Origin of the sequence: Sphingobacterium yanglingense, from assembly GCF_004363245.1 — a bacterium.
GTDB lineage: Bacteria > Bacteroidota > Bacteroidia > Sphingobacteriales > Sphingobacteriaceae > Sphingobacterium > Sphingobacterium yanglingense.
Window position 1 is genome coordinate 807,402 of record NZ_SNYV01000011.1, and the last position, 115,343, is coordinate 922,744.

Annotated in this window: 99 protein-coding genes (2 of these 99 cut by a window edge); 38 read left to right on the forward strand and 61 right to left on the reverse strand. The window is 42.2% G+C overall.

The window, feature by feature from the left end; all coding sequences use genetic code 11:
• The 4 genes from CLV99_RS05775 to CLV99_RS05790 form a co-directional block, all read left to right on the forward strand.
• Positions 1-330: the 3' portion of an SLATT domain-containing protein gene (locus CLV99_RS05775; protein WP_162850034.1), read on the forward strand. 345 nt of this gene lie to the left of the window's left edge; the window shows 330 of its 675 coding nt (coding positions 346-675); its start codon lies beyond the left edge, outside the window; its stop codon occupies positions 328-330.
• A 64-nt stretch (positions 331-394) separates the two neighbouring features.
• Complete coding sequence (locus CLV99_RS05780) at positions 395-1,072, forward strand: hypothetical protein (protein WP_133583527.1); 678 nt, start codon at positions 395-397, stop codon at positions 1,070-1,072.
• Positions 1,073-1,081: 9 nt separating this feature from the next.
• Positions 1,082-2,137 (forward strand): phosphoribosyltransferase-like protein, encoded by a 1,056-nt coding sequence (locus CLV99_RS05785; protein ID WP_133583528.1) that lies wholly within the window; start codon positions 1,082-1,084, stop codon positions 2,135-2,137.
• 7 nt (positions 2,138-2,144) lie between these two features.
• Positions 2,145-2,756, forward strand: coding sequence for an NADAR family protein (locus CLV99_RS05790; protein WP_162850035.1), 612 nt, complete (start codon positions 2,145-2,147; stop codon positions 2,754-2,756).
• A gap of 69 nt (positions 2,757-2,825) precedes the next feature.
• Here CLV99_RS05790 and CLV99_RS05795 read toward each other — a convergent pair whose 3' ends face one another.
• Positions 2,826-3,782 carry an HNH endonuclease gene (locus tag CLV99_RS05795; protein WP_133583530.1) on the reverse strand — a complete coding sequence of 319 codons (957 nt, stop codon included), beginning with the start codon at positions 3,780-3,782 and terminating at the stop codon, positions 2,826-2,828.
• 56 nt (positions 3,783-3,838) lie between these two features.
• Here CLV99_RS05795 and CLV99_RS05800 point away from each other — a divergent pair, with 56 nt between their 5' ends.
• The 4 genes from CLV99_RS05800 to CLV99_RS23300 are packed head-to-tail and all read left to right on the forward strand — an operon-like array spanning position 3,839 to position 7,853.
• Positions 3,839-4,219, forward strand: a complete 381-nt coding sequence (locus CLV99_RS05800) for a (deoxy)nucleoside triphosphate pyrophosphohydrolase (RefSeq protein ID WP_133583531.1) — start codon at positions 3,839-3,841, stop codon at positions 4,217-4,219.
• A complete protein-coding gene (locus CLV99_RS05805; RefSeq protein WP_133583532.1) occupies positions 4,216-7,365 on the forward strand; it encodes a DUF3427 domain-containing protein in 3,150 nt (1,049 codons plus the stop codon). The genes CLV99_RS05800 and CLV99_RS05805 overlap by 4 nt, the downstream gene beginning before the upstream one ends.
• Positions 7,366-7,385: 20 nt before the next feature.
• Entirely contained in the window at positions 7,386-7,652 is a 267-nt protein-coding gene (locus CLV99_RS23295) for a macro domain-containing protein (protein WP_211348423.1), read from the forward strand.
• Positions 7,653-7,853: a macro domain-containing protein gene (locus CLV99_RS23300; RefSeq protein WP_211348424.1), complete on the forward strand. Its 201-nt coding sequence runs from the start codon at positions 7,653-7,655 to the stop codon at positions 7,851-7,853.
• Between the two features lie 318 nt (positions 7,854-8,171).
• Here CLV99_RS23300 and CLV99_RS05815 read toward each other — a convergent pair whose 3' ends face one another.
• From CLV99_RS05815 to CLV99_RS05825, 3 genes are all read right to left on the reverse strand, one after another.
• On the reverse strand, positions 8,172-8,771 hold the full coding sequence (locus CLV99_RS05815; RefSeq protein WP_133583533.1) for a DUF6088 family protein: 600 nt from the start codon (positions 8,769-8,771) through the stop codon (positions 8,172-8,174).
• Between the two features lie 353 nt (positions 8,772-9,124).
• Positions 9,125-9,847, reverse strand: a complete 723-nt coding sequence (locus CLV99_RS05820) for a hypothetical protein (protein ID WP_133583534.1) — start codon at positions 9,845-9,847, stop codon at positions 9,125-9,127.
• A 381-nt stretch (positions 9,848-10,228) separates the two neighbouring features.
• Positions 10,229-10,495, reverse strand: coding sequence for a helix-turn-helix domain-containing protein (locus CLV99_RS05825; protein WP_133583535.1), 267 nt, complete (start codon positions 10,493-10,495; stop codon positions 10,229-10,231).
• Between the two features lie 92 nt (positions 10,496-10,587).
• Between CLV99_RS05825 and dinB the strand changes: the two genes are divergently transcribed.
• The 7 genes from dinB to CLV99_RS23460 all read left to right on the forward strand — a co-directional run bounded on the left by dinB (position 10,588) and on the right by CLV99_RS23460 (position 17,891).
• Positions 10,588-11,766: a DNA polymerase IV gene (gene dinB, locus CLV99_RS05830; protein WP_133583536.1), complete on the forward strand. Its 1,179-nt coding sequence runs from the start codon at positions 10,588-10,590 to the stop codon at positions 11,764-11,766.
• Positions 11,747-14,683 carry a DNA polymerase III subunit alpha gene (locus CLV99_RS05835; RefSeq protein ID WP_211348425.1) on the forward strand — a complete coding sequence of 979 codons (2,937 nt, stop codon included), beginning with the start codon at positions 11,747-11,749 and terminating at the stop codon, positions 14,681-14,683. Before dinB ends, CLV99_RS05835 begins: the two co-directional genes overlap by 20 nt.
• Positions 14,684-14,689: 6 nt before the next feature.
• Positions 14,690-16,060 (forward strand): exonuclease domain-containing protein, encoded by a 1,371-nt coding sequence (locus CLV99_RS05840; RefSeq protein ID WP_133583537.1) that lies wholly within the window; start codon positions 14,690-14,692, stop codon positions 16,058-16,060.
• Between the two features lie 184 nt (positions 16,061-16,244).
• Entirely contained in the window at positions 16,245-16,487 is a 243-nt protein-coding gene (locus CLV99_RS05845) for a hypothetical protein (protein ID WP_133583538.1), read from the forward strand.
• A 9-nt stretch (positions 16,488-16,496) separates the two neighbouring features.
• The gene (locus CLV99_RS05850) at positions 16,497-17,000 is read left to right on the forward strand and encodes a YfbM family protein (protein ID WP_133583539.1); all 504 of its coding nucleotides are present in this window, start codon (positions 16,497-16,499) and stop codon (positions 16,998-17,000) included.
• Between the two features lie 327 nt (positions 17,001-17,327).
• Positions 17,328-17,687, forward strand: coding sequence for a macro domain-containing protein (locus CLV99_RS05855; RefSeq protein WP_133583540.1), 360 nt, complete (start codon positions 17,328-17,330; stop codon positions 17,685-17,687).
• An 81-nt stretch (positions 17,688-17,768) separates the two neighbouring features.
• The gene (locus CLV99_RS23460; protein WP_262708271.1) at positions 17,769-17,891 is read left to right on the forward strand and encodes a hypothetical protein; all 123 of its coding nucleotides are present in this window, start codon (positions 17,769-17,771) and stop codon (positions 17,889-17,891) included.
• A gap of 171 nt (positions 17,892-18,062) precedes the next feature.
• On the opposite strand, the gene CLV99_RS05860 is transcribed toward CLV99_RS23460, so the two are convergent.
• The 12 genes from CLV99_RS05860 to CLV99_RS05915 all read right to left on the reverse strand — a co-directional run bounded on the left by CLV99_RS05860 (position 18,063) and on the right by CLV99_RS05915 (position 37,203).
• On the reverse strand, positions 18,063-19,760 hold the full coding sequence (locus tag CLV99_RS05860; protein WP_133583541.1) for a GMC oxidoreductase: 1,698 nt from the start codon (positions 19,758-19,760) through the stop codon (positions 18,063-18,065).
• 13 nt (positions 19,761-19,773) lie between these two features.
• Positions 19,774-20,778: a Gfo/Idh/MocA family protein gene (locus CLV99_RS05865; protein ID WP_211348427.1), complete on the reverse strand. Its 1,005-nt coding sequence runs from the start codon at positions 20,776-20,778 to the stop codon at positions 19,774-19,776.
• A gap of 12 nt (positions 20,779-20,790) precedes the next feature.
• Positions 20,791-22,293: a Gfo/Idh/MocA family protein gene (locus CLV99_RS05870; protein ID WP_133583542.1), complete on the reverse strand. Its 1,503-nt coding sequence runs from the start codon at positions 22,291-22,293 to the stop codon at positions 20,791-20,793.
• Between the two features lie 22 nt (positions 22,294-22,315).
• Positions 22,316-24,616 carry a DUF6259 domain-containing protein gene (locus CLV99_RS05875; protein WP_133583543.1) on the reverse strand — a complete coding sequence of 767 codons (2,301 nt, stop codon included), beginning with the start codon at positions 24,614-24,616 and terminating at the stop codon, positions 22,316-22,318.
• Between the two features lie 14 nt (positions 24,617-24,630).
• Entirely contained in the window at positions 24,631-25,749 is a 1,119-nt protein-coding gene (locus tag CLV99_RS05880) for a DUF4855 domain-containing protein (RefSeq protein ID WP_162850036.1), read from the reverse strand.
• Positions 25,750-25,858: 109 nt separating this feature from the next.
• A complete protein-coding gene (locus tag CLV99_RS05885) occupies positions 25,859-26,986 on the reverse strand; it encodes a DUF4855 domain-containing protein (RefSeq protein WP_133583545.1) in 1,128 nt (375 codons plus the stop codon).
• A 28-nt stretch (positions 26,987-27,014) separates the two neighbouring features.
• Positions 27,015-28,724: a DUF5018 domain-containing protein gene (locus tag CLV99_RS05890; protein WP_133583546.1), complete on the reverse strand. Its 1,710-nt coding sequence runs from the start codon at positions 28,722-28,724 to the stop codon at positions 27,015-27,017.
• A 19-nt stretch (positions 28,725-28,743) separates the two neighbouring features.
• Positions 28,744-30,384: a RagB/SusD family nutrient uptake outer membrane protein gene (locus CLV99_RS05895; protein WP_133583547.1), complete on the reverse strand. Its 1,641-nt coding sequence runs from the start codon at positions 30,382-30,384 to the stop codon at positions 28,744-28,746.
• A gap of 2 nt (positions 30,385-30,386) precedes the next feature.
• Entirely contained in the window at positions 30,387-33,836 is a 3,450-nt protein-coding gene (locus tag CLV99_RS05900; RefSeq protein WP_133583548.1) for a TonB-dependent receptor, read from the reverse strand.
• Between the two features lie 128 nt (positions 33,837-33,964).
• The gene (locus CLV99_RS05905; RefSeq protein WP_133583549.1) at positions 33,965-35,131 is read right to left on the reverse strand and encodes a FecR family protein; all 1,167 of its coding nucleotides are present in this window, start codon (positions 35,129-35,131) and stop codon (positions 33,965-33,967) included.
• Between the two features lie 112 nt (positions 35,132-35,243).
• Entirely contained in the window at positions 35,244-35,825 is a 582-nt protein-coding gene (locus tag CLV99_RS05910) for an RNA polymerase sigma-70 factor (RefSeq protein WP_133583550.1), read from the reverse strand.
• A gap of 658 nt (positions 35,826-36,483) precedes the next feature.
• Positions 36,484-37,203 (reverse strand): hypothetical protein, encoded by a 720-nt coding sequence (locus CLV99_RS05915; protein ID WP_133583551.1) that lies wholly within the window; start codon positions 37,201-37,203, stop codon positions 36,484-36,486.
• A gap of 382 nt (positions 37,204-37,585) precedes the next feature.
• Here CLV99_RS05915 and bioB point away from each other — a divergent pair, with 382 nt between their 5' ends.
• Positions 37,586-38,668 (forward strand): biotin synthase BioB, encoded by a 1,083-nt coding sequence (gene bioB, locus CLV99_RS05920; protein WP_133583552.1) that lies wholly within the window; start codon positions 37,586-37,588, stop codon positions 38,666-38,668.
• Between the two features lie 273 nt (positions 38,669-38,941).
• Here the strand turns inward: bioB and CLV99_RS05925 are convergent, their stop codons facing one another.
• From CLV99_RS05925 to CLV99_RS05975, 11 genes are all read right to left on the reverse strand, one after another.
• Positions 38,942-39,949: a nucleoside hydrolase gene (locus CLV99_RS05925; protein WP_133583553.1), complete on the reverse strand. Its 1,008-nt coding sequence runs from the start codon at positions 39,947-39,949 to the stop codon at positions 38,942-38,944.
• Positions 39,950-39,954: 5 nt separating this feature from the next.
• On the reverse strand, positions 39,955-41,613 hold the full coding sequence (locus CLV99_RS05930; RefSeq protein WP_133583554.1) for a DUF4832 domain-containing protein: 1,659 nt from the start codon (positions 41,611-41,613) through the stop codon (positions 39,955-39,957).
• Positions 41,594-43,213 (reverse strand): DUF4832 domain-containing protein, encoded by a 1,620-nt coding sequence (locus tag CLV99_RS05935; protein WP_133583555.1) that lies wholly within the window; start codon positions 43,211-43,213, stop codon positions 41,594-41,596. Before CLV99_RS05935 ends, CLV99_RS05930 begins: the two co-directional genes overlap by 20 nt.
• A 15-nt stretch (positions 43,214-43,228) precedes the next feature.
• Positions 43,229-44,650: a RagB/SusD family nutrient uptake outer membrane protein gene (locus CLV99_RS05940; protein WP_133583556.1), complete on the reverse strand. Its 1,422-nt coding sequence runs from the start codon at positions 44,648-44,650 to the stop codon at positions 43,229-43,231.
• Positions 44,651-44,674: 24 nt separating this feature from the next.
• Complete coding sequence (locus CLV99_RS05945) at positions 44,675-47,611, reverse strand: SusC/RagA family TonB-linked outer membrane protein (protein WP_133583557.1); 2,937 nt, start codon at positions 47,609-47,611, stop codon at positions 44,675-44,677.
• Between the two features lie 10 nt (positions 47,612-47,621).
• The gene (locus CLV99_RS05950) at positions 47,622-48,776 is read right to left on the reverse strand and encodes a DUF1566 domain-containing protein (protein ID WP_133583558.1); all 1,155 of its coding nucleotides are present in this window, start codon (positions 48,774-48,776) and stop codon (positions 47,622-47,624) included.
• A gap of 32 nt (positions 48,777-48,808) precedes the next feature.
• Complete coding sequence (locus CLV99_RS05955) at positions 48,809-49,813, reverse strand: GRP family sugar transporter (protein ID WP_133583559.1); 1,005 nt, start codon at positions 49,811-49,813, stop codon at positions 48,809-48,811.
• A 27-nt stretch (positions 49,814-49,840) separates the two neighbouring features.
• Positions 49,841-50,761 carry a ribokinase gene (gene rbsK / locus CLV99_RS05960; protein ID WP_133583560.1) on the reverse strand — a complete coding sequence of 307 codons (921 nt, stop codon included), beginning with the start codon at positions 50,759-50,761 and terminating at the stop codon, positions 49,841-49,843.
• A 139-nt stretch (positions 50,762-50,900) separates the two neighbouring features.
• Positions 50,901-51,932 carry a LacI family DNA-binding transcriptional regulator gene (locus CLV99_RS05965; RefSeq protein WP_133583561.1) on the reverse strand — a complete coding sequence of 344 codons (1,032 nt, stop codon included), beginning with the start codon at positions 51,930-51,932 and terminating at the stop codon, positions 50,901-50,903.
• Between the two features lie 676 nt (positions 51,933-52,608).
• The gene (locus CLV99_RS05970) at positions 52,609-53,289 is read right to left on the reverse strand and encodes a carboxypeptidase-like regulatory domain-containing protein (RefSeq protein WP_133583562.1); all 681 of its coding nucleotides are present in this window, start codon (positions 53,287-53,289) and stop codon (positions 52,609-52,611) included.
• Between the two features lie 316 nt (positions 53,290-53,605).
• On the reverse strand, positions 53,606-54,424 hold the full coding sequence (locus CLV99_RS05975; RefSeq protein ID WP_133583563.1) for a hypothetical protein: 819 nt from the start codon (positions 54,422-54,424) through the stop codon (positions 53,606-53,608).
• Between the two features lie 339 nt (positions 54,425-54,763).
• Here CLV99_RS05975 and CLV99_RS05980 point away from each other — a divergent pair, with 339 nt between their 5' ends.
• Genes CLV99_RS05980 through CLV99_RS05990 form a run of 3 tightly spaced genes read left to right on the forward strand, consistent with a single transcriptional unit; the run spans position 54,764 to position 57,032 of the window.
• Positions 54,764-55,438: a DUF2625 domain-containing protein gene (locus CLV99_RS05980; RefSeq protein WP_133583564.1), complete on the forward strand. Its 675-nt coding sequence runs from the start codon at positions 54,764-54,766 to the stop codon at positions 55,436-55,438.
• 47 nt (positions 55,439-55,485) lie between these two features.
• Positions 55,486-56,184, forward strand: a complete 699-nt coding sequence (locus CLV99_RS05985; RefSeq protein ID WP_133583565.1) for a hypothetical protein — start codon at positions 55,486-55,488, stop codon at positions 56,182-56,184.
• On the forward strand, positions 56,175-57,032 hold the full coding sequence (locus CLV99_RS05990) for a hypothetical protein (RefSeq protein WP_133583566.1): 858 nt from the start codon (positions 56,175-56,177) through the stop codon (positions 57,030-57,032). The genes CLV99_RS05985 and CLV99_RS05990 overlap by 10 nt, the downstream gene beginning before the upstream one ends.
• Positions 57,033-57,140: 108 nt before the next feature.
• Here the strand turns inward: CLV99_RS05990 and CLV99_RS05995 are convergent, their stop codons facing one another.
• Entirely contained in the window at positions 57,141-58,238 is a 1,098-nt protein-coding gene (locus tag CLV99_RS05995) for a DUF4172 domain-containing protein (protein WP_211348430.1), read from the reverse strand.
• Positions 58,239-58,380: 142 nt separating this feature from the next.
• Positions 58,381-59,289 (reverse strand): DUF6268 family outer membrane beta-barrel protein, encoded by a 909-nt coding sequence (locus tag CLV99_RS06000; protein ID WP_133583567.1) that lies wholly within the window; start codon positions 59,287-59,289, stop codon positions 58,381-58,383.
• 163 nt (positions 59,290-59,452) lie between these two features.
• Between CLV99_RS06000 and CLV99_RS06005 the strand changes: the two genes are divergently transcribed.
• The 3 genes from CLV99_RS06005 (at position 59,453) to CLV99_RS06015 (ending at position 61,594) form a co-directional block, all read left to right on the forward strand.
• Positions 59,453-59,962: a hypothetical protein gene (locus tag CLV99_RS06005; protein ID WP_133583568.1), complete on the forward strand. Its 510-nt coding sequence runs from the start codon at positions 59,453-59,455 to the stop codon at positions 59,960-59,962.
• Between the two features lie 56 nt (positions 59,963-60,018).
• Positions 60,019-60,840, forward strand: coding sequence for a hypothetical protein (locus CLV99_RS06010; RefSeq protein ID WP_133583569.1), 822 nt, complete (start codon positions 60,019-60,021; stop codon positions 60,838-60,840).
• Positions 60,841-61,141: 301 nt separating this feature from the next.
• Positions 61,142-61,594: a hypothetical protein gene (locus tag CLV99_RS06015; protein ID WP_133583570.1), complete on the forward strand. Its 453-nt coding sequence runs from the start codon at positions 61,142-61,144 to the stop codon at positions 61,592-61,594.
• 46 nt (positions 61,595-61,640) lie between these two features.
• On the opposite strand, the gene CLV99_RS06020 is transcribed toward CLV99_RS06015, so the two are convergent.
• Complete coding sequence (locus CLV99_RS06020) at positions 61,641-62,945, reverse strand: hypothetical protein (protein ID WP_133583571.1); 1,305 nt, start codon at positions 62,943-62,945, stop codon at positions 61,641-61,643.
• 192 nt (positions 62,946-63,137) lie between these two features.
• On the opposite strand from CLV99_RS06020, the gene CLV99_RS06025 reads away from it, so the two are divergent.
• Complete coding sequence (locus CLV99_RS06025) at positions 63,138-64,601, forward strand: FAD-binding oxidoreductase (RefSeq protein WP_133583572.1); 1,464 nt, start codon at positions 63,138-63,140, stop codon at positions 64,599-64,601.
• An 84-nt stretch (positions 64,602-64,685) separates the two neighbouring features.
• Here the strand turns inward: CLV99_RS06025 and CLV99_RS06030 are convergent, their stop codons facing one another.
• The 3 genes from CLV99_RS06030 to CLV99_RS06040 are packed head-to-tail and all read right to left on the reverse strand — an operon-like array spanning position 64,686 to position 66,667.
• Positions 64,686-65,288, reverse strand: a complete 603-nt coding sequence (locus tag CLV99_RS06030) for a hypothetical protein (RefSeq protein WP_133583573.1) — start codon at positions 65,286-65,288, stop codon at positions 64,686-64,688.
• An 11-nt stretch (positions 65,289-65,299) separates the two neighbouring features.
• Positions 65,300-65,935 (reverse strand): hypothetical protein, encoded by a 636-nt coding sequence (locus tag CLV99_RS06035; RefSeq protein ID WP_133583574.1) that lies wholly within the window; start codon positions 65,933-65,935, stop codon positions 65,300-65,302.
• 42 nt (positions 65,936-65,977) lie between these two features.
• Complete coding sequence (locus tag CLV99_RS06040; protein WP_133583575.1) at positions 65,978-66,667, reverse strand: tetratricopeptide repeat protein; 690 nt, start codon at positions 66,665-66,667, stop codon at positions 65,978-65,980.
• 148 nt (positions 66,668-66,815) lie between these two features.
• On the opposite strand from CLV99_RS06040, the gene CLV99_RS06045 reads away from it, so the two are divergent.
• The gene (locus CLV99_RS06045; protein WP_133583576.1) at positions 66,816-67,193 is read left to right on the forward strand and encodes a lipocalin family protein; all 378 of its coding nucleotides are present in this window, start codon (positions 66,816-66,818) and stop codon (positions 67,191-67,193) included.
• On the opposite strand, the gene CLV99_RS06050 is transcribed toward CLV99_RS06045, so the two are convergent.
• Complete coding sequence (locus CLV99_RS06050; RefSeq protein ID WP_246032703.1) at positions 67,173-68,264, reverse strand: hypothetical protein; 1,092 nt, start codon at positions 68,262-68,264, stop codon at positions 67,173-67,175. The genes CLV99_RS06045 and CLV99_RS06050 overlap by 21 nt on opposite strands.
• A 293-nt stretch (positions 68,265-68,557) precedes the next feature.
• Here CLV99_RS06050 and CLV99_RS06055 point away from each other — a divergent pair, with 293 nt between their 5' ends.
• Together CLV99_RS06055 and CLV99_RS06060 are read left to right on the forward strand one after the other, a co-directional pair.
• The gene (locus tag CLV99_RS06055) at positions 68,558-69,271 is read left to right on the forward strand and encodes a 2OG-Fe(II) oxygenase (RefSeq protein WP_133583578.1); all 714 of its coding nucleotides are present in this window, start codon (positions 68,558-68,560) and stop codon (positions 69,269-69,271) included.
• Positions 69,272-69,274: 3 nt separating this feature from the next.
• Complete coding sequence (locus CLV99_RS06060; RefSeq protein WP_133583579.1) at positions 69,275-69,517, forward strand: Ada metal-binding domain-containing protein; 243 nt, start codon at positions 69,275-69,277, stop codon at positions 69,515-69,517.
• Positions 69,518-69,631: 114 nt separating this feature from the next.
• On the opposite strand, the gene CLV99_RS06065 is transcribed toward CLV99_RS06060, so the two are convergent.
• From CLV99_RS06065 to CLV99_RS06095, 7 genes are all read right to left on the reverse strand, one after another.
• The gene (locus CLV99_RS06065) at positions 69,632-71,320 is read right to left on the reverse strand and encodes a GMC oxidoreductase (protein ID WP_133583580.1); all 1,689 of its coding nucleotides are present in this window, start codon (positions 71,318-71,320) and stop codon (positions 69,632-69,634) included.
• Positions 71,321-71,343: 23 nt separating this feature from the next.
• A complete protein-coding gene (locus tag CLV99_RS06070) occupies positions 71,344-72,330 on the reverse strand; it encodes a Gfo/Idh/MocA family protein (RefSeq protein WP_133583581.1) in 987 nt (328 codons plus the stop codon).
• 2 nt (positions 72,331-72,332) lie between these two features.
• Positions 72,333-73,838 (reverse strand): Gfo/Idh/MocA family protein, encoded by a 1,506-nt coding sequence (locus CLV99_RS06075; RefSeq protein ID WP_133583582.1) that lies wholly within the window; start codon positions 73,836-73,838, stop codon positions 72,333-72,335.
• A gap of 2 nt (positions 73,839-73,840) precedes the next feature.
• Complete coding sequence (locus CLV99_RS06080) at positions 73,841-75,514, reverse strand: RagB/SusD family nutrient uptake outer membrane protein (protein WP_133583583.1); 1,674 nt, start codon at positions 75,512-75,514, stop codon at positions 73,841-73,843.
• A gap of 2 nt (positions 75,515-75,516) precedes the next feature.
• Positions 75,517-78,912 carry a TonB-dependent receptor gene (locus CLV99_RS06085; RefSeq protein ID WP_133583584.1) on the reverse strand — a complete coding sequence of 1,132 codons (3,396 nt, stop codon included), beginning with the start codon at positions 78,910-78,912 and terminating at the stop codon, positions 75,517-75,519.
• Between the two features lie 66 nt (positions 78,913-78,978).
• On the reverse strand, positions 78,979-80,172 hold the full coding sequence (locus CLV99_RS06090) for a FecR family protein (protein ID WP_133583585.1): 1,194 nt from the start codon (positions 80,170-80,172) through the stop codon (positions 78,979-78,981).
• A 61-nt stretch (positions 80,173-80,233) separates the two neighbouring features.
• On the reverse strand, positions 80,234-80,836 hold the full coding sequence (locus tag CLV99_RS06095; RefSeq protein WP_133583586.1) for an RNA polymerase sigma factor: 603 nt from the start codon (positions 80,834-80,836) through the stop codon (positions 80,234-80,236).
• A 204-nt stretch (positions 80,837-81,040) separates the two neighbouring features.
• On the opposite strand from CLV99_RS06095, the gene CLV99_RS06100 reads away from it, so the two are divergent.
• Positions 81,041-81,868, forward strand: a complete 828-nt coding sequence (locus CLV99_RS06100; RefSeq protein WP_133583587.1) for a DUF6929 family protein — start codon at positions 81,041-81,043, stop codon at positions 81,866-81,868.
• 214 nt (positions 81,869-82,082) lie between these two features.
• Here CLV99_RS06100 and CLV99_RS06105 read toward each other — a convergent pair whose 3' ends face one another.
• The 8 genes from CLV99_RS06105 to CLV99_RS06140 form a co-directional block, all read right to left on the reverse strand.
• Entirely contained in the window at positions 82,083-84,782 is a 2,700-nt protein-coding gene (locus tag CLV99_RS06105) for a M14 family metallopeptidase (RefSeq protein WP_133583588.1), read from the reverse strand.
• A 93-nt stretch (positions 84,783-84,875) separates the two neighbouring features.
• Complete coding sequence (locus CLV99_RS06110; RefSeq protein ID WP_133583589.1) at positions 84,876-86,483, reverse strand: RagB/SusD family nutrient uptake outer membrane protein; 1,608 nt, start codon at positions 86,481-86,483, stop codon at positions 84,876-84,878.
• A 12-nt stretch (positions 86,484-86,495) separates the two neighbouring features.
• Positions 86,496-89,975 carry a SusC/RagA family TonB-linked outer membrane protein gene (locus tag CLV99_RS06115; protein ID WP_211348432.1) on the reverse strand — a complete coding sequence of 1,160 codons (3,480 nt, stop codon included), beginning with the start codon at positions 89,973-89,975 and terminating at the stop codon, positions 86,496-86,498.
• Between the two features lie 197 nt (positions 89,976-90,172).
• Positions 90,173-91,261: a FecR family protein gene (locus CLV99_RS06120; RefSeq protein WP_133583590.1), complete on the reverse strand. Its 1,089-nt coding sequence runs from the start codon at positions 91,259-91,261 to the stop codon at positions 90,173-90,175.
• A gap of 77 nt (positions 91,262-91,338) precedes the next feature.
• On the reverse strand, positions 91,339-91,938 hold the full coding sequence (locus CLV99_RS06125; protein ID WP_133583591.1) for an RNA polymerase sigma-70 factor: 600 nt from the start codon (positions 91,936-91,938) through the stop codon (positions 91,339-91,341).
• 534 nt (positions 91,939-92,472) lie between these two features.
• Positions 92,473-92,685, reverse strand: a complete 213-nt coding sequence (locus CLV99_RS06130; RefSeq protein WP_133583592.1) for a hypothetical protein — start codon at positions 92,683-92,685, stop codon at positions 92,473-92,475.
• A gap of 20 nt (positions 92,686-92,705) precedes the next feature.
• Entirely contained in the window at positions 92,706-93,293 is a 588-nt protein-coding gene (locus CLV99_RS06135) for an RNA polymerase sigma factor (RefSeq protein ID WP_133583593.1), read from the reverse strand.
• Positions 93,268-93,627 (reverse strand): hypothetical protein, encoded by a 360-nt coding sequence (locus tag CLV99_RS06140; protein ID WP_133583594.1) that lies wholly within the window; start codon positions 93,625-93,627, stop codon positions 93,268-93,270. Before CLV99_RS06140 ends, CLV99_RS06135 begins: the two co-directional genes overlap by 26 nt.
• A 325-nt stretch (positions 93,628-93,952) precedes the next feature.
• On the opposite strand from CLV99_RS06140, the gene CLV99_RS06145 reads away from it, so the two are divergent.
• The 3 genes from CLV99_RS06145 to CLV99_RS06155 are packed head-to-tail and all read left to right on the forward strand — an operon-like array spanning position 93,953 to position 95,765.
• Positions 93,953-94,255: a hypothetical protein gene (locus tag CLV99_RS06145; protein ID WP_211348434.1), complete on the forward strand. Its 303-nt coding sequence runs from the start codon at positions 93,953-93,955 to the stop codon at positions 94,253-94,255.
• Complete coding sequence (locus CLV99_RS06150; RefSeq protein WP_133583595.1) at positions 94,255-94,623, forward strand: hypothetical protein; 369 nt, start codon at positions 94,255-94,257, stop codon at positions 94,621-94,623. The genes CLV99_RS06145 and CLV99_RS06150 overlap by 1 nt, the downstream gene beginning before the upstream one ends.
• The gene (locus CLV99_RS06155) at positions 94,623-95,765 is read left to right on the forward strand and encodes a glutathionylspermidine synthase family protein (RefSeq protein WP_133583596.1); all 1,143 of its coding nucleotides are present in this window, start codon (positions 94,623-94,625) and stop codon (positions 95,763-95,765) included. Before CLV99_RS06150 ends, CLV99_RS06155 begins: the two co-directional genes overlap by 1 nt.
• Positions 95,766-95,822: 57 nt before the next feature.
• Here CLV99_RS06155 and CLV99_RS06160 read toward each other — a convergent pair whose 3' ends face one another.
• The gene (locus tag CLV99_RS06160) at positions 95,823-96,857 is read right to left on the reverse strand and encodes a YncE family protein (protein ID WP_133583597.1); all 1,035 of its coding nucleotides are present in this window, start codon (positions 96,855-96,857) and stop codon (positions 95,823-95,825) included.
• A 187-nt stretch (positions 96,858-97,044) separates the two neighbouring features.
• Here CLV99_RS06160 and CLV99_RS06165 point away from each other — a divergent pair, with 187 nt between their 5' ends.
• Genes CLV99_RS06165 through CLV99_RS06175 form a run of 3 tightly spaced genes read left to right on the forward strand, consistent with a single transcriptional unit; the run spans position 97,045 to position 98,569 of the window.
• Positions 97,045-97,341, forward strand: a complete 297-nt coding sequence (locus tag CLV99_RS06165; RefSeq protein ID WP_133583598.1) for a hypothetical protein — start codon at positions 97,045-97,047, stop codon at positions 97,339-97,341.
• 55 nt (positions 97,342-97,396) lie between these two features.
• On the forward strand, positions 97,397-97,867 hold the full coding sequence (locus CLV99_RS06170) for a YdeI/OmpD-associated family protein (RefSeq protein WP_133583599.1): 471 nt from the start codon (positions 97,397-97,399) through the stop codon (positions 97,865-97,867).
• Between the two features lie 6 nt (positions 97,868-97,873).
• On the forward strand, positions 97,874-98,569 hold the full coding sequence (locus CLV99_RS06175; RefSeq protein WP_133583600.1) for an SDR family NAD(P)-dependent oxidoreductase: 696 nt from the start codon (positions 97,874-97,876) through the stop codon (positions 98,567-98,569).
• 24 nt (positions 98,570-98,593) lie between these two features.
• Here the strand turns inward: CLV99_RS06175 and CLV99_RS06180 are convergent, their stop codons facing one another.
• The 9 genes from CLV99_RS06180 to CLV99_RS23155 form a co-directional block, all read right to left on the reverse strand.
• Entirely contained in the window at positions 98,594-99,061 is a 468-nt protein-coding gene (locus CLV99_RS06180; protein WP_133583601.1) for an SgcJ/EcaC family oxidoreductase, read from the reverse strand.
• 139 nt (positions 99,062-99,200) lie between these two features.
• Positions 99,201-99,632: a hypothetical protein gene (locus tag CLV99_RS06185; protein WP_133583602.1), complete on the reverse strand. Its 432-nt coding sequence runs from the start codon at positions 99,630-99,632 to the stop codon at positions 99,201-99,203.
• Positions 99,633-99,796: 164 nt separating this feature from the next.
• The gene (locus CLV99_RS06190) at positions 99,797-101,233 is read right to left on the reverse strand and encodes a TolC family protein (protein ID WP_133583603.1); all 1,437 of its coding nucleotides are present in this window, start codon (positions 101,231-101,233) and stop codon (positions 99,797-99,799) included.
• Positions 101,226-104,387, reverse strand: a complete 3,162-nt coding sequence (locus tag CLV99_RS06195) for an efflux RND transporter permease subunit (RefSeq protein ID WP_133583604.1) — start codon at positions 104,385-104,387, stop codon at positions 101,226-101,228. The genes CLV99_RS06190 and CLV99_RS06195 overlap by 8 nt, the downstream gene beginning before the upstream one ends.
• Before the next feature lie 22 nt (positions 104,388-104,409).
• A complete protein-coding gene (locus CLV99_RS06200; RefSeq protein ID WP_133583605.1) occupies positions 104,410-105,486 on the reverse strand; it encodes an efflux RND transporter periplasmic adaptor subunit in 1,077 nt (358 codons plus the stop codon).
• A 268-nt stretch (positions 105,487-105,754) separates the two neighbouring features.
• Positions 105,755-106,144, reverse strand: coding sequence for a hypothetical protein (locus CLV99_RS06205; protein ID WP_133583606.1), 390 nt, complete (start codon positions 106,142-106,144; stop codon positions 105,755-105,757).
• 100 nt (positions 106,145-106,244) lie between these two features.
• The gene (locus CLV99_RS06210; RefSeq protein WP_133583607.1) at positions 106,245-106,910 is read right to left on the reverse strand and encodes a response regulator; all 666 of its coding nucleotides are present in this window, start codon (positions 106,908-106,910) and stop codon (positions 106,245-106,247) included.
• Positions 106,911-106,923: 13 nt separating this feature from the next.
• Complete coding sequence (locus CLV99_RS06215; RefSeq protein ID WP_133583608.1) at positions 106,924-108,621, reverse strand: tetratricopeptide repeat-containing sensor histidine kinase; 1,698 nt, start codon at positions 108,619-108,621, stop codon at positions 106,924-106,926.
• A gap of 68 nt (positions 108,622-108,689) precedes the next feature.
• Positions 108,690-108,854 (reverse strand): hypothetical protein, encoded by a 165-nt coding sequence (locus tag CLV99_RS23155; RefSeq protein ID WP_162850037.1) that lies wholly within the window; start codon positions 108,852-108,854, stop codon positions 108,690-108,692.
• Positions 108,855-109,270: 416 nt separating this feature from the next.
• Here CLV99_RS23155 and CLV99_RS06220 point away from each other — a divergent pair, with 416 nt between their 5' ends.
• The gene (locus CLV99_RS06220) at positions 109,271-109,849 is read left to right on the forward strand and encodes a hypothetical protein (RefSeq protein ID WP_133583609.1); all 579 of its coding nucleotides are present in this window, start codon (positions 109,271-109,273) and stop codon (positions 109,847-109,849) included.
• A 160-nt stretch (positions 109,850-110,009) separates the two neighbouring features.
• Here the strand turns inward: CLV99_RS06220 and rocD are convergent, their stop codons facing one another.
• Together rocD and CLV99_RS06230 are read right to left on the reverse strand one after the other, a co-directional pair.
• Entirely contained in the window at positions 110,010-111,251 is a 1,242-nt protein-coding gene (gene rocD / locus CLV99_RS06225) for an ornithine--oxo-acid transaminase (protein WP_133583610.1), read from the reverse strand.
• 188 nt (positions 111,252-111,439) lie between these two features.
• Positions 111,440-111,742 carry a hypothetical protein gene (locus CLV99_RS06230; RefSeq protein ID WP_133583611.1) on the reverse strand — a complete coding sequence of 101 codons (303 nt, stop codon included), beginning with the start codon at positions 111,740-111,742 and terminating at the stop codon, positions 111,440-111,442.
• 533 nt (positions 111,743-112,275) lie between these two features.
• Between CLV99_RS06230 and mazG the strand changes: the two genes are divergently transcribed.
• The 4 genes from mazG to CLV99_RS06250 all read left to right on the forward strand — a co-directional run.
• Positions 112,276-113,085, forward strand: a complete 810-nt coding sequence (gene mazG, locus CLV99_RS06235; protein WP_133583612.1) for a nucleoside triphosphate pyrophosphohydrolase — start codon at positions 112,276-112,278, stop codon at positions 113,083-113,085.
• 61 nt (positions 113,086-113,146) lie between these two features.
• Positions 113,147-114,145: a tryptophan--tRNA ligase gene (trpS, locus tag CLV99_RS06240; RefSeq protein ID WP_133583613.1), complete on the forward strand. Its 999-nt coding sequence runs from the start codon at positions 113,147-113,149 to the stop codon at positions 114,143-114,145.
• 52 nt (positions 114,146-114,197) lie between these two features.
• On the forward strand, positions 114,198-114,818 hold the full coding sequence (locus CLV99_RS06245) for a deoxynucleoside kinase (RefSeq protein WP_133583614.1): 621 nt from the start codon (positions 114,198-114,200) through the stop codon (positions 114,816-114,818).
• Positions 114,819-115,061: 243 nt separating this feature from the next.
• Positions 115,062-115,343 carry the 5' end (the start) of an ABC-F family ATP-binding cassette domain-containing protein gene (locus CLV99_RS06250; protein WP_133583615.1) on the forward strand. Its footprint extends 1,308 nt past the window's final position, so the window shows 282 of its 1,590 coding nt (coding positions 1-282); its start codon is at positions 115,062-115,064; its stop codon lies beyond the right edge, outside the window.

Consider the following 115,343-nt stretch of genomic DNA (forward strand, 5'->3'; position numbering starts at 1 on the left):
CAGTGTGGATTGGACATAAGCGAAATCTATAATGAGATAAGGATATTTAAGACGCTCGTCCCCTCTCCGTCTGATGAGACAACGAAAATATTCTGTGAAAATATTGCTCCCAGATACCAAGCAATCCTAAGCAAATATGAAAACCATATGCCCATAGATTACGCCATGTTTAAAACGACACAGCGACACTACTTTAGCAAACTAGAAGCTAGGGATATAAAAAGCACAAAACGCAAGCTATGGTGGATTGTGAATGGATGGTATGCAATGCTACTGATAGGCACTCCCCTAGTTTTTATTGGTTTGAGTTTTGTTAATTTTTATAAATAATGGACATCAGTTTTTAAAAGAGTATGACTTAATACGATTATAGTAACATTTAAAACAGCCAATTATGAATAAAATAACTGTAACTAATCTTGTTGATTTTGGTAGAAAGACACCCAAAGGTAGACAAACGTTAATCAACAACCTTAAGGTGCCAAAAATAAGTAATCCTGATGATGGTGGTGGTGACTACTGGATATCTGCGCTAAGTTGTCTAGCCAGAGCATTTACGGATAACTCTAAAAACTTAATTGGAGACAAGATAGAAGAACTGATTGATAAAATCGAAGATGCGAAAGCTAAAATTTCAAAAGACATGTTCCAGCGAAATATTAACATCTTACAGGAGTTTGAGGACTTTGACTTTAACACATTAAAGCCTCAAGGTAAATTATCGGCTCTCAAGAAACCTAAAGATAAATCCATCGTAGTTATAAAACGCTTACCTCTTTTTGTGAAGCCGCACCACGTATATTCTTTTGAAGAAAACGGAATTAAAAAAATTGGAGCCATTTGGTTTGTTGCCAAGCTAAATGGTTTCAGAACAGACGAGCTGTCTATGGTAACTGATTTACTATATCGATATCTAGATATAAACTATTCAGATGAATTCGAAGTATCCGTAGAATATTGCATTGCAGTAGATGTCAATACACCTAGTTATATCCCCTATTCTCGTATTGAAAATGGCGATATTAAATCTGCGTTGATACCAACTGTAGATGAAATGAAAAAGCTAATGTAATTTGAGATTATGAGAGGAAAAGCTACCAGCATAGCAGAAGTATTGGCGGATTATGAAAATAATGCCATGACAACGGACCATGTTCTTGATTGGGTAAGCCAGTTTAACGAGGATGATCAAGAATTCGTATTGGACGAGCTATTACATATATTTAAACAAACATATCTATCAAAAACTGAATGCAGAAAGTTTATACAATCTTGTTTAGAAAACTGGACAAAGGAATTTAAATATAAAGATGTAGCCTCTTTTATTGCTGAAACAGCATTTTTAGATCTACAACCTGAACACAAAAGCCAAAGAGAACTATTAAATCTGTTAGACGAAATCCTAATTGAGCACCATGATTGCAATCTTACTCAATCCGCTAGACGCATAAAAAGGTATATCTATTTAGACGACGTCCTTTCTACCGGTAGTAAGCTATTCTATGACCTAGATACTTGGTTCAAATCTAGCAACAATTTTAATCCTGCTATTTCTAACTTCCAATCTATTCGAGACACTAAATCCCCAGTCCTAGTAGTTGTGATCTGTGGCCATACTTGGGGTGCAGACAATGCCGAATTTAGACTGATAAAGAGCGTGGGCACGGAAATAAAAAAGATCCTTGCGATAAAAGCTTGGTATTGGATTGAAAATAATATAAGAGGCTATAAACAAAAACTGAATAATATGATCCCCTTGGATCATCAAGATTCTTATGTACACGATTACTGGAATTCACTAACTGCTACTGATAAGGTTGAATATGCCTTTAGATCTCCCCAGAAACCTGTTGAAGAAGAATTATTTTCGTCGGCGGCTTCTAGAAATAGAATAGAAACCTTATTTTTGGTGAAAGGGATAGAAATATTATCACGTGTCGGAGAATTGAAGGTTGGTCAAATCCGTCCCTTGGGCTATACAATCAAATCGCATAAAACATTTGGACTGGGAACGTTGTTCTTTACTTATAGAAATATACCGAACAATTGTCCAATTGTATTTTGGTGGGCCAATAATAAATGGCGACCATTGTTCGTTTTAAAGAATAGAGGAGTTAAGAAAGATGAGAACGGATAAAGAGAATATGAGATTATATAATATTAGTGAAGTCATAACATTTTCTAAAACAAATGAAGGGTTTGGGGAGTTGTCAAACATGTCTTCTTCATTCCCATTATTTATAAATGATATTATTATACCTAGTAGCGAAGCGTTGTACCAAGCGATGCGCTATTCACTATTCCCTAAAGCTCAAAATGAAATCATCAGTCAGGCTAGCCCGATGACGGCTAAGATGATCAGTAAAAAATACAACCATTACTCGAGACAAGACTGGGACCTGATCAAGCTAAAGGTAATGCGGTGGGTGATGGAAATAAAGCTCTCGCAACACTGGAACAAACTGGCTCCTATACTGGAAGAAACTGGAAATAAAGCAATCGTCGAGTTATCCTATAAAGATCAATTCTGGGGAGCTAAGAACATAGGGAATAACCAATTGGAGGGCACAAATGCCCTTGGTAGGCTATGGATGGACCTTCGGGAAAAGCATATATTAACGAACAACAAAATAGAGTGTGTGCCTCCCCTAACTATTGCCGGTTTTAGATTATATGATCATGATATCGGTACGGTATGCAATGAGGATCATTTTCTAAATAATGAAGAGGATAAACTCTATGCGTTAAGTGTATAGATATTACTCTAATAATACTATATCAGGATCTCTATTAATTAAAGACCTAATAGTAAAGTAGAAGGCTTACTAATCTTTAAACACCTCACTTCTATGCCAAGCTAGATTCTCCTGCGATGGGTAATATTGTGCTTGATGGGGTAAAATGATTTGCTTGCCAGCTAATCTGACTAGGCTATAAGGATGATCTTCCAACTCCTCAATATGGCTAGAAACGATAACAAGATAGTCTTCATCTATACTGACCAATCCTCTGTCGAAGGCGCGGTGGAGATTGGGACATAGTGCTATACCGTTGGTAACCTTATCATCATGAGTGGCTGCAAACGGAACGATATGACAAGCATCAATAAAATTATACTTAAAGGTAGAGCGCATGCGCATACCTGTCATGGCACAGGTATCCTGATAGAGCTGCGGAATATACCGTTTGAATAGACCTGATCGTACAAATACGTCCTCCTCGGTCTGAACGGAAACATGCTTATAGCGCATTTCTGGTTCATTGAGTACTAAAGCCTGAACATCGTGGTAATAGCCGTCGTTGATCTCTTTTTGCTGATAATAGTTCGCTTGCCGATCGGGAAAGTATGTAGACAGGATTGTATCCCGAAGTATAACTCGATTGGTTGAAAGCGTAAGTAACTGAAATAACTCCGCATTGAAGCTACCATAGGCTACAGTTTGTGACAAGGTCTGGACGCTCTTGATATGTGCATTAACTTGAAATCCGGGATAAGGATGTAATTCCCAGAAAGATTGCCCATTTGCCTTGTCTGACTGCAAGTAATAAAAAGGTTGGGTAAAATCTGACTGGTGGGACGTATGAACCAGTAACCGCCAATTCTCCTGAAATAGTCCTACCAAATCAACATTAACTTCAAATCGATTGTCTATCGCTAACCCCTTATCGATTAATTCGATCAACGTCAAAAGCAGAATAGGTTTATGCGGTGCCAGACCATAAGGTGTCACTCCTCGTTTCAGTTTTCCAAAAGCTCTTATGTAAATATCCAGCAAATCCATATCGCTCTAAAGATAATAAAGATTTATAATTTTACTTTCCCTATCTTTAAACCACCATGCTACAAGTGACCTGTGCGATAATAGTCCAAGACAATAAGATCCTGATCTGTCAACGATCAGCAGCAATGAAGTTGCCGCTGAAGTGGGAGTTTCCGGGTGGCAAGATAGAACTAGGTGAATCCAAAGAAGATTGTCTACGTAGGGAAATACGAGAAGAATTGGGACTAAAAATTGATATCAGAAAGGCTTTGACGCCTATAGAACACCACTACCCTGCCTTTTCGCTCTGCCTGTATCCTTTTGTCTGTATACTAGAGTCGGGTAAGGTACTACCTACGGAGCATGCACAAGCAATATGGGTAGATACTACGGAACTGCTAAGCTACGACTGGGCTGAAGCCGATGTGCCTATTGTAAATGAATACCTGAATCTATGACTTACGGAATATACGAATCACTAATTACGGAATCGCTAGCTACGAAACTGAAACAGCTCCCGGATCAAGAATTTTACATCAATAAAACGGCTATTGACAAGGAGGAAGCTGTGCGTGTGCTAGCCATGCATCTGCAAGAGGTGATAGCTCGTGCTTTCCAAAACATCAAATCGAATAAGGATCTACTGCTAGAAAGACAGATTGAGATCTCTAACAGACTGATCGAGTATCTACACTCGGAGATAAATCAATATGATTTTAAAGATGACCTGATTGATTCGGAAGGCTTAATACTAAAAGCGGTGTTTAGCAAAATAGACTCGCACTATTCGGACCTAGACCTTCGACTGAAAGAAATCACGCCTGCCTCGCGGCTCACCCAATCGGAGCTATTTACAGGAGGTAATGTAGGACTGTCGCTGGACAGCGAGTTGAAAAAGGAAATTGGCTCGGCAGATCGTATTGATCTTCTAGTTTCTTTTATCAAATGGAAGGCTATTGTGTTGCTACGCGAGGCTTTTAAAGAATTTACCGAACGTGGTGGTCAGCTACGCATCATTACTACCACTTATATGGGGGCTACGGACGCCAAAGCTATCCAAGAACTATCGGCTCTACCGAATACACAGATCAAGGTATCGTATAACACAGGCAATGAACGGCTTCATGCTAAGGCCTATTTGTTTTATAGAAATACGGGATTCCATACGGGATATATTGGCTCTTCTAACTTCTCCCGATCGGCGTTGACCGATGGTCTAGAATGGAATGTCAAGGTGACGACAAAGGAAATACCCCATATCATTGATAAATTCCGCAAGACATTTGAAACCTACTGGCAGAATCCTGAATTTGAACGGTACGACGATAGCAAGCATTTTGTAGAGCTAGCTGCTGCTCTGAACAGGAATAAATTAGGTAAAACGGATCGGGATGTATTAACATTTTTTGATGTAAAACCATATCACTACCAAAGTGAGATATTGGAAAAACTGCAGGTAGAACGTATAGTACATGGACACTACCGCAATCTGCTAGTAGCCGCTACGGGTACTGGAAAAACGATGATCTCGGCATTTGATTTTAAAAATAGATTGAAGCTAAATCCACAAAGCCGATTGCTCTTTGTCGCGCATCGCATTGAGATATTGAAGCAAGCTCGGGCTACATTTCGTAATATACTACGGGACCAAAACTATGGTGAATTGCTTGGTGATGGCTACGAACCGACTGATAACAGACAGGTCTTTGCTACGATACAAACATTAGCTAATCGGATTAAAGAGGGCAAATTTTCGCCAGACTACTACGACTACGTGGCATTGGACGAGGTGCATCACGCTGCCGCGGATAGCTATCAACAGGTGATCCAATATTTGAGGCCTGAGATATTGCTCGGGCTAACTGCTACACCCGAACGTGCTGACGGGAAGAGCATCTTAAGAGATTTTGATCAGCGTATCGCTGCTGAAATCCGATTACCCGATGCATTAAACAATAAATTGCTGTGTCCATTTCAGTATTTTGCTATCTCGGATGCTATCGATCTCGATAAGGTAAAATGGGTGCGTGGTAAATATGATGTGGAGGAATTGACTCGTATCTACACGAATTCGGATCAACGGGTTAGAGATATTATCCAAAACTTGAATAGATACTGTAAAGATATTAATGATGTACTGGCGCTAGGATTTTGTATCAGTAAGGATCATGCCAAATATATGGCGCTTAAGTTTGAGTCTACTGGTTTGCGTGCCGCAGTGTTAACTTCGGATAATGCGCATGAAAGGGACACGATATTGGCTAAATTCAAAAGCCGAGAATTCAACTACCTATTTGTGGTGGATATGTTTAACGAAGGTGTGGATATCCCAGAAGTAGATACGGTTCTGTTCTTGCGCCCTACAGAGAGTTTGACAATATTTTTGCAACAACTGGGAAGAGGGCTACGTCTGCATGATAATAAAGATTCTTTGACGGTATTGGATTTTGTGGGTAATGCTAATCCGAACTATGACTTTGAATCAAAATTTAGGGCATTGATCGGTAAAACGAATACTACGGTACAAAAGGAGATTGAAAGTGATTTTGTACACCTTCCGCTCGGCTGTTCGATCATATTAGAGAAGAAAGCTAAGGAGATAATACTGAATAACATTCGTAAAGCGACTTCTCTAAACAAACGTGATCTGATGAAGCGCCTACAAAACTACGTGAATCAAACGGAGCTACCACTGACGCTGGCTAATTTTATCAAGATTAATAATATTCCTTATCAACGCATATACTTACGTGATACCTGGTCAGGCATACGAGCGGAAGCTGGGCTACTAAAAGACCTAGACAGAACGAACGAGAAGTATTACAAAACGATGTTGTCAAAAAAATGGGTAGCTACTAATTCGCTTTCCTACTTTAGATATATACTTGAATTGGCAGACCGAGGGTTTATAGTAGAAGAGAATGATCTCTCTAAATTGGATACGCTATACCTTACCATGCTGCATTATGACTTTTGGCAAGATGCGACCTCCAACATCTCTCTAAAAGAGTCCATCGAAACTATAGGCCTCAATAAGGATTATGTTGCGGAGATCAAAGAATATCTTCAGTTACGGATTGACGCCATTGATTTTGAAGAATCGGAATGTCTCAACTTGGAGTATAAACAACCTCTACAGCTCCATGCTCGCTATACACGTGATCAGATACTGGCTGCTTTTGGATTGAGTACTTTAGATAAAAAAAGCTCAAACCGAGAAGGTACTGCTGAGAATAAGCTCATCAATACAGAACTGCTATTTATCAATCTACAGAAATCCGAAGAGGACTTCTCCCCTACAACGATGTATGATGACTATGCTATCGATGAGACGTTATTCCATTGGCAATCGCAAAGTCAGACGACCGATACTTCGCCAGTAGGAATGTCATACATCAAACAGTCGGAATTGAATAAGAAGATCTTGCTATTTGTCCGTGAAAGCAAGAACGACATGTATGGCAATACCGCTGGATATGTCTTTGTTGGCTTAGGCAATTTTGTTAATTACGAAGGCTCGAAACCGATGTCTATCACATGGAAATTGGAAGAACCTATACCGGAATACCTGTGGACTGCTTCAGCCAAGATGTCTGTGGGGTAGTATTTTAGATGATATTTAATATGAAAATAGAATACACAAAGGGTGATGCTACCTCCCCTACATTAGCTGGCAATAAAATAATCGTACATATCTGCAATGATATAGGTGCCTGGGGAAAAGGGTTCGTCATGGCTATCTCTAAAAAGTGGAAGGAACCGGCCAAACAATATAAAGCTTGGTACAAATCGCAAGATGGATTTGCCCTTGGCGAGGTACAGTTCGTACAAGTCGAAGATGATACATGGATAGCAAACATGATCGGGCAGCATAAAATATATAAGGATTAAATGGGCAATCCACCTATCCGCTATGAAGCGGTAAGATCTGCCTTAGAAAAAGTGGCTGGTCATGCTCTACAGCACGATGCTTCAATACATATGCCCCGTATAGGCTGTGGCTTGGCTGGCGGCACCTGGGATAAGATAGAGCCGCTGCTACTGGAATGTTTGTCCGGTAAGAATGTGCAGGTGACAGTGTATGATTTTTAGTATCTTAGGTAAGAATAAGGATATAAGAATATGGATAGACCTAGGATTTCAATCTTCTCAATTTTTATTTTACTGCTACTACTAGTGGAATTTGTTATTCCATTTCGAGATCTGGTAATACCAGCATGGAATACCTTGATAATCCCAGCAGGGGTTGTAAAATCAATAATAGCCCTTATTCTCCTCCTGCTGATAGGGATATATCTTTATGTGCAGATCAAGAAGATTCCGAAAAGGTAGATAGCGTAATAATAATAAGTGAATGTAACCTTTATGACGACTTAGTGTTATAGGCGATCTAGATACTTACTTAGATAACTAGTGGACATGAGCCTTCGATTTCATCTGTACTAACACTGGATCCAAGAGTTTCTTTGTCTTTGTATGACCATACGCTCGAACTGCATACTTTAATTTATTAGAATCCATCGATTTAGCTTTGACAATGACATTTTTTAGAACCATCTCCCGATCTTCTGCAAGACTATCTAGATGATTGACTAAATCAACCAAGAGAAATTCGGGAGTAGCCTTTTTAGGGAAATACGGTGTTTTGCAAAAAAAGAATTTCTTCCCATTTAAATCGACTTCACCATGCCGTTTGTGGTTGTAAACTACACGTTTGTTATATAGCTGAGTGGTACCTACACGTAATGCATTATAACTATTTGGCGACGTTAATAGAAAACGATCGTCTTTTAGAAAACTACGTACCAATACCTCATCTTCGGGAGGTATTACGCCAAATACGGATTGCTTGGGATAGTAATACATACCTTGCGCTATCTTGTCAAGTACTCCTTCTGTAACCAATTGCGCCAAATGTCGATCTACCGCATTAGAATATGGAGTCAAGTCTTCTCTACGATATACTTGACCAGGCTTCAATTGCTGCTTTAATTCTTCTGCTCTACTCATAGCAGGCCCTCCTTTATTAATTGCTTTTATACAAAGATAAGGAATAAGAAGCCCATCTGCAAGAATATCAATTTAAATTTCATGCACATTAACAACATAAAAAGTTAAGATACAGAATGATTAATCACACAAACACATCTACATTACCTAATATATTTTGTCAAAAGCCTCTTCATACAAATCTATCTCTTTGACTACCTCAACTCCTAAACGCTTTTCAATCATGAGGTCCACTATAGCTTCTCCATCAAATAGCGCTAGAGGGAAAGAATAAGTATATAAGAATATGGATAGACCTAGGATTTCAATCTTCTTGGTTTTGATATCACTGATACTGATAATGGACTGTCTGTCTACTGCTGCAACAGCGATAGAAGTCTATTCAATTTGCCTTCTAGCTGGGCCTTTGAATATTTCACAAATACGGTGTTGCGGCTAGTTCGCAGTGCTTTCGCAGTCTCATTAATAATGTGGTGTATTAATGCTTTATCGCTTTTATTCTCCAGCAGGTATTCTATCGTCTGGATCTGTATCAGAATATTGGATTCGGCATCGTCGGGGAGCTGTTCAGCACCGAATTCGAGCCGGTATAATTCCCTTTCTAGATCTCGCTTGTGCTTCCTAAACTTTGCAGCTTTCCCCAATCTAGCAAATACCTGAAAAGCTTCTTCTATTAAACTGATTATTATAGTTTTATCACCTTTGTTATCGATCTGCTCTTTTATAACATCGATTTGCATCTGGAGGTTTGCCGCAGCGACTTCGAGTCGGTCTCTCCACTCTTGGCGCACAGCAGCAGCTTGTTCCTTCCGCTTCTTTTTTTCCTCCTGAGCTTCTCTAAAAGCTTGTATAACCATCTCTGTCTTGCTGGGAAGATCCCTTACCTCACTGCTACTTGTAACATGCCAGCCATCGCATGCTATACATTGATAGGATCGCACAGGTGCGTAGCCAGTGGCCTTGCGAATCTCTTCATTATTGTATCTAATGAAGTCCTCCGCTTTCTTCTCTGACTCAAAAAGGATTTTGTGACGTTGTGCCTCTGGGCAATAATATCGACTCTTGGATGGTTTCATAGCTCATAATCTAAGGGAAAATTAAAAACCTGCTAATTGTCTTATCTAAGATAGCTTTTAAAATATTAAATACATAAAAATGAAGCAGATATAATCATAAACCAATAAAGTCGATCATACAGAAGTGGATAAAGAAGATTAGTAACCTTTATGTTATTATGACAATCTGATATTCTATCGGCATGAGTCTTGCCGTTATATCAGTATTCATAATTTAGGTTAATAATTGGTTAGTTAAGAAATCCCTGAAGCTCCCCGCTTCAGGGATTTTTATTGTGAAAGCTTTGTATTTGCTTAACTTGTTAGTAATTGGTAACTTGTAAAAACCAATTAGTAACTTATGAAAAAACTATTCCCTACTGTTAAAGAGTTTCTTCCCACTTACTTAACAGGCAACACCCTCCGATAATCCGGCAGCTTCAACAACTCCTCTACCCCAGACCGCTGCAGGTCGACACCCACCAATAGATCTATAGACACATGAAAGTATCGTGAGATACGCTGTAATAGCTCTATAGGTGGCTCGGAAGCCCCCTCCTCGTACTTGGCATACCTCGACCGGGTGATGATGAGCTCATCGGCCACCCGCTGCTGGGACAAGCCCCGTCGCCCACGCAGAAAACGCATATTATCAGCTAGTAATGACATACCCTTTTATATTGCTACAAATATTAGCAACAAATATACAACTCTTGGCTATAGTTTACACTAATTTTGTTAGCAAAATTAAATAATTGGTGATGGAGAGGCATATCGTACATTGTGACCTGGATACATTCTTTGTATCAGTAGAGCGGTTGGTAAATTCGGATCTGGTGGGCAAGCCTGTACTGATCGGTGGTAATGGTGACCGTGGCGTCGTGGCTTCCTGCTCGTACGAAGCGCGCAAGTATGGCGTACACTCCGCTATGCCGATGAAACTGGCGCTACGCATGTGCCCCGAGGCGGTAGTCGTACGGGGTGACCATGACCTGTACTCCAAGTATTCGGGCACGGTGACCGAGATCATCGAGGAGGTGACGCCTATCGTGGAGAAGGCATCTATCGATGAGCACTACCTCGATATCACGGGAATGGACAAGTTCTTCGGTTGCTGGAAATGGACGCAGGAGCTGCGCGGAAAGATCATCAAGGAGACGGGCCTGCCTATTTCTTTTGGCCTATCGGTCAATAAAACGGTATCGAAGATAGCGACGGGCGAAGCAAAGCCCTGTGGCGAAAAGCAGGTAGTTGGCGGTACGGAAAAGCGGTTCCTGGCACCGCTCTCTATCCGTAAGATCCCGATGGTAGGCGAAAAGTCATACCTGACGCTGCGCAATATGGGGATTTCGCATATCGAAACCTTGCAGCAGATGGAGGTATTTACCATGCGTAGGGTACTGGGCGAGAATGGGGTGTCGATATGGACCAAGGCAAACGGGGTAGACAACAGTGCAGTGGTACCCTTTCGGGAGCAGAAGAGCATGAGCAAGGAGAATACGTTTCTGGCGGATACGATCGATATGGATATCCTGCGCAAGACACTGGTGGCTATGGTGGACGAGCTGGCCTACGATCTGCGCAGCCAGCAGAAGCTGACGGGCTGTATCACGCTGAAGATACGCTACTCGAACTTTGACACGCATACGCAGCAGCTCGCGATACCCTATACCAACTCGGATCGGGTGATAACGGACCGTGTGCTGGAACTATTCAAAAAACTATATAGCCGTAGGATGCTGATACGCCTGATCGGTGTCAAATTCAGCAAGCTGATCCATGGCTCGTATCAGGTGGATCTATTCAACGATACACTGGAGGAGATACGCCTTATGCAGGCTGTAGATCGGATAAGGAACCGTTACGGCGTGGATCTGATAAAGAAGGGGATCTGTCTATTGGATAAAAAAGGAGGTGCGGATGATGCTCAACGTGCATAGTTATTTCAGCCTGCGCTATGGTACGCTGAGCCTAGAGGATCTGGTGGAAGGCCTCTTGGCTGCAAGGCATGATACGGTGGTGCTGACGGATATCAACAATTCGTCGGGCTCGCTGGATTTCCTGCGGCTAGGCATGAAGGTGGGACTGAACGTACTGGGTGGTATGGAGTTCAGAAACGGTGATCGCCTGCTGTATATCGGTATAGCACGCAATAACGAGGGCTTTCGGCAGTTGAATGAACTGATGACTGCGTCTAATAAGGAGACTACTGCCCTGCCTGAGGTGGCGCCTTATCTCGATCAGGTGTATTTTATCTATCCCTACGGCAGTAGGTCGGTGAAGGAGCTACGGGAGAATGAATATATCGGTATCCGGCCGACGGAGCGTAACCTGATACGCCTGGAAGCTGCGGCCAACTGGGAGCGCTATGTGATCCTGGCGCCGGTCTCGTTTATCCCTGAGGATTATAAACTGCACTGCCAGCTGCGGGCTATCGATCATAATATCCTTTTCTCGCAACTGGACAAACAGATGGTGGCGGATAAGGAGGAGGTGCTGCTACCTAAGGTAAAGCTGCTGGAGCTGTACCGTGACTTCCCGATGCTGATACGCAATACGAACCGCCTGCTGGCTTCCTGTTCGTTTGATCTGGATTTTAAGAAGATGAAGAATAAGGCTTCCTTTACTGGTAATCCCGTAAACGATAAGCAGCTGTTGCACAAGTATACGCTGGACGGATTTAGGCACCGCTATGGCCGTACGGACAAGGTGGCTATGGAGCGTATCAAAAGGGAACTGGAGATTATCGAGAACCTTAACTTTTCGAGCTATTTCCTGATTACGGATGATATATGCCGCTATGCGCGGGGCAGGGATTTTCACTATGTGGGGCGTGGCTCGGGGGCCAACTCGGCGGTGGCTTATTGTCTGGGGATCACGGATGTGGATCCTATCGAGCTGAAGCTTCCCTTTGAGCGCTTTCTGAATCCGAAGCGGCAGTCGCCCCCGGATTTTGACATTGACTTTAGCTGGAACGAGCGCGACGATATCTATGACTATATCTTCAACCGCTACGAGACGGGACATACCGCCCTGATGGGTGCTATGAGTACCTTCCGCTCGCGGAGTATCCTACGGGAGCTGGGTAAGGTGTATGGCCTGCCCAAGGCGGAGATAGACCGCCTGGTGCACGAACCGGAGCATATGCTGAATAAGAATGAGGTGACCAATACGATCCTATCGGTATATAACCGCATGGCGGACTTTCCGAACCAGCGCACGATCCACCCGAGTGGGGTGCTGATATCGGAGCTACCCCTCACCTATTATTCGGCCCTGGACTATCCACCCAAAGGATTACCGACGATGCAGTTTGATATGTATGTGTCGGAGGATATCGGCTTCGAGAAGTTTGATATCCTCTCGCAGCGCGGCATCGGGCATATCAAGGATTGCCGGGAGATCGTAAAGCAGAACCGGGGCGTCTCGATCGATACCTCGAACCCGAAACGCTTCTTTGAAGATCCCAAAATCGCAGATCAGCTGCGCTCGGCAAATACGATAGGCTGCTTTTATATTGAATCGCCTGCTATGCGGCAGCTGATCACGAAGCTACGCTGTGATGACTACCTGACGCTGGTGGCGGCATCGTCGATCATACGTCCGGGAGTGGCTTCGTCGGGCATGATGGCGGAGTTTATAAAGCGCCACCATAACCCGGAGACGGTGGTATACCCGCACCCGGTATTCAAGGAGCAGCTGGAAGAAACCTACGGGGTGATGGTCTATCAGGAGGATGTAATGAAGATAGGCCATGCTTATGGTGGGCTAGATATGTCGGATGCGGATGTGCTGCGCAGGATGATGTCGGGCAAGTACCGTAACAAGGAGCATCTGGTAGAGATAGAAGATAAATTTTTCGACCACTGCGGGGCGCAGGGCTATCCCGAGGCGGCCAGCAGGGAGATATGGCGGCAGATGGAGAGTTTTGCGGGTTACTCGTTCAACAAGGCGCACTCGGCCTCCTATGCGGTGGAGAGCTACCAGAGTCTGTTCCTGAAGACGTACTATCCGAAGGAGTTTATGGTGGCGGTGCTGAACAACTATGGCGGGTTCTACAACCGAAAGGTGTATGTGAATGAGGCGAAGCGGGCGGGCGCTGCGATCAATCTGCCTTGTGTGAACAAGTCGACATTCGTGGCGACGATCTATGGGGACGATATCTTCCTGGGGTTTGACTGTCTACAGAACCTGAACGACAAACTGGCCCTGCGTATCCCGTCGGAGCGCATGGCTAATGGTGACTACACGAGCCTGGAAAACTTTGTACTGCGCACGGGGGCCCGGTTGGAACAGCTGATCATCCTGATACGGACGGGGGCTTTCCGCTTTATGGGGCTGGGTAAGAAGGAGCTTCTCTGGAAGGCGCACCTGTTGCTATCGAAGGATAAGCGGGCAGAAACTGTTCCGCTGCTGTTTGAAACGACGAGTCGCAAGCCGGTACTGCCGAAGCTGTCGAGCTCGGTACTGGAGGATTATTACGATGAAATAGAGCTAATCGGCTTTGGGGTGTCGGGATCGCTATTCGATCTGGCGCGGAGTGACTATAGAGGGGATGTGAAGGCTGCCCAGCTGATGGCGCACGAAGGGAAGACGATACGTATGGTGGGGGATTTTGTGGCGGAGAAGTATGTGCGCACGAAGAACGATAAGCTGATGAAGTTTGGGACTTTTCTGGATATGGATGGGGACTTCTTTGATACGGTGCACTTCCCTCCTTCGCTGGCCAAGTCGCCCCTGCGGGGCAATGGCCTGTACCTGATCGAGGGCAAGGTGGTGGTCGAATTTGGATGCCCGGCCATCGATGTAAGCCGATGTGGCAAGATGGCGCTCAAGGCTGATCCAAGGAGTATTTAGAACGGAATGAAATTGGAATACGCAATTGTAGATATTGAAACGACGGGCGGTAATGCCCGTGGGAGCCGTATGACGGAGATCGCTATCCGTATACACAATGGCAAGGAGGTGATTGACTCTTTCGAGTCGCTGATCAATCCGGAGAAGGATATTCCGCTGGCGATATTTGCGCTGACGGGAATCGACAACGAGATGGTGCGGTATGCGCCTGTATTTGGTGACATCGCCAAGCGTGTGTATGACATGTTGGAAGGTCGGATATTTGTGGCGCACAACGTGAACTTTGACTATTCGTTTGTGAAGCATCAGTTGGCGGAATGTGGCCTGAAATGGACCGCGAAAAAACTGTGTACGGTGCGGATGGCACGTAAGATAAAGCCTGGCCATCGGTCCTACAGTCTCGGCTATCTGTGCGACGATCTGGAAATACCGATAACCAACAGGCACCGTGCAGGTGGCGACTGTGATGCGACGGCAATTCTCTTCAAGCGTTTACTGGAATGGGACGAGGATGGGGTAATCGCTGAGATGGTGAAAAAGTCTTCTAAAGATCAACGCCTGCCTCCTAACCTTCCGGCGGATCAATTTGAGGCTTTGCCGGAACGCACGGGTGTTTATTATTTTCACGACAAGAAGGGTAAAGTGATCTATGTGGGCAAGGCGCTGAATATCAAGAAGCGGGTGGGACAACATTTTTCGGGACATAATATCAATCCGCAACGACAGAACTTCCTACGGGAAATACATGCGGTGTCTGCGGAGATATGCTCGACGGAACTAATGGCGCTCCTGCTGGAATGTGCGGAGATAAAGAGGCTATGGCCCGTGCACAACCGTGCGCTGAAGAAATATGAGCCTAAGTTTGGTGTGTTTGTGTATGAGGATATGGCGGGCTATAAGCGTCTGGCTGTAGGGAAGATCTCGAAAATGCACACCTGCTGTATGATGGTAAATAGAGAATATGATGCCGTGAAGTTGCTGTCGGGATTGGTGGATCGGTACGGCATAGATACGCGCTTGTGTTCGTTTACTAATACGAAGCTGTCACGCCAGGATATCGCACAGACGGCTATCGCTACTCACCTGCCTCCTGTAGCTGAACATAACGATACAGTGGAGTCGGCTCTCGAGGAACTGCAAGGTTGTCGCCCTACCTTCGCTCTCTTTGATAAGGGGCGCGACGGCAACGAGAAAAGCTGTGTGTTTATTGAAAAGGGTAATTTCTACGGTATGGGGTACATCGATAATGGATCTCAGCTCAGCGATATCCATGATGTACGCGACAACCTGACCCGCTATGCCGGTAACCACTATATGGCGCAGCTGATCATCAACTATGCAGAGAAGTACCCTAGGAAGGTGATGAAATTGGGATAGACGCTCTGTCTACAAATCTTATGCGCGGATGGACTTTCGTTGCGGATTTCGGTACAGAAACTAGTTCTTTATATTGTATCAATGATACAATATAATTTACAAAGAAATTTGTAGTAAAGGAAACTTATCCCTACTTTTAAGTATCCTAACTTGGGTTATTCAGTTATTATAGATACTTAAAATTATGAATCTACTATTTATCGGCACACAAGAGTTGTTTATCCTATTACCCCTAGTCTATGGCCTTTTTATTATAGCTATATTTTATGCGTTGTACAAAGTACTATCTAGGCTATTAAATCGCTATTTGGCAGCAAAGCGCGAGCAAACTGCAGCCCTACTCCTACAGAGCGATGCTCTGAAAGAAATCGCTACAGCAATTCGAGAATCAAATGATAAGAACGGTGTAACACAGGAGATAATTTAACTATATTCAATGGGAATGATTCAATACTACCTTCGGGTAGATCAGAAAGTTTTAGAAAGCTTTTTAGAAGACAGCAAAGTTTTAATAGATGTAGCATATAGCAAGAATGAATCTGATGATTATGCTCTATTAGATCTCGACAAATCATGGGAAGGTATCTTTTATCTGGTAACAGGTTCAAGCTTAGCTGATGCTTTCACCAACGAACTGCCTCAACTACCGCTGCTCTTTGGCCCTTCACAAATTGACCCTGAGCTGGACATGGGATATGGACCTGCAACTTTCACTAGCCCCGAACAGACCAAAGAGATGTACTATATCATAAAAGACCTCTCTAGAGAAGAGCTTGCTGCCAGATTCGATCCGGATAAAATGTTTAAAGAGGATTTATATCCGGATATCTGGGACGACGAAAACGCTTTAGATTACCTGTTGGACTTTTTCGAAGATCTTAGAGGTTTTTATAAAGATGCCGTAGAAAACAACCAGGCTATGGTAATGTATTTGTCTTAAGATTGATTGTTTTATGATATATAATTTACTTCTACGAGGTCGTATGAAGAATATTTTTTCAACTGTAAGCTTCTTCGCTTTGTTGATTTTTTCGGTTCCTTCTTTAGGCCAAGCGACTATTACAGCAGTCTAGAGGAAAATGTATTGAAAAGCGAGATAGAGAAGCTTGAAACGGAGATCACGGCTGATTGCTATGAAAACTTCTATCGCTTGGTAAGAGATGAGCTGATCGAAATTATTTAGATTGGCAACTCATCATCCTCGATAAGGAAACTGTACTCGCAGCTATCATTCATACAGATATGATGTTGAGTAAGTTTTTGTTTCTTGGCTATCTCTAAAAAGTGGAAGGAACCAGCCAAACAATATAAAACTTGGTACAAATCGCAAGATGGATTTGCCCTTGGCGAAGTACAGTTTGTAAAAGTAGAAGATCATACATGGATAGCAAACATGATCGGGCAACATAGAATCTATAAGGATGAAGTGGGTAATCCACCTATCGGTTATGAAGCAGTAAGATCTGCCTTAGAAAAAGTGGCTGACCATGCTCTACAGTACGATGCTTCAATACATATGCCCTGTATAGGTTGCGGCTTGGCGGGTGGCACCTGGGATAAGATAGAGCCGCTGCTATTAGAATGTTTGTCCAGTAAGGGTGTGCAGGTGCCTGTGTATGATTTTTAGCATCTTAATCTTCTTGGTTTTGATTTCACTGATATTAATAGTGGACTATGTTATTCCGTTTCGAGATCTGGTGATACCGGGATGGAATACGTTGATAATTCCAGCGGAGGCTGTAAGATCAATAATAGGCCTTATTCTCCTGGTGCTGTTAGGGATATATCTTTACGTGCAGATCAAGAAGATTCCGAAGAGGTAGAAATGTAAGAATAAATTAATGTAACCCTTCTGTTAACTTTATGACAATGAATACTATCGGCATAAGAATTGACGTTATATCAGTATTCATAATTTAGGTTAATAATTGGTTAGTTAGCACACCCTGAAGCTCCCCGCTCCAGGGATTTTTTTTGGTTCATCAAATCAATTGCTGATGCTTTAAATATTGTTCTTTTTCATCTCACTAACTGCGTGATCTACGGCACGTGCTGTCAGTGCCATGAAGGTCAGCGATGGGTTCTGGGTTCCGGTGGAGGTCATACAGGCACCATCGGTCACGAAGACATTGGGGCAGCTATGTACCTGATTCCACTTATTAAGGATTGATGTCTTAGGGTCATGCCCCATACGTGCACCGCCCATCTCATGAATATCTAGTCCCGGATTTTTGGCTATCCGATTTTGCTGTATATTCTTCGCTCCAGCGACATCCAACATTTCGGCGCCCTGAGTAAGGAAATCTTCTAAGCTTTTGTAATCATTTTCCTGATAACCTACCGATGTAATAAGCTGTGGAATACCGTAGCCATCGACTGCTGTATCGCTGAGGCGAACATGATTTTTGGCGTGGGGAATAGTCTCTCCCTGCATCATCATAAATACGCGCCATTTGCCCGGCATAAGTAATGCATCTTTATAATCAGCCCCTACCCCTTCGGCAGAGTGATCTGCAGCATTCCTATAGGCTGAGAAAAAGGATGCATACCCCCGTAGAAAATCAGTATCTTGCTGATGCACATTTCTAAAATTGGGAATAAGTGGTTGCGTGGGGCGTCTCCCATAATAATATTTATCCTCAAAGCCGTCGACCTCAGCTGAGATATGCCCCATGTAGTTGTGAAATGCGACATATCTGCCTAAAAGGCCATTGTCATTGCCTAGTCCGCTGGGGAATCGCTGGGATTTTGAATTCAACAAGATCTGATTACTGGCCAACGCCGAGGCATTGAGGAAGATAACTCTTGCATAATACTGATGGACCTCTTTGGTAATCCTATCGACAATCTGTACACCTATAGCTTTGCCCTGAATATCATCATACAGAATTGACTCGACTACAGCATCCGGACGTAAAGTGAGATTACCGGTCTTGGTCGCCCAGGGTATGGTAGAAGCATTGGAACTAAAATAGCCACCAAAGGGACATCCCCGATTACACAATGAGCGTGCCATGCACTGTGTGCGTCCCTGCGCTATATGAACGGGTTGCGGCTTAGTGACATGGGCACAGCGCCCACTGATGACTTGTCTATCGGTATAGCTGGTATTGATGCTGCGCTGTATCATCTTCTCGATGCTATTGAGCTCAAAGGGCGGCAGAAATTCTCCATCAGGCATGGATGTATTGCCTTCTTTTTTTCCAGAAACTCCAATAAACCGCTCTACATGACTATACCACGGTGCAATATCCTTGTACCGTATGGGCCAGTCTACAGCAAAGCCATCGCGCGCCGGTCCCTCAAAATCAAAATCGGACCAACGCTGTACTTGTCTGGCCCAAGTCAGTGACTTGCCTCCCACCTGATAGCTCCGTATCCAGTCAAAAGGTTGCTCCTGTATATAGGGTTGCTCACTGTCTTTAGTAAAGAAATGCATGGTATCCTCTCCATAGGCATAGCATTTTGATACGATCGGATTATCCTTGGAAACCGACAGCGGTACCCGATTATGATGTTCGAACTGCCAGATGTCATGATGTGCTGTTGGGTAATCCTTGATGTGCTTAACATCCTTGCCTCGCTCTAACATTAAGGTTTTGAGACCATGCTCGCAGAGCTCCTTCGCAGCCCAGCCTCCAGAAATCCCTGAACCGATGACTATGGCATCAAAGTGTCGATTATCTAAACTATCTTTCATTATTGGTGGATAATTAATAGACATCACTTAAGGCAATCTTTACACCTGTCTCTCGACTACGCTGTGCGGCCTGCATAAACTGAAATATCTCGATGGTCTCGCTCGCTGATACAGGAGGGAGACCGGTATCAAAGAAGGTCAGTATCTCGGCTACCAAAGGACCATATCCCACAAAAGGGCCTAATGGAGATATACCGATCTCGCCAAAGGCAACGCCAGCAATATTGGAAGCTCCACGGCGTATCCCACGGACTGTACCAGTGCGACCATCGCTCCAGACACCAATTACTTGCTCAAAATCGGGGTGATACACGCGATACACTTCCTTACAGCCTGTCCCCATTACGGTAAATAGCATCTCTACACCGTGGATCATATACCAAGCCTGATCGATGTGATGTGGTTCGATCTCTGCAGGAGTGTATACGTCTGCTCCGAGTACCTTGCCAATCTTGCCGCTGGTAACTTCACGTACCAACTGGTCGTACCGCAACGAGGAAGAGGAAAAGATAGGTACCTGTTTGCGTTCAGCCAAATCAAATATAGCTTTGACCTTAGCGAGATTCTCGGCCATAGGCTTATCTACAAACAGCGGTTTGCCAGCCTTGATGACCTGTTCGGCCTGCTCGAGATGTACCCGACCATCGTTAGACTCTAGAAGAATGTAGTCGACTTTGCTCAATAGACTTTCTATAGAATCGACAACTTCTACTCCCATATCACGCATGACCTGTATAATACGCGGCTTCATTTCTAAAGCCGAGGAAATGTCTTTACTACCATGGGGATAAGCTGCGACAACACGGTATCCCCTATCCTTGAGCGTTCCCTGGTTAATATCCTTGGTAAACATCTCACTATGTGAGGTATCTAAACCGATGATACCAATCTTCTTGATGGGCTGCTGCTCGCCGGCTGTACTGAAAGACTGTGTCAATACCAAGCCTCCGGTCAGTAAGCCCATTTTCTGTAAGAATGCACGACGTCCAGCAGGAGTTTGCTTCAAATTATTATCCATTGTCTTCATCATTTATATTTTTGGCATTGGAGGTAGACTGAAACCATTATGATAGGTGTGTTTGATCCACTCATTGGCTGCTTCCAACGCGTTAACTTTGGTAAATTGTCGATCAAACTTAGGATCTCCATCGATGACGCTAAACTCATCGACAGACACGATATCGAGCTGATCAGAGGGTTGAATATTGGTAAATTTCATCTTTGCTCCGTCCCAAAGCAAGTCGCGATGCAGTCCCTGTAGCCGGACAGCAAGAACGCCCATAACGACGGTTTCGTTCAAGGGACCCGCAAACGCAAAGTTGGAACTTGCCTCCTTACGGTTTGCTTTAGACTCTTTGGATGCACGGATCCAATCTTGCTCGTGGGCATTGGAGGTCCAGATATTACCATTGCCCCCAGGTACCCTAGGAATCCAGGCTTTCGGTTTATTGAAATTGTCCATCCTTGAAACTGGTAATAAAGTGGGGTTCATCCCATAGCAGCCTGTCATAATCTTACCTTTCTTGCCAACGAAAATGATACCACCGTTCTCATCGCCCATCATCATCCCTGGGACTAGCTCAGTAGGTCGGTCGGGCAACAAACCGCCATCATACCAATGCACGGTAACCTCAGGCATATTGACCTGTCTGATTCGGCCACGGGCAGGAAAGGTATATTTTACGATCTCGGCATGCGGTGGCGAATAAAGGTTGCTCAATGTAGAACTACCATTGACCTTGATCGGGTACTTAAGATCGAGTGCCCAATAGATAGGATCCATAATGTGACAGGCCATATCTCCCAGTGCTCCGGTTCCGAAATCCCACCAACCCCGCCAATTCCATGGCGTGTAAGCTTGATTGTACGGACGCCTGGCTGCTGGGCCTAAAAACAGATTCCAATCCAACTCGGAAGGAACCATCATCTCCTGTTTGGGCTTCATCAAACCCTGTGGCCAGATCGGTCTATTGGTCCAGCAATGTACCTCGTAGACCTCGCCAATGGTATCGGATTGTATCCACTCGGCGACCTCTCTACAGGCATCAAAGGAATTTCCCTGATTACCCATCTGTGTAGCAACACCGTATTGCTGAGCCAATGCAGTCAACAGCCTGGACTCATATACGGAATGGGTCATCGGCTTTTGAGTATAACAATGCTTTCCGAGGGTGATGGCATGTGCAGTGACACCTGCATGGGTATGATCAGGGGTAGCTACCATGATGGCATCGATACTGCTTCCCATCTGATCAAACATCGTCCGCCAGTCCTTGAAGGTCTTGGCTTTGGGATAATCGGCAAAGGTCTTACCTGCGTATTTCCAATCCACGTCACACAATGCGACAATATTTTCGGTATTCATATTGGCCAGATTGCGTCTCCCCATACCGCCAACACCAATACCTGCAATATTTAACTTATCACTGGGGGCAGTATGGCCAAACTTCTTGCCTAATACGGTATTGGATACAATGGTAAAGCCTGTCATTAAGGCTGCATTTTTAATAAAGGTTCTTCTTGAATTTTCCATGATATACTATGTAGGGTACTTATTAATTAATGGGTTCTATTTCCAGAATCAAGGCTTCTCTTGGTTCTAACTCGAGGACGGTATAAACCTTTCCGTTCTGGTAGGTTCCGATAAACTGTTTCTTATTTTCGATACTTCTATAAAGATTACCTCGATCGGCAAGGTCATAGTCCTGTGCCTTAAAATCCAGTCGTATATGTGTTTTGACGCTGCCTAAGTGAACTATTGGTAATCCTAACTGACCGTCTGCAGAATGCCAGGCTCCTATCAAAACGGTGGGCATATCTTTTTGAAAAGCACGTACATGTTCGTTCTGCCCAGCATAAATAGATAATTTGGATAGTGTTATCTGCTGCATCAATGGAGCAGGTAGAATCACTGGTGGACGACAAAAAGCACCATACAAAAGATATTGTGGGTACTGCTTACGCAGTCTGGCCAGTCTTAATAAATAGTTAATCTCCTGGGGACGTTGTAGCAATTGATCGGCTGTAAAATTAGCCAACATAGGTTGCATACCCCATATAAATGAACGTCCCTGCTCTATCATAAACTGTTGGCTATAGATACTGTCCAACAGTCCTTGGGTATCGGGTCGATTAGCCTGAGGCCATTTCTCATCGTAAGGTGGGCTCATCAAGGAGGAATAACTACCATAACTCAATGCATATTCATGATACACAGACTGAAAGAGTGGAATAGGCTCCCAGCCGTCATCTCCAGCATAGCGCTCGCGGCTGACCTGCAGGGAAAGAAACAGATCCAAGGATGGCAGCCAAGCTTCACAGGAGCCTTCGCCGGAAAGCGCGGTAGCGATAGAGCCTCGTTCACGAACTTCGTGAGCCATCTGCTGGGAAGCATGGGCCCAAAAATTACCTCCACCAATGGGATGCCCATGTGTCGGATCGTAGCACTCGCGCTGTATACAGGCTTGATCCATATAAATGCCGCTAAGCCCAAAATCGCGGAGTAAAGTGTCTGCCAGGTCGGCGTACCAATCTCGCCAGAAGGGGGTGCCTACACACATATTGGTCAATGATCTATTGGTAAACACATTGTACACATGGGTATGTAGCTGACCGGAGGGACTTTTGATCGCGTAACGTGCTGCCTCTTGTTTTTTCCAACTTGCTGTCTGATCGCCCCATTGTAAAGCGTTCATATAGACTAATGCATGAATGCCGTGTTTCTTGGCTAAAGTGATATGGTCCCGAAAGCTATTGGTGCCTTCCCGAGGCGGTAGGTATTCCGGAAAGCTGTCGTCATAGGAGCCCTGATGCCACCAATGCCAAAGCACGCTAATAGGCTCATCAAACTGTTGGCGTAAAGCGTATAGCGGTTGTAATACTTCTTCCGAACGGCCCCTATTCCATATCCAAAGGCCTGTAGCTAATACCCAATCGGGAATAAGTCTGTTTTTGAGACGGCTCTGCTGTGCCCAGTCTTGTTGCACCGCCCAACTTTTGTAGAGGGTAGCCGCGGTCATCCAATCTCCCTGGTAACCACCAATAACAACGGAATAAGGTATTTTGTATGTGGCACTTGGAGAAAGTGACGGAATGTGTTCGATATCGAGTACCATCCCCCTATCCTGATCGAAACGTGCCGCAAACTGCTTGGCGTACATCGCTGTATCGGTACAGGCCAAATAGAGTCCTTCCTTGTCGTAGAGTGTTAAAAACTGCATGGATAGCAGACCAGGATATGTCCAGCTAAAACTGTGTACCCCAGAGGACTGAAGTGCCTGTCCAGGTTGTCTCATCAACTCGCCCATCCAATGGGGTACAGCCAGTGTACCATCAGCAAGCTCATCAATTCCACTGACCTGTGGAAAGGAAACCCGACTTAAAATCATATCGCTCATACCCTCTACTGCTATATTCCAATATGACAGTGATGTGAGCGAATCTATACGGATGTGGACGGCAATGGTAAATGCCGATGCTGACTCGCCCTTGTAGGAGCGCCAAATCAACTGGGCCTCGTTGGGAGCAGCACACATGATTTCAAAATCGATAAAATCCTGGGGACGTACAATAACAGACTGCCCCTGATCTATCATCGATAGTGTCCAAAGATGATTGATACGGGATACTTCGTCACGGATTATTGTGCCAGCGGTCTTGTGATGTAAAGCCCGGAGTATACCCGTATGCCGGTCTATTTCGACACGGAGATCTCCTCCGCTTAGCAATACCTTCTCAGAGGTATAAGATCGTGCTGCCTGAGGCTGCGCCAGGCCTGGCACAATGTATACTATACAAAGTGCCATGGCGCAGGAAAGAGAACCTAAAATCTGTCTTATCAAATAAAAACACTTCATATCTTCTAATGGGATTAAAGAGTTGGCAAGCCGAGTTTCTGCCGCCGTACGACCGTTTCACATAATCGCTTGTACATTGTCTTGTGTACAGGAACAGTGGAGGTAAATAACTTTAGAATAGTACTCTCGGACTGGTAGTAGGCTATTTTTTTGGTATCGAAAATATTATTCTGGCCGAATACGTCAAGATATTCGTTAAACTTGGTTCTATAGGGATCAAAGTAGAGAATGTTGTCGTCGAATTCCATCTCTAAGCCCAGTCCATAGGTGATAGCTGCATTGCAGGCTGCCTGCAATCTACTAAAGGGCACCGTACTATAGAAGAAATAATTAGGCTGTAGATAACTGTCCGAAAATCCTAAGGCTGTTGGGTTGGTGTAGCCGGGTGACTGCCACCAGGGAATCCAATTGAAACTAAGATTCAATCCGCTCAGGTAGCTGCCCATATCTGCAATGGTGGTTCCATTGTCCTCTATCGCCTCTCCTATCCAATAAAAGCCGTCTAGGGTGAGGTGTCGGAAATTAGCCGCATTGAAGCGCGCGCTCACCTCATCAACGAACCATTTACAGGCTTTGGTCTTATGCCCGGCTGTTTGAAAATTAAGCCAAATTCCTTCAGCCATTCCCCAATTGTTGGCAACGGCTGTCAAGGGCTCTGGAATACCGATGACAATCCGTCTCTTAGAAGGTGGCTGTCCTGCACTCCAGGTGGCGTCCTCAATAGCCTGGTCCAACTCATGCAAGGAACGCCCCTGCTCAAAATATTTATCGATCAATGTCGCCCAATTGGCTTTTTGTGCCGGTTTAGCAGGGTCGCCGTGGCCTACAGTGAAAGAAAAACCTAGATCATCGCTGAGTTCTAAAAATAAAAACCCATCAAACATCCATTCATATACGTGTTGGTCGTTTTTATAAACCACGTAAGGATGAAACGCGTAATAATCCCAAACCTGCCCCTTATTGGTACCACCACCATAAATAAGTACCATATCACGTATGTGATTATTATGATAAGATGCAGCAGTGGAGACAAGATGTGTATCCATTGGTTTCAATCCGTCAATGCTAAAATCAGTACTGTAAGGTTGCTTTTGACAGGCAAAAAGCACCATTAGAAGAATGTACCACATCATCCTTTTAGACAAAAGGAATACTGTTCTGTATAAAATCATATCTCTACAGATTAAATTGTTAATAATTCAGAAAAGATCCTGCAGCAGGACTACTGCAGGACTAACAACATCAATGTTTTATATAAGGTGGATTCTGTACTTTTTGCCTTTTGGTAATAATCTCACTCAATCTCTTGTACAGCTCTTGATCTGCTGGGTTTATGGATTGGTAGAGCTTTAAAATAGTATTTACAGATTGATAATAAGCTAGCTTCTTGGTGTCGTATACAAGATTTTCTTCAAAAACGTCCAGATAATCATTTAGTTTGCCACCATTGCCTCCCAATACGGACTCATCGAATTCGATCTCAAGATCGATATCGTGCTTATTGGCTTCGACAGTGGCCTCCTGTAGACGTGAGAACGGTACGTCATAGAAGAAGTAGTTGGGCTGTAAATAGACTTCGCTAAAACCATACTTCTGAGCATTGTCGTAACCTGGCGACTTCCACCAGGGAATCCATACAAAGGTCATATCTTTCTTTTTGAGGTAATCTCCGACAAACGAAATCATCTCTCCTGTATGATCTACCTCCTCGGCAATCCAGTAAAAGCCCTCTAATTCTAGATTTTTAAATGCTGCATTGGTAAAAGCAGTACGGGCTTGATCTATAAACCACGTACAGCCCGCTACACGGTCCTCGTCTTTGGAAAAATCGAGCATCTTACCGTCCACTTCTCCCCACTGTACGGCACCGCGCATAGGCTCGGGGATACCGATGACGACTTTTCGCTTTTGATTCGGTGAACCAATTTCTTTTGTGGTTTTATCCAAACGCTGATCTAGTGCTGATATAGATTGTCCTTCTTTGAAGTAATTCTGAATCAAAGCCTCCCAATGTACTTTCAACCCCGGGTTGGGCGCATGCCCTGTAGTATAAGCATGTCCGTCGCCATCATTGAGCTCTAAAAAGAGAAAACCGTCAAACATCCATTCGGCTGTCGACCCGTTCTGATAAGAGACATAGGGGACAAACTTGTCGTCGGTCCATTTATCGACAGCCGCTTTACCTGCCCCATAAATCAGTACCAGATCTCGGATACTGGACTTCTTTCCTTCGTTAGGTTCTACGGGATTTACCGGTTCTTCTTCGGTCTCCTGTCCTGTATAATCGGGATACATATAATCCCTTGCACAGGATATCATACTTGTGTTCACCAAGAGACACATGATGAGGTATATATTTATCTTATTCATTGTTTCAAAATTTTATCTTAATACACTACTACTCGACTAGATAATCCATTCGGTATTTACGGATTCCGGCATTGGAAGCGGATTGATTGGAAATCGCGCTCAACCCAACGAAGATATCCACCTGAAATCCTTTGACCTTGGCATGTAAATCGCCAGAAGTAAAATCTGTACTGATACCTAGAGCCCCTGATTCGAAAACTTTAAGATCTTCGTAACCGGTCTGTCCTGGCATCAAACTAAGTTTGCTCTTGTCAGTAATCTCGAAAACAACCAAGCGTGCTTCTGAAGTAGCCTGTTTGCCCTGTGTCAACATCGCCACGAAAGTATCACTCTGTACTGTAAACACATCGTAGGCCAATATCTTGTAACCGTGGGATTTGGGATTCAATTGGTACGTTGCACCTGATGGCTCCTGTATCTCGAAACGACTTCCTTTACCATCGTTTTCATTGGCTCCATCATTATACCAGGATATATAGAGATCTGAATCACTGGTTGTATTAGCTCTTTTGACAAGTGCGATATCCCAGCTGCCTCCGGTCTTGAGGACATCGTATTTTACGACCTTAGGTACGGATGACACGGGAACTCCATTATTCAATTCCCAGGAATAGTATTGTCCGTTGGGCATCGTGGTATAAGTGTAGGCTTTGCCGCTACGGATATTTCCGGTTATAGTGGTCTTGTTGACACCAAACTGTTCAATATTGAGCGGATCCCAGGATACAAACGTAAATAGCTTGTCGTAGCTGTTGTTGGTCTCGCCAAACCGCCAGAACTCATAGCCTTTGCCGAATTCATTTTTCGTGGTGATCGCTATATTACCATTCGAATCACCTGAAATCTGCGTTGCAAAGGTCGTTGGCTGATCGATCTTGCCAGTAGCTTGTCCATTTTCAGTGTTGAAGGAATGAATCTTGCCTAAACTCCAGTCTTCAAACTCACCGATATAGAAATGGTTTTCGGCCAAAGCAAAACTCCGGATATTAGTCCGCGTCAAACCGAGGTCTTCGATACTCCGAAACCATAGCTGTGTGAACTTTGTTTTGTTAAACTTGGTAGGACGGATTTCAATAGTATGTGTCCGCAGTGTCCCCTTACCATCGGTAACCTGGATAACCATCGGTTCTGTGAAATCCGCAATTGTACCATTGACATTTGGCGATATGCTACATGTAGGTTGAAGTTTGATTCGAACCTGAAGTTTGGTGAGATCTAATGGTTCTTTGCTTGTATTGGGAACCTCAATAATAATACGGTCTCCATCTTGATACGGTGCTACTTGGGTCGATTGGTATTCTAACGTACCATTAAGTTTAGTCACTCCAAACTCCAATAGGCCTACCGTATAATTCATACCTGTCTTCTTGACGGTAATGTGGTATTCTTTGGATTCCCCTCCAGCGGCCATCACGCGTATGCTGGCGGGCTGAGTAAGATCTCTAACTCCTTCCAGTCCTGACTCGATGACTGTACCTACGGGGAGGGAGGCTACAAGCTCCATTCGGGAGAGGTCATTTTCGACGAGCTCCCCTACATCTGAGGCATAGATTGGCACCTCGAATGTAATCTGATCATCGGTGATCTCGCCTTGATAATAGCGTTCGGTGCCAACAAAGCGGACACTGATCGACTTTATACTGGTATCTGAGCTATAGCTGCGTTCGTCTACTTTTTTACATCCACATATCTGATACATGATGAAAAAACTCAGGAAAAGTTTTATAATTATTTTCATGTCAATCTTGTTTTAGATATTACTGCCATAGGAGATCCTGCTCGCATGCCGTATTATTGCGCACCTCAAATTCTGGAATAGGCACGGTATAGTACCGTTCAGGAAAATAATGATCCGCCTTGTCGCAATCGACAATACTATAAGTAAAGCCTGTATCTTCTTTTGTAATCTCCACACCATGCATACGCTTGGCATCTAATACAGACTGCGCTAGCTGCCATCGTCTCAGATCCCAATAGCGGTGCCCCTCGACAGCAAATTCACAGATCTTTTCTTTTTGTAAGTCTTGCAAATAAGCTGTCCAGCTACTCTGTAATGGCTTATTGGGTAGACCTACCCTGTTCCGGATTTTGTTCAGGTAATTGTATGCCTTACCATAGTCGCCCATGTGAGCATATGCTTCGGATAATATGCAGAGGATCTCCGCATAGCGCATTTCTATCCAATATTGATCACTTTTTTCCTGAATAAAGTCTTTGGGCTTACTATCTAGGAATTTGCGGATAAAATAGCCTGTAACGGTACGATTACGTGCATTGCCATCGAAGTATTCGATATACCCATCCTTGCCGCCTACATAAGTTTCGATCTGGCGTCCTTTCCAATCGGCCCCATTGTATAACACTGTAGCGTAAAAGCGTGGTTCTCGATTGAGATAGGGATCGCTAGCGTGCAACGGATTGCTCCAATCGAAAGCCTGCCATTGTCCAGCTTGCTGAATGTCGAAACTACTTACTAGCTCTTCGGTAGGAGATGCATAGCCGCCATAACGTTCCATATCGCCTGTAGGACTAAAATACCTATCAAAATCATGTGTCAAAGTAAGCCTTTGGTAGTATGAGGCCAAGATGATTTCTTTATTATGTGTCAGATTGAATACCTGGGTATAATCATCCAGTAGCATATAGGTGCCTTTGGCCGTAGCCAAGATCTCAACCTGCCGTGCGCCAAAGATGGCATCATTCCACTTTTTTGCGTACAAGGCAGACCGTGCCATAATACCGTAGGCGGCACCTTTGGTAATACGTCCAGTGTGGGCAGCATCCCAACTTTCAGGAAGCTTTTCGGCTATATCTTTGAGTTCTTGAATAACCCATGTCCATGATTCGTCAACAGAAGATCGCTTCTTGTTCTTCTCCGCTGGTCCATCTAGTTTTTCATTGTCTACACGGAGAACAACACCTCCATGACGAACAATAAGCTTGTGATAAAGAAAGGCGCGTAAAAAGCGAACCTCTGCAATACGGATCTGTAATTGCTTGGCATCGATCTTGTCACCGTAACGACCTGCATCAATAATGAACTCATTGAGGGATTTTATTTTTTCATAGGTTGTGGCCCAAGGACTCAGCGCTTCAGTCGATGCAGGGCTGAGGTAACTGGGACGCATATTGATTCTATTATGCTCGGTATCCATATAGGTCTGCGAATACTTGATAATATCCGCATATCCATCTGTAAGGCTGACTCCTTCTATCTCCGCATACATATAGAGCGCTCCGTACAGACTATTGATGTAGAGGTCTAAATTATCTACATTTTTCCAGACGATTTCATTTGAATACTTGTCCCGAGGTGTGACATCCAATGATTTGTTACAACCGCCCAAACATAAAAGCAGACAAAGCATAGCTAATGTTTTATTCTTAAAAGTCTTCATAACTAAAATGTTAAACTGGTACCAAAACTAAATGTACGCTGCTGTGGGTAATACCCGTTATGTACGCTGGGACTCTCTGGATCCAGGTATTTAAACTTGGCAAATGTCAGTAGATTAGATCCGGCCAAAAAGACACGAAGTGACTTTATATTAAATCGCCTAAGTGTCGACTCGGGCACTGTATAACCTAAAGCAGCATTTTTCAAGCGGACAAAAGCTCCATTCTCTATCCACCAGGATGAATCTAGAGAATTTCCTCCACTGGGTACCAAGGAAAGGCGTGGGTACCTGGCTTGGGTATGCTCGGGTGTCCATGAATCCTCAAGCAGGTACCTCGGACTATTGTATCCATTGCCATAGAAGGCCTTTGTAAAAATAGTATTGTCCGGAATACCATGGTCATACATGCCACTGAGCAGTATATCGTTCAGTGCGCTTCCTTGCCACATCATGGAAAAATCAAATCCCTTGTACTGCAGATCGACGTTGAAAGCATACATCAACTCTGGCAGATCGGGACGTGTGCCGACAGCCATATCGTCCTGCCTTGTGAGCTTGCCATCTCCGTTGAGGTCTTTGTATATGATATCGCCAAGACGCTTATAACCTCCTCCGGGAGGTGCTGGCGTATTCTGCAATTGCTCCTCGCTCTGATATAGACCAGTCGCAATATACACCAGACGCTGCCCAATGGACTTACCCAATAAGCTCTGCCATGGGTGTATATTCTCGGTCTCCACTATAGAGAGAATTCTATTCTTGGCATAACTCATATTGCCACTGATATTGTACTGTAAAGATCCCACGTGATTACGGTATCTTAGCTGTAGCTCCATGCCCCTGGCATCTACGGCGCCACTGTTTTCGATGGTCGGGAAGTTACCGCCAAGGGAGGATGGATAAACATTTCCAATATTCTGTAGGATATCATAGGTATATTTGTAGAAAGCATCAAACTCTACGCTGAGCTTATTGTTCCAAAGGCCTGCTTCGACGCCGATATTGTAGGTTCTTGTCTTTTCCCAGGTTAGATCGACACTTGGGTAAGAACTGCTGGAATTTAATCCAAACTTTTGCGTAAGCTGATCGCCTAGTGCAATAACCGGAGATGATGATAGATTGAAGTACTGTCGATATAAGAAGGGATTGACATTGTCTTGCCCTAACAGTCCGGCGGAGCCTCTGAGTTTGAAGAAATGTTCTTCTCCTATGTTATCTTTCCAAAATTGCTCATTAGACAATATCCACCCCATAGAAACAGAGGGAAAAAATCCCCAACGGGAATGAGCTGGAAATTTATAAGATCCGTCTCTTCGGAAAGCTACTTCTACCAGATACCGAGAATCGTACGCGTAATTGAAACGACCTACATAACCTGCTCTAACGGATTGATCTGACATACCAGCATTGGGTGTAGGAGGAAATACCTGCCCAAGAGACAGCTCTGGTAGGTCCCGAAGTGGGAATCCCCATCGGGAAGCAAAAAGAGTATTGGAATTGCCACGTTGCCATTCAAAAAGCAATAATCCTTCCATATCATGCTTCCCTATCTCCATTTTGTAACGTACGGATGGACGCGCTAACAACTGACTGAAATTATCGGAATTCTGGAACAAACTGCCATCGGCCAAGAACCCGTCCGAGAGTGTTCTGGAATAGTCTCCGCTTTCAGAAATGAACGTATTTAGATAGTATGGGGTCGAAAAGCTTTTGGAATTTGCGTATTTTCTATCAAAGCTTCCGAAGAATGCCACAGTCAATCCATCGATATATTTTGGAGAATAGGATAATTGCCCTGATGTCTCAAAAAGTGCATTTTTACCTTCCTGAAAACCGCTTAATTCCGCTGCAGCAAAGGGATTCAGCGTCATATAGGAGGATCCTGTAGGAAGGCCTTTGTATTCGAATGGTAGAAATGGATACATATATAGAGCCTGTGAAATAGGATTGAACAGAGCCTGCTTTCCGTAAGATATAGACCCAGGGGCATAGGAATCTTCCAAGCGTCCCGCTAGAGAAAGGGATAACAACCAGCTGGCATTAGGATTCATATCGATATTGGTCCTTACATTATACCGCTCGAACCGCATATCCTTGACTACGCCTTCTTGCAACATACCGCCTATACTACTGAAATATCGAATATTCTCATTGCCGCCATGGAGGGAAATGTTATGTTGTGTAGAAGCCGCAGCATGTCCTAGAAATTCCTTTTGCCAATTGGTGTTCTCTAGTCCATCGGAAGGATCTCCATTACTCATCAGGGCAATCTGCTCCTCGCTAAACCATGGCTTATTTCCATCCATTTCGTTGGCTTTATTATGCCATCGCGCATATTCCGTTCCGTTTAAAAAATCAGGAAGTTGCGTGTTTTGAGAAGCAGTGACGGAGCCGTTATAGCTGAAGGTCGGTTTGACCCCGTTTTTTCCTCTTTTGGTTGTTACCAAAATCACGCCATGTGCACCTTTGACCCCATAGACCGCTGCTGCCGCTGCATCTTTTAATACGGACACTGTCTCCACATCGTTGGGGTCGACGTTTTGAAACGAACGTTCGATTCCATCCACTAAAACGAGTGGGCTGGAGTTATTATAAGTGCCATACCCTCTAACCAACATAGAAGCTCCATCGGCTCCTGGCTGTCCACTCTGTTGCTGAAATACGACGCCTGGCAGCTTTCCGACTAGAGCCTGGCTGACGTTGAACATGGGCACTTTTAATATCTCTTTGGACGAAACCTGGGCTACCGAACCTGTGAGATGGGTTTTGGTCTGTTGTCCATAACCGACCGAGACTATAACCTCCTCGATATCAGACTGAAGTTCTTCAAGCTGAATAGACAGTAATCCAGACAATGGTAACTCTACTTCTTTGGTTTTGTAACCGAGATAGCTAACCGAAAGCTTATCCCCTGCTTTTACGGAAACTGTAAATCTTCCTTCACTATCGGTTTTTACCTCTATAGCTCTCTTTTTGACAGCGACACTAGCTCCAGCAAGCACTTGACCGGAAAAGGTCTTGACTTGCCCAGAGACAGTACGTTCCTGATCACCCCGGTTATTGGATGCTGGATCGACAACTGTTATCTCTTTTTCAATCCGCTGTATAATGATGGACTTTTTCAATATCTCGTATGAAAGATCTTGCGATGGTAAAAGAAGGGATAAACCTTCTCGTAAAGGCTTGTCTTTTAATGACACATCAATCGGCTCCGCTCCCGAAATTATCTCCGCATTACAGATCACGGTATAACCAGTCTGCTTTTTGATCTCGCGAAAGACCTGTAATAGGGACATATTCTTGCCTTTGATAGTAAGCGTCTGTGCGGATACATCCGCTCTTGCTTGCACGAGTAAGGCCAGAAGGAGAACAAGAACCATTTTCATAACAATCAGGTATTTAAAAAGTGGGCGTACGTGTGTATACCCCAATGATACGATGTAATTTTTCATTACCTTTGATTGGTTTTAGTTAGTTAAATAAAATACGACTCTATTTTTCTAAGAACTACAACCGCCAGTCGGGGAAGGTGCAAACTTTCCCGGCTTTTTGAAATCGATTGTAAGTTCTAGCTATGCACTTACTTCATAACCACAGTCCTCCTTCCTTGCATGCTATATGTGATACGTTTATCGGTTCTTTTGATAACCTCCATAACTGTATCAAAATCTTCATAGCGGGATACAGCTCCCCAAATAACAATATTCTTTATGCGGGGGCTAAGTTCAATATCGATATCATACCAACGTTCCAAACGTCGTGCTATGCTCTCTAGACTCTCATTATTAAACATAAACTCGCCATTCTTCCAAGCTAAACATTCATCCATATCGACTGTCTCCACAGATATTCCTGTGGTGGAAACCAGTGACTGTTGCCCTGGCCGTAATATTTCAGATCCTTGGCCTCTCGCTGGAGAAACCTTAACACTTCCCTCGAGTAATCCAACCCGAGAGATGCGTTCGTCTGTGTAAGAATTGATATTAAAATGGGTGCCCAGCACCTCTACTTGTTCTTTTTCGGTCTTCACAATAAAGGGCCTTTTCTTGTCAGATGCGACTTCAAAATAGCCTTCGCCCTCTAGATAGACCTCACGTCGATCGCCAACGAAGGTGACTGGGTAAACAAGTTTTGACTCAGCATTGAGCCATACTTTGGTTCCATCAGACAATGTTACATGGTATTGTCCTCCTCTCGGAGTTCTCAACAGCAACTGGGTGCGGGCCACTAGATCTTGATCTACAACAGTGTGTCCCCCATCGTAACGAACCTCATTATCAATAACGATACCTTGATGTTCTGAACTAAGAAGAATCTCCTCTCCATTTGCTAAAGTCAAAATTGCTTTATTATTGCCTGCTGGGATGGTGCTACTAAACTGTTCTGTATTGCTACTAGAATCACTGACAAACGGATAAAGGATATACCCACCTATTCCCAAACAAAAAATGATAGAAGCCACTATAGCATATCTGAACCAAGGCTTACGGTGCCTATTATGGCCTTCTCCTGCTCTGATATGGGTCAATATGTGATTCAGATTATCCTCTTCGCGCCGGGCAAAATCTGCATCGAATATGTACTCGTACTCTAACAACAATTCACGAAGCCCTTCTTCGCTTTTAAGTTCGTCGGCTGTCTTTTTCAAATCTGGATATTTTGAGAACAGGTCACGTAGCTCCTCATTGTCTTCTGGAGACAATAATCCATTGATATAGTCTTTTAATAGCGGAATAAGTTGGTTCATAGTTTTATAATCGCATTACATTAATAGAAACACGATACAGATAGAAATCTGACGAGAAAAAGTATAATTTTCACAACAAAGAACCTAAACAACTGTTAGTCAGAATGATATTTTAAGAAAAAAAGCTATACAACAAAGCACTCAGCAGTGCGGAATTGTGCAATTTGAAATGAGTACGCAGAATCGCTAGTGCACGTGAGCGATTAGCGTACACGACATCTGCACTCACCCCCAAGCGTTGACTTATCTCCTCTACAGTCAACCCTTCCAAGAAACTCATATGAAAGACTTTGCGCTGGCGCTCGGAGAGCTTTTCTACCTCTTTATAGATAGCGGCAATCAGTTCGGCATGAACCATTTTTGTATAGACATCTACGTCTTGTGCCAAATCAAACTCGGTATTTAAGATAGACTCTAAGGGCTCTTCAAGAACAGGTTTTCTAAGGTAATTGAGACAGGCATTCTTGGTGCAGATATAGAGAAAGGCTTTTAGCTTTTCTTCATCCGAGAACAAATGTCTATTATTCCACATTTTGATAAATGAATCGGCAACGATTTCTTCCGCTGCCTCTCTAACCTTAACATACCGCATAGCAAACAACAGCAGCTTCCTGTTATACAAACGATAAACGGCAATAAGGCTTTGTTCCTTATTCTTATGCAATCCATCAATCAAAAGAGAAGGGCTGTGCATTTGCTTTATAAATCGTTCGTTAAAAATATAGTGTTATCAAAATTTAGGGCTTCTGTCCCTAGAAGACAGGCCAAAGTAAGCAACAATTCTTGGAAAAACAATTCATATTCCTCAGAAACCTGCGAAATAAAATGGTAAAACACTATAAATAAACAAGTAGCGTCATAACGACAAGTTAGCTAAAAATCCCTGAAGCTCCCCGATCCAGGCGTTTTTTTATTTTTCGGTCTGGCAATTTAGTTGCTTTTCTAACAAACCTCGTGTATGAAACTATTAGCTATAATCAGTTTTGGACCTCATCAAAAAATGAGAAGATGGAAACAATAACACACACATTGGCGAAAATGACCAAGAATTATTTTCCAAAACAGCTCTTATGCTGAATACCATATTTAATGGCTAACTTCGGTAATCAATAGTGATCAACCAACGTAAACCTCCCCGCTTACATTTTTCTAAAGCCAAACGGGAATTGAATTTCAGAATATTTATGATTACCTGTTAAAATATTTTCAAAGATGAAAAACCAAGAAGAAGCGCTATCCTCCTTTGAACTAATCTACAAGCCCCATTTTATAACGTTTCAAACGGTTTGCAAAAACGTATGTAGTTCAAGAAGATTCCAAAAATGTAAATAGCATAAGTAATTGTCTAGCTACTACTGAACCAACGATTTCAGTCTATTCAATTTGCCTTCTAGCTGGACATTTGAATATTTCACAAATACGGTGTTGCGGCTAGTTCGCAGTGCTTTCGCAGTCTCATTAATAATGTGATGTATTAATGCTTTATCGCTTTTAATCTCTAGCAGGTATTCTATCGTCTGGATCTGTACCAGAATGTTGGATTCGGCATCGTCGGGGAGCTGCTCAGCACCGAATTCGAGCCGGTATAATTCCCTTTCTAGATCTCGCTTGTGCTTCCTAAACTTTGCAGCTTTACCCAATCTAGCAAATACCTGAAAGGCTTCTTCTATTAAACTGATTACTATATTTTTATCGCCTTTGTTATCGATCTGCTCTTTTATAACATCGATTTGCATCTGGAGGTTTGCAGCAGCGGCTTCGAGCCGGTCTCTCCACTCTTGGCGCACAGCGGCAGCTTGTTCCTTCCGCTTCTTTTCTTCCTCCTGAGCTTCTCTAAAAGCTTGTATAACCATCTCTGTCTTGATGGGAAGATCCCTTACCTCACTGCTACTTGTAACATGCCAGCCATCGCATGCTATACATTGATAGGATCGCACAGGTGCGTAGCCAGTGGCCTTGCGAATCTCTTCATTATTGTATCTAATGAAGTCCTCCGCTTTCTTCTCTGACTCAAAAAGGATTTTGTGACGTTGTGCCTCTGGGCAGTAATATCGACTCTTGGATGGTTTCATAGCTCATAATCTATGGGGAAAATTAAAAACCTGCTAATGGTCTTATCTAAGATAGCCTTTAAAACATTAAACACATAAAAATGAAGTAGATATAATAATTCATCAACAAAATCGATTATATCCGAAGTGGACACAAGAGAGAACTCACTGAAGCTCCCCGCTCCAGGAAGTTTTTTTGTGTATATCGTTTCATACAACATTACATCTATATTGTACTTGATGAGGTAAAATGATTTGCCTACCAGCTAATCGGGCTAGGCTACCTTGGAAGTAAATATTGTACCGGACTATTCACTTTATTTAAATCGGACTACTATAGGCAACAGATAATCCATAACCTTTGTATCCTTCTTAGATTACAAAACGAATACTTGTCAAAAATATGGATAAGATGCAAAAACTGACACAAAAACAAGTCGTTGAACTGTATAACAAACCTCTTATGGAATTGCTTTACGAAGCTGCAACAGTCCATAGGCAATTTCATGATCCCAATAAGGTACAGGTTTCAACTTTAGTATCCATAAAAACGGGAGGCTGCCCCGAAGATTGTGCGTATTGCCCTCAGGCTGCACGTTATCATACAGAGGTAAAGGCAGAAAGTTTGATGAGTGTGGAGCAGGTTAAAGCACAGGCCCTCCAAGCAAAAGCCGGAGGAAGCTCTAGGATCTGTATGGGTGCTGCATGGAGGAATGTAAAAGATGGTGCCGAATTTGACCAGGTATTGGAAATGGTCCGCACATTGAACAAGCTCGATATGGAGGTCTGCTGTACGCTAGGGATGATTACCGAAAACCAGGCCAAACGCCTCTCGGAAGCGGGGCTATATGCTTACAACCATAACATCGACTCTTCGGAAGATTATTATGAACAAATAATTTCGACGAGAAGCTATAAGGATCGCTTACAGACTATCGATAATGTCAGAAAAACGAATATCACGGTGTGCAGCGGAGGAATTATCGGTATGGGTGAAAGTATGGAAAACCGGGCCGATATGTTAATCACTTTGGCTTCTCTATCTCCCCACCCTGAATCTGTACCTATCAATGCACTAGTTCCTGTAGAAGGTACTCCGATGGAAGAAATGGCGCCTGTATCTATCTGGGAGATGGTGCGAATGGTGGCAACGGCACGTATTTTATTGCCCGAAACACAGGTGAGACTTTCGGCGGGCCGTACGCAAATGAGCCAGGAAGGTCAGGCTTTGTGTTTTTTTGCCGGTGCTAATTCTATTTTTGCGGGAGACAAGTTGCTAACTACACCTAACCCCGACGTAAATGAGGATATGAAAATGTTTGAGGAATTGGGATTGATTCTACAAAAACCGTTTGAAAAACGTCCACAGCCGCAAACAATAGAAGCCGAAAATGCTTGCTTTCAAACACTGGGCGAAAAGCCAAAATGGACGAGACCGGGACACCTTATTAGGAGAAATATAGAAAAGGAAAAAGATAATAATTGATTAGTTAGAACTCCCTGAAGTTCCCCGCTTTAGGGAGTTTTTTGGGAATATCTAATTGGGATGAATGCGCCTAAAAGACGCTAGAATGTATGTATAAGCAGTCATTATGAGGAATGAATCGGAATAGGATAGCTATATAGGTGATATGGATCTGCCTGTGGATGTAAATAGGCCATTATTACAGGACTAATCGGGATTGAGCTAGTCACTATAAAAACATTCAAACACTTCAGATTGATCGTCACTCTGAAGTGCCTGGATGCTTTATAAAAATTATTTCTTACCCGTGACGAGTTCAACAAGTCTCGCTAAGGTACGGGCCTGTTTCTCCTGTGGTATGATGAGATAATGGTGATTTTGGCCTGAACGGGTAGAAAAGCGGCTATGTCCCTCCTTTTCAATTGTAATCTTTCCCGCAGCAGATAGGTCAAAATAGGCCTGATCGGGTTCAAGAGCGTACAATACAGAAGTTAAGTCCCAAGTCTGTCTATCGTAAGGCATCTTCTGGTATACCTCATATGAAATGGTCAGCGGATTTCGATCTTTATGAGGGAAATCATTTAGAATGCTTTGATGGGGGTACAACAATTTGCTTCCGACCTCAAAGCCGCTTGCTACTAACAAGGTCGGCCAGCGCTCGAAAACAACTTTTGAAGCGTGCAAATCCTGTACGACATTCCATTCAGGAAAATCGAAATCGTCATTATATAAACCTGCCATCACAGACAAAAGGCGAACCTTACGATTGACCAATTCTGTACCATTCAATGGGCTATATTCATCAGGCTCCGAATCCAATAAACGCTGCAAATTGGTCAATGGGCCTACTGCGATGAATACTACAGAACCATCTTTCTCTTTGGCCAATAACTTACGTTGCAATTTGTAGCCCTCAGGAATACTGGAGTCCAGTTTTCTTTTGGGTTTCAAAATAGGCTTGTGATCCACTAAAGTGTCTAAAGCGACAGGCACATATCGGTACGGTTCGGGATTGACACCGTTGTAAGCAAATCCAATAGGTAAGGGTCTAAACTTTTGATACCGGAGATAACCATCAAGGTATTCGACAACTCTTGGGTAGGATTTGCCGATGGTCACGCCCAATAATTTGATCACTTTTGAGCGGTCATAGTTGATCAACATTTGCAAAGCCAAAACATCGTCTATATCATTACCAATATCGGTATCAAAAATAACGGGGATTGGATTCGTGTCCTTTTTTTGTGCGGTCAGTATGGATCCGGAAACAAAAAAAACTAAGAATAACAAGTACTTCTTCATATATTTCAGTTTTTATCTATTTTGTAATGTAGGCTCCTATCCTGTTGAATATCGTCAATATCAGTAGCTTCTAAGCGTTGCTTCTTTGGTATACTATTGACCCCTATATATCCTAAAGCTGTATATCCCCCCTGTATGTAATTTTTGTTAGCAAACCTTAATGAGGGGAGATCGCCCGCAGGATCTAATATAGATAACGCCAGTATATATTCCCCTTTTGACAAGTGTTTGTCGAGGGTGATTTTCTTTGAAATCCGGATTTCAGGTGCAGGTGTTAAGTATTTTTGCTGATCCACCTGCCAATTATCACCGGGCATCCAACTGGAAATATCGATAGCAGACAATACTTTGCCCCACACTTTGCGGCGCGTGACCGGATCCAAAAGTACGACCTCCAATGGCCAATTATAGTAAAATGGTGACGAACCTAAATTTTTGACGGTAAAGTCTAGGTGAAATTCCTTGTTGGAGACTACGGGATCATAACTCGCCCGCTCTACAAAAAATCTATAACCCAACGCCCGTTGTAGTGAATCTGCATTTCGTTTAAAATCATTATCCTCAAAATCAGCCCAAGTAATGCCGCCCAAGTGATTGCAGTGTAGATTCCGGATCTGCTCAATGGTGATATCCATATACTCTTTGTCTGCGACCACCTGTTCAAAACTCTTGAACTTCCCTAAGGATCCCCAATTCCAGGTTATTTCTCCACCGATAGGTTGAGTTTTCCATCGATCGCCTATTTTCTTCATTTCATCATAACCTCGTACCTGCTCTTCTTTCTGCGACCAGGAATCCCAGTATATACCAAAATCGTAGTCCTTGAAGTCGTAGGCATAGCGTACCATTACTTTTTTATGTTGAAAAGCTTTGGTAAAAGCATCGCCCAATACCTGCTCTATGCCCGGCACCCATGTACGATTGTCTACATGCTTCGGTTCATCATGCGGTGGCCAATAGGTCGATATGTTAGGATCGTGATGTTCGCCCCACTCGCCGATGATTCCCATCTCCACATAGGCGACTCGTGGATCATTATCCCAGGCTTGACCAATCTTCTCGACCAATAACCTAACCCGCTCGGGAAAAGTGGCATCAAAATAACCACCTTCTATCGGGACGATGCTATCCTGACTCTCCACATACGCTCCCCATGAATTGGGAATCTGTTTGTAGGGTGACTTTTGCCCTGGTAGATCTTTGGGCCAGTGCCAGCCGTTCAGATCGTCTATATTATTTGGATCTTTGGCCTTTCCTCCGTGCCAGGGCTCGAGCCATACCAGATAGACCCGCGGTATAACTTTTATGTTTTCGTTTTCTACTCCTTGCCACCTGTAATTGGAGTAGGCGATTATTTTATCTATCCCGTCCGACCTATTCTCTTCCAACATGTTCCATGGCATATATTCCTTAATTAAGGATCCATAGGGATAAGGATAATCAGCCCGAACCTTGTCTTCTCCTTTTAGAAAGAATTCTCTCAAGCCTTTCATCGGGTTACGAAAAGCATATGGGTATTCTTCAAATGTCAGGTTGACCCGACGGGATCCGGACTGCGCATAAGCATTATTATGCGCAGCATACAAAAACAGGAATATAAAAAAAGTGCCTGTAAGAATCTGTAGGACGGCGGCCTGCCTATGTTTAATCTCTTTTATACTCATAGTACAACGTTTTGTCTGCCGCCAGATCTACAAATAGATTACGGCTTATTTCAAAATTATCTATCTGCTGCCCGACGCCTATGTAGCCCATCGGATGGCGTCCACCCTGAATATAATTTATCGTTGCAAATCTAATACTCGGTAGATTGCCTGCTGGATCGTTTATACTGATAGCAAGCATGTACTCTCCTGGAGCTATATCGCTTGGGATCGCTAGGTCACCTTCGATGGTGTATGATTTTGCCTGCTGCGTATATTGGTTGTTTCCAGAATCCCAGTTTTCTCCCGGCATCCAAGAAGATATATTAACATTTGATAATACGGCAGACCATTCTTTTAACTGTGTACTCTTGTGCACCAATGCGATCTCTACCGGCCAATCGTAATAAAAGGGAGAGCTGCCGGTATTCCGGACTTTGAATGACACTTTTAGATTTTTTCCGGGATCGACACGGGTTGGATAAACAAATTCATCGATTACATAGCGATACCCTAATGCCTTTTGGATGCTTTCGGCATGTTGTAAAAACTCTAGGTTTTTAAAATTCGCCCATGTTACGCCTCCTAAGTGATTGCAGTGTAGGGAACGGATCTGATCGAGTACATTTTTTCGCATGCTGGCGTCAACAATGACTTCTTCAAAAGATTTAAACTTGGCCATATCCCCCCAATTCCATGTGATCTCACCGCCAATAGGTTGTGTCTTCCAACGATCTCCTAATTGTTTGATCGCTTCATAGCCCCTCTCTTGCTCTTGTCCTTCGGCAAAGGAGTCCCAATATATACCAAAGTCATAATCTTTGAACTCATAAGCATACCTCACCATGACCTTTTTATTTTTGAACGCTGCAGTGAACGCATCGCCTAGGGTCTTTTCAACCCCGGGTATCCAAGTGCGGTTGGCCACGTGTTGCTCTTGGTCATGTGGTTTCCAATATGTTGTGATCGATGGGTCATGATGCTCGCCCCACTCGCCGATGATCCCCATCTCGACGTACGCTACACGAGGGTCATTGTCCCAGGCTTGTCCGGCCTTCTCAACCAGCTTTTTGAGTCTATATTGAAAGTTCGGATCAAAATATCCGCCCGTAATCGGGATCGTGATATTGGCAGAATAGATCTGCCCAGGGATATCACTAGGCCAGTGCCATCCATTGAGGTCGTCTGGCGTAGAAACGTACGTGTTTTTTGCATATCCCCCATGCCAAGGCTCCTGCCAAATGATAAAAATCCGAGGAATGACCTTGACGTTCATATCCTCAACACCACCCCAACGGTGATCGCTGTAGTCCATGATTTTGTCTACACCATCACTCTCTTGGTTTTCTATCATATTCCACTGCATATACTCCTTGACCATCGAGCCAAAAGGATAGGGATATTCAGATCGCTTGACATCATATCCCGGTCCAAAAAATTCACGTAGCCCCTTCATCGGGTTACGGATTGCCCTGCCGTATTCACGTGGCTTTACTACAACTTTCCCATCTTGCACTTCGACGGTATTGGTGTTTATATGGCTAAAATCCTCTTCATAATTGGGCTTACATCCGATAAAAACAATCAGAACCAAAAGCTTCCATGCATTCATTATTTTCATGATTAATGTCTTTTATCAATATCCGGGATTATTTTCTTTAATGGCTTCATTGGCATCCATGGCCGCCTTAGGGATCGGGTATAAATTATGATAGTCTTGTATATCTACACCTGCGCTTATTTTCATCGTTTCCTTGAGCTTGCCAAATCTGATCAAATCCCATCTACGCAAATGCTCAAAACAGAGCTCATGTAAGCGCTCTTTAAGAAGTACGTCTGCAAACTGTGTTTGTGTTAGGTTTGATGTAGCTAATATTGGATTAATGCCGGCGCGCCTTCTCACGGTATTAAGCGCGTCATATTTGCTATCACTGGCATCACCCAAAAGGTTCAAAGCTTCTGCTTTCATCAATAAGACGTCTGCATAGCGAATGAGCACAAAATTTAAGTTATCATCCTCTATCACATTACCGTGTGTGGAATCAAAAAATTTATAATTGGAGGCGGGTACCTGAGGAACGCCATTAAAAGTCGTTAGAAAGAAGGCTTGCCTACGTTTGTCGGTAGGTTCATAACTATCATATACATATTGCGTAGGCCCAAATCCACCCCAGCCGCCAAAGTTTGTTGGACCTCCCACGCCACGTGGGCCCCAATAGCTATGCTGGAGACTTCCTTCCATTCCCCAAGCGCCAGAGTGTTTAAACTGTACCTCAAAGATATTTTCAATTTCTTGGTTTTTGTTTTTAGGGTCAAAAATATCTCTTAGATTATCGTATAATCTAAATTTTCCATCTAAGGCATTGCAATAAGATAAAGCTTGCTCTGGTTTTTTCCATTGCAGATACACTCTTGCCAACATCGCTTGAACGGCGTATTTGGTGGCACGTCCAACATCTGCAGCAACGGTCCATTTTGTCGGTAAAACATTTTCGGCATCTTTTAGATCCTGTACGATCAGCTCGTAGACTTTATCTTGGGGAACACGGGGCTTCATAATCTCGTCTCGATCGATGGATGACTTTGTCCACAAAGGCACACCGCCGTACATACGCACCAAATCAAAATAATAGATAGCCCGCAGAAACTTGGCTTGCGCAATCATCATTGTCCTTTCATTGTTATCAATGACACCCTCCGGAATGTCGATGACGACATTGCTGCGTTTTATCCCTTCATAACAGACCCTATAATGATCCGCGAGAAAAGGATGCGAGTCATTGAAGGTGTAGTAATGGAGCTCGGAGTAGGCAGCCCAGCCCATATCGAAGGGGATAACCTCGTCGGTACCGAATTCGGACAAAGTAATGGTGTATTTTCCGACAAATACGGCCTGCAACATCGCATACGCTCCATTAAGTGTTTTTTTCCAATCACTGAGGTCGTTGTATGCATTCTCTGGTGTCAATACACTGAGTGGCTTTTCGTCTAAAAACTTTTCGCAACTGCTTAATAGACTTAAAAAGCATAAACCGGTATAAAATAATTTCTTTTTCATCTGTAAATAATATTGCTGTAAATATTAGAGTGTCAAAGCTATACCACCAATAAATGTTCTCGCATTAGGGTATGGATTTACCTTATCGCTAGACTCTACATCAAAGCCGGTAAACTCGGTAAAAGTCAACAGGTTCTGCGCCGAGAAAAATACCCGCAGACTTTTCACCTTACTATTGAATAAAGACGGACTAAAGCTGTAACCCAATTCGATATTTTTTAGGCGCAAGTAATCTCCCCGCTGTAAATGGGCATCTGTACCATCTCCGTTGGCAAAAGGACTACCAAGTCGTGGTGCCGGAAATATATTGGAAGGCCGCTCAAAAGTCCAGTATCCGTTGTAATAATCCTGGCTCATATTCCCCCAGGGATTGAATGCATGTAGGTAACGGTTCAATGCGTTGTCTATCATATGCCCCCCTGCGTATACGAAAAAGATATTGAGATCGATGTCCTTGTATCTGAAAGTATTTCCTAAACTACCATAATACTTGGGCACACTCTCACCCGTAAAGGTTCTGTCGTCACTATTGATAATGCCATTGCCATCCAAATCCAGAATTTTACGGTCTCCCGGCTGGGCATTATATCTTGCGGCTTCAGAAGCTTCGCTCTCCTGCCAGATGCCTTGACTCTTTAGCATATAAAACTGATTGATCGTTCTGCCGACAAAAAGCCATTTGTTGATATCCTGTTTGTTGTTGTACAATTCAGTCACACGGTTTTGATTGTAGGTAAAATTCATCGTCGTCTGCCAGCTAAACTTACCGGAGCTTATATTCAATGAATTTAGGCCAATCTCTATCCCTTTATTGATGACTTTACCAACATTGGTAAGGGAATTTTCAAAGCCTGACTCTCTGGGAAGCGGCACGCTGAACAGAAGGTCTCGTGTATTTTTGTGATACAAATCGATACTACCTGTTATCCGGTTATTCCACAGACCGAAATCTATTCCCAGATCTATCTGTTGTGATTTTTCCCAGGTCAACTCTGGATTGCTAATGGTATTCTGAACAGAACCTGTGGCCACGTTATTGCCCAAAACATAGTCTGACCAATATCCGCCTTCGCTAATAGTAGCCGCAAAAGCGAAATCGCCAATATTCTGATTCCCCAGCTGACCAATGGAGGCGCGGATCTTCAGATTGCTGAGCAATGGGCTGTCTTTCAAAAACTCCTCGCTACTGACCTTCCATGCGACCGAAGCTGAGGGGAAGAAACTCCACCTGTTATTCGGCGCAAACTTGGAAGAACCATCTCTACGAAGATTTATTGTCGCCAGATACTTATCTTGAAAGCTATAATTTAACCTACCGTAGAAGGAAACGAGGGAAGAATTGACCGCATAAGAAGAGTTGGGGCCATGGTTTTCTGCTCCTCCAAGATTATTGTATTTTAATATGGGATTAAGATTTTTAGAGTCTGCGGTTGTATTTTCATAGGTCACTCTGGAGACCGACGCTCCTACCATCGCATCAAATCTATGCGCCTCTAACTGATACCTGTAGTTGAATGTATTTTCAGACTGTAGATACATGCGCTTCCCGTTGAATTTGGTTGCATGCCCTCCATCGGGATAATGTTGCCCCATCCGTCCATCTTCGTAGGAGTTCACGTTAAAAAACTCTAGGTCTCCGCCATTTTCGGAACGAAAGGTCAAATTAGCAATAGGTTGAAGCTCGAAAAAGAAATTACCCATCACTTTGCTTTTTTTAGTGATCTTATCCAACAAATCGACCATCGCTACGGGATTGGCTTTGGTATTTAAAAAGCCATCAAAATAGGCTCCATTTTCTAGAAATATCGGCGCCGTAGGTTGTGAGCTTATCGCACTGAACATAGTACCGTATCCAGAATCTTGCTCTTCATTAATATTCTTCAAGCTGGAGTTGATCACATTAAACCGTATACCGCTTTTGATCCAGTCCTTCAATTGTGCATCCATATTAAAGCGTACAGAGCCTTTGTTGAAAGATGAGTTTTTGATTGTTCCAATTTGATCGTACCAGTCTACCGCTAACATATGGGTCACTTTATCACTTCCACCCGACAGCGAAAGGTTATAGTTATTGTATCGTCCATTTTGGGTCACGGCATCTTGCCAATCGGTAGTTTCTCCTTTACTGATCCACCTTAACTCGTCAGACGTCCACTGATAATTGGAGTTTGCGGTATTTGCCAATTCAAAATATTGGGTTGCATCCATCAGATTCTGTTTATTGAGCATCCTTTGGGTACCATAGTTCGCTAGAAAAGAAAGCTTTCCTTCGCCACTACGGCCTTTTTTTGTGGTGATTAAAACAACGCCATTGGATCCTCTGGATCCATATATGGATGCTGCAGATGCATCCTTCAAAACATCGATCGATTCGATATCCTGGGGAGAAAGATCCTGGAGACCTCCCTCTACGGGTAGCCCATCGATGATATAAAGGGGTGAATTACCCGCATTTATGGATCCCTGTCCTCTGATGATAACGGTAGCGTCACCTCCCGGCTTGACAGACCCGGTGGTCACATAAACACCGGAAGCAAGTCCTTGTAATGCGCTGGTAGCTGTCCCCACTTTACTGTTATTCAACTGCTCCACGTCTATAGAAACCACTGCACCTGTCAGGTCTTTTTTCTTGACTGTACCGTAACCGATAGCGACGACCTCCTCAATATTTCTTAAGTTCTCTTGCAAAATAATTTCGAGTGGCTGCCCATCCTGAATGACAATTTTTTTAGATTCGAATTGAGCATGCGATACGAAGATCGTGTGACCGGCACTTCCCTCGATCGCAAATTGTCCATCTTGGCCAGTGATGGTCTTTATATTGGACTTTAAATTTTCAATAGTCGCTCCCGCAACTCCGAGTTTCTGCTCATTGACCACCCGCCCTCTGATCTGCGCCATTGCGTAATCGGATGATAATAAAATCAATAAGGTTGTAAATATGCTTATTAAATTCTTCATGGTTTATAATTTAAAATGACCGAACAGGACGTACACCTATTTTCCATCCCTCTCTATCCGAATTGCTACTCACAATATTTGTTGCTTCGTAAAAATTGACATAATAAGCAGACCATCCTGCCTGATCTCCTGGACCTTCACTTGAAGACCAATAGTTATTGGCAGGTATAGCAGCACCTTTTTGAGCAAGTAGATTTTTTTGTCTGAACAATTCTTTCAATTCATCCTGAGATGGCAAATACCAGTCTTTGAACTCGAAATCCCCTTCCTTGACAACAAGCTCTCTACACAACTCTGCAGCCGTTTTAATATTCTTCCAATTTGAATTGGGATTATTTAAGCGATATTGGTTAATGGATTGGATCAATTTGTTGGTGTTCGGTGCTCCTGCCCCCATATCGGTACTCGTACCTGCTATGTTGGACATGGAGACTGCTGGGCCAAACATTTCTGTTGGCGTGCCTACATTGGCCTTGCTGGCTATCATCCCATTTAATCCCGAGTTGGTCGTAAAATAGACAACACCACCTCCCAAAACATCGCCAACTTGAACAGCAATTTTTAACTCGCCCAACACCGTTATCTTACGTTCTCTTTTGACCACAACTCTATTTATACCATATAAATGAGCTGGAAGCTGAATGTTTATGCCTTCTGCATCAACAGCAGTGGTAACGGGGATCTCTATGTTTTGTCCATAATTCGCATTGCTTAACACAATACGGTCATTCGTCTCAAAGCCTTTGCCCTCTATACGAACACTAGATTCTCTGTTAACAATCTCGCTGGGGAATACCAAGTCATCTATGACTACAACGGCAGGAACAATAAAGTTTCCCAAAAGCAGAGATTGCTGATTGTCTCGTTCTACTTGAACTCGGTATATTCCTTCGGCTTGGCGAGGAACTCGAACGGTTATATCATTGTCCGATACAGCTATAACGTCGACATCTAAAATTTCTTCTTGCTTTACTAACCTGATGATATCGCGACCCGAAAATCCCTTTCCTTGAATTTTAGCCTCAGCATTCGGTAGATTAGTGCTTTCAGTGGGCATAGTTACCTCTAGAATGATTGGCGCAATAGGAACAGCAACATGCTTGTCCTCCTTATCACAAGAGAGCATTGCCCCCATAAGGAGTAATGATAAAAATTTGGTTCTCATAATAGTTTTATTTTTTATTGGTTATTTTTTTATTAGCTCCCCGCCCAGATGATGCTCACGATACCTAAAACGAAAAGGATAAACATAGTCGTCAGTTTTCCATTGACCGACGGTTGCACATCCTTAAACTCTCGCCAGATGAATACCCCCCAAAGTGCGGCAACTAGCGTAGCACCTTGTCCAAGTCCATAAGAAATCGCTGCCCCTGCTTTACCTGCGGCAATTAGGTTGAGTGCGTTTCCTATGCCCCATATCGCTCCACCCAATATCCCTGTCAAATGATTACGAAATGATCCTGCAAAATAAGCCTTATAGCTGGTCGGAACACCAACAAACGGCTTCTTGATCAGAATGGTATTAAAGATCAAATTGCTCAACAAGACACCTAGTGAAAAGACAAAAAAGGCGGTATATGGCGTCATTTTGCCCACTTCAGGATTTTGAAAGTTATCCAAATCCATCGAAGCTGCTATAAACCGGTAGAAAAAGGCCATAAGCACTCCTGCAAAAATAGCAAGCCATAGCCCTTTAGTGGCTCCCGTATGAGCACTGGTCGTTTTCTTCGCCTTATAGGCTAGTGCATTTAAAATAATGGCCAAGACCACCATGCTCACACCGACAAACAGAAACAATGGATCTCCCTGTTGAGCCGCCATATAATTAATAACGACACCTAGTACCAAAGCGATACCTACTCCCACAGGAAACGCGACAGACATTCCGGCGATAGCGATCGATGCTGAGAGCAGAATATTTCCTGCGTTAAAAACAATTCCTCCGACTAGAGCCGACAGGAAGTTGTCGCGCTCGACTTGCTGCAGATCATCCACAAAGGATCGACCTTCTGTACCCATGCTTCCGAAAGTTAATGCTGAAAGCAAGGATAAAAAGACCATCCCTAACACATAATCCCAATAGAAGAGCTCAAAACGCCAATTTTTTGAAGACATTTTTTGGGTGTTACCCCAGGAGCCCCAACATAGCATGGTAATAAAACAAAGTAGTACCGCTATTCCGTAATCTTTTACAATGAACATAATTCTTCTATTTTAATTTATAAATGGTTACGCAAAAAATGATTTTACTTCGGATAAGGTTGGAGCGGACTGTTGTGCGCCAATACGTGTAACTGCGATCGCAGCAGCTCTGCTCGCCAACTCCATCGCTCGAACAGGTGTCTCCCCTTTTGATAATCCTACAACCAAAGCTCCATTAAAGACATCTCCAGCAGCAGTGGTATCTATTGCTTTTACTTTATAAGCGTCGACAAAGGCTGACTCCTCTGCAGAGTACAAAAAGGCACCCGCTGCTCCCATAGTAATGATAACCACCCTTGGCCCTAAACTATGGATCTTCATCGCCGCACGTTTCGCCGAATCAACATCTGTCACCGCTATTCCAGACAAAGCCTCAGCTTCCTGCTGATTGGGTGTTACAATATCGATGGTCTGTAAGATAAAATCAGATAACATACTCGCCGGGGCTGGATTTAAGACAACGACGGCCCCTACTTCCTTGGCATGGTGACAGACCTGCTCAATAGACCTTTGTGGAATTTCGAGCTGTACAAGTACAATTGTTTCCGAATTGATTGCTTTCTTTAATACCGTATCGTCCTCGAAACTGAGCTTTGCGTTAGCTCCTGAAGCGACGACAATATTATTTTCTGCATTTTTATCAATCGTAATGAGTGCGACCCCAGAGTTTTCTCCCCGATCTACCCCTATTCCAGAAACATCAATATTTTCATTTCGCAACTGCTTTATAGCCTCTTGTCCGAAAAGGTCGTCGCCTACTCGTGTGATAAAATGCACGTCTGCACCTAATCGAGCCGCCGCCACGGCCTGATTAGCGCCCTTTCCCCCAAGATTCATCAAGAACTCGCCACCTAAAACAGTTTCTCCCGGATTCGGAAACCGCTCTGTTTTGACAACCATATCGGTATTGGTACTACCAACGACAACAATTTTCTTTTCAATAAACATAGTAAGATTCACAAATTTATATTGGTCCGTTGTTACATTTTGCGACAACGTTAGCGCAATTTAAATAAAAAAAAGCTGCACCTCCAAATAAAAAGTGAAATATTGAGCTAAATAAAAATTAAAGGGATGTATTATAGACTTAACGATTGCGCAAATCCAATACAGAAGCTCGTGATATGAGGGATGAATCTAATAATATGACTTGCTCCGATTCCTCTCTCTTGGATTTACTTTTATCATTTATCTGCTCAAGCAAAAGTTTTACCGCCAACTGCGCAATCTGGGTGATAGGTTGAGCAATGGAAGTAACCGGAACCTCCAAATAGTCTAAGTAACTTGAATTGTCAAAAGATACAACAGATATTTCTTCTGGCACAGCTATCTTCGCTTCTTTTAGGGCTTTGAGCACTCCCAACAGTATCGTATCGCTGAGTGCTAATATTGCTGTCGCTCGATCTTTCTTTTGTAGCAGTAATTTTGTCTCTAAGTATCCCTCTTCCTCTGTAAAGCTTACACCTCCTAGATAGTAATACTTGAGATCGGATGCTCTTAACGCATCGCGATATCCCTGTACACGGTAGGTATTTGAAATTACTTTTTCATCTCCCTGTATACAAGCGATTTTTTGATGCCCTCTGTTAATAAGATATTGTACCAATTGAAAGGAAGATTTATAGTGATCGGTGGACACCGAATAGAAGTTAAAACCTGGAAAGAAGCGATCCACAAAAACGGTAGGAATAATCCCCTGATTGAGCAATTCATAATTTCTGCGTTCACCCAAAGGAATAGCAATCAGCCCAACTAGATTCTGTGCTTGCAGTGCCTGTAGCATTTTTTTTTCCTCTTTCTCATTATTATCACTATCACTCATCAAAACGACATAGCCCTGGGCGTGCAACATTTTGCTGACGGTACTAGCCACTATGGAAAAAAAAGGATTGCTTAAAGAAGGTACGATCAGCCCTACGGTGTGACTTTTATTGGAGCGCAAGGTCTTAGCCGCCATATTCGGTATGTAGCCTAATTTTTTTGCCTCGTCCAAAACAATTTGCTGAGTCACCCTGGATATGCGATACTTCTCTGATGTCCCATTTAATACTCTCGAAACCGTGGTTAAAGAAAAGTTCGTTTTTTGTGCAATGGTTTTAATTGTTACGTTGCCATCCATCTGTGAGCGGTTAAAATTATGACGACAATTCCAGAACCTGGATTATCTTTCTACGCAAGTATAGTTGAATCCACGAAGAATTCATAATTTTTGACCTAAATTAAACTGTGGCAATACAAATCATCTACTAAATAGACCTATATAGGCACGATGGTATTTGCTATTTCAGGTCTCATGGTAGTCAAATAGGCAAGGGATCGACATCTGTGATGTGACGTTCATTAAGCCACGCTGACATATTTAGAGTTACTAAAGATAGTCCTATCAATATTATGTCCATTATGCCTTTCGTATTATAAAGTACGAAATCATCTGATAGTGTCTCATCAAAAGCGTAAAATGGGAGCTAAAATAGAATAAGGTAGTGGAGAAAGAACTTATAACCCCAATGTAACCTTTATGTTATTATGACAATCGGACATACTATCTGCACAGAAATTGTCGTTATATCAGTATTCATAATTTAGGTTAATAATTGGTTAGTTAAAAATACCTGAAGCTCCCCGCTTCAGGTATTTTTTTTACCATTAGCAGTAGAGTAGTATGCTAATTATCTTTTTCATTTCTTTTTATTTTTAACAACATCTTACTTAATCCTTACCATAATCCCGGGACAAAAATTGAAATAAAGACTCGGTAATTTAGCTCCGAAAGAGGGTATGAAATTAATAAATGTTTAGTTTCTATGTTTTGACATTTTGACATCTGTACGCGGTTTCCTCCTTATTGGTTCAATGATCACCTCGCCCATTTCACTGAACTGCTCCTCGAGTTTTATCTTGATATTTTCATTCTTGGAAAGGTCGTGCTTGATGTTTTGGGTTTCAAATCCAATGAAATGTACTGATAATGGTAATGAATTTAAATTTTGATGGTTTAAGAATTTGAAAGTAAATCGTCCTTGCTGATCTGTCTTGAAAGACTGATAAGTAAATGGATTTCTAATCACAACGTGAGCCAAAGGTCTGTTTGATTGGTCGGTCACTACTCCCTGGATAGTAATGCTGTCCTTTAATCCCTGTTGATGCTGTAGATGGATGCTTGTAGTATCTCTAATATGGCTTTGGGCTACTGCGGATTGGGTAAACAATAATCCGGAGAGCGCTAGTCCAAAACCAAATCTGGATAGCTTTTGTATGTGCGAAAACTGGATTCTATAATCGGGAGCGGATTGTGTGCTTGATAGACGCCCGCATACTTTGCCCGTCGAACGTTGTACATAGCTGATAATATCTTCGGTCTTCCAATCTGTGAAATCGATTACTTCGAGATTACATGTCGAGCAGAACTTGCCGCCAACGGTAGGTGACATGTCGTCCCAAGATTGACTACATTTTTTCGGAATTTTAATGGACATGATTCGTATATATGATTTATAATGCCGACTTCTTATATCTGGATTTACAATTGTAATTTATAAAAATTACACGTATTGATCAATAGCCAGTAAATAGACACTTACAATATACTACATTTTGCTTCTCATTTGAAGAAGGACCTCAATATTAAATTATTGTTATAATGGCAGTCTTTTATACTATCGGCATAGGAATTGACGTTATATCAGTATTCATAATTTAGGTTAATAATTGGTTAGTTAGAACGCCCTGAAGCTCCCCGCTTCAGCGTGTTTTTTTTGGACAGGTACTTCTTTTAGACTATGCTAAGATCATCTATTTCTGATAAAATTCCTTTATCTCAAAACTGCCGTTGTTCAGCTTTTTCAGTTCTTTTATAAGATAATACCGATGTAAGAAACCTGTAAGCACCACGATTTTCTTACCTGGATGTTGCTGTGCGATATTATAAATATTATTGGCCATAGTCTGGTTTCTTAAGTCCCAGAAACTAGACATAAGCTTAAATCCATCTTTAAAGCTTATGGAATCCATATTGGGTTTAACAACGAATCTCTCGGCAAACTCGGGTCTTGTATCGGTAATCTTTAACATTTCCTTGTATTGATAATTCTGTCTTCTCTGGGCAATACTATCGGTTCTGCTATTATTAAAATTTTCGGGCGATAGACTGGCAATACGAATCAGTTCGTCGGTGGTACTGTTGAAGGTCTTATAGATAGTGGCTTCCTCTACCGTGAGGGCATTAGCCTTATAGAGACTATCTATCAATCGAAAAGTAAGGTTGTCGGTAGGAACCATTCCCCGATCCCTTCGATAGCTGTTTCTGCCTTCAAAATCAAACGGAAGCCGCAAGGTATTGGGATTGACTTTCAGATAAAGATTACTTGCTTTTATTTCATTTCCTTTTGGGTCTTCGCTACTCGCCTCGTATTCCTTCATCCCTTGACTTTCGACTTCGTGAAGTATAATGTCTGGACGTATCTGATCTATAATCTCATATAATATCTGCGGATGATAATTAGGAACACTGTCGTGAATATTACCTATTATATAGATCTGGGTACTTGATTTCTGCGCCGAGACATCGGCTACGGCTATAATGGAAAAAAGAATAAGTAGATAATATTTCATAATTCATTGCTTATTGACTGATAGTAAATCCATATAAGATAAGTTTTTTTAAAAACTGACCTGCATCTTCTTTGCTGTAAAAGTAAAATATATTCACCGCACTACTATGAAACTAAGGCATTAAATAGATGCTGTTGCATAATCAAGCCTTTGAAACAACTAAAATAGTTGGTAGTTTTAATCTAAAATCATTATGACCTCTTAGAGAATTATGAGTAAAAAGATAAAATCAAACCTTGTAGCAGATGACGATGGAAAAGGAGGCGACGAAAAATGACTAAGTTAATAATGTATGTATATTTACTTTTATTATATTCATCGGCATTTGGACAATCAAAAATGAGAAGTATTAATGAACTGATTAACACGGAAGACCCTGCTTGGCCACTGGTACAAGAGCGGATTCTCAATGCCAAAAACAAGGTTGAGGTATTGCCTGTGGATAATAAGCTAGCGCAGGATGCATTATTTAAAACGCAGGTAACAACCCGCTCTCCAATGGGAGCAATTGTATATATGACGGGTGGCATTCTGATAGACGACGGTTGGATACGAATATTGGGATCTGGGAGCGAAAGGCTAAATAGATCATTGCCGGATTGGAATAAAGGAAAGACATTTGATGATTTTGGAACCCCATGTCCTTACCTATTAATTGCTGATGATGCGGTTGGCGGATTTTACGTGCTGAATGGTGGTGGACTGGGAGAAGATTTGGGAATGGTATATTACTGGGCACCAGACAACCTGGAGTTTGAACCATTAGGTCTTACTTATACAGACTTTCTGAACTTTTGCCTCAACCATGATCTTAACGATTTTTATAAAGAACTCCGGTGGAGGGATTGGGAAAAAGATGTCAAAAATCTTAACGCGGATAGTATGTATAGCTTCTACCCGTTCTTGTGGTCAAAAGAGGGAAAGGATATCAATAAGTCCGAAAAAGCGATTGTGTCTGCTGAGGCGCTCTATAAACTGAATGTTGGATTTAGACAGCAACTATTTGGTAAGTAGACAAACGGAACCTTCTATTACTTTCTTGATAAATTGAACACCTCAGAATGAGCATTTACTCCTACCATCTGGTACAGACCTCTTCCCTATGGGGCTTGAAAACTATGATAGCTCCGCCTAGCCCTGACCGGGTATCTGGACTGATCTATGCGGAATGCATGACAGGGATGGTGCTAGGGTCGCCTGTATTTTCATTTTCGCGTATGCTGATCGGGCAATTGGTTCTATTTGCGCAATGGGAAAATGAAGCTGCACTGGATAGCTTCTTGGCAAAGGATAAGATAGGCAAAATATTCGCCAACGGCTGGCATGTGAGACTTGTATTGGCAAGGCAGTGGGGGCACTTTTCTAAGTTTGATATCCCGAAAGATATTGCAGAAATAGACCTATCGGACAGCCCCGTGGTGGCTGTAACTGTGGCGCGGATGAAACTATTGGAGGTACCGCGATTTATCCGCTGGGGCAGACCTGTGGAGAAGCTTGTACGGGACCACCCTGGTGTGCTACTCTCGCTGGCCTCAATACGTCTACCGCAGACAGTATCGACTTTCTCCATATGGCGATCTCAAGGGGAAATGACGGATATGGTACGTGGCCATAGTGATGTACCTCGTCCTAAAAGGCACGTAGAGGCCATGCAGGAAAGGAACAGGAGGGATTTTCATTTTGAATTTACGACTTTAAGGTTCAAAGCTGTCGCTGAATTTGGGGAGTGGAAGGGGAAACGCTATCTGACATGGGACTAGCTTATCCGATTCAAAAATTTCAAGACTGGTGCACACAGCAATGGGTCATCTTGTGGGGGAGAAAGATAGAACCTGAACCTCACTCGTGGTTAATGGGGGCTTTTGGTGACCTCAATGGCATAGGTGAACAGTTTATCAATGAATTGGTTGAAAAGGAGAACCTTGTTATTGAAAGGGATAGTGTCTCGAGAGGACTGATACCTTCTATCACAGCATTTGCCCTTGGCCCTGATGATCTATCCAGACTGTCCAGAAAAGTCATTGCCTTCTACGAAAACACGTCTGATTACAACCTTCGATTTGGATTACAATGGAGTCCTTTATTTAAGGTATTTGGCAAATTGGTGAATATGCTATTCAGCAGTAGAATCAATCAGCTGAATATCCCAACGGAAAATATAGCGGATAAGGAGTCGTTGACGAGTGAGATAATCGCGCTTCGGAATCCAAATACGAATGAGGTGGTATATACGATTTGGCTCAGGAAATTTAAAACCAGTGGTAAGGTTATTTATTCGGGGCTATATGGCACGTGTAAGCTGCCCTCTGGGGAAACTTGTTTAAAAGCTACCTTTCCCCTACCCAAGGGCAATGCTACGGTGATCATGTCTATCGGAGTCGGGGTAGATGGAGAACTGATACTGAACTCTTCGGGACGGAAATTTGGAGATGCAGGTTTCTATTTCTTATTACAGGATCGTAAAGGTGCGTACTGGAGCCAGTATATCCGCTCATTCCGTGATAGATTGACGGTATGTGAAAGGGAGAATAGCCTGACCGCTGAACAGGTGCTGACGCTTTGGAATCAGACCGTTGTTCGTTTCAACTATACTATGAGAATGAAGTAAAGTGGCACTTAAAAAGACAAAATCAGACATATTACCTGTATGGGAATTGAACTTATATCGATATGCATAATTCGGGTTAATAATTGGTTAGTTAACGTCTCTAAAGCTCTATAATACTAATTCATATCGTATAGACCGTCCCGCCCCAAGTAAGCTTAAGGCTCCTATTTCGCCTAAGTGCTGTAAATCTCGGGTAGCAGTAGCTTTAGAAGCTTTTGTTATGGCAACATACTTTTTAGCAGTCATACCTCCTTCAAAACCTTCTACTCCCGATTCAAACATTCTATTGATAGCTTTCAGTTCTCTTTCATTTAACTGTGCTTTAAATTTGTCGAAGAATTTGACTTTCTTAACGACAAACTCAACCAGCTGCTTTGCTTCAACCTGTGCTTCTAAAATGACCTTTGCGAAATATTCAATCCAGTCGGAAATCTCGAGAGTGGACTGCGCAGATTTCAGCGCATTATAATACTGGGTCTTATTTTTTTCAATGACCTTAGAAATTGATAATAAAACGGGACTTTGCAGGGTATACGACAAAGCATATTCGGCCAAAGCTCTGCCGATGCGGCCGTTTCCATCTTCGAACGGATGAATACTTTCAAAATACAGATGCGTAATCGCTGATTTTACCAAAGACTGACTCACTTTGTCCGGTATTGAAAAATCAGTATTATTAAACCATTCTACAAAGTTGACCATTTCTTCCGCTACTCTAGCTGAAGGGGGAGCTTCATAATGTACTATTTCTTTACCATGGGCGCCTGAGATAACCTGCATAGGCTCATGTCCAGCGCGCCATTGACCAGCTTGTATTCGGGTAAATGATTCCATCAACATCTTGTGCCACTCCAAAATCATTGTTATGGATAATTCCTTTTTATAAGCCTGCCTTACATTGGTCATCAACTGGGCTATACCAGCTACGCGTATATCACGCACTTTGGTATCATCCTTTAAACCTAGATTGCGCTTGATAGATGACATCACATCTACTCGGCTCATATACTCGCCTTCTATCTCAGAGGTTTTTATTGCTTCAGCGATTAGAATCTCAATAATGGTTTCTTGCTTTAAATCATCATTTAAAGCAGTTACTAGACCAGTGACCTGTCCAAGTTCTTCTGCAAAAGAAACTGCAATAGCTTGAATATTTTCAAGTGTATAGCTAAACGCAGGCCAGGCTTTATATTGCCAATTATACATAATGAGCCGATTAAAAGATTTATTCAACTCAAATATAGCTAAAATTTGAGCCGATTAGCAAAATTAATCGGCTCACGATTATTAAGAATACCTGAATTGATTCACTTCAGGCATTTTTTGTAGACGCTGTAAACCAAGAAGGTTATATCTTAAGCTTGAAGCCTGCTGAGGCATAGGGCGAGGTCTGGAAGTAATATCCTTTACTAACAAACATGCTCTTTATACTTCTATCTGTCATTTCTGCAGGGCGGAAGGCGTTTATGCCTAAGGTAATGGGAATAGACAGTTTTTTACCGAGTTTTATCTCTGGGCGCAAGCCTGTGACCACATATAGGTGTGAAAATATTTTATCCTGTCCATTCTGCTCCAACAGCGCCATCTGCCCATTCATCTCCCCGATGAGGCTTAGAGAAATATTCTCACGCGCCTCATACTTGACCGACATAGTCAAACCATCCATCAGCGCGATATTCACTTTGAAATGCCCATCTGTTCGCCAGTTTAGATAAATAGCCGGAAGTACCATCGGTGCCCCAAAAGAGTTGTTAAGCGCTACTCCGCCACCTAGATCCAGATTAGGCTTGAGGTGGTAGATAAAGACTGCGCCGGCCATGCCCAAGATATTTTTACCGTTCAATTGGGAAAGCTTTGTGTTGGGCATATAAACACCTGCACCAACTGTAGCCAACATGGACCAACGTGGAGAAATAGGACGCATGTGATTTAGACTGATGCCTACATTTAATATTTCATCAATAACTAAGGGTTCGGTGAAATTTTGATTATCCAGATTGGAATAAACACCTTGGGCGCCTATAGACCATAGGGTCGGCCGCTGACGTTCGTCTAGTTTTAGGGACAGAGGAACACTTATCGTCGCCTGATGCACCTGGGCGGAACCTTTACTATCCCCTATAGGTTGGCTCTTCTCCCCTTCCATAATGCGATATCCTGATCTGCCAAGGTACTCACTCTTCCATTCAAATTGAACTTGAGCAGATACACTTACATAGGCCAATAGTATATAGATAAACAGGAAACTTTTTTTCATCGTGCGTTGTCGTTTATTCTATGACAACAAACTAGGTTTATACCCTTAAGGGTATAAAATATTACTCAAGTAGCACATTATACCTTTTGGGCTATAATCTAGGACAACCAAATCCTAACGGCACAATAATTGCATTTTAGGTAAAAATCAATAATCAAAAAGTATGACTAAAAAGATGATATGGGCCCTGTCCTTATTTGCGCTATTTTTTTCGGGATGTAAAAAAGATGAGGCTACTGGGACGGTAGACACAACGTATATGTCGGTAAAAATCGATGGTATTGAAAAACAGTTTTCCGCCGTGAATGCCCGCTGGGTGGACGGTGGTAATTTCTTAGAAATCACAGGTTCAAATGATGGTAAGGAATGGCTTACGATAACGGTTATGTCAGAAAATACGAGGGTATCTAGTGGTCGATATTCCTTGGATACTTCGGGACCTAATATGCTTGGGGGGTACTCTGTAACAAAAGATAATCAACAACTCAACGTGACAGCCACGGGAGGTACGTATGCGCCCGAGGACGCCCTGAATTTAGAAATTACTAAAGTTAATAACACGGCAGTGGAAGGTTCATTTTCGGGTGCTTTTGTACGTGTAGAAGGACTTAAGACGCTACAAGTTGTGTCAATAGCCAATGGGAAATTCAAAGCTGATATTAAGCCTAACTAATCGCTCGCTATAACTTATTTTTGCATAACGATAGTAAAAGGATAATTTTAAACCTGATGGATTCAAAACAATTATTTAGACTTTTTAATAGCAAATATCACCTCACAAACTGGCATAATGAAGATGGTGAACCTGCACAAAGTGAGCGTGAGGTAACATGGCGCTATTGTGGGGTCGGTGAAGAGTTTAGGGTTGAAACTGTCGATTGGATCATTAATAAGCTATTTGAAGATGATGAGGTCTATCTGTGCATCGGATCAAACAAGAGTGCATTAGTACCAAAATCTACACTCACTGATGAGATCGGAAAGGTATTGCACAAAAAGGAAATAGGACTAATGAATAAAGCATTGACAAAAATGCTGTTTTTCAACTCGTATGGCACATTCAAAAGCGGTGTTATACAGGATTTTCCGGAACACCGTCCAAGACCTGTGGGCAGTCCTCTGAAAGTAGCGATCCATGCGAATATAGTCGATCAGCGTACCAGCGGTGTCGCTGATGTCATCGGCAAGCACCTGACCAATCTAGAGGGTATGCTGCGTAATGACTATGGTGGCGAGATGGAGCATCTGTGGATAGATCTGGAGCTTCTGGAAAATAGCAAGCCCTATTCATTCCGCTTTCAGAAAAGGGTTGCAAGTTCAACATCGTACACCGAATTTTATGCCTACAATGTGGGGCACTATAGTGTCCAGCCGGATTTCGATATATTAATGAAGCTGTCGTCGGAAGATGAGATCTGCTCCTATATACTGGAACTGCTATATGAATCGACTTCTGTGCTGATCCATAAGGAGAAAAAAATAGGCGATTTTGATGTGGCCAGATTCCGAACTGATTTTATATCAGCCTGTGAAGGGGTATCACAGAGATGAGGTCATTACTGTAGCGTGAGCTGGTTAATCTATAATGAACTGTTTTTTGAATAAAAACTTCAATGATAACTTTATATTATTATGACAATTACGCATACTATCGGCATAGGTTTTGTCGTTATATCAGTATTCATAATTTAGGTTAATAATTGGTTAGTTAAAAATACCTGAAGCTCCCCGCTTCAGGTATTTTTTATTTTTTGCTCTCCTTATTTTTTTAGCTATCTGTGAGCTAAGCGAATAGAAAATCGCTTAGAAGAACGGAATACTTTTTGATAGTGCGATTAAAAAAAATTTATTTATGAAAATAATATTTTTGGTTTTCTTTATTGTTCTGTCATTCTTTTTAATGTTCAACGCCTCCGCAATGATTGAAAAGAAAAGATTAATGATTTTCTATGGAGTAGGGATGGTTGTGACTATTTTATTATTTATTCTTAGTCCAGCCATTGCTTTTGGAATTTCAAAAGTAGCTACCATCGATTATAACGCTATAGATAAACTTGTTAAGTCTTTATTTCTATCATTTCTATGCTTGTTCTTTTTGAATCTGTTTATTCTTTTGGTAGTGGAAAATCTAATTAACTTCTTTATTGGTTTTCACCAAACAAATAATCAAGCTAATCTTAGTAAGAATCCTATAAGAGCTGTGATTGAAAACAAATCAAGAATACTGACATTGACGAAAGGTGTTTTCTTTGTTTTAGGTCAATGTCTCCCTTACTACGGTATTTGGATTGGATCGTATAGATAGTTTATTAAAAATACAGTGTCCTCAAACTGCATTCTTTTGCATAGAATTACTTCTTTTCCTTTTTAATAAGAATGTAATTTCCACTTGTAGCATCTTTTACGACAGTGTAATTCGAATCAATCTGTAGTGACCAACCATCGCCCTGTATCAATTCCTCCTCTATCACTGTAGGTACACTAACTGATATATTTCCCCAATTGGGAGACATTAAAGCTCCGTTATTAACGTCGAGAATTCCCCAATTGTCGGTGACCCGTATATTCGGATAAACCGTTCCTTTATCTTCTATCGGAAGAATATTACGTGGATCGAATGAAGTATTCATATTCTCAAATTTGATCTTAAAATGTGGCTGCTCGATAAACTTGGATTTATAGATTGCAACCCTCGCTTTTATCTGTTCGCTGCGATGGTCCTCTTCCGCAACAATAAGCTCTCCATCGTATGCGCTAAGATTTTTCGCTGCGGCGGATTTTAAATCCTTTGGTAGTTTAACCTTAAAGCTTTCTATAAAATAATCTGTCAGATTGCTATCGGCAGTTATTTTCTGATGCCAAAGTGGATTCTTCTGGCTCAATAAATAGCCATATATAGGTGTCGTATTGTAGGCAAAAGAGCGTACGAAGGTAGGGTTTTTAAAAAAATCGTCAAGAGTATTCGTAAAATGGTATTTAATCTGCTCTCTGTCTCGATTGCTAATCATAAGGCCTGTGTACTCGGCTAATCCCTCATTGAGCTCGAGCTGATTCTCTAGGTCGTTGGATCCTGGAAAAATGGCATTCCTATATTTTCTAAATATAAGCGCGTTGGTAAGGTGTTTTTGCTGTACTCTCGGTGCATCGGCAAGTATTGCCTTTTTGAGCGCTTCTAATTCTAAACGTAGGTATATTCTACCTTCTTTTTCTTCCAAGTGATTACTTTCCTTATTAAACTGAGTGTATCCTAGAGAAGTCTGTATGGTATGGAAGAGCTCGTGCGCTAAGAGATTAATCCGATCATGCTTATTTTTGGAAAGTGGTAACATTATCATTGCCCATGTCTTTCCGTTCCATTGGAGGGCGGTATTCGCACTATTGATATTCTCTGGCAATTTACCTACATAAATCTCATTCTGAAGCTGTAATGTGTTATTTTGATCGGGCTGATTGGCATATAGTTGCCTACTTTTGGGGTCGACCAATAAAATACCTCCATACAGGTCTTTGTTCCATAAATCGGTCTTCTGTCTAGTGGCTTCTTTTATCTCTTTGAAGTATTCTGAAATCTGATCTATATTATGTGTATCTACCTGTTGACCAAAGACTGTCAACACATAAATTAAACTTACAATTACTGTAAATATTCTCTGCATAGTTAGTTGCGTAACTAAAATTGGCATCCATAACAAATCTAAACAATTATTTGGATTGTAGTGTGTTAATCCGCTTCAGCTGTTTTTTGTATTGACCCGGATGCAAATTCACCTACAAGCCGAACTTTTCTATCTCTTGCCATAAAAGAAACGATACAATAAGGTATATTGCCCAATTGAAATTACAGCGTAATGAAAACGAAATACTTTTGGCTCCTCGGGGCTGTCTGTTTGATATTTTTCCTGTCTATACCTGCTTTTCACTTGTTGACGACAAAGTGGAAGGAAAACGGAACGGAAGTCGAAATTCCGCAAGGATATACGAATGATGCCAGTCAGTTAAATCTGACAAAGATGGATACTATTATCGCTATTCCAGCAGATAAAGGCCAAATCGAAGCGCAACTTAAAGAGATTTTCAAATATGCTAGTGAGAAGGGCCTAAAGATCTCTATCTCGGGGGCAAAACATAGCATGGGAGGCCACACGATATCACCTGATGGCGTTTTATTGAATATGCTCCCCTATAAACATATGGAGCTTGATACCGTAAATAATATCTTATCAATAGGTTCTGGCGCTCTATGGGAGGATGCGCTGAATTATCTCGACAAATACGGTAAATCTATTGCTATAATGCAGGCTTTTAGTTCTTTCTCTATCGGAGGATCAATCAGTGTGAATGGTCATGGCTGGCAAAAGGACTTACCACCGATATCGCACAGTGTTCACTCTTTTTCGATTATGTTGGCTGATGGTAAGGTGCTACAATGCAGCAGGAACGAAAATCAGGAACTATTCAAGCTGGTATTAGGTGGCTATGGTTTATTTGGCGTAATACTGGATGTAAAGCTCCACGTCATGGACAATACAGCACTGACCTATAAGTATATCAAGCTGTCTCCGGCTAATTATGTAAGTTACTATAAGAAATATGTATCTGACAACCCTAAGGTGAACCTTGTATTTGGAAGGCTGCGGATATCGGACAAACATTTTCTGGAGGAGGCTACGCTTAACTATTTTGAGGAGGTAAAGACGGATGTGCCTCCACTCCAGCAAACCAAGAGTACAGAAGCCCAACGTTTGGTATTTAGAGGTAGTGTAGGTAGTGAATATGGAAAGAGACTGCGATGGGACTTGGAAACGGGTAAGAATAAGGTCTCTAAGAATGAGATATACTCTAGAAATGAACTCTTAAATGATCATGTCTCGCTGATTGAAAACAAAGATACTACTTCGACGGATCTGTTACAGGAGTACTTTATTCCAGAACGACATTTCAATCAGTTTATAACGGATATCAAACCGATTTTAAAAAAGTCTAAGATTGATCTATTAAATATCACTATACGTGGCGTCCGTGAGGACAAGGATAGTTATCTAAACTATGCGAAAGAAGATGTATATGGTTTTGTAATCTTGTTCAACCAAAAGAAAACGAAAGAACAGGAAGAAGCAATGAAAAAGCTGACTAATGAGCTAGTGGATGTAGCCCTGAAAAATGAAGGAACGTTTTACCTGCCTTATAGGCTGCACATCGACAGGGAAAAGATGCGAAAAGCGTATCCGCAGGCAGACAGTTTCTTTCGTATGAAACTAAATTATGACCCTACGGAGCTATTTAGTAATAGATTTTACGAGCATTATAAATAGGTCGGCTTAATAAGCTATGTGGGCATAGTCCAATTTATCACATAAATAATGGAAAGCGGGGTGTTTTTTCCGAAAACGATAAACTTAATACTGCTCTAGATCGGAAAAGCTTAAATCTTGTATTTTGGGCAGAGAGTTGATTTTTATGGTCTTTTTCGTTTTGTGGAAGATATCGTCGGATCCCAGTTCTTGCTGAAACTCGATTTTTGTTTTTGCTATTAAATCTATCTCTGTTTCGAAGGTGGTGTTTTTACCGTTCCAGTAAACGCGTGAGATCTTGATCAGTTCGAAATTATTTTGCCTGAATCTAAATTCATAACAGCTTTTTCGGTCCTTGATATTTGTCAGCATTCTTAACTTCCCTTCTTCAATAAAAAAGTCTGGAATTGGGTTTCCATTATGTCCACCATTCTTATAGGGTGGATATTCGCATTCCATTATCTTGGTAGAGGAAACGGCAAGCTGAAGTTTCCTATTCGGCTGTGAAAGAAATATCTGTACCCGCAATGGTCTGGTATCGTCGTCCACATCCATCTCTAAAACAACTACATCATCGTGTTTGTCATTGTTCAGGTCCCCTACTTCTCTTTGTACTAGAGCCGTAAAACTGCCTTTAGGGTCATTTTTTTGTGCATGTAGACCAATTGTGGCCAAAAGAAGTGGTAATATAGAAAACAGTATTTTCATGGGGTTAAAATTTAAAGTCCTTTTTCTTTACATATTTTCGAATAGTACTTCTCCAACATCTTTACATTATTATTTCGTTCTTCTGATTTTTCATCGTTCTTATCCGTATATACTAACCATTTGCGGTAGAGCTCGTGGAAAACCTCTGCTCCCATTTCGGTTAGGTCTTTATTTTCGAAATTGAGGTGAAGGATCCTACCTTGTTTATCCAGAGGATTGAGTTTCAAAAGTTTCTTTTCGTAGCAAAACCTTAGGAAAGTGATATGGAGATTGTAAATCTCTACGATGCTATTGGGATAGGACCGATTGGCTTTAAACAAATAGGATATATCGGCAACAAACTCTGTATGATAATATAAATCGTGGTAGACATGTCCAATTGCTTTTTTCAGGAGTTCAATATCTTCTATCTGCTTTATTAAAATCAATCTATAATAGGCCCAGCCAAAAGGATTTTCTTCAGTGACACCCTCAAACATTTTTCTTAAGTTCTCGGTTGATAACAGGTATAATCTATTCTCGTAGAGAACACCTATCCTTTTCCCATTTTGCGTAATAATGTATTCTCCGAAAATAGGCTCAAGGGAAATGTTGAGAATGGTTCTACATTGTTGTTCGAACTGCTTTGCAAATTTCTTAGTGGTCATGTGTTATGTATCGGATATAAAATGCGCTGATCTGGATTGAACTTATTCTGTACAGATGCTTTGTAAATGGGCGATGTATTCTTTGATCATCGGAAGTCCTCCTAGTGCTTCGCATTCGCGATAATACTTCCATGCGGATTTACAATTGTTGTTTAAAAGATGAGTCATTGATAATTTGATCAGTGTATTTCGATCCTTATCATCTATTTCATAAGACTCTTCCAATAAGCGGAGTGCTTGATCTAAGTCTCTAGTGGTACCACCATCTCCCTGCTGGAATCTGACCATATAGTAGCTCCCTAAATCTGTGAGGAGATGTGTATTCTTCGGATTTTCCTTCAGTCCTATCTCATACTGCTCCTTAGCTTTATCAAACATAGACCGCTTCATGTACACTGCTCCGAACCCCCAATAAATATCCGTATTGGTACTATCAATCAAATAGGCCTGATTGAACCGGTACATAGCGGTCTTGACATCTTCCTGATTCAGATAATCGAAGCCAAGTTTTATTAATTCGTCCGAAGCAAGTCTATTATTATTTCTATACTTATCATCGCTAAGAATCGTATCCAAAAAATCTTGGTCTGCAGCCAGCTGCTCTTTACTTTTCTGCACACCTCCGTACTTTGGTAACATTCTAATATCGCCAGGATGTTCTCTTTCCTGTATGCAGGATGCTATGCCGAAAACGAAGAAAGACAGGGCGATTGTTCGGATTAAAATACGCATTGATTAATAACTAGTAAATGGATACTTACAATATACTACTTTTTTGCTTTTTATTTCATATGTATAAAATTTACTCCTATTGTCGGTCTGTTATAAAATAAAAGACCAACATACACAATCGATAACTTAAAATGCTAAATTTGTTTTCATGAGGTTATTCAGTTACTTAATTATCTTGTCCAATATCGTTTTTCTTTCATTCGATAGACAACAGCATCCCATACATAAAGAGTGGCAGCTCGTAGCCGAGCGGATAACTTATTTTAACCTAGATGGCAGCCCTTATGACCAAGCTAAAGATAGATTGGATTCCGTCAAAAATGTAACGGTACAGTTTTTACCCGATGGATCGTTTAAATCTCGTGAAGGTAATGGCAGTTACACTGTTTCCAAAGATTCTGTACATTTAAGCCTCAATGGGAAAAAGGTCTCCTACAAATACGAATTGGATAATTCGAAACTAATCATGGAAACTCATTTCACAGAAAATAGCCATAAAATCAGATCAAGGCTTTACATGGAGTAGTAAGCGCGAAAAAGGCGTCTTCTCCTGACCAGACCATTTGTATTTATAGATGGTACTTTGCTGCTGCCCATCGCTACTTTTATTATTGTGGGAGATATAGAATAACCCGTTGCCTATAGGACATAGTCCTGTAGCTCCCCATGGAAAATACCAGCCCGATATTCCGGATTTGATATCCTTGATCCCCCCTTCGGCCAGATGCAACATCGCTACCTTTTCTGGCTTATTATCTGATATGATTGTCTTCTTTGTAGGCACACGTTGGCCATCGATCACGAACAGGTCATAATTAGGATATATGGATTTTTTGCCTTTATACACGGCAGCAAAAAAATTGCCCGAATAAGCGTCGTAGGCTAGATTTTGAATACCGTAGGTGGTACTCCCGGTTTTTAAGAAATACTTTGCGTTAGGCTTCTTAGGTCCTGAATGATGCAGCTTGTCCTTTATAAGCTCTTGGCCATAGCTATCCCAATCTTTGATATCATATTGCAAAATAACCTGATAGTCATTATCATCTCTAGTCGTATCTCCATATACACCATACGCCACGTAGAGGTACTCCTTTTTATTTTTTGGGGTACCAAAAGCGGGTCCAAAAGTAAGGCCATCGATACCAGAACAAGCATAACGGTGTGCTTTTACTTCACCACCTACTTTTACAGAAGCTTCGTAGTCTATAACTGGTTCGGCCAGGTACACAGTCTTTAAGAGATCTTCTTTCTCAGCACTCATCGCAGGGCGCACAATCTTGGAGCCGTCAAAGATCGCGATATAAAATCCATTCTCTTTTGGATCATCTACCCCCAATTCTTTGCTTATGCCTTTGCCAATTCCGTCATTCTTATACTCCAAAGAGCCGTATACTTTTCCGTCTTTAAAATCGAGATCCCCCAAGTGTCCGGAGAACCCAACGACGCTACCTATTAACTTGCCTGACAGGTCCATCTTAATCAAGCTATTGGTGAATGAGAAATAGACGCAACTATTGATGCTGTCCACAGCCACCCCCTGCACATGAAACTTGCCTTGATCTCCGGTGGCGATAGAATCGGGCCACGTGGGTATCATTTTTTGACTATACAACGAACACACTCCAGCTAGGTAGCAGCATAAGATTAAGATTGCTTTTTTCATGTCTTTAAAGCTACGTTAGTTCAGTCTAAACAACAAGAAATAATTGATTTTATAGCGTCCTGATATAAACTTCGCTATTTCTTTCGCGAGAGGTTATAGGATATCTGTCATACATCGAACAAAGTAATTTCATATCGAGATATTATTATAGCAAGTTTCGGATTGTATAGCGCTTAAGGTTTATAGAGATTTGTAGGTACAGAAAATCAAAATACCAGGAGTAAAAGATGAATGATATTATACAGAAAATAGAAGAAACAGATTGGCGACAAGTCGCTGAAACAATGTATCAGAATGGTTATGCCATTATTCCGGGGTTACTGTCGGAGACGGAGTGTGACCAGCTGAAATCTGATTACGATAATCCGCATCTCTATAGAAAGACGGTCGTAATGGAGCGCCATCGATTCGGACTTGGTGCCTACAAATATTTCAACTATCCACTACCGGACTTGATCCACACCTTGAGAAGTCATATCTACACGAGACTCACTCCTATTGCCAATAAATGGTTTGAGGTGCTGAATATCGAAACTAATTTTCCGTCCGAGCATCGCGATCTACTAGAGCAATGCCATCAAAATGGACAGGAAAGAGCTACTGTCCTGATCTTGAAATACGGTAAGGGTGGTTTCAACACATTACACCAAGACTTATACGGCACGGTGTATTTCCCTATCCAGTTGGTAATCATGTTGAGTGAACCAGACAAGGATTTTACTGGTGGCGAGTTGGTACTCACCCAGCAGATACCAAGAGCGCAATCTAAGGCCATAGTCCTCAAGCCAAGAAAGGGTGATGCTGTAATCTTTACGACCAACTTTAAGCCTGAAAAAGGCACCAGAGGTTACTACCGTGTGAATATGAAACATGGGGTGAGTGAGGTGAAAACAGGTGAACGATATGCGTTAGGAATTATTTTCCATGATGCGACAAGCTAAACGATGATACGGCATAATGAAATTACGGATGGTGAGCTACGGACGAAAATCCGAAACGGAGAAATACTTTGGGGCGGCAATGCAAAACTAAAGATCTATGGGACTTTGGACTGTAGATCGGGAAAACGAATGACACGAAAGAACAGGGTATTCTTTGCGTCGGAAGAAGAAGCAAAAAACAATGGCTATCGTCCATGCGGACACTGTAAAAGGGATGCTTATAAAAAATGGCGGTACGGTCCGTGATGCAGAATAAACTAACGGAACAGGGACAAACCTTATTGCCTTTTTAGAGTTACTGGACGATTGGTGGGCTTTCTATAAAACGTGTAAAATCTAATTGAATACCATCCTTTCCCTTTATAGGTTACCCTTCTTCAGTTCGGAAACGGCAAATGATACTGCTCTGGCCGTAAGAGCCATGAATGTCAAAGAGGGATTCTGTGTCCCCGTAGATGTCATACAAGCTCCATCAGTCACAAATACATTCGGACAGGTATGAATCTGGTTCCATTTATTAAGGATAGATGTAGCAGGATCATGCCCCATTCGCGCTCCTCCCATTTCGTGGATATCAAGGCCGGGATTCTGTGTGGATCTATTCTGCTGAATGTTCTTAACTCCCGCATGCTCCAACATTTCGGTTCCCTGCTCTAGGAAATCTTCAAGGCTTCTATGGTCATTTTCTTGGTAGCCTACAGCGGTGATAAGCTGGGGAACCCCATAATCATCCACAGCTGTATCACTAAGCCTGACATGGTTTTCGGCCTTAGGGATAGTCTCTCCCTGCATCATCATCGATACTTTCCATGGTCCTGGCATAGATAGAGCGTCTTTATAGTCGGCACCTACCGTCTCAGTTATATGCCCTCCTGTCGGTCTATATGCAGAGAAGAAAGAGGCATAACCCCGTAAAAAATCGGTCTCTTGTCGCACTACATTTCGAAAGTTGGGGATAATGGGCTGTGTCGGCCGCTTGCCGTAGTAGTACTTGTCTTCAAAACCATCGACATCACCCGAGATACGTCCCATATAGTTATGAAAAGCAACATATCGTCCTAACAAACCATTATCATTGCCAAGACCATTAGGGAATCTTCTTGATTTTGAATTTAATAAAATCTGGTTAGTGGCCAAAGCAGATGCATTGACAAATATAACAGGGGCATAATATTCTTGGGTCTCCTTACTTTGTCTATCTATCACACGGACACCGACAGCCTTTCCCTTGTCCTCATCATAGATAATGGAATGTACAATAGAATCTGGGCGAAGTGTAAGATGTCCAGTCTTAGCTGCCCATGGAATAGTCGATGCATTAGAACTAAAATAGCCTCCAAACGGACAGCCCCTATAGCATAGGGAACGTGCCATACACTGGCTCCGCCCCTGTGCAATATGGACGGCCTGTGGTTGGGTAACGTGTGCACAACGGCCACTGATTACCTGCCTATCGTTATAATACGTATGGATACGCTGCTGAATCACCTTCTCTACACTATTGAGCTCAAAAGCGGGCAGAAACTCCCCATCAGGCATAGCTGCATTACCCTCCTTTTTTCCAGAAACACCGATAAATTTTTCGACGTGGCTATACCAAGGCGCTATGTCCTGGTAACGGATCGGCCAATCTACAGCAAATCCATCACGATCCGGTCCTTCGAAATCAAAGTTAGACCAGCGCTGTACCTGCCTGGCCCAAGTGAGCGACTTACCCCCGACCTGATAACTACGTATCCAGTCGAAGGGCTGCTCTTGGATATAGGGTTGCTCTTTATCTTTAGTAAAAAAATGCATTGTGTCTTCGCCAAAGGCATAGCACTTAGATAGAATAGGGTTATCCTGAGCTATCGCGAGAGGCACTCGGTTGCGATGGTCAAACTGCCAGATATCCTGATATGCTGTCGGATAGTCTTTAATATGTTTGACATCACGGCCCCGCTCCAAAAGGAGGGTTTTCACTCCTTGGTCGCAAAACTCTTTTGCCGCCCATCCTCCTGAAATACCTGAGCCTATCACGATGGCCCCGAATTGCTCTTTTTCTATCATTAAATCCTTGTTATCTCGTAAAGTTAAAGATTTTGTACCGTATGCAACGAAACGGTGCCTCCGGTTTTACTACTGCGTTGGGCGGCCTCCATGAATTGAAATATTTCTATCGTCTCAGCCGCTGGTACGGGCGCTTTGCCCGTATCAAAAAAGGTCAGGATCTCTGACACCAAAGGTCCATATCCGGAGAAAGGTCCCAACGGTGATATACCCGTCTCTCCAAAAGCTATCCCAGCAATATTGGATGCACCTTTCCGTATACCACGTACGGTACCAGTACGCCCATCATTCCAAACCCCTATGACCTGCTCGAAGTCGGGATGGAATACCCGATACACCTCTTTACAACCCGTTCCCATAACGGTAAATAGCATCTCGATACCATGGATCATATACCAGGCCTGATCAATGTGATGTGGCTCAATCTCGGCCGGGGTATATACATCTGCACCGAGCACCTTGCCTATTTTACCTCCTCGAACCTCACGCACTAATTGGTCGTAACGTAAGGAAGAAGAAGAGAAAATCGGTACTTTATGCTGATGTGCCAACTCAAATATAGCTTTTACTTTGGATAAGTCTTCGGCCATAGGTTTATCTACAAAGAGAGGTTTGCCAGCTTTGATGACCTGGGTAGCCTGATCTAAATGGACACGCCCATCGTTGGACTCCAATAGTATGTAATCGACCTTCTGGAGCAGTGCAGCGATGGAGTCGACAATTTCGACTCCCATATCGCGCATGGCCTGTGTAATCCGAGGTTTCATCTCCAATGCAGAAGGGATATCCGGACTACCGTGTGGATAGGCTGCGACCACGCGGTAGCCCCGATTGGAAAGACTACCCTGATTGATATCTTTGGTGAACATCTCACTGTGCGATGTGTCCAGGCCGATAACACCTATTTTCTTAAATGACGCACTTGTTGTATGTGCGGATAAGGTGTTGGACAATAGCATCCCCCCGCCTACAAGTGATAACTGTGTAATAAACTGTCTTCTGCTATTCATAATTATTTCTTTTTGGGCATGGGTGGTAGAGAAAATCCATTATGGTACGTGTGATTAATCCATTCGCGCGCCACCTGCTGTGCGTTGACTTCTTGGTATTGCCTATTGAATCTTGGATCGCCATCGACTACTTCAAATTCATCTATCGAAACAATCTTGATTTCGTCATTGGGAGAAATATTGGTAAACTCCATCTTCTCTCCATCCCACAGTAACTCACGATGTAATCCCTGTAAGCGTACCGCTAAAACGCCCATTACGACCATCTCATTAAAAGGCCCTGAAAAGCCGAAATGTGAACTGGACTCTTTACGATTTGCTTTGGACTCTTTGGCAGCTCGAATCCAATCCTGTTCATGGGCATTGGTGTTCCAAATATCACCATTGCCTCCTGGAATACGAGGAATCCAAGGTTTGGGCTTCTGGAAATGTTTCATATTCTCCACAGGTAATAAAGTTGGATTCATCCCGTAACAACCGGTCATAATTTTCCCTTTTTTACCGACGAAAATAATTCCGCCATTCTCATCCCCCATCATCATACCTGGAGCTAACTCGGAAGGCCTATCAGGAAGCAGTCCTCCATCATACCAATGTACTGTGACCTCGGGCATATTGACCTGCCCTACCTTAGGCCGCGCTGGAAATGTATACTTGACCACCTCTGCATGTGGTGGTGAATAGAGATTGCTCAATGTAGAACTTCCATTGACTTTGGTTGGGTATTTTAGATTTAGGGCCCAATAGATGGGATCCATAATATGGCAGGCCATATCGCCTAAGGCTCCTGTACCGAAGTCCCACCAACCGCGCCAATTCCATGGAGTATATACGGGATTATAATCACGTCGTTCTGCTGGTCCCAAAAACAGATTCCAATCCAAGGTATCAGGAACCGGAACACCTTGCTTCGGTTTCATCAATCCCTGGGGCCATATCGGACGATCTGTCCAACAATGCACTTCGTACACTTCTCCGATAGCTCCAGACTGTATCCATTCGGCAATCTCACGGCACCAGTCAAACGAATTACCCTGATTTCCCATCTGGGTAGCTACGCCATAGTTTTTAGCAAGTTCGGTCAATAACCGCGATTCGTATACAGAATGGGTCAACGGTTTCTGGGTATAGCAATGTTTACCCAGTGTAATTGCATGTGCTGTAACACCTGCGTGTGTATGATCGGGCGTAGCGACCATAACCGCATCGATGCTATCTTTCATTTCGTCAAACATCACTCGCCAATCTTTATACCTCTTGGCATTGGGATAGTCGTTGAAGGTCTTCTGTGCATAACGCCAATCGACATCGCATAATGCAACTATATTTTCAGTCTTCATATTGGCCAGATTGCGGCGCCCCATACCGCCGACACCTATGCCGGCAATGTTCAACCGATCGCTAGGTGCCACATGACCGAATTTCTTACCTAGCACGGTATTGGAAACAATGGAAAAACCTGTGATTAAAGCGGTATTCTTAATAAAATCTCTTCTTGAATTTTTCATTTCTACAAATAATTATCGTGTTGAACTAATACATTATTGGATCGGTCAATTTCTACCTGAGGAATAGGGAAAGGCCAACTCTTGTCCGTCACATCCCGACCCTTGTCCGCAAAACCATAAGTGGTATAGAATGTCTTCATCGTACTAACATAAGTACCCCAACGAATTAGATCATATAAACGGAAACCTTCTAAAGCCAATTCATTTCTTCTTTCTTTTTTAACAGCGGCCAATACATCATCAGAACTGGTAATAGCATAAGTGGTGTTAAATTCCTGATCTGTAATCTCCTTGAGGTCCTTGGCAAATTGCCTATAAACTGCTGGGCCATCTTTTTTGATCGTAGTGACAAATGCACGACGACGGACCTGATTAAGGCGATCCAGCGCAGTAACGGTACTGCCACCGGTCTTGACCGTAGCCTCAGCATTGATCAACAGCACTTCGGCATATCTGATCCAGTAAGGCTGCCAATTGCTTCGCTGCAGGTCATTATTCTGCCGATACTGTTGAGGGACAAATGCTTTTCTGCTGTGCTGCAAATTAAAATCATTGAAATAGCCTTTGTAATTGTGCACCTCATTACTCCCATTGGATGCTAAAAAGATATCCTCATGGCTGATAATGGTCAGCATCTTGCGCGGATCCCGGCTATCAAAACTACTAGCCAAATCTCTCGTAGGCGTATTACCTCCCCAACCTCCTACATTGTTACGTCCTACATTCATAATAGCAAAAGCATCACCGCCCATACCAAAAGCGGGGTCATAATTACGCATTACGCCAAAGAGAACTTCTTTTGAAAAAGGACCGACTTTGTAGTCTCCTCGATACAGGTCATTAAAATCCGGTAACAGGCTTAGATTACCCTTGGTAATAACATCTTCTGTAGCTATCCGCGCCAGCTCGTAATCCGCCTTTGCATCGCCCTGCATCTGTGCATTCTCCATCAAACCAGCAAAAAATAACGCAGCTCGAGCTTTGATCGTCAATGCGGCATCTTTGGAGGCCCGTCCAGCCTCAGTTGCGCTAGCCATGGAAGCCAATCTAGGTAAGTGTGGTGAATTAATAGCCTCATCTAGGTCGCTATAAATCTGGGTTCTCAGTTCCTCAACACTGGCCTTAGCCTTACGCACTGAAGGGTCTTCGACTTCTGTAATTAAGGGGACAGACTTGAATACGGTTACAAGATCCAGGTAATACCAAGCACGCAAAAACTTCACCTCAGCGATGTAGCGTGCCAAAGTCTCGGCAGATACTTTGACTCCATTCTGTACTAGATTGCCTCCCTCCTTTTGGTATCCAGCCAAAGCTTGATTACACTTGCCTATACCCCTATATCGGTTGGACCAGGTCTCATTCAATAGTGCATTGGAACTTAAAGGTCGACCGCGACCTACTTCGGTGGTCTGTGGCCTATCCCCTGGATCTGATCCTCCGGCATCGGCATTGTCCACACTCTCGTCCATGATCGCAACTTTATTGACCGTATACCCCCACCCATCAGCCATCGGTTGATAGCAAGATGTCAGCATCTTCAGACCGGCGCCATCGGTTTTGAAAAACTCTTCTTCGTTGAGGATACCATAGGGATCTCTATTCAGATAGTCTTTTTTACAGGCTGATACACCTAATGCAGCTACTGCAGTCAGTATGATTAATCGGTTGAATTTCATAATTAAAAGCTTAAATTAACTCCAAACATCCATGACTTAGCCACTGGGTAGTAACCTTGATCTACTCCCATGCTAAGTGGTGAACTACTTCCTATCTCGGGATCTAAACCTGTATATTTTGTAAAGGTAAACAGGTTGTAGCCGCTCAGCCAGAACCGCAGATTATTCATACCTCGCAATACATGTTTTGGAAGCGTATACCCAAGCTGTACAGATTTTATACGTAAATAAGATCCATCTTCGACCAACCAGTCGGAAATCTGTAAATTGCTCTGATTGGATGAACTGATTTTAAATTGACTATTGCTCGGATTATTCGGAGACCAGGCATCGGACATCAATTCCTTCGGGGCATTGTACCATCCAACACCAGACTTCATATCGATCTTGACAATATTCATAATGTCATTGCCAATTGCCCCTTGTGCCAAAACCCTAAAGTCAAAATTCTTGTAGGAAGCGCCCAGGTTCAACCCATAAGTCAGGTCTGGGAATGGATCGCCAATATTGGTACGGTCGCTGCTATTGATCACGCCATCATTATTGATATCTACAAATCTTAAATCTCCTGGTACCGCTCCAGCCTGTACATAATTATCAATCTCGGCTTGGTTTTGGAATATACCGTCTGTCTTGAATCCATAGTAGTAACCGATCGGCATACCTACCTCCGTCAGCGTGGTTGTATAACTGATCCATCCGCCTCCCGGAATAGGCTCGCCACCACCTAAAGACAGTACCTTGTTTTTGAGTGTAGCGGCATTTGCTGCAATGGAATAACCGAACTCACCAATCTTATTGGTATACTTAACCGCTAGCTCAAAGCCCTTATTTTCCACTTTACCAGCATTACTCCAAGGGCTATTGCTATAGCCTAGATAATTGGGCAGAGGCACATTGAGCAGCATGCCATCTGTCGTCTTTTTGTAGTAATCCAAGGTAATGTCTAGCTTTCTATCAAGAAATGATAAGTCCAAACCGACATCCATCTGTTCGGTCTTTTCCCATTTAATCGCTGCATTCCCAATAGAACTACTTCCTCCACTTAACTGTGGGTTATATTGCCCAAAATAGTAGTATCCCTGGTTGCCAGAATAGGTGGTTAGATAAGCTCCCCGTCCGATATTCTGATTGCCGATACGTCCCCAGCTCGCGCGGAGCTTACCACTCGACAGCCAATTCAGATTACTGGCAAAGTCCTCTTCCCCAAAATTCCAACCGGCCGAAAGTGAGGGGAAAGCTCCCCATTTGTTGTCTCTCCCAAAATTGGACGATCCATCATAACGGAAATTGGCCGTGAGCATATAGCGGTCTTTGTAGGAATAGAATACGCGCGAAAAATAAGAGTTCAACGCGCTCTCCCATTTGGAACCCGATGCCTGAGGATTGATACTCGCTGCGTCAATAATCCACTGGCTCTCCGCATTGGAAACCAACCCCTGCTTGGAAGCTCCAGAGGATTCGCTCTTCCATTGCTCGGCAGATGTACCGACCAAAGCCGTTACATAATGATCCGCCCACTTTTTGTCTAGACTGAGTACATTTTCCCAAACATAATAATCTGTCTTGGAATTAGATACTCCAACTGTAGCATCAGAATTAAACTGATTGCCATTGAGATAATACTTAGGAGTAAATGAATTGGATACTCCGGTCGCTAGATCGACACCGATATTGCTTCTAAAACGTAACCAATCCGTAAGTTTGATATCTACACTCCCTCCTCCTTTTATGGCTTTTCCTTTCCATCGGTTATTCTTATAGATTTCCGTCTGCGCGACTGGGTTTTCCTTATTAGTCATCAATATAGGGCTATACATAGACCAGGGATTGTTAGGATCTATCCGATCCAAGAACAGTCCTGCTTTTAGAAAATCGGGGATATCCTGTAGGTTGTTCCGATACACCGGGGAAATAGGATCCGCCACGAACGCGATAAAAGCCGTATTGAATCCTGGACTGCCTTCTAAGACATTACCCCTCCCTTCAGATATTACCCCGATATTAGCGGAGAATTTAAGCCAGCTTCTGAGATTGTGCTCAATATTAGTCCGAAAGGATATACGATCATAGTTAGACCCTTTAATAATCCCCTCTTGATCCAAATAATTTAAACTGGTGCGATAGGAAAGATTTTTCATCCCTCCCGAAATGGCAATATCATAATTTTGGATCAACGCATCTTTCTGGTTGATTTCTTTCCACCAATTGGTTCCCTCAGTAGATCCCGTATTGGTTTTTAGGAACTGGAGTACTTCTTTCTTGTTTTCTTCTGAGAAAAATGCAGGCAAACCTGCATTCGTATTCGCCAGGTTCTTATAATCCATAAACTCCGTTGCATTCATCATGTCGTATACCTTGACCGGGTTCTGCAAGCCTAGATATGCATCAAAATTAATAAGATTCGTCAGCTCATTTCCTGATTGGGGTCCTTTCTGTGTCGTAATCATAATAACACCGTTAGCAGCCCTTGAACCATAGATAGCTGTTGCCGAAGCATCTTTTAACACCTCCATCGAGAGGATGTCATTGGGATTGAGCCATCCGATATCGCCCTGAGGTAACCCATCTACCACATATAGCGGATTGTTGTCATTGACCGTACCGATACCTCTGATACGTACCGCTGGAGGTGTGCCTGGACTACCACCTGTAGAGGTAATCTGTACACCAGCCGCCTGTCCTTGTAGGGCTTCCGTTGCATTGCGAACAGGCATGCTCTTCAGATCCTTGCCACTAATCTGCTCGACCGACCCGGTCAGGTCGCGTTTGCGCTGTGTTCCATAACCTACCACGACCACTTCATCCAATCCTTTGACGGACTCTTCGAGCACCACATTTAAGGCATCGTAATTCTGCACTTTGACTTGAGCACTTAAATACCCTATGATGGAAAAACTTAAATTCTGGCCTATAACTACTCTGTCCAATGAAAATGCTCCTGTTTCATCTGTTGAAGTGGCTGCTGTAGAACCTGACACTGTAATGGTGACACCTGAGATCGGCGTACCTTCGTTATTTTTGACCGTACCCGATATCTTTTGCTGCTGTACCCGTGTTGAGATATCGACCGCAGCAGTTTTTTGTGTTTTATGTCTTATAAATATTGTTTTATCCCGAATTTCATAACTTAATCCTAAAGGTTCAAAACACTTGGACAAGACAGTCTCAAGATCTTTTTGTTCTACATCTAGGTTTATTCTGTCGACGCTGTTCAATAGTTTTTGACTAACCAAATAGTCATACCCCGTTTGTTTTTGAATCTGCGTCATCAACTCCTTTAGATTTGCATTGGTTAGTTTCAGGGATACCTTCTGACCGTACCCATGAGCAAACGCATGCATAAAGCCTATGGTTAGTATTAGCATTAATGCAATACTGATTCTATTTTTATACATAGCAATAGTTTATAGTTAGTTATTTTGTTTTAGTACATAAATGGTTTTTATCTATACTGCTTTTTATTAATTCATAATCACGATCCTCCTTTCTTGAATAATAAACCGATGTGTGGATATAGTCTCCAGCTGTCTTAATATCCCCGATAGTTGCTTGCCCTTAGATAGTACTCCAGTATACCGTTCTTGGAGCGTACTGCGATTGTCGATTCCTTCGATAGCGTACCACCGTCCTAATTCTGTCAATATCTCTTCTATAGTAAGATTGGAAAAACGATATACATCCGATTGCCAAGACAGCACATCTTGAAGATTAGCAGTAACCACAGCTACCTCTCCTTTTTTGTTCACGGTCGCTTGTTGCCCCGGAACAATCTTACGCTGGCTATTCTTGCTCCTAACGCGTACACTACCTGAAACGAGTGTGGTTTCTGAAAAATCAACTTCGGGGTATGCACGCATGTTAAACTGCGTGCCCAATACTTCAATCTCCGTATCGTTTGATTTTACGACAAATGGCTTATTGGGGTTGTGACTGACGTCAAAAAAGGCTTCTCCATGTACCTCCACCATACGCTTGTCGTCGGCAAAGGTGGTCGGATATACCAAAGAAGATGCGCTACTGAGCCATACCGATGTTCCATCGGCAAGAATAATATTTGCTTTGTCACCTCTGTTGGTAAAAAAGGTATGCTTAGCTTGATGTGGTGAAGCTGTATCAAGGGGCTGCAAACGAACGCCACCGTCCGCTAAAAATTGATAACGGACACCATCACAATCGATAAACGCCTTTTGTTGCTTGCTAATAGTAACGATTTCACCGTCGGTGAAGCTTAAGTGCCCCCCTGCATCTGCCAAGATATCAATATCATCGCCTTTGTCATCTACGGAAACAACTTTGTCGTTGACTTGATCAGAAGAAACCAAATCCGTTTTCTGCCAAGGCTTAAATAACATCAGCGTAAAAATTAGAATACTAGCTGCTGCCCCATAATAAGCCCAACGCTTATAGGCAAATACTTTCCTTTCGGACTGCGTTATTTTATTTTGTATTTCCTTTAATACATTCGCTTCTCCACCGAAAGCAACTGAATCATTATACCAATTGTCCTGTTTGTGGATCTCCGCTTCAAATAGGGTTTCTACTTCTTGAAAATCGGCTTGTACAATCCAATCAGAGAGCTCTTTGTACTCTTCTTTTGAAATTGTCTTATTAAGGTAATTCTCTACTAAATACGTTATTCGTTCGTTGGCTTGCATATTGGCGTTCTACTACTTTTGGTTATTATATAGTGAGAACGCCAGTGGTCAACCAATAGGACTATATCAAATCCAAAATAAATTCAAATCCTATAAAAATGATGATACCCAGAAACTCATTTTCCTGTAGATACAAGCGGAGGCTTTTCATTGCCGCGACCATATGGTTCTTGACGGTATTGGGAGATATGGACAATTTGGAAGCGATTTCATAGTGGGTCAATCCATCAAATCGGCTTAAATTGAAGATTTGCTTTTGCGTCGGCGTCAGCTTATTTAAGGCTTTATCCAGATTCTCTTTAAGTTCGCGTAAGGCTATTTCTTCCTCTACAGGTTCACACTTTTCATTGACAAGACTCCAATGGTACTGCTTATGTACCTCGTAGCGCATGATAGACCGAAGTTTGGTCAATGCTTTTTGCTTTGTGATGATATATAGGAGCAACCAGATATCCTTGTTTTCGTCGATGTCTTCTCGTGTAGTCCAAAGGTGAATGAAGACCTCCTGTACCACATCTTCGCTCCAAGCCTGATCCTTCAAGATATAGAACGCCAAAGAAAAAACCTTCTTCGCATATTTAGAATATAAGACAGTTAATGAATCCTGATCCGACTCTTTAAGTTGAAGAATAATGGTCTTCTCATAAGATTTAAAACTGTTCATCTCAAAATAGGTTATGTATTCAAATTTAGAAATATATGCTAATTAAATATAGTTTATTTCAAATAAACAGCATCTCTGCCCTTCCTGTCAATACACAAAAGATCTATCCCTATCCTTGGAGTGAGGTCAACGGATCTATGAACTTTTTTGTAATTTAGATCCTTCTGTGACAGTATGATCGTTAAACATATACTATATTGAATCATGAAGTTTATTTTGGATTTTTTTATTTTGATAACCGGTATATCTGCCGCTTCTGGCCTCTATTATCAAGACGATAAGCTTTTTATCGTATCGGACAACAGTAATTATCTATACGAGTACCAATTATCCTCCCAGAATCTACAAAAACACCTTCTTGTCGATATGGAGGATCAGAACGAACAGGTTCAGAAAAAGATCAAACTCGATTTGGAGGCTATGACTTTTTATGAAGACAGTTTTTGGCTCTTTCCTTCTGGTTCGGCAAGCAATAGAACACAATCATTCCGTTTCTTTTCTCAAGACAGCACTCCCCCGACGAGATCGGACCTATCGGAATTCTATACAAACCTACAAGAGCAGCTTTCCATTTCGCCAGCAGACTTTAATATAGAAGGCAGTTTATACTATCAGGATACACTATTATTGTTCAATAGAGGAAATGGCCCGAATGCAATAAATGGGATTATTAAAATCGATCTGTCTCTGGGCGCAGAACCCACATTCCATCCCGTTACCCTACCTCGTCTTAATGGACAGATCAGTGGTTTCACGGATGCAGTTCTGGTCGATGATAAGATTTATTTCTTGGCTGCAGCCGAAAAGGGAGCCTCAAGCTACCATGATGGAGCGATAGGTGGATCACAACTGGGAGTCATCGATATTGCAACATTGAAGATAGATCAGATCACAACGATCTCGGATAACCAGAAGTTTGAAGGAATTACGCTCTATCGATCAACGGAAAAAGAATTGACCTTTTTATTGTGCGAGGATCCTGACAACAATGAAAATAAGAGTACAATCTACCAACTGCGTCTCTCCAGGTAAGCTGTTAAAACATCCAAGCCTACGTCTCTTTTTAAGAGGTGCATCTCAGCAAGCCACAACAATAAGACTTGGTGGCACAGCGGAATACGAAGAATATTTTGTAATGAAACAGACCTGTAATAAAAGACAACGCCTATCCAAATGGATAGGCGTTGTCTCCTGTACTGAGGTCATGAGCTTCCCCCCGTACGTACCGTTAACCAATAGCAAGCTATTAATTGTACAATTGGTTAAACAATAGCTTAAACGTGCCATGACTCTGTGCACGGTTAGTAATCTCAGGACCGAATGCGAATAGTTTTCCTTTGCCCAACAGCGCGACTAATCCTATAGATCCGCCTTTCAAATACTGTTGGCCATGTGCCCAACCACTTAATAGCGGCTTCTCCGTTTGGAAACTTCCTATTGCGTATAAGTCTTTCTTATTCTCCAGTTTAAATACCGGGCTATTGTTAAAAACGATACTGATACTAGGATCCAAACCATAATTCTCAGCTAAAGAAACATCCAGATTCGCTTGGAGTATACTGGTCGGGATATAGTAATCTGCACTTGACAATGCGCTCTCCTTACCGTCTTTTCCTTCGATAACCAATGGATCAGTAACCGGTAGATTAAAATGATAGACCAACTCCGACGAAGATCCTACAGTAAGAATCTTTCCTCCTTTTTCTACATAGTTTTTTAGAACCGGTATAGACTTTTCTTGAGAGACCTGTCCCAATAGATATTTGTACTCTTCGGGAACAAGGTTTGTATCTGGCTGTCTGAATTTGGTTACTTTATCATTTCTTTCCGGAATCCCCTGACCAATAAATAGCAGAATATCGTATTTATCAATGGTTCCGTTATCAATATCCTGCGGATAAAAACAAGTGTATTCAAAGCCATATTGCTCCAATATCCAGCGTGCCCAACCTGAAGGCATAGAACCGCCATAGTGATCGAACAAACCTATTTTCAAGGGTTTAAGTGCTATTAAGTTTGTCGGCTTTTTCGACGCAGCCTGTACACGCAGTCCAGAGTTGTTTATTGCCTTCTGCAATCTATCCTTCATGGCGGCGTCTACATAAAAATCTTTGGATCCTGCATCGCGGTACACCTTACCGCCATTACCAAGCAGTTGGTTTACGATCAAAAAGGCATCATTTGCTTTTGCATTAATGAGGTATCCACCCTTACTATTGGGAAGGACAGTATTCTCTGCAACGATCATCTCTCCGTAAGGCAGCTTCTGGAATGGTCCTTCTACATCCTCATAGAAGCGATCATAATCTACCCCCATCTGCATCGCCAGCGTCCAGCCTGCAGCATCATATGGACGGACAGGAGGTCCTCCTTCGTACTGTGTGTCGTGCGGATGGTCCTGTGCTTCAAACATATCTATAACCTGTGGTCTGAAAGCCTGATTTGCTTTTACAATCAGGGAGTTTTTAGGATAGCGTTTTCCATTATGCTGAAAATCCGCTGTCGCTTGATATGCATATACTCCAGACTTTATCAATGCATTGACAAACTTGATCGCTGTGCCAAAGTCGGCCTGATCTGCAGACAGTATGTACACCCGGGGATCTCTATTTTCTGGGCGACGTAGTACGCTCTCAAAGTAAACACTAGGAATCGATGCGAATCGGGATTTACTGCCACTTTCCTCCGTTCCTTTCTTCGCTTTAGCATCGGTCTGATAGGCTTCTTTCATTGCTTCGATATATTTTGGCGAAGCGGTCCAATAATCCGTATTCCCCCTCTCGATGGAGTTCCGTCCCATTTTGTAAAAGTTGTACAAGAGCTTATCCCCATTGCGAGCGGCGTAGTCCAGTATCCCCATATTCATCGAGACCGAATAATCTATAGACTGTCTAAAATGCCACTTTTGAGGTGTAATGGGATTAGGTAGTCCATTTCTCGGAATCAAGCGTTCGGGAACCAATTTGATTTCAGATGGTGTAGGGTTACCCGTGGTTTCAGTCAGTATTCCTATCATGTTATGAAAATACGGAGCTGTCCGTAGGCCACCATTCCACCAGGTAGAAAAAGTAGACTGATCCATCCGTGCATAGCCAGACTTATTCTCTTCATTCAGCCGATTGATCATCGCAAAGCCAACGCCATCTATCCCCGTAACTAGAAGAGGATCGTAGGCATAATTGAAAGGATCCCGGTACGGAGGTCCTGCCACTACGGTCCCAGCCGGTGATGTCTGGTGGTGATTGTAAACAATCTGTGGTAACCAGTCGATGTACATGACCTTTGCCAGATTGCTGGCTTCTTTCATATTGAACATATAAAAGTCTCGGTTATTGTCATGCCCTACATATTTCTGATAAAGCCTTGGGATGGACATATTTCTTTTGTCGGTATCCGGATACTGCATGTACCAATCGGCCAATAGATCCTGCCCATCGGGGTTAACATGCCACATTAGAACAACCACCTTATCCAGGTAGTTCTGTATTTCCGGACTTTGACTAGATGCCAACAGGTAGAATGTCTCTATCAGCTGATGTGACCCCACCATTTCATTGGAATGCATACCACCATCTATCCAAACGATGGGCTTGCCTTCGCCAGCAAGTTTTCTTGCCTCCTGGTCCGTAAGCCCTTCTGCTCTGCCCAAAGACTGTGATATCTTGCGGTATTTCTCTACCTGAGCCAGATTGTCCGGAGAAGAGATAACCAGAAGATACTGTTTACGTCCTTCTTCAGTGACACCAGCTTCCTGTATCAATACTCTATTAGACTCTTTGGCTACTTTTAGAAAATAGCTTTCCATCTGCTTATAATTGGCCAGTTGATAGTCATCACCGATGGAAAAACCAAAATGGGATTTGGGAGTACTAATGTTTTGTGCATGTATATCCGAATTCCAAAAGGATAATGCGAGAGCAGCTAATATTATATTCTTAATCTTCATCTTGTATATATTTTTTGTTCGTTACCTGACCGATATTTCTTTTGGCCTATCGATCAGGTAAAAACAGTTTACATTATAGGCTTCTTCTGCGGCCTATAACGGATTTTGTATACATAGCGGGTTCAATTCCACCTCTTTTTCCGGTAATACCCATTGCCATTCTTTACTATCTGCCGGTCTGTAACGGTTCGGTTCACCGATTACCGTACCATTGCCATACATATTAAAGTTGGATGCCAGTGGGTCTACATTGGTAGGCATCGTAGTCATACTATTCGACCAATTGCCCTGATTGTAACCTGCACGTGGTTTAGGACCTCTGTCCAGTGCCATGTTTAATCTTTTCAGATCCAAAAAGCGGAATCCTTCTCCCCATAGTTCGACCCGGCGCTGGAACATCACCTCATCAATCAGGTTATCGCCTGTATTGGTCGTCTTCTGATATTGCGGGTCACGATGACGGGCTAAGGTGAAGAGTGATTCAGCGGCCTGTGCATCATGTCCACCAGCTCGTGCATACCCTTCAGCTGCAATCAACATCATCTCAGGCAGACGCATAAATGGAATATCCCTTTCGCCAATTGTCTGTGGATCCGATACGAGGAATTTATTAGCCATATAATTGGCATATTTTGAGTTTGTGGAAGGCGGAACCAAAGGACGTGGAGTGACAGATTTGTCAATTGCCTTCGGAAACCAGATGGATTTACGTACATCTGTAGCACTGATCCGATTATACAATAGGTTATAAATAGCCCTTGGAGTATTCTGGTTATAGCTGATATTCTCATTGGACATATATCCATGAAAATGGGTCAAGCTTTTGCCCTGCGACAATAAAGGTTTAGATCCCCATAACCACTCGCTATTCGACTGATCAGCAAATCTATTATCCAAAGTCTTGTACGTATCAGCCTGAAGCTGAGCCCCTGATTTCTTTACAACCTGATCCGCCATTTCTGCGGCTTCTAACCAGTGGCCCTGTGCAAGCAACACGCGAGCTTTTAGACCACGTGCCACATGTACATTGATATGTGCTTTACTCGATCTCTTGACATCTGTAGCATAAAGTAAATTGATAGACTCATCTACATCGCTATTGACCTGCGCATACACTTCTTCTACACTTGCTCTTTTCCGGGGTTCGCTAGAATTATCGTTTCGAAGTACAATTCCCATCTGCGTATTTTCACGACCAGATACATAGCGTTCTCCATACATCTGTACCATTGTAAAATGCGCAAAGGCCCTATAGAACATAGCCTGTCCTTTGATGTTATTTTTCTCGCTCTGAGGACCATCGATATTGTCAATACGATCAATAATCATATTCGCATTGGAAACAAAATACTGCATTAGGCGGTAAAAATGTTCGACACTACCTACCGTAGGTTTACGATGGGTAGCCCACTGTGCCTGCGTCTGGAACTGCGCATTGGAATAGGTGTATACCAGATCCTCGCCCATCACGTCATACCATATCATCAACATATCGTACCCCCCATAAAAGGCTGAAGTCGACAAATCCGGTGTCCACATCAACTTGTGCAATCCATTGACAGCCATCATTGCTGTCTTCGTGTTGGTGAAGATCGCTTCTTCATCCACTGTTTCGGTTGATTTGGTTTCAAGAAAATCCTTTTGACATCCCCAAAACACTGTCGCTATTAAAGCTATTATTGGTAAGAATTTGCTGTTCATTTACTTTACAATTTAAAAAGTTAAATTCAGTCCAAGCGTAAATACCCTAGATGGTAGATATACATCGACATTGCTATTGTATCCTGAAAAAATGGCCTTGCGCGGGTACATCCCCTGACGCTTGGTAAGCAAGAACGCATTATCTGCAGAGAAATAAACGCGCAATCCACCTACATTATAAGGTTTCAATAAATCTTTAGGAAACTCATAAGAAGCGGTAACATTTGCCAATTCCAACATATCCGAACTGATCAACCAACGTGTAGAAGAACCCGCATTCAGATCTACGTCCTGCGCATCATCTAGCCTTGGTACATTGGTAATGTCGCCCGGTTTCTGCCAACGGTCTAAAACATCAACGTGTCTTGTTGAGCCCGTTAATGCTGAGCCTGATGGCCCGGTCATTAGGTTGTTATAGCCTGTGTCATACATCTTACCACCCAACTGATAGTTGAACAACAAATTCAATGCAACTCCCTTCCAAGAAAATCCGGTATTGAAACCACCGGAAACAGTAGGCATCGATACACCCGACCAATCATACATGGCTTCTGCTACTTTGGTCGTATAGTATTTGCCATCAACATCTACGATAGAGGTCGATCGTTTGGCGGGATCAGCCTCTTCGAGAAAGGCGTTGAGCACTTCCGCAGTAGGTGTATATATACTATTGCCCGTTGCAGGATCTACACCGGCCCACTGACGTAAGTAAAACTCGTAGCGGGAATGTCCTTTTTCAATACGGTGCACACCCGAATTGTAAGGATCGATAGGGAGCTCTGTAATCTTGTTTTTTAAGTAAGTTGCATTAAACCCTAAATCCCATACAAAGCCATTGCGCTTTATCAACTGGCCGTTAAGGGACAATTCTATGCCACGATTGTATAAACTACCGGCATTTTGATAAGCGTAGGTCAATCCCGCGTCTGGTGCCTGTGGTACCTTGAATAGGAGATTGCTCGACTGTCTATTGAAATACTCGATGGTACCGGTCAAGCGGTTTTGAAACATACCAAACTCCAAACCAACGTCGCTGGAATGCGAAACCTCCCATTGTAGCGAGCGGCTATTCAGCTCACGCCCTCGTACATAACCTGGTTCCAGTCCATTGTCAGCAGGCTCATAAGATGCTTGCCAAGCGTAATAGGTACCGATATCGTCATTACCTACACCTCCATAAGAAGCACGTAGCTTCAATAGATCAAAAAGACCTAAGTCTTTTATAAAAGTCTCCTGATCTAAGCGCCATCCTGCTCCGACGGAAAAGAAAGTACCCCAGCGGTAGTCTTTATAGAACCTTGACGTACCATCTCGACGAATGGAGCCGGAAAGGAAATACTTATTAGCGTAATCGTAGTTAACACGGGACAAATAGCCTTCGGTACGGTATTTATCCGTTCTTGAATTTTGATCACCCGGTACAGAATAATTAGGAAATTCGTAGTTACCATTGTCAAAACGCTGATCTGACATCTTGCCCGAGAGGTAATTGTACTCGTAATCATAGCTTTCATGTCCGATCAAGACATCTAGGTGATGCTGATCAAACTGCTTCGTATAGGATAATAGCTGATTGAATGTCCATGTCGTGGTAAACGAGTTCGATTTGCTGATATTCCCGTTGTTTTGCTTTTCCGGATAAACAATAGAAGCGGAAGAGTTCAAGCGGGCATCAGCGCTCACGGCACCATTTGTCGTGAACTTAAGTCCGTCCATGATATCGATTTCTGCGTATAGTTTAGCATTCAACAGATTTCGTTTGTAACCGTCGTGGACATTCTGCAATTCCAATACAGGGTTAGAGCCACCGACGTAATCCCTGCTCGGAGCAGACAGATCATCTGAAATCTGATATCCTGTACCAAAATCATATATCCGATTGCCTCTGCTATCCAGTACATAATCTTTCGTTATCGGATTATGGATATGAATAGGATAAATTGGTCCTATATAACGTACATAGCGAAAGGGATTACTATTGTTTCCAGAGCTCTCATTCTGTAAGCCATCCATTTTGTTGAGCACCCCATTGATCATCCCGCCTACCTTTAAAAACGACGTTATTTTAGAATTGATATTTCCATTGATCGTATAGCGATCGAATTTAGATCCGATGATGTATCCCTTCTCTGACAGGTAACCTGTAGAAAGGTAGTAATCAGACTTGCCTGTGCCACCGCTTATATTGAGTCCTGCATCTGTACGTGTACCTAGACGCTGTATCGCTTTGAGCCAATCGGTATCATCTCCCCACATAAAGCTCGCATTGGGATTCAATTTTCCGGAAGCATCGACTACCTGGTCATCAGGTACATTAAATGGATTGTACTTCAGGTTATTGCTGATTAAGTTTTCGGCTGCAGACTTATTGGCGTCCTCGAGCGTCATACCGTTCTTTAATAGCATATTGCGGGTACTTTCCCAATTGACCAAGAGGTAGTCTGCTACACCCACTTTTTTGTAGTCACTGCTCTGTGGCGCGGTAAATCCTTGATTCAGCTTAAAGCCAACACTCTGCTTGTCTTTTTTTCCTCCTTTGGTTTGAATAAGGATAACCCCATTGGCCCCTCTGGCTCCATATAAAGCGGCAGAAGATGCGTCCTTTAATACGGTCAGACTTTCGATATCTGACGGGTTGATTGTATTGAGCGGGTTGTCATAAGGCATACCGTTCAATACGATCAGCGGCGTAGAATTCACGCTGGAAGAAATAGTACCTATCCCCCGGATATGTATAGTTGGGTCCGAACCAGGCTGTCCACTAGCGGTAGAAACCTGTACCCCCGAAACTTCGCCCAGAAGAGAATTCGTCACGGAAGTCAATGGTCTATCTTTAAATTTATCTCCATTCAACTGTGTAGCCGAACCGGTAAAAGCACTCTTCTTTGAGGTACCGTAAGCAACAACAACCACCTCGTCCAGATCGTCTACTTTTGGTTGCAGTCTGACAGCATATTCCTTTTGTGTGGTCACGGATATACGCTGCGGCTCATAGCCCACAAAGCTAATCAACAGTATATCTCCATTTTTAGCCTGGATTGTAAATTCACCGGTATTATTGGTGGAAGTCGTCTCGCCCTGTATATTTTGTACCGTCACTCCCGCTAACTGTTCGCCTCCCTCTCCTGTTACGCGGCCACGGATTGCCGTCTGCTGCTGTTCCGCAGTCTTGATCACGGACGTCACCTTCTCGCCTACCTTTTCTACAATAATACGTTTGCCACGGATTGCATAGGTCAGGTCCGTGTTTTCAAAAGTCTTCTTTAGCGCATCCTGTAAGGAAATGTCGGTCAGATTTAAAGAAATCTTGCGAACGTTTTTTATATCATTTTCTAAGTAGAGGAAATGATAACCTGATTGTTTACTAATGCTCGAGAAAGCATCTTTTAAGCTCTTGTCTTTCAGCGTCAAATTTATATTTTGAGAATAAACAAAAGCATTTACCTGACTACTACATAGCAGTAACGCGGCAACGGTCAATTTTAACATCATAATAGGCCTTGTCAATCTATAATTATTACAACGGGAATTTGAAATATATCTTTTATACATTCGTTGTTAGGTTTTGATGGTTAGTTAATGAATTGATTTTTAACATATATGGAACCGAATCCTATTCTTTTTTATGCTAGGCTCGGAAGCATTGGTCACACTTCTATTTATCGGTTCTAAAGGATCTTTTTAGTAGCTTATCGAACGATACGTACCTCCTTTCCTTGGATCTCAAATTTTACTCCGCTTAGGATGGACAGATCCTCCAACAGCTCGTCCAACGGCAATCCTGTTGGGAAAGTGCCCCCAATGCGCTTGCTACCGAAGTTTACATCCGAAGTCACCGTTATATTATACCATCTGGAGACCATTTTCATGACATCCAATAGTTCCAGATTGTCAAAGGTAAAATAACCATCTTTCCAGGAGGTCAGTTGGTTGATATCAAACTTTTGCCGTTTGATCTCGTCTTTTTCGATATCCGCTATAAGCTCAATTCCGGGGGTTAGCTTATGTGCTTTATCATCCATATAAAAATTCACTCCCCCTTGGACCAAAGAGGTGCGAATAAGCTTCTGTTCGCTATAGGCCTGTACATTGAACTTTGTCCCCGTTACTTCGATTTCACCCTTGCCCGCAAAGACATGAAAAGGCTTGGCCGTATTGTGCACAATCTCAAAATACCCTTCGCCTTCTAGATAAACGTGACGGTATTCTTCCGTAAAGGCTTGCGGAAATCGTAGTACAGAACCCGCATTCAACCAGATGGATGAACCATCAGCCAATATCACCTCTTGATGCTGTCTACTCGGAACTTGTATGGTCAACCACACCTCTGCGGCTTTACCCCCTTCTCCCTGTTGTACAAGACTTTTAAGGTCTGCTGCCGAAAGTGTCCCTTCAAGTGTCTGCACCTCACCATTCGGTAAGGTAATTGTTACTTTTTCGCTACTGTAATCTTTCGCTTCGGCTATCACATAGGTGGGATCGCTCAATGCCTCTTTCTCAGCGTTAAAGAACCAGACACCTATCACCAGCATTATTGCAGCCGCTACAGAGCCCCCCCAGCGTATCCAGCGTACAGCTGCAGACCGATTTCCCTGTAGCATGGGTAACCCCGCTTTAATGACCTTAGCTGTTCGGCTCTTATGCTGCTCATTCTCCCACTGCCAGTTGCCCACAATAGGATTTTTGAGGATATAGCGTTCGATCTGCTTGCATTCCTCCGGCGAACATAATCCTTTACTATACCTATCCAATAATTCGTTGATATCCTCTTTATTCATAATATAGGGTTTTATCTGAGTCTATATTATAAAGAGTAAGGCCGAAGGCCAAAGTAGTAGGCGAATTTGAAATTATTTTATTTTACGACTTTTTGCAGTATATCAAAAAGCAATATAAGCATCAGATAAGGGATATAATCTTTATCGATTTTGACTTTAAGAATCTTTAAGGCATTGTTTATCTGTTTCTTCACCGTTTTATCAGAGATATTCAGACGCTGCGCAATCTCTAAATAAGAAAGGTTAGACTTTCTACTCAGTAGAAATACCTCTTTCATCTTCTCGGGTAGCTGCTCTATATGGCTTTCCAGGATGGTATTCAGCTCTTTAAAATCCACCTGCTGCTCGGTAGCAAACACCGATGTATCGTATTGGGAGGCATAATATCCCCGGTATTGTTCGCTCTTTAGGCGTTCTTTCAAGCGTCTAAATGCCAGATTACGCGCCATAATAAAAAGAAAAGATTTGAGCGAATTGATTTGCGGGATGCGCTCGCGGATAGCCCATAGATCAACAAAAGTCTGCTGTACCACATCAACCGCATCATCCTCGTCGGGTAGAATCCGGATAACCTGCTTGAAGAGTTTTTCCCAATATTCGTCATATAAGACCTCGAAATCCTCCCGCTCCACAACTTCCTCAGTCTTCAATTTGAATAAAGATACAACAGTTCCCATTTCTTGATTTCGGTGTTATTTGATATGGCAGTTCGTACTTTTGATTCGCAATTTTACAAAAGATTAATAACTATTCAAAACTCAGGTCCCTCTTATCCCACAGCAGCACACACATATCACACTACAAATCAAAATCTTAATAACACGTAACAAAACTCTGCCTTTCGGTATCTCCACAGTCAAGACTAAAAAAGTATATCGTAAAACTTTTGATATTACAACTGCCTGATCGAAGTCAATACACTATTGAGCAGACTAAAATACGTAACCAATCGATTGTGTCATAAATCATGGGTATCTATCTTTCAATACTACTACCAATTCTTTAGAAAAACCAACTGCTGTAAGCTACATACCCCAGAAAAATGTCAGACAAAAATGCCTCGCGAAAAGATTTAATTTTGAACACAAGCTATACTAAAACAACACATAAACAATGTTAAACACTGAAAATCAAAGCATATTAACTTTAAAGAAATAAAAAAAATATACCGTAATAAAACGAACTATCTCGATTGAATATCAATAATGTAATTAATAAGGTAGCTCTTCACAACGATAGCCAGCATCAGATAAGAGCCTAACGATCGATTCGGCCCGCAATGTAGGTGTGTCTACACGGAATATGTTGTCACAATCTTCGATATCAAAATTCCATTTTGCGTCAGGAAGCTTCTCATTCAAATAAGGTTTTAATTCTTCAATATCCTGGTCAGTCTGAACGGAAGTAGCAAATATATAAATCATAATAAGTGGGTATTTAATAGTTAATAAAACATGATATCCTTATACAGGGTATAGAGTTGTTTGCGCAAATATTTAACGGCATAGTGCTTTCTTGACAGCAGCGTATTAAGTGGTATGTTCAAGCTCAATGCAACTTCCTTTGCGGGCAACCCCTCAATCTCGGTCAGCTCGAAGGCCTCACGTTGTTCTTTAGGCAAATTAGAAAGCCCAGTCTCTAACTCTTTCCAAACCAGTGAACGTAGATAGACCATCTCTGGTGTCGGGCTAGGTGTACCGAATAAAATTTCAGATAGTTCTTCCAGAACCAAACCTTCATCATCGTATGAAAGTGAAGGCATCGCTACCTCCCTCTTCTTCCTTCCCCTATTAATAATGGTATTACGCGCTACACGATAGAGCCAGGCACTGACTTGTTCTATAGGTGTAAGATTCTTATCGATAGTCTTCACCAACTGATAGAAAACATCCTGAAGGATATCCTCGGCATCCTCGATATTGGACACACGCTTTCGGATAAAAGACTGTAACATGGGCTGCTGCTCGCGTACGAGCTGCTCCATATCTATGGTTTTCCGCACACCATCAATCTTCTCTGTTGAGTCCTTCATCCTTTACGGTATCAAAACGGTCCCTCCCAAAAGAACCAAAACCAAATTTACGTCGCTTACAAATAAATTCCTTGCGCTGCTCAGCAGTCATGCTAGCCCATTTCTCTGCCATCGGACCACTCTTCATCGGATCAAACCCACGCCCTCGTCTCCCTCCAAAACGACCGAAAAGAAGACGGGTCAATACAAACAGACCTAGGGCCTGCCAAAAAGTGAGTGTAGTTAGTCCAAAAATATCGGGAACAAGTAAATTCCACAACACCATAATGACACCGCTCAGACCAGCGATACAGACTATAGCCAATAAGGCACATTTTAGTTTTCTTAATTTCATGATACTTTAAATTACACAATCATATGGAGCGCACTCTAAATACGTAGACAATTAACTCTTTAAAATATTTTACTCCATTCTCACTTTTTTTTAAATAGTATGCATTAGACCTTTTCTCTCCCCCTCTATTTCGATCTCTCAAAAGTGAAGCAGAACCCAAATAATCCCAAACGACAATATACAAAGGTCACACAGACAGCCCCCATCAATTGAATATCATAAAATTAAATATTTCTACCGCTTGAACTAAACAGTGTGTGGAGACCTATACTTTCTTAATTCCCACATTTTTTTAATACGAGGAATAATGGCATATTTGTATTGTATGAACGCAATAAAATATCTATTTGGAGTACTTTCAGTTTCTTTATTGGCCTCCTGTGGTAGCACTCAAAAAGAGCAGACATTAGAGCAACTTGATAAAAAGTCAGCCCGAGAAGTCACATTAAAGACAGTTACCCTTGGTGACACCGTACTACATATCACAACGCAACATATTTGGTATAATGGTGAGCAGATTGCCTCAAAAAGCGATACACTAAAAACGCTAGCCGCCCCAAATACATGGGATGGAGTCGATTCGACAAAGACGTTGAGTAAAGTACCTATTTATGTAACTGTACAATAATGAGAAAACCATCAGCAAAAAATATTCAACTGGTATTGATCACTTCGGTACTGGCATCCTGCGGACAACCGCAGCAAAAAACAGATGACCAGCAGCGGGTGTATATGCGTGCAGACTCTACTGCCGCCTATACGGAAGTGACGGACAACTATCGCCAGGGGCATCACGGAACGGGAGGTCTAGGCTCTTCTCTTCTTTGGTTTATGGCTTTTAGACATATGGGCGGTGTATTGGGATATGCCAATAATAGCCTGCACCCTCAGTCCGTATCAGGAACCAATGCAGCCAAAGCAGCTGCTGTCAATGCCCAACGTGGTGGATTTGGAAAAAGCGCAGCCAGTGCACCTAGAGCCTCATCAGGATCATAATGCAATTAAAGAAATTACGGATTGACCCCAACTGGGAGTCTCGATTAGAATCTATAGGTTACGGTTATCACAGCTTAGATAACGTACCTTACTGGGTGGATGATTACTATTACGAAATCAACGCCAAAGAAGCAGACTTGATATACAAGGCCAGCAATGAGTTGTGGACAATGTGCCTTGATGCTGTTGAATACATTATAAAAAACAAACGATACCATCATTTTCATATCCCCCCTCATATGATACATCATATTGAGCGTACCTGGGAAAATGATGAACCTTCCATCTATGGCCGTTTTGACTTTGCTTATGACAAGGCTAACGGTCACCTAAAAATGTTGGAATTCAATGCGGACACCCCTACCTCACTATTTGAGACAGGTATTGTACAGTGGTACTGGAAAAAACACTATTTCCCCGAATTGACTGATCAATTTAATAGCATCCACGAGCAGTTGATTAATAGCTGGGGTGAACTCAGGCCCTATCTGAATGGGGATATACTTCACTTTTCCTGCGCCAAGGAAACATTGGAAGATCTTACAAATATTGAATATTTACGCGATACAGCAATCCAAGCAGGCCTACAGACCAAATTGATTTATATTGATGATATTGGTTGGTCAGGTCGTAATTTTGTAGATCTTGAAGGCGATCCCATCCAATCTATATTCAAACTCTATCCTTGGGAGTGGATGATCCGTGAGGAGTTTGGAGTACACATCATCAACGATCTAAACAAGACACAATGGATTGAACCTTCATGGAAAATGTTGCTTTCCAACAAGGCGATATTACCCATCCTTTGGGAGTTATACCCCAATCATCCTTATCTATTGGCATCGTATTTTGAGGAACCTGCTCACCTCAAACATTTCGTTAAAAAACCTATTCTATCCCGAGAGGGTGCCAATATCGAGATGTACTACGACAAGCAGATGATTTACGCAACCGCCGGTGAATATGGTGATGAAGGCTATATCTACCAAGAGCTAGCCACATTACATCGTGAAGAAACTGGATTTTCGATTATCGGAAGCTGGATTATAGGACAAGAATCCTGTGGAATCTCCTTCCGCGAATCCGATATGCCGATCACGACGGATCAAAGCAGATTTGTGCCACATATCATAAGACATTAAAAAACAAAGAGCGCCCATCGATGATGCAGCGCTCTTGTGCTAACAAATATAATAATACTAAATCTTATTAATTTTCAAAACGGTATTTGCGTTTTCTACAGGTTCGCCTTTCTTTCCGGCTTGCTTATTTGTGACGTATATCGCACCCGATGCAGGGTCTAATGTAATCGTATTGGGCAATCCCTGAGTTGCGATACGTTCCACCACCTGATAGCTATCGGTATTGATAACGGCTACCTCTTGCTTATTCCTATTAGCTGTATACAACAGCTTACTTTTCTCATCATAGACCAGTCCTATAGGTGATGAATCATAGCCTAAATAGACCTTCTGTAGGATATCACCTGTATTACCATCCACTATAGTTACATTGTTATCATTGGACTGGCTCACAAATAAACGATTGCCCGCCTTATCCAATGCAATATTTAGAGGACAATACGACCATGTTTTAAACTGTCCTTCCAAGTTTCCAGACTCACTGTTATAGACGAGAATATTTCCTTCCATTGTATTAGCATCTGTACCATATACCTTGCCGCGCTGGGCATCTACATTCACACCTAGCAGGTACGCTCCCTCTTTTTCAAATGCACCTACATAGGTATTGCTATTGCCGTCAATTTCCCAGATAGAAGGATTTCCATGATCAGAGACATAGACTTTATTACGGATCTCATCTACTGCAAGCTCGCGAATTTTCGATTTTTTGTTTCCGCTCGATATCACTTGCTGTTTTTTGCTTTTCAGATCAATTGCACTGACCGCATCCTGTAGGGAATGTCCCACATAAAGAGTCTGTGTTTTATTATTCAAGGCAATCCCAAACGGAAGGTATTTTCCTAACGCAATAGAATCCTTCACCGCTAAGCTCTTTCCGTCCAGTACATAGACAAAATTCTCCGCATTTTTATCAAATCCCTTTTTGGGTCCAGCGACATATACCAGGTTATTGGTTGGGTTATACACCAATTGATAAAGTTCATTAGGCAGTTTTTGCATCTGCTCAATTTTAAAATTAGCACTATTCTCTTGACCGTATACAAGAGCTGAAGCCAGCGTAAACGCGGCACCTAAAAATATATGTTTCATATCTTATAATATTAATTTAGACTGATTTTTAATAAGAGTCTACTATAAGAGTTGCCCAACATTCCTATTACCGAAGTCGTACACCATAATAAGCCTGAAATCTTGACCATAATTTTGGTTACTATCTGCTTGAACCTTCTTGTAGCTATAGATTAAAACAGTAAATTTGAGTTTAGTTTAGCAATTTATGTTCAAAAAGACACTTTACCTCGTCCCCATTCTATTTCTTTTCTCCTGTGCGAGCAAACAGGAAAGCCAAAACGTCAGTTGGTATAAAGATCAAGTTATTGAACAACTCGAACCTCAGGGAGACTCGACCTATCGTGTACAGATTGGCATTATGGCCTCTTCGTTCTGGTTGACAAAAGACAGCAAAGATTTTACAAAGCACTTTTCGCTATTGGAAAATAGTCTAAAGAACCGTAGTCACCTTGATATAGGCGTAGAAAATGGGAGTAACAAAATAGTCCTGATCAACAAGTAGATCTCCTGAGCTATAGTCAATCCATATTGTTACCTAATCATCAGACCTCCATACAATGACTCGCACCTTATTGACGGACAAGCAGTACTGCATCGAGAAATTTGAAGGCAAAGGCGGATGGACCTATGTCAGACTTCCGGAAATAGCACCGAGTAAAAACGCTCCCTTTGGCTGGGTGAGGGTCAGTGGTTCTGTCGACCAATACCCCATCAAAGCCTATAACTTACAGTCTATGGGCCAAGGGGTACTTTTTCTACCTTTAAAAGCCGAGCTTCGAAAACATATTAAAAAGCAAGCCGGCGATCTGGTACATGTCATCCTATTTGAAGATAATACACCCACTGAAATTCCAGAAGAATTAATGTTATGTCTATCGCAAGAAGATCAGATTTATGAAACCTTTTGCTCCTTTAGCGACGGCGAAAAGAAAAACATCGTAGACTGGATATACGCTGCCAAGACCGACCGTGTCAAGGTAGAGCGTATCGTTAAGACATTAGAACAGATCACCGCAAAAATCATTTAAAACTACATGGATAAAAAGACATACTTAATTTTTGGAGTCAGTAAAGGATTGGGAAAAGCAATCGCTCAACAGCTACCGAACAAAGAAGATACGGTATTTGGCATTTCGAGAAGTAAACCAAGCTACCTAGAAGAGCAAGAAAATATGCGCTGGATAGCCGCTGATTTAGCAGCACCTAGTTCAGCGAACCGCATATTAGTGGACGAAATCCAAGATCAAAAAATAGACTACTTTATCTATAATGTAGGAATCTGGGAAGGCCTCGCTTTCTCTCCTGACTATGATTTCCAAAACGTATCTGAAAGCGAAATTATTACTATTGTTAATACGAATATCACCTCCTGCCTACTGACGGTACAATCAATTATCGCAAACCTCAAACAAGCGAGCAATGCAAAAGTGATTTTTATAGGGTCGACATGGGGGTTGGATAATCATAAGGGCAAAGAAGTTGTCTTCTCGGCCTCCAAGTTTGCATTAAGGGGAATCATCCATGCTTTACGTGAGAATCTTCGCCAGCACAAGATTGGAGTCTCTGTTTTGAATCTCGGATATCTAGCGACCGAACCCGAAGATCAAGAAAGTGAAGCGCTCATCCCCATGGCAGACGTTATCTCAGCCCTTCGATTCATAATGAGTACATCCAACTCCAGCTGTGTCAAAGAGATTAATATGCCAGCTATGCAGGACGACAATATATAGGTTCATTTTCGATCGTATGGCCTGCTAATTTTTGCGGTCTCTATAATCGACTGCCTGTAGTGTGCCATCTTCTCGTTTGATATGTGTTTCGGCTCCAATTACGATATCTGTATTTTGCGCCGAGACACATAACCAACCTTTTGGATGTTTTCGAGCGACAAAAAGAAACATATTATTCCTAGTACCAGCCTTACCATGCAAATCGCTCTGTCCCGATAGTTGCATCCGAGCATGTACCACAGCGATATCTTCAGAAAGATGCTTTACCTTTACTTTTCCCAATTTCAATAAAGAATCCTTAAAGATCACGGTCAGGCCATAGTCATGGGCTTTGCGAATAGCCTCCCGATTGTCCCACCAGATCCCAACCACATTAACAAAATCAGCGTTTTCTTCAAATAAATCGGCGATATAATCAGCGCAACGTAAGTTCCAGGCTTCAACGAATAAAACGGGAATATCTTCCGGTTTTGTAACTATAGGTGCTATCATTTTCTTTCTTTCAGGCTAGTGCCATTGAAACTGAATATACACTAATTTCGGCAAGATATAAAACAGGCTGTCTTGAAAGACATTTTTTAAAAGTATCCTATTCTTTCCTGTTTATCATGTCACCGACTTCAAAAAGACCTTAAAAACTGCTATTCACAGAGATGTGAAAGCGAAATTGTTCGCATAGATTAAGAACCTCTTGTCTCCTTTCCTCCCTGCTCGCAGGATCGCTGAGCAGTTGGTCAAGATAAGCCATATACTCCGAAATAGTATCAACAAGCTGCGAATTAGGATGCGTTTCGGCCTCCATTGTGTTAATATCCAATAATCCCACCTGCTCAAATCCAACTTGAGCAAACGTTGTAGACTCCGGGAATAAGCGACGTAAAGTAAGGTAGTAGGCCAAAAGCAGAGGAGCAGAACAATCTTGAGCATGATAAGTAGCACCATGCTCCTGTTGACACAAATAAATCGCTCGCTCTAGGTCACCGAAGCTCCCGGTTTGATGTGTCAACAGGTCGCATTTTCTCTTTGTTTCTATGATGGAATTGGTAATAGCTTCCTCTCTCATAAGGAATGTAATATTTGAATCAAAGAATATGCTCATGGTACTCTGCTGTGTTTGTGTGTAAAACTATGGAATGCAATAGCGCAAAACATAATAAGTTTACAGGACAAAAGTAAACAGTAGATTAAATCATTTTTACGGGAAACCGTAAAACCATAATTTTATATTTATCTCCATCCTCCCCCCACTGCTTTGTAGATATTGATCAATGCTAGAAATTGTGACTTTTTAAGCTCTAAAGCCTCTAATTTAGCATCCAGCACATCACGCTGTGTCGTCAATACCTCCAGGTACTCTGCTCTATTACCAGCAAACAATTCTTTCGAAATATCGATTGCACTACTCAGCACATCGACCTGTTGTTGTTGCTTTTCCATTTCTTGTTGTAGATTCGAAACGCCAGCCATTTGATTTGCTACCTCTAGGTAAGCATTCAATACCACTTGCTCATAGTTATATAAAGCCTGTAGTTGTCGAGCTGTAGCCGACTTAAACTCCGCCTGTATGGCGTCACGATTTATTAAAGGAGCAAACAAATCCCCTGCTAAAGAATATAACATGGACTCAGGAGCTTTAATCAAGTAAGAAGGCTTAAAAGCCTGTAATCCCACAGCTGCCGAAATATCCAACGAAGGATAAAACTCAGCTCTAGCAACCTTAACATCCAGTTCTGCAGCCTGTAACTCCAACTCAGCCTGCTTCACATCAGGTCTATTATGAAGGATCTGCGATGGAATACCTACTTTCAATTCCGAAGGAAGCGTCTCTGCTAAAGCATTATGATTTCTCGCAATAGGCTGTGAATACCTCCCTAACAAAAAGTTAATTCGATTTTCTGTCTCCACAGACCGCTGTTTAAGCTTGTAGGCCAAACCCTGCGTTTTCAATAACTCCGCTTTAAATTTTTGTACAGCCAGCTCATTGACACGTCCAACAGCCCGTTGCGCTATAACGACCTCTAATGCTTGTTGCTGCAAGGCAATATTACTATTGACCAGTTCAACCTGATTATCCAGACTGATCAACTCATAGTAGGATGACGCAATTTCGCCAATGAGATTGCTCAACACAAAGTTCTTTCCTTCTACAGTAGCGAGATATCGATTTTGGGCAGCCCCTTGCGCCTGATGTAATTTACCCCATATATCAACCTCCCAATGTGCAGAGGCCACCAATCCAAAATCTCCCAACGGATCAGGCATATGGTGCCCCGGCTCTATCTCAGTCGATGCATCCCCAGCACCCTGACTGGTATAACGTCCTACCTTTTCTATACCTGTTCCCACTTTCAGTCCCCCTTTTGGATATAGATTGCTCTTACGCATCGCGACATCGCTCTTTGCGATCTCGATTTCCTGAAGCACGATATTCAACTCCTTATTCCTTGATAAAGCCGTATCAATCAACACCTGTAAGTCTTTATCATTAAAGAAACACTTCCATGGAATACTAGCCCAGGAAGTACTATCCTCTTTCGCACTCTTGTAAACCTGAGGCAGATCCAGTTGAGGTTTTTGCTCTTTGATAGCAGGCACTTTACAGCCTGCTATAGATAAGCCTAGCATCGAAAAGACTAGGTATCTGAAATATGTTTTTTTATACATTATGATCGATCTCTTCGGTTAATGGATTATCTTCTTCATTTTTTATCAATTGCTTACCGACTGATATCTTCGCAAAGATGTAATACAGCCCCGGTATCAGTAATATTCCTATAATCGTACCGAACAACATCCCTCCGGCCGCTGCAGTACCTATCGTACGGTTACCCAGCGCCCCAGGTCCCGAAGCGAATACCAACGGAATTAATCCAGCAATAAAGGCAAATGAAGTCATCAGAATCGGTCTGAAACGAACTTTAGCCCCTTGCATAGCCGCCTCTAAAATCGGCACCCCATTCCTTCTCTCCTGTACCGCAAACTCTACGATCAGTACTGCATTCTTACCCAATAAACCGATGAGCATCACCAGAGCGATCTGTGCGTAGATATTATTTTCCAATCCAAAGACCTTCAGAAGGAAAAAAGCACCGAAAATACCAACCGGAAGCGATAGAATAACAGCTAGTGGAAGTATAAAACTCTCGTATTGTGCTGCCAGTACCAAATAGACAAAGCCCAGACAGATCAGGAAGATATAGATATCCTGATTGCCCCGTCCTACTTCATCTTTAGAAATACCAGCCCAATCGATACCATAACCCCTAGGTAGAGTCTTTGCTGCCACCTCAGTCACCGCCTTTATAGCCTCGCCACTACTGTAACCCGGAGCAGACGAACCACTTATCTCGGATGCATTAAACATATTGTGACGCGTTATTTCGGACAAGCCATACACCTTGTCCATATGCATAAAGGCAGAGAAAGGCACCATTTCATCCTTATCGTTCTTGACATAGAGCTTCAATATATCCTGCGGTAGCGCTCTATATTCAGGTAGCGCCTGCACCATAACCTTATATTGACGACCGAATTTGATAAAATTTGTCTCGTAGTTACTACCGATCAATGTCGATAGCGTATTCATGGCATTTTCAATCGTAACCCCCTTTTGCTGCGCTACATCATTATCGATATTGAGCATATACTGCGGAAAACTCGCGCTGTAGAATGTAAATACCGAAGACAGTTCAGGCCGTTTGTTCAGCTCTGCTACAAACTCCCGGCTCACCTGTTCCATTTTCTGAAAATCACCACTCCCCTGCTTATCTAATAGACGCAACTCAAAACCACCAGCGGCTCCATATCCTGGTACAGCAGGCGGTTGGAAAAACTCAACCTGTGCCCCAGGAATATCCTTAGCCATCTCTTCCAGTTCTTCGATGATTTCCTGCGCGTTATGCTTCCGTTCGTTCCAATCTTTCAGATTGATAAGACAAGTACCCGTATTGGCCGAAGTACCCTCAGTAAGAATCTCATAACCAGCTATAGAAGACACCGAAGCGACCCCATCAATATGTGCTGCCAGTTTCTGCAGCTTATTCGCAGCTTCGTTTGTCCGCTCCAACGATGCCCCGGCTGGGGTCTGTATGATGGCATATATCATACCCTGATCTTCATTTGGAATAAAACCACCGGGCAGACTGTTGTTCATTAAATAAGCCCCTATACTAAAGATGACAATAATCAAAAATGTTAAGGCCCGCTTGTTGACCACCTTAGATAGAACCGACTGGTATAATCCGAGTTGCTTTTCAAAGAAGCGATTGAAAGCGAGGATAAAACGATCCAAAACAGACAGTTTTTTCTTTCCGTGATGATTTTTTAATAGGATGGCACATAGTGCTGGAGTTAACGTTAAGGCCACAATTCCAGAAAGTATGATCGAGGTTGCCATCGTAATGGAAAACTGTCGGTAGAATACCCCTACCGGTCCCGACATAAAAGCCACTGGAATAAACACCGAAGCCATCAAAAACGTGATTGCGATGATTGCCCCTGCTATCTCATGTATCGCTTTCATCGTCGCCTTGAGTGGCGAAAGGTGCTCAATCTCCATCTTAGCATGCACTGCCTCAACCACAACAATCGCATCATCTACTACAATCCCGATCGCCAACACTAAGGCGAATAAAGTGATCAGATTGATTGTTATGCCAAACAACTGCATAAACATAAATGTCCCTATCAAAGAAACAGGTACCGCTAAGGTAGGAACCAGGGTCGACCGCCAATCCCCTAAAAAGAGAAATACCACAATACCCACCAATATAAATGCCTCAATCAGTGTATGCACTACCTTCTCCATTGAAGCATCAAGGAACTTCGATACATCATAACTGACTTCATACTTTAGTCCTTTCGGAAAGCTAGGTTCAAGCTCCTTCATCCTTGCTTTGACATCCTTTATAACCTGAGAGGCATTACTCCCGTAAGATTGTTTTAAGGTTATGGCTGCCGATGGCTTGTTATTTAATGTCGAGTACAAATCGTACAATGCACTTCCAAATTCTATGTCCGCAATATCCTTAAGTCTCAGCAACTCACCGTTGGGATTGGCTCTGACCACTATATTAGCATAGCCCTCTTCGTTGGTATATCGTCCTGAATATTTCAAAACATACTGAAAGGCTTGGGAGCGCTTACCTGAGGCATCTCCTGTCTTACCTGGAGATGCTTCCAAGCTCTGTTCCGACAACGCTTTCATTACCTCTTCTGCCGAAATTTTATACGCTAACATACGGTCCGGTTTGAGCCAGATGCGCATCGCGTACTCCCGATTACCCAAAATATCAGCAGCACCGACTCCATCTACACGTTTCAATTCAGACAGTACGTTTAGATCTGTATAGTTAAACAAAAAATTTCCATCCAGCGTGCTATCTTCCGAATACATATTGATATACATCAACATATTAGATTCCTCTCGGGTCACCTTTACCCCTTCCCGTACCACAATCGGAGGTAGTTTATTCACCACCGATGCTACACGGTTCTGTACATTCAGCGAAGCCTGATTCGGGTCTGTACCTAGATTAAAGATCACCTGTATAGAAGCCTCCCCATCATTACCAGCATCAGAGGCAATGTATTTCATTCCCGGCACTCCATTTAATGCCCTTTCCAGTGGAATAATAACAGATTTGATCATTAACTCTCCGTTAGCTCCAGGGTATTCGGCCGTAATATTGACTTTCGGAGGTGAAATCGAAGGAAACTGCGTAACCGGCAATGAAAAGATGGCAATAATACCTAGAAATAGAATTACCAACGAAATAACTATCGCCAATACAGGCCTGTGTATAAATTTATTAAACATCTTATATCGTTATTAAAAAAGTCTATTCCGCTTGTATACGTAGATTAGACAATACCTTACGTGGTGCTTGAAACTCACCGATTACTTTATCCCCTTCATTCACTTTCTGTACTCCTTCCAGCAGGATTACATCTTCGGTCTTCAGTCCATCAGACACGATGTATATATCCGGCAATGAGCCTGATATTATGATCCGACGGGCGTGCACCTCTCCTTTCTTGTCCACAACAAATACATAGGTCCTGTCTTGCAGTTCGTACGTCGCTTTCTGGGGTATCAGCAAGGCTTGACTCACGGGTACCTTCATCTGCACCTTTCCAGTCTGTCCATTTTTAAGTAAACCTTCGGGATTCGGAAAACGGGCACGAAAGGCAATATTCCCAGTTTCGTTGTCAAACTCACTTTCGATCAGTTCTACAGCGCCTTTATAAGGTAGCATGGTGTTATTTGCCAGGAGAAGATCCAGGTTGTTCTCTGCTTTATGATCTTTATCATTTTTATAATCCAGATACTCGCGCTCAGATACATTAAAATAGACCTGCATATTACTATTATCGGAGAGACTGGTCAATAAGGCTCCTTCATCAATAAGACTTCCCAGACGTAAGGGAATCCTATTTATCGTTCCGCCAAATGGTGCACGTATCTCTGTAAAGGATAGGTGAGCCTTAGCGATGGACATTTCAGCCTTGGTCTGTTCGTATTTAGCCTTGGCCATTTTGACTTCGTTATTGGCTACAATATTTTTGCTGGCCAGGGTTTCTGCATTTTGCAGTTCGATAGCGGCCATATCCACTTCTGCTTTTGCTTTCTCATACTCCGCCTGGTATAGCGTAGGCATTATCTTAAATAGCAACTGCCCTTGAGTCACGTGCTGCCCCTCGTCTACATAGATCTGCTGTAGATAACCTTTCTCCTGAGCCCTGATTTCAATATTTTTGAGCGAACGTATCTGAGATACATACTCTCTAACGAGGCAAGTATCTGTTCTCAAAGGTGAAGTCACCGTAAATTTTTCCTCTACGGAATGCTCGTGCCCCTTGCTAGTACAGGACATGCAAAAAATCGCACTAGCCACGATAAATAGATTGGCTTTCATTAAAATAAACATTAGTAGTTAAACTTACTGATGAGAAGTAGACCTCAACCTGTTAGTACAGATGTAGGCTCATTCCCTCCATTCGGTTTACTGTATTACATGAGGTATATACCCCAATTAAAGTTGTTAAATAGTTATTATGAAGATCTTTCCGATTACAGATCATGTATTAGCCGACAGCTAACCAATGTTTGAACGTTCAAAAGAAACCGGAAGAAAAAAGAAAACCGTCTTAACTAAAAACGGATTTAGAAGCGCATAGGGTGCGCTAAATCAGTAGTACACGCTGTACCAAATATTGCTCCTGCGCTCTGGGAGCCAGGTAATAACAAAAAGGCAACCTTCGTTTGAAGAAAAAGAAAAATTGAATCAGCAGTCCTCCATACACCAACATAAAGAAGAAATGCGGAGAGGAGAAATACCTTTGAACGACAGAGAACAGATCCGCTTCGGATAAACTTTCTACAATAGAGTTTTGACTAAAAGGAGATTCTTGTTCTTGACCTATCCGAAAAACTTTAAATGGCTTAAATCGAGGTGAACTCTGGTGTAGGTTTGATATCGAGAAGGTGCTTACAGCTGTATTAGATGACAAGTATAATAGTGGGCAACACAATGTCCACAGTACCATAAATGCTATCCAAAAATCCCTTTTCATTTTCGCTCAAATTTACATTTAGGTATGAAATTCTAAATGCATTTAACGTTTTTTAACTAAAAGGGATTTTCTGTTTAAAGATTTAAAATCTTAAAACCTATTAAATCAGACCAATATCTTTACAATAGGCAACCAGCTGCTCATTCTTAGAAAAGCCAAGTAGATCTTTCATCAGGCCCAGGCGTTTTTCAATGCTACTTAATCCAGAAGGTTTTATGTTTCGTTCTTGTAAATGATAAGGTATATTCTTCTGTAATACACCCTCAGCCAATAACGAAAGGATGTTAACGTCCAATGCACTAAAATCATGCGAATTCCGAGTACGTATAGCTTGCTTGATATCAGGGGATTGATACTTACGTCCTTCAAACAATGTATATAATGCTTCTTTCAGATGTTGGGCATCCCGTCTCGCTTTACGCACATAGCCCTGCACGCCATATTTGTTAAATAATTCTTCAATTATACTACTACGATTCTCCGCAGAAAAAACAATAACCTTAAGATTAGGCTGAATCGCGGCAATTTCTTTAATCAGCTCCATCCCACCCGATATACGTTGTTTATTATAGTCATCCTCAAATGATAAATCCGTAATTAATAAATCGTATGGCTCGTCGTCACGAAGCGCATTACGTACCCAACTCAATGCGTCATCACAATAATAGACATATTTCGTATCTATTATTCCAAGCTCCTGAAGTGTTTTCTGAACCGAAATATTAGCTATTTCATGGTCTTCCGCGATAAGTACTTTTTTAAACATAGTTTTCGTTTTTTCAAAAGATAGGAATCGAAATATGCACTTTCAGTCCCTTGCCTATCTCACTAACAAATTTAATATCACCATTTATATTTTCCATACGGTTTCCCGTACTATTCAAACCATTTCCCTTTATAAATTTATGCGGCAAGCCAACGCCATTGTCATTATAATAAATATTCAATCGATTTTCCAATCGTTCAAAACGCACAACCACCCTATCAGCTTGACTGTGTTTCCGCATATTGACCATCAATTCTTGGAGCACATGCTCCACTTCGATCTTGATGACCTCAGAAATAGAATCCCACATCTTGGCTTCATTTCCCGCCATTATAACCTGTCGGCTTTCGGTAACATACGATCGGAGCAACTCTCCCAGAGATTCATGAAACTCCTGCTTCTCGGCGGAAGGAGCCTCTTGTACTTCATAAGAAATATCCCTAGACTTCTCATACATGCTTTCCAATCGATCCAATATTCCCTCTCTATCGATATCTTCTCTATTTTCAATCTCCGTCATTACACGGTACAATCCATTAGCCACTACATCGTGTACTTTTCTTGAAGTTTTGAGTTGACTTGCTTTTATTCTATTATTCGTTTCTAGTAAAAGCCGCTGCTTACGTCGTTTATACCAAAAGAGACTAAAAACAGCAAGCAATGTAAAAACAGCCACAATTGCCCATGTCAAGATGTGCTGCATAGTGATCCTATACTTCTTATCATTGACCTCATTCTGTAGTTTCAAGTTATCTGCCTTGTTTTTCTCCACCTCATACCGAATCAAAGCGAATTGATTTTTTGCTTTAGAACGTACAAGCTGTATACTGTCTGACAGCTCTTTATAATCATTAAAATAAGCTTTGGACTTGACTGCTGGACTATAAGAGATCAGCTGTTGTAATGCATCAAGCCTATCGTCAACACTGTTGAGATCGATTGCTACATCATATCTTTTCTGGGCGTAATATAGGGCAGAGTCTGTATTACGATTTTCATAATAGTGCGCTAAATGTGCTAAACTCGAATTTATCCCCCATTTATCCTCTTGGCGAGTACGAATTGCTAAAGCTTTTTCCAAATCAGCGAGAGCGTTATAATTTATGTCACTTTTATTGCGCTGGCTTGCATAATTCGTTAGAGCTCTTGCATAATCTTTCTCATCCTTACTCTCCCCAGCCAAAATATACTTATAAATATTTAGCGCCTTCTTCTCTTCCCCCATGTTTGACAACGTCTTCGCTTTATTGTTTAAAAAAACTTTGGTATCCAAAGAATCCTGAGAATAATGAATAGCTCTATCATAAAATAAAACCGCTCTTTGATGATCTTTTAGCTCATCCGTCACATTACCAAGGTTATTATAATTAAAACTCAAATATACAGCATGGTTAACATTATTGGTATCGAGATAGTTATTCGCTTCCAGAGACAATTCTTGTGAAGTCAAGTAATCGCCTATTTCCCAAACCGTAACAGCCATTTGGATTAGGCAGTTTGCGGCATTAAGACTATCCTTGGCATCGATAGCCATATTCTTTATATTTTCGAACTCGGCAAAGGCACTATCCGGCTTTTCATTATCTAGGTAAGCAAAAGCGCGTTCATACTGTCGAGAAAAGTCTAGAACAGTTTTCTCAACCTTCTTAGGTTCCTTTTCAGAACATGAAAACAAGACAATAAGAAGCAAAAATAGACCCGTAATCCTCAAAGCAAACAATTATGCCTTGAATCTACAAAAAAAGTAAAATATAAGGCGACAAATGCCGCCTTATATTTTTATACGTTTCCCTTTATCGGATTTGGTATAGGAGGTCTCCCCCCCCCTTTGTCTCCGCCTTTACTACCATCCGCTACAATATTTTCAATTGACTTATCCGCTTTCGGGGTTGAATGTAAGGATAAGCTATTCGCCATAAACAATGCGATAATTAAATGCCACATGGGTCAAAAAATTTAAAAGTCTAAAAACAGGTAGGTCAGGTGCTCCACGCACCGGATTGCTACGATTGTCTTCAGAAGGCCTTCTGAATTTTTTGGGAAGTGTGAACATATAGCCCGGAAAACAGAAACTGCTTCCCAAACCGGCTTGTATTTTCCGGGCTATATATTTTTTAAAAAATCTTGAGCAACGTTTGCCAACACTAGTAATGGCTCATCATTTTCTCTGATTTACAACGCAAACATAAACACCATAAATACCTAAAAACCAAACGATTCCAATATTTCCAAGGTTTCCACAACAGTTCCAATATCACCGTGTATTTTCCGATAATTCCGTACAAATGCGCTTTGATATAAAATGACAGGACTTACGGTTTTCCGTAAATTCCGATACAAGAGGGGATTAACTTTGTTGTATGTTTGAGCTATTTAAAGAAGCAGTGAGGTCTGCTTATCTAATGAAGAAAAATAACAGAACGCTTCCCTATGATGAATTAGAGAAGCCTTCACCCGGTGATCTACGAAACTTGTTTCTGCTACTAATGGCAAGAGGCTTATCGCAAGATGATCAAGAGACCTTAGTCCGATTTTTAAAGTATAATGGAGCGTATGCCGAATTAGACACCTACATTCGTAGATATGATCTGGACAAGTTTAGACCGCTGAGAAATTACATTCTGGGCAACACCTCCAATCCTTCAGAAGATGTCGTAAAAATATTGGCTATGCTTATAGACTTTCAACCCCGTCCTTACCGTAAATGGCGGGAGAATCACCTCGCAGAAGTTGGGATTAAAAACGAGAATAGAGAATATCAAAACCGGCAGGAACCGTATTCTTCTCTAAAAAATACTGCAACGTTAAGGAAAAACAACTCCAGACCGATTATTACAAGATCTTCCGGTTCGTCTTCATCCATTCGGAATGGCCTCAAATTATTACTGTCTCTAGGAATAATATCGACTGTAGCTGCCGTATTTATTGCAAAAGAATAGGCTATCTGATTACATACAATCAAATAGCCTATCTAAAACTATAAAGTACCATTCGAGGGGATATCTTAACGCTCCACAATTAGCTATTAATAAAAATAATCATCTAATAATTACCTATAAAATATCCCGTCACTGCTGTACTTACAATGTACTCAACGACTTAGTTTTCGTCTAATACAGCTAAACTTTTCTTTATGATCTCGATCGCTTCCAACAACTCGGCTTCGGATATCACCAAAGGTGGAGCGAATCTAATTTTATCCCCATGAGTAGGTTTGGCCAGCATTCCATTCTTCATGAGTTCAATGCAAAGATCCTGGGCTGCATCGGGATTCGGGTGATTGATAACAACGGCATTCAGCAGCCCTTTACCACGGACTTGTTTAATGTATCTGTGATTTAGTTTCTCCAATTCAGATCTAAATAACTGCCCCAGTTTCTCAGCTCTATCAGCTAGATTCTCTTCTTTCAGCACCTCAAGCGCTGCAATCGCTACCGCACAAGCCAAAGGATTGCCACCATAAGTAGAGCCATGCTCTCCGGCTTTGATACAAAGCATCACTTCATCATCAGCGAGAACAGCTGATATAGGCAATACTCCTCCGCTAAGTGCTTTTCCTAAAATCAAGATATCTGCATGAACGCCTTCGTGATCACAAGCGAGCATCTTGCCTGTACGTGCAAGCCCCGTTTGAATCTCATCGGCAATGAACAATACATTATTTGCTTTACAGATCTGGTAACTTGAAGCTAGATAGCCATGGTCTGGTACATATACGCCAGCCTCACCTTGAATGGGCTCAACCAATAATGCAACCACATTAGGGTCCTGAACAGCGCGTTCTAACGCCTCTGTATCATTATAAGGAATAGTCACATACCCCGAAACGAAAGGACCGAATCCATTTCGTGCAGTATCATCTGTACTGAAAGAAATAACATTTATCGTACGTCCGTGGAAGTTTCCTTCTACTGTAATGATTTTAGCTAATCCCGGTTCAACACCTTTTACCTCATACCCCCATTTACGTGCTAATTTCAACGCCGTCTCGACAGCCTCTACTCCTGTATTCATCGGCAGTACCTTATCGTAACCGAAATAGGATGTAATATACTGGGTATAGCCAGCCATCTTATCACTATGGAAAGCCCTTGAAGTAAGTGTCAATTGCTGTGCTTGCTCCGTCAATGCATTAATAATCTTAGGATGACAGTGTCCCTGATTTACAGCTGAATATCCAGATAAAAAATCAAAATACTCTTTACCTTCTACATCCCATACCTTAGCACCGCTTCCCTTTGATAAAACCACAGGTAGTGGGTGATAATTGTGCGCTCCATGTTTCTCTTCTACATCGATAAAGGAAGCTGTTTTTGCTGGAATTTGATAATTGTTATACATAAGTTTATGCTTGTTTTACTTCCCCACTCTACTAGCAGAGTCCAGTGGAGAGGCGAAAATTACTATTTCCCCAAAGCTATAAAAATATAACATGACCTAAAAGCGCAGATAGAAAATCAATAAAAGCTTGAATAAAAATAGAGATTCACAAGATTTATTTAAGCTAATGAATGAATTCCCCAGTAAATTTATTGCCTTCTGGAGCGTATCTCTAGATTAACGATAATATCCCGCTTCTTGCCTTCGATAAGTCCAAGATCCCCAGCCACAAACACACCTTTATCATTGGTAGACATATTCCTTATTCCGTAGACCGTAGACTCGTCCCCTGGATCTGTCGCCCCTTCATAGCGGTACAAATAATCGATAATATATCCGTCTGCTTCATTCTGTAACCGATCAAAATGCACGTTATAATCAATTGTATATCCCTTTTCACTTAGCTTTTGCAAGGCAATACTTGCAGATTCATAATTAAAAATAGTTTTCATCAAACCTCCTTACATTTTTTATGTTCTCTTACCATAACTATAACAAATCACAGGCAAATCTGTTTAGAGATTTATATAAAAACCCTTATCCTGACACTTTTTAACCCAAAATTAATTTCAGTTTCCATATTAATTTGACCCATTTATACGCAAAAAAAATAAATGCGTTAGAACAGCTTAAAATCAAAATAGAGCAATCCCCACTTTTTCGCAACCAAAAAAACCTTACATATTTTTAAAAAATGACCGAAGAGTTTTTTAAAAAGACTTAGACAACTTTTCGAAATGGCTTAGGCAACTTCGAAAAGTTGCCTAAGTGAGTTTGACAACGCAGAGGTAGCGCACAAAACTAACCCCAAAAGAAACAAACATTCCTACAGCGAACATTCATTTTCGTCAAAAATCACCTTTAGAGCAATCCACCCCCTACTCTATTGTGCTTATCGATTTCGGCACAACACAGTAGTTCGACTAAAACGTTTCATGCGGCAAATATTAAATATTAACTTTGGGCAACAAAAAAAGAAAACATCATGGCACATCCCATCCCTACAACTGCGAGCAACCCATCGGAAGCATTCTCCCGACTTTTGACTGTGATGAATACCCTGCGGATAGATTGTCCCTGGGACAGAAAACAGACGATGGAAAGCCTACGCCACCTGACCATCGAAGAAATGTACGAACTGGCAGATGCGATTCTGGATCAAGATCTCAATGAAGTAAAGAAAGAATTGGGCGATCTCATGATGCACTTAGTTTTCTATGCGAAGATCGCTGAAGAACAGAATGCATTTGATATTACCGAAGTGCTCAATAGTGTCTGTGACAAATTAATCCACCGTCATCCACACATCTATGCTGATACAACAGTAGACAATGATGAAGATGTCAAAGCGAACTGGGAGCAGATAAAATTAAATGAAGGCAACCGTTCAGTTCTGGCGGGGGTCCCAAAAACACTGCCTGCCCTGGTAAAAGCATATCGCATACAGGACAAAGTACGTGGAGTAGGCTTTGATTGGGATGATAAGACTGAAGTCTGGAAAAAAGTAGAAGAAGAGCTCCAGGAATTCAAGCAAGAGTTTGATATTGAGCACAGCGATGCCGTAGATCTGGAAAAAGCAGAACAGGAATTCGGTGATCTACTATTCTCCTTAATCAATTATGCCCGGCATATGGGGATCAATCCGGAGAATGCATTGGAAAAAACAAACAAAAAATTCATCCGGAGATTTAACCATTTAGAACAGCGTGCGTCCGAGAACGAACAAAAACTCAGCGAAATGAACCTCGCGGAGATGGATATCTACTGGAACGAAGCAAAGACACTAGGTCTCTAAACGGTCATAATATCGAAAACTAAAAATAAAATAAAGGAATTATTCCGTAATTTCGCCACATATGGAAACTGTCGTTAGCGGTATCAGAAGTACCGGAAAATTACATTTAGGAAACTATTACGGAGCATTGAGTAATTTTGTCAAAATGCAAGATGAATACAATTGCTTCTTTTTTATAGCCGATTTACATTCTTTAACTACCCACCCGAACCCACAAGACTTACAGTCTACAGTTCGTAATGTCGTAATTGAATATTTAGCAGCCGGCATTGACCCCGAAAAATCAACGATCTACGTTCAGTCAGATGTACCTGAGGTAGCTGAGCTTTATCTCTACATGAATATGAACGCTTATCTGGGCGAGTTAGAGCGATCTACTTCGTTCAAAGACAAGGTACGTTCAAGCCCAGATAATGTGAATGCAGGTTTATTAACCTACCCGGTGTTAATGGCTTGTGATATTTTACTTCACCATGGGACTAAGGTACCTGTAGGTAAAGATCAAGAGCAACACCTAGAAATGACGCGCACATTCGGCAATCGTTTTAACCACCTTTATAAGGTAGATTATTTCAAGGAAGCCTTTGCATTCTCGTATTCTAACAAATTGGTGAAAGTACCGGGATTGAGCGGACAGGGCAAGATGGGCAAATCAAATGGAGACGCAGATTGTATCTACCTATCCGATACACCGGAAGTAATCCGTAAAAAAATCATGCGTGCTGTGTCTGACTCTGGACCAACAACGCCTAATCAGGAAAAACCGGAGTCGGTACAAAACCTCTTCGATCTTATGAAAGTGGTCTCTACGGACGATACACTTGCTCATTTTGATGACTTATATAATAAATGTGAGATACGGTATGGGGATTTCAAAAAGCAACTGGCCGAGGATATGGTCATCGCCACAGAACCTGTACGCTCACGTATAGAGGAAATCTCTAATGATGAGGATTATATCCAAAAAGTGCTTCGCATGGGTGCTGAAAAAGCTTCAGCAAGCGCCCAAAAAACATTACGTGAAGTAAGGGAAATAATTGGCATCAAAAAACTATTTTAGTTAAATTACGACTAGAACTCGTAATCTTTACTTTTTAACTTTTATTTAAGCTATGCACATTGCAATCGTTGGAAATATTGGAGCTGGAAAGACGACATTGACTAAACTACTGGCTCAACACCTCAATTTTGAGCCTCAGTTTGAAACAGTAGATGACAACCCCTACCTCGAAGACTTTTATAGTGATATGAAAAGGTGGGCTTTCAATTTGCAGATTTTCTTTTTAAACAGCCGCTTCCGTCATATTGTTGAGCTCCAAAGTAAAAGCATGAATATGATCCAAGATCGGACAATCTACGAAGATGCCTATATTTTTGCGGAGAACCTCTATGACATGGGATTGATGAGTGCACGTGACTTTGAAAACTACAGCAATATATTCCAGAGTATCATAGATTATATCAAACCGCCGGATCTTTTGATTTATCTAAAAGCTTCGGTGCCGACATTGGTCAATAATATACAGACCAGAGGCCGGGACTATGAATCAGGTATCCGTTTGGACTACCTATCGAAGCTGAACGATAAGTATGAAAAATGGATCAATAACTATACTGAGGGAAAATTATTGGTTTTAGACAAAGACAACTTGGATTTTGCGAACAACCCCGAAGATCTTGGAACTATAATCCAAAAAATCGAAGCTGAACTTTACGGTCTATTTAAAAAATAACTATATTCCCAGAAAAAAAGGCTTTATTTATATTTTTTGTAAATAAAGCCTTTTTTCTGAAAGTGTATACTTCAAAGGCCATCAAGATTTTTTCTAATACATTGACATTAAAAAAGTTTTTTTACCTTTGCCTATCTAACAAACAAAAACGCATTATATGTAAAATTGATTTCTTCTCTTTTTTAAACCACAACTACCCCATCAGGGGATCGGTTATTCTATTACAATACAAAAGAAGAAATCATGCTTATTTTACAAAATGTATCCTATACATTTCCGAACAAATCTATTGCATTTGAAAATATTGGTTTTCACTTGGCTGCTCAAGAGAAAGTAGCGTTAGTGGGAAATAATGGAGTCGGAAAATCTACTTTATTACACCTGATCAGTGGAGATATCTCCCCATCACATGGGCATATACAGGCCAATGGAAGCGTATACTTTGTACCTCAGGTATTTGGACAATACAACCATCTCACCGTAGCACAAGCTTTAGGCGTAGAGGCCAAACTCACTGCACTGGAC

What these genes read in the sequence shown, in the direction of transcription:
- CLV99_RS05780 (WP_133583527.1), top strand. Translation starts at nt 395, where the DNA reads ATGAATAAAATAACTGTAACTAATCTTGTTGATTTTGGTAGAAAGACA.
- CLV99_RS05785 (WP_133583528.1), top strand. Translation starts at nt 1,082, where the DNA reads ATGAGAGGAAAAGCTACCAGCATAGCAGAAGTATTGGCGGATTATGAA.
- CLV99_RS05790 (WP_162850035.1), top strand. Translation starts at nt 2,145, where the DNA reads ATGAGATTATATAATATTAGTGAAGTCATAACATTTTCTAAAACAAAT.
- CLV99_RS05795 (WP_133583530.1), bottom strand. Translation starts at nt 3,782, where the DNA reads ATGGATTTGCTGGATATTTACATAAGAGCTTTTGGAAAACTGAAACGA.
- CLV99_RS05800 (WP_133583531.1), top strand. Translation starts at nt 3,839, where the DNA reads ATGCTACAAGTGACCTGTGCGATAATAGTCCAAGACAATAAGATCCTG.
- CLV99_RS05805 (WP_133583532.1), top strand. Translation starts at nt 4,216, where the DNA reads ATGACTTACGGAATATACGAATCACTAATTACGGAATCGCTAGCTACG.
- CLV99_RS23295 (WP_211348423.1), top strand. Translation starts at nt 7,386, where the DNA reads ATGAAAATAGAATACACAAAGGGTGATGCTACCTCCCCTACATTAGCT.
- CLV99_RS23300 (WP_211348424.1), top strand. Translation starts at nt 7,653, where the DNA reads ATGGGCAATCCACCTATCCGCTATGAAGCGGTAAGATCTGCCTTAGAA.
- CLV99_RS05815 (WP_133583533.1), bottom strand. Translation starts at nt 8,771, where the DNA reads ATGAGTAGAGCAGAAGAATTAAAGCAGCAATTGAAGCCTGGTCAAGTA.
- CLV99_RS05820 (WP_133583534.1), bottom strand. Translation starts at nt 9,847, where the DNA reads ATGAAACCATCCAAGAGTCGATATTATTGCCCAGAGGCACAACGTCAC.
- CLV99_RS05825 (WP_133583535.1), bottom strand. Translation starts at nt 10,495, where the DNA reads ATGTCATTACTAGCTGATAATATGCGTTTTCTGCGTGGGCGACGGGGC.
- dinB (WP_133583536.1), top strand. Translation starts at nt 10,588, where the DNA reads ATGGAGAGGCATATCGTACATTGTGACCTGGATACATTCTTTGTATCA.
- CLV99_RS05835 (WP_211348425.1), top strand. Translation starts at nt 11,747, where the DNA reads ATGATGCTCAACGTGCATAGTTATTTCAGCCTGCGCTATGGTACGCTG.
- CLV99_RS05840 (WP_133583537.1), top strand. Translation starts at nt 14,690, where the DNA reads ATGAAATTGGAATACGCAATTGTAGATATTGAAACGACGGGCGGTAAT.
- CLV99_RS05845 (WP_133583538.1), top strand. Translation starts at nt 16,245, where the DNA reads ATGAATCTACTATTTATCGGCACACAAGAGTTGTTTATCCTATTACCC.
- CLV99_RS05850 (WP_133583539.1), top strand. Translation starts at nt 16,497, where the DNA reads ATGGGAATGATTCAATACTACCTTCGGGTAGATCAGAAAGTTTTAGAA.
- CLV99_RS23460 (WP_262708271.1), top strand. Translation starts at nt 17,769, where the DNA reads ATGGAATACGTTGATAATTCCAGCGGAGGCTGTAAGATCAATAATAGG.
- CLV99_RS05860 (WP_133583541.1), bottom strand. Translation starts at nt 19,760, where the DNA reads ATGAAAGATAGTTTAGATAATCGACACTTTGATGCCATAGTCATCGGT.
- CLV99_RS05865 (WP_211348427.1), bottom strand. Translation starts at nt 20,778, where the DNA reads ATGGATAATAATTTGAAGCAAACTCCTGCTGGACGTCGTGCATTCTTA.
- CLV99_RS05870 (WP_133583542.1), bottom strand. Translation starts at nt 22,293, where the DNA reads ATGGAAAATTCAAGAAGAACCTTTATTAAAAATGCAGCCTTAATGACA.
- CLV99_RS05875 (WP_133583543.1), bottom strand. Translation starts at nt 24,616, where the DNA reads ATGAAGTGTTTTTATTTGATAAGACAGATTTTAGGTTCTCTTTCCTGC.
- CLV99_RS05880 (WP_162850036.1), bottom strand. Translation starts at nt 25,749, where the DNA reads ATGATGTGGTACATTCTTCTAATGGTGCTTTTTGCCTGTCAAAAGCAA.
- CLV99_RS05885 (WP_133583545.1), bottom strand. Translation starts at nt 26,986, where the DNA reads ATGAATAAGATAAATATATACCTCATCATGTGTCTCTTGGTGAACACA.
- CLV99_RS05890 (WP_133583546.1), bottom strand. Translation starts at nt 28,724, where the DNA reads ATGAAAATAATTATAAAACTTTTCCTGAGTTTTTTCATCATGTATCAG.
- CLV99_RS05895 (WP_133583547.1), bottom strand. Translation starts at nt 30,384, where the DNA reads ATGAAGACTTTTAAGAATAAAACATTAGCTATGCTTTGTCTGCTTTTA.
- CLV99_RS05900 (WP_133583548.1), bottom strand. Translation starts at nt 33,836, where the DNA reads ATGAAAAATTACATCGTATCATTGGGGTATACACACGTACGCCCACTT.
- CLV99_RS05905 (WP_133583549.1), bottom strand. Translation starts at nt 35,131, where the DNA reads ATGAACCAACTTATTCCGCTATTAAAAGACTATATCAATGGATTATTG.
- CLV99_RS05910 (WP_133583550.1), bottom strand. Translation starts at nt 35,825, where the DNA reads ATGCACAGCCCTTCTCTTTTGATTGATGGATTGCATAAGAATAAGGAA.
- CLV99_RS05915 (WP_133583551.1), bottom strand. Translation starts at nt 37,203, where the DNA reads ATGAAACCATCCAAGAGTCGATATTACTGCCCAGAGGCACAACGTCAC.
- bioB (WP_133583552.1), top strand. Translation starts at nt 37,586, where the DNA reads ATGGATAAGATGCAAAAACTGACACAAAAACAAGTCGTTGAACTGTAT.
- CLV99_RS05925 (WP_133583553.1), bottom strand. Translation starts at nt 39,949, where the DNA reads ATGAAGAAGTACTTGTTATTCTTAGTTTTTTTTGTTTCCGGATCCATA.
- CLV99_RS05930 (WP_133583554.1), bottom strand. Translation starts at nt 41,613, where the DNA reads ATGAGTATAAAAGAGATTAAACATAGGCAGGCCGCCGTCCTACAGATT.
- CLV99_RS05935 (WP_133583555.1), bottom strand. Translation starts at nt 43,213, where the DNA reads ATGAAAATAATGAATGCATGGAAGCTTTTGGTTCTGATTGTTTTTATC.
- CLV99_RS05940 (WP_133583556.1), bottom strand. Translation starts at nt 44,650, where the DNA reads ATGAAAAAGAAATTATTTTATACCGGTTTATGCTTTTTAAGTCTATTA.
- CLV99_RS05945 (WP_133583557.1), bottom strand. Translation starts at nt 47,611, where the DNA reads ATGAAGAATTTAATAAGCATATTTACAACCTTATTGATTTTATTATCA.
- CLV99_RS05950 (WP_133583558.1), bottom strand. Translation starts at nt 48,776, where the DNA reads ATGAGAACCAAATTTTTATCATTACTCCTTATGGGGGCAATGCTCTCT.
- CLV99_RS05955 (WP_133583559.1), bottom strand. Translation starts at nt 49,813, where the DNA reads ATGTTCATTGTAAAAGATTACGGAATAGCGGTACTACTTTGTTTTATT.
- rbsK (WP_133583560.1), bottom strand. Translation starts at nt 50,761, where the DNA reads ATGTTTATTGAAAAGAAAATTGTTGTCGTTGGTAGTACCAATACCGAT.
- CLV99_RS05965 (WP_133583561.1), bottom strand. Translation starts at nt 51,932, where the DNA reads ATGGATGGCAACGTAACAATTAAAACCATTGCACAAAAAACGAACTTT.
- CLV99_RS05970 (WP_133583562.1), bottom strand. Translation starts at nt 53,289, where the DNA reads ATGTCCATTAAAATTCCGAAAAAATGTAGTCAATCTTGGGACGACATG.
- CLV99_RS05975 (WP_133583563.1), bottom strand. Translation starts at nt 54,424, where the DNA reads ATGAAATATTATCTACTTATTCTTTTTTCCATTATAGCCGTAGCCGAT.
- CLV99_RS05980 (WP_133583564.1), top strand. Translation starts at nt 54,764, where the DNA reads ATGAGAAGTATTAATGAACTGATTAACACGGAAGACCCTGCTTGGCCA.
- CLV99_RS05985 (WP_133583565.1), top strand. Translation starts at nt 55,486, where the DNA reads ATGAGCATTTACTCCTACCATCTGGTACAGACCTCTTCCCTATGGGGC.
- CLV99_RS05990 (WP_133583566.1), top strand. Translation starts at nt 56,175, where the DNA reads ATGGGACTAGCTTATCCGATTCAAAAATTTCAAGACTGGTGCACACAG.
- CLV99_RS05995 (WP_211348430.1), bottom strand. Translation starts at nt 58,238, where the DNA reads ATGTATAATTGGCAATATAAAGCCTGGCCTGCGTTTAGCTATACACTT.
- CLV99_RS06000 (WP_133583567.1), bottom strand. Translation starts at nt 59,289, where the DNA reads ATGAAAAAAAGTTTCCTGTTTATCTATATACTATTGGCCTATGTAAGT.
- CLV99_RS06005 (WP_133583568.1), top strand. Translation starts at nt 59,453, where the DNA reads ATGACTAAAAAGATGATATGGGCCCTGTCCTTATTTGCGCTATTTTTT.
- CLV99_RS06010 (WP_133583569.1), top strand. Translation starts at nt 60,019, where the DNA reads ATGGATTCAAAACAATTATTTAGACTTTTTAATAGCAAATATCACCTC.
- CLV99_RS06015 (WP_133583570.1), top strand. Translation starts at nt 61,142, where the DNA reads ATGAAAATAATATTTTTGGTTTTCTTTATTGTTCTGTCATTCTTTTTA.
- CLV99_RS06020 (WP_133583571.1), bottom strand. Translation starts at nt 62,945, where the DNA reads ATGCAGAGAATATTTACAGTAATTGTAAGTTTAATTTATGTGTTGACA.
- CLV99_RS06025 (WP_133583572.1), top strand. Translation starts at nt 63,138, where the DNA reads ATGAAAACGAAATACTTTTGGCTCCTCGGGGCTGTCTGTTTGATATTT.
- CLV99_RS06030 (WP_133583573.1), bottom strand. Translation starts at nt 65,288, where the DNA reads ATGAAAATACTGTTTTCTATATTACCACTTCTTTTGGCCACAATTGGT.
- CLV99_RS06035 (WP_133583574.1), bottom strand. Translation starts at nt 65,935, where the DNA reads ATGACCACTAAGAAATTTGCAAAGCAGTTCGAACAACAATGTAGAACC.
- CLV99_RS06040 (WP_133583575.1), bottom strand. Translation starts at nt 66,667, where the DNA reads ATGCGTATTTTAATCCGAACAATCGCCCTGTCTTTCTTCGTTTTCGGC.
- CLV99_RS06045 (WP_133583576.1), top strand. Translation starts at nt 66,816, where the DNA reads ATGAGGTTATTCAGTTACTTAATTATCTTGTCCAATATCGTTTTTCTT.
- CLV99_RS06050 (WP_246032703.1), bottom strand. Translation starts at nt 68,264, where the DNA reads ATGATACCCACGTGGCCCGATTCTATCGCCACCGGAGATCAAGGCAAG.
- CLV99_RS06055 (WP_133583578.1), top strand. Translation starts at nt 68,558, where the DNA reads ATGAATGATATTATACAGAAAATAGAAGAAACAGATTGGCGACAAGTC.
- CLV99_RS06060 (WP_133583579.1), top strand. Translation starts at nt 69,275, where the DNA reads ATGATACGGCATAATGAAATTACGGATGGTGAGCTACGGACGAAAATC.
- CLV99_RS06065 (WP_133583580.1), bottom strand. Translation starts at nt 71,320, where the DNA reads ATGATAGAAAAAGAGCAATTCGGGGCCATCGTGATAGGCTCAGGTATT.
- CLV99_RS06070 (WP_133583581.1), bottom strand. Translation starts at nt 72,330, where the DNA reads ATGAATAGCAGAAGACAGTTTATTACACAGTTATCACTTGTAGGCGGG.
- CLV99_RS06075 (WP_133583582.1), bottom strand. Translation starts at nt 73,838, where the DNA reads ATGAAAAATTCAAGAAGAGATTTTATTAAGAATACCGCTTTAATCACA.
- CLV99_RS06080 (WP_133583583.1), bottom strand. Translation starts at nt 75,514, where the DNA reads ATGAAATTCAACCGATTAATCATACTGACTGCAGTAGCTGCATTAGGT.
- CLV99_RS06085 (WP_133583584.1), bottom strand. Translation starts at nt 78,912, where the DNA reads ATGTATAAAAATAGAATCAGTATTGCATTAATGCTAATACTAACCATA.
- CLV99_RS06090 (WP_133583585.1), bottom strand. Translation starts at nt 80,172, where the DNA reads ATGCAAGCCAACGAACGAATAACGTATTTAGTAGAGAATTACCTTAAT.
- CLV99_RS06095 (WP_133583586.1), bottom strand. Translation starts at nt 80,836, where the DNA reads ATGAACAGTTTTAAATCTTATGAGAAGACCATTATTCTTCAACTTAAA.
- CLV99_RS06100 (WP_133583587.1), top strand. Translation starts at nt 81,041, where the DNA reads ATGAAGTTTATTTTGGATTTTTTTATTTTGATAACCGGTATATCTGCC.
- CLV99_RS06105 (WP_133583588.1), bottom strand. Translation starts at nt 84,782, where the DNA reads ATGAAGATTAAGAATATAATATTAGCTGCTCTCGCATTATCCTTTTGG.
- CLV99_RS06110 (WP_133583589.1), bottom strand. Translation starts at nt 86,483, where the DNA reads ATGAACAGCAAATTCTTACCAATAATAGCTTTAATAGCGACAGTGTTT.
- CLV99_RS06115 (WP_211348432.1), bottom strand. Translation starts at nt 89,975, where the DNA reads ATGATGTTAAAATTGACCGTTGCCGCGTTACTGCTATGTAGTAGTCAG.
- CLV99_RS06120 (WP_133583590.1), bottom strand. Translation starts at nt 91,261, where the DNA reads ATGAATAAAGAGGATATCAACGAATTATTGGATAGGTATAGTAAAGGA.
- CLV99_RS06125 (WP_133583591.1), bottom strand. Translation starts at nt 91,938, where the DNA reads ATGGGAACTGTTGTATCTTTATTCAAATTGAAGACTGAGGAAGTTGTG.
- CLV99_RS06130 (WP_133583592.1), bottom strand. Translation starts at nt 92,685, where the DNA reads ATGATTTATATATTTGCTACTTCCGTTCAGACTGACCAGGATATTGAA.
- CLV99_RS06135 (WP_133583593.1), bottom strand. Translation starts at nt 93,293, where the DNA reads ATGAAGGACTCAACAGAGAAGATTGATGGTGTGCGGAAAACCATAGAT.
- CLV99_RS06140 (WP_133583594.1), bottom strand. Translation starts at nt 93,627, where the DNA reads ATGAAATTAAGAAAACTAAAATGTGCCTTATTGGCTATAGTCTGTATC.
- CLV99_RS06145 (WP_211348434.1), top strand. Translation starts at nt 93,953, where the DNA reads ATGAACGCAATAAAATATCTATTTGGAGTACTTTCAGTTTCTTTATTG.
- CLV99_RS06150 (WP_133583595.1), top strand. Translation starts at nt 94,255, where the DNA reads ATGAGAAAACCATCAGCAAAAAATATTCAACTGGTATTGATCACTTCG.
- CLV99_RS06155 (WP_133583596.1), top strand. Translation starts at nt 94,623, where the DNA reads ATGCAATTAAAGAAATTACGGATTGACCCCAACTGGGAGTCTCGATTA.
- CLV99_RS06160 (WP_133583597.1), bottom strand. Translation starts at nt 96,857, where the DNA reads ATGAAACATATATTTTTAGGTGCCGCGTTTACGCTGGCTTCAGCTCTT.
- CLV99_RS06165 (WP_133583598.1), top strand. Translation starts at nt 97,045, where the DNA reads ATGTTCAAAAAGACACTTTACCTCGTCCCCATTCTATTTCTTTTCTCC.
- CLV99_RS06170 (WP_133583599.1), top strand. Translation starts at nt 97,397, where the DNA reads ATGACTCGCACCTTATTGACGGACAAGCAGTACTGCATCGAGAAATTT.
- CLV99_RS06175 (WP_133583600.1), top strand. Translation starts at nt 97,874, where the DNA reads ATGGATAAAAAGACATACTTAATTTTTGGAGTCAGTAAAGGATTGGGA.
- CLV99_RS06180 (WP_133583601.1), bottom strand. Translation starts at nt 99,061, where the DNA reads ATGATAGCACCTATAGTTACAAAACCGGAAGATATTCCCGTTTTATTC.
- CLV99_RS06185 (WP_133583602.1), bottom strand. Translation starts at nt 99,632, where the DNA reads ATGAGAGAGGAAGCTATTACCAATTCCATCATAGAAACAAAGAGAAAA.
- CLV99_RS06190 (WP_133583603.1), bottom strand. Translation starts at nt 101,233, where the DNA reads ATGTATAAAAAAACATATTTCAGATACCTAGTCTTTTCGATGCTAGGC.
- CLV99_RS06195 (WP_133583604.1), bottom strand. Translation starts at nt 104,387, where the DNA reads ATGTTTAATAAATTTATACACAGGCCTGTATTGGCGATAGTTATTTCG.
- CLV99_RS06200 (WP_133583605.1), bottom strand. Translation starts at nt 105,486, where the DNA reads ATGAAAGCCAATCTATTTATCGTGGCTAGTGCGATTTTTTGCATGTCC.
- CLV99_RS06205 (WP_133583606.1), bottom strand. Translation starts at nt 106,144, where the DNA reads ATGAAAAGGGATTTTTGGATAGCATTTATGGTACTGTGGACATTGTGT.
- CLV99_RS06210 (WP_133583607.1), bottom strand. Translation starts at nt 106,910, where the DNA reads ATGTTTAAAAAAGTACTTATCGCGGAAGACCATGAAATAGCTAATATT.
- CLV99_RS23155 (WP_162850037.1), bottom strand. Translation starts at nt 108,854, where the DNA reads ATGTGGCATTTAATTATCGCATTGTTTATGGCGAATAGCTTATCCTTA.
- CLV99_RS06220 (WP_133583609.1), top strand. Translation starts at nt 109,271, where the DNA reads ATGTTTGAGCTATTTAAAGAAGCAGTGAGGTCTGCTTATCTAATGAAG.
- rocD (WP_133583610.1), bottom strand. Translation starts at nt 111,251, where the DNA reads ATGTATAACAATTATCAAATTCCAGCAAAAACAGCTTCCTTTATCGAT.
- CLV99_RS06230 (WP_133583611.1), bottom strand. Translation starts at nt 111,742, where the DNA reads ATGAAAACTATTTTTAATTATGAATCTGCAAGTATTGCCTTGCAAAAG.
- mazG (WP_133583612.1), top strand. Translation starts at nt 112,276, where the DNA reads ATGGCACATCCCATCCCTACAACTGCGAGCAACCCATCGGAAGCATTC.
- trpS (WP_133583613.1), top strand. Translation starts at nt 113,147, where the DNA reads ATGGAAACTGTCGTTAGCGGTATCAGAAGTACCGGAAAATTACATTTA.
- CLV99_RS06245 (WP_133583614.1), top strand. Translation starts at nt 114,198, where the DNA reads ATGCACATTGCAATCGTTGGAAATATTGGAGCTGGAAAGACGACATTG.